This window comes from Pseudomonas libanensis (assembly GCF_001439685.1).
In the GTDB taxonomy this organism is placed as follows: Bacteria; Pseudomonadota; Gammaproteobacteria; order Pseudomonadales; family Pseudomonadaceae; genus Aquipseudomonas; species Aquipseudomonas libanensis.
Window position 1 is genome coordinate 57672 of the sequence record NZ_JYLH01000008.1, and the last position, 115097, is coordinate 172768.

General features: G+C 59.6%; 103 protein-coding genes, 1 other RNA gene and 1 pseudogene (2 of these 105 cut by a window edge). 45 read left to right on the forward strand and 60 right to left on the reverse strand.

The genetic code is table 11. The features are described 5' to 3' along the window. The 6 genes from carB to grpE form a co-directional block, all read right to left on the reverse strand. A protein-coding gene (carB, locus tag TU73_RS14235) for a carbamoyl-phosphate synthase large subunit (protein ID WP_057012768.1) crosses the window boundary here: on the reverse strand, positions 1 to 1225 show its start. It extends 1997 nt beyond the left edge of the window; only the first 1225 of its 3222 coding nucleotides appear in the window; its start codon is at positions 1223 to 1225; its stop codon lies beyond the left edge, outside the window. A 105-nt stretch (positions 1226 to 1330) separates the two neighbouring features. After that, complete coding sequence (carA, locus tag TU73_RS14240; RefSeq protein WP_057012769.1) at positions 1331 to 2467, reverse strand: glutamine-hydrolyzing carbamoyl-phosphate synthase small subunit; 1137 nt, start codon at positions 2465 to 2467, stop codon at positions 1331 to 1333. 259 nt (positions 2468 to 2726) lie between these two features. Further along, on the reverse strand, positions 2727 to 3533 hold the full coding sequence (gene dapB, locus TU73_RS14245; RefSeq protein ID WP_057012770.1) for a 4-hydroxy-tetrahydrodipicolinate reductase: 807 nt from the start codon (positions 3531 to 3533) through the stop codon (positions 2727 to 2729). 10 nt (positions 3534 to 3543) lie between these two features. Continuing rightward, the gene (gene dnaJ / locus TU73_RS14250) at positions 3544 to 4668 is read right to left on the reverse strand and encodes a molecular chaperone DnaJ (RefSeq protein ID WP_057012771.1); all 1125 of its coding nucleotides are present in this window, start codon (positions 4666 to 4668) and stop codon (positions 3544 to 3546) included. Positions 4669 to 4985: 317 nt separating this feature from the next. After that, positions 4986 to 6902 (reverse strand): molecular chaperone DnaK, encoded by a 1917-nt coding sequence (gene dnaK / locus TU73_RS14255; protein ID WP_046069556.1) that lies wholly within the window; start codon positions 6900 to 6902, stop codon positions 4986 to 4988. A gap of 102 nt (positions 6903 to 7004) precedes the next feature. Further along, a complete protein-coding gene (gene grpE, locus TU73_RS14260) occupies positions 7005 to 7565 on the reverse strand; it encodes a nucleotide exchange factor GrpE (RefSeq protein ID WP_057012772.1) in 561 nt (186 codons plus the stop codon). A 254-nt stretch (positions 7566 to 7819) separates the two neighbouring features. Between grpE and recN the strand changes: the two genes are divergently transcribed. Then, complete coding sequence (gene recN / locus TU73_RS14265) at positions 7820 to 9493, forward strand: DNA repair protein RecN (protein WP_057012773.1); 1674 nt, start codon at positions 7820 to 7822, stop codon at positions 9491 to 9493. A gap of 85 nt (positions 9494 to 9578) precedes the next feature. Here recN and fur read toward each other — a convergent pair whose 3' ends face one another. Continuing rightward, on the reverse strand, positions 9579 to 9983 hold the full coding sequence (fur, locus tag TU73_RS14270; RefSeq protein WP_003194220.1) for a ferric iron uptake transcriptional regulator: 405 nt from the start codon (positions 9981 to 9983) through the stop codon (positions 9579 to 9581). Between the two features lie 98 nt (positions 9984 to 10081). On the opposite strand from fur, the gene TU73_RS14275 reads away from it, so the two are divergent. After that, the gene (locus TU73_RS14275) at positions 10082 to 10609 is read left to right on the forward strand and encodes an outer membrane protein assembly factor BamE (protein ID WP_057012774.1); all 528 of its coding nucleotides are present in this window, start codon (positions 10082 to 10084) and stop codon (positions 10607 to 10609) included. Positions 10610 to 10672: 63 nt separating this feature from the next. Here the strand turns inward: TU73_RS14275 and TU73_RS14280 are convergent, their stop codons facing one another. Together TU73_RS14280 and TU73_RS14285 are read right to left on the reverse strand one after the other, a co-directional pair. Continuing rightward, positions 10673 to 10975 (reverse strand): RnfH family protein, encoded by a 303-nt coding sequence (locus TU73_RS14280; protein WP_057012775.1) that lies wholly within the window; start codon positions 10973 to 10975, stop codon positions 10673 to 10675. Beyond that, entirely contained in the window at positions 10968 to 11402 is a 435-nt protein-coding gene (locus TU73_RS14285; RefSeq protein WP_005791512.1) for a type II toxin-antitoxin system RatA family toxin, read from the reverse strand. The genes TU73_RS14280 and TU73_RS14285 overlap by 8 nt, the downstream gene beginning before the upstream one ends. A gap of 168 nt (positions 11403 to 11570) precedes the next feature. On the opposite strand from TU73_RS14285, the gene smpB reads away from it, so the two are divergent. Continuing rightward, a complete protein-coding gene (gene smpB / locus TU73_RS14290) occupies positions 11571 to 12053 on the forward strand; it encodes an SsrA-binding protein SmpB (RefSeq protein WP_014719962.1) in 483 nt (160 codons plus the stop codon). Positions 12054 to 12091: 38 nt separating this feature from the next. Here smpB and TU73_RS14295 read toward each other — a convergent pair whose 3' ends face one another. Next, positions 12092 to 12859 (reverse strand): GntR family transcriptional regulator, encoded by a 768-nt coding sequence (locus TU73_RS14295; RefSeq protein ID WP_034117836.1) that lies wholly within the window; start codon positions 12857 to 12859, stop codon positions 12092 to 12094. A 252-nt stretch (positions 12860 to 13111) separates the two neighbouring features. Here TU73_RS14295 and TU73_RS14300 point away from each other — a divergent pair, with 252 nt between their 5' ends. From TU73_RS14300 to ssrA, 4 genes are all read left to right on the forward strand, one after another. Continuing rightward, positions 13112 to 14806 (forward strand): lactate permease LctP family transporter, encoded by a 1695-nt coding sequence (locus TU73_RS14300; RefSeq protein WP_057012776.1) that lies wholly within the window; start codon positions 13112 to 13114, stop codon positions 14804 to 14806. A 70-nt stretch (positions 14807 to 14876) separates the two neighbouring features. Beyond that, entirely contained in the window at positions 14877 to 17687 is a 2811-nt protein-coding gene (locus TU73_RS14305; protein ID WP_057012777.1) for an FAD-binding and (Fe-S)-binding domain-containing protein, read from the forward strand. Between the two features lie 136 nt (positions 17688 to 17823). Next, the gene (locus TU73_RS14310; RefSeq protein ID WP_057012778.1) at positions 17824 to 18105 is read left to right on the forward strand and encodes a hypothetical protein; all 282 of its coding nucleotides are present in this window, start codon (positions 17824 to 17826) and stop codon (positions 18103 to 18105) included. A gap of 101 nt (positions 18106 to 18206) precedes the next feature. Then, positions 18207 to 18603, forward strand: a transfer-messenger RNA (tmRNA) gene (gene ssrA / locus TU73_RS28350). Between the two features lie 24 nt (positions 18604 to 18627). On the opposite strand, the gene TU73_RS28990 is transcribed toward ssrA, so the two are convergent. After that, positions 18628 to 18849 (reverse strand): hypothetical protein, encoded by a 222-nt coding sequence (locus TU73_RS28990; protein WP_156421230.1) that lies wholly within the window; start codon positions 18847 to 18849, stop codon positions 18628 to 18630. Between the two features lie 133 nt (positions 18850 to 18982). Between TU73_RS28990 and TU73_RS14315 the strand changes: the two genes are divergently transcribed. The 7 genes from TU73_RS14315 (at position 18983) to TU73_RS14340 (ending at position 27713) form a co-directional block, all read left to right on the forward strand. After that, the gene (locus TU73_RS14315) at positions 18983 to 19252 is read left to right on the forward strand and encodes a DUF6124 family protein (RefSeq protein ID WP_057012779.1); all 270 of its coding nucleotides are present in this window, start codon (positions 18983 to 18985) and stop codon (positions 19250 to 19252) included. A gap of 289 nt (positions 19253 to 19541) precedes the next feature. After that, on the forward strand, positions 19542 to 19748 hold the full coding sequence (locus TU73_RS28995; RefSeq protein ID WP_156421231.1) for a hypothetical protein: 207 nt from the start codon (positions 19542 to 19544) through the stop codon (positions 19746 to 19748). Continuing rightward, positions 19748 to 20635 (forward strand): hypothetical protein, encoded by an 888-nt coding sequence (locus TU73_RS14320; protein WP_057012780.1) that lies wholly within the window; start codon positions 19748 to 19750, stop codon positions 20633 to 20635. The genes TU73_RS28995 and TU73_RS14320 overlap by 1 nt, the downstream gene beginning before the upstream one ends. Before the next feature lie 184 nt (positions 20636 to 20819). Then, positions 20820 to 23186, forward strand: a complete 2367-nt coding sequence (gene hsdR / locus TU73_RS14325; protein WP_057012781.1) for an EcoAI/FtnUII family type I restriction enzme subunit R — start codon at positions 20820 to 20822, stop codon at positions 23184 to 23186. Positions 23187 to 23273: 87 nt separating this feature from the next. After that, positions 23274 to 24743, forward strand: a complete 1470-nt coding sequence (locus TU73_RS14330; protein WP_057012782.1) for a type I restriction-modification system subunit M — start codon at positions 23274 to 23276, stop codon at positions 24741 to 24743. Next, positions 24740 to 27070 carry a restriction endonuclease subunit S gene (locus TU73_RS14335; protein ID WP_057012783.1) on the forward strand — a complete coding sequence of 777 codons (2331 nt, stop codon included), beginning with the start codon at positions 24740 to 24742 and terminating at the stop codon, positions 27068 to 27070. Before TU73_RS14330 ends, TU73_RS14335 begins: the two co-directional genes overlap by 4 nt. A 325-nt stretch (positions 27071 to 27395) precedes the next feature. Further along, positions 27396 to 27713 carry a hypothetical protein gene (locus tag TU73_RS14340; RefSeq protein ID WP_057012784.1) on the forward strand — a complete coding sequence of 106 codons (318 nt, stop codon included), beginning with the start codon at positions 27396 to 27398 and terminating at the stop codon, positions 27711 to 27713. Positions 27714 to 27904: 191 nt separating this feature from the next. Here TU73_RS14340 and asnB read toward each other — a convergent pair whose 3' ends face one another. The 8 genes from asnB to TU73_RS14380 all read right to left on the reverse strand — a co-directional run bounded on the left by asnB (position 27905) and on the right by TU73_RS14380 (position 36218). Next, positions 27905 to 29737, reverse strand: a complete 1833-nt coding sequence (asnB, locus tag TU73_RS14345) for an asparagine synthase (glutamine-hydrolyzing) (RefSeq protein ID WP_057012785.1) — start codon at positions 29735 to 29737, stop codon at positions 27905 to 27907. 198 nt (positions 29738 to 29935) lie between these two features. Continuing rightward, positions 29936 to 30604, reverse strand: coding sequence for a phenazine biosynthesis FMN-dependent oxidase PhzG (gene phzG, locus TU73_RS14350; protein ID WP_057012786.1), 669 nt, complete (start codon positions 30602 to 30604; stop codon positions 29936 to 29938). Further along, positions 30601 to 31437 carry a PhzF family phenazine biosynthesis protein gene (locus TU73_RS14355; protein WP_057012787.1) on the reverse strand — a complete coding sequence of 279 codons (837 nt, stop codon included), beginning with the start codon at positions 31435 to 31437 and terminating at the stop codon, positions 30601 to 30603. The genes phzG and TU73_RS14355 overlap by 4 nt, the downstream gene beginning before the upstream one ends. A 2-nt stretch (positions 31438 to 31439) precedes the next feature. Further along, the gene (locus tag TU73_RS14360) at positions 31440 to 33329 is read right to left on the reverse strand and encodes an anthranilate synthase family protein (RefSeq protein WP_414860433.1); all 1890 of its coding nucleotides are present in this window, start codon (positions 33327 to 33329) and stop codon (positions 31440 to 31442) included. A gap of 20 nt (positions 33330 to 33349) precedes the next feature. Continuing rightward, on the reverse strand, positions 33350 to 33973 hold the full coding sequence (locus TU73_RS14365) for an isochorismatase family protein (protein WP_057012789.1): 624 nt from the start codon (positions 33971 to 33973) through the stop codon (positions 33350 to 33352). Positions 33974 to 33988: 15 nt separating this feature from the next. Beyond that, a complete protein-coding gene (locus TU73_RS14370) occupies positions 33989 to 35188 on the reverse strand; it encodes a 3-deoxy-7-phosphoheptulonate synthase (RefSeq protein WP_057012790.1) in 1200 nt (399 codons plus the stop codon). Between the two features lie 24 nt (positions 35189 to 35212). After that, positions 35213 to 35701, reverse strand: coding sequence for a PhzA/PhzB family protein (locus tag TU73_RS14375; protein ID WP_057012791.1), 489 nt, complete (start codon positions 35699 to 35701; stop codon positions 35213 to 35215). Between the two features lie 25 nt (positions 35702 to 35726). Continuing rightward, complete coding sequence (locus TU73_RS14380; RefSeq protein ID WP_057012792.1) at positions 35727 to 36218, reverse strand: PhzA/PhzB family protein; 492 nt, start codon at positions 36216 to 36218, stop codon at positions 35727 to 35729. A 389-nt stretch (positions 36219 to 36607) separates the two neighbouring features. Here TU73_RS14380 and TU73_RS14385 point away from each other — a divergent pair, with 389 nt between their 5' ends. The 4 genes from TU73_RS14385 to TU73_RS14400 all read left to right on the forward strand — a co-directional run bounded on the left by TU73_RS14385 (position 36608) and on the right by TU73_RS14400 (position 40952). Beyond that, positions 36608 to 37333 (forward strand): autoinducer binding domain-containing protein, encoded by a 726-nt coding sequence (locus TU73_RS14385; RefSeq protein WP_057012908.1) that lies wholly within the window; start codon positions 36608 to 36610, stop codon positions 37331 to 37333. 239 nt (positions 37334 to 37572) lie between these two features. Next, positions 37573 to 38091 (forward strand): cysteine hydrolase family protein, encoded by a 519-nt coding sequence (locus TU73_RS14390; RefSeq protein WP_057012793.1) that lies wholly within the window; start codon positions 37573 to 37575, stop codon positions 38089 to 38091. 285 nt (positions 38092 to 38376) lie between these two features. Further along, positions 38377 to 39402: a hypothetical protein gene (locus TU73_RS14395; protein ID WP_057012794.1), complete on the forward strand. Its 1026-nt coding sequence runs from the start codon at positions 38377 to 38379 to the stop codon at positions 39400 to 39402. Positions 39403 to 39518: 116 nt separating this feature from the next. Next, positions 39519 to 40952 (forward strand): ArnT family glycosyltransferase, encoded by a 1434-nt coding sequence (locus TU73_RS14400; protein ID WP_057012795.1) that lies wholly within the window; start codon positions 39519 to 39521, stop codon positions 40950 to 40952. A gap of 15 nt (positions 40953 to 40967) precedes the next feature. On the opposite strand, the gene TU73_RS14405 is transcribed toward TU73_RS14400, so the two are convergent. Further along, a complete protein-coding gene (locus TU73_RS14405; protein ID WP_057012796.1) occupies positions 40968 to 41456 on the reverse strand; it encodes a TIGR00645 family protein in 489 nt (162 codons plus the stop codon). Positions 41457 to 41618: 162 nt separating this feature from the next. On the opposite strand from TU73_RS14405, the gene TU73_RS14410 reads away from it, so the two are divergent. After that, the gene (locus tag TU73_RS14410) at positions 41619 to 43442 is read left to right on the forward strand and encodes a hypothetical protein (RefSeq protein ID WP_082642617.1); all 1824 of its coding nucleotides are present in this window, start codon (positions 41619 to 41621) and stop codon (positions 43440 to 43442) included. 7 nt (positions 43443 to 43449) lie between these two features. Here the strand turns inward: TU73_RS14410 and TU73_RS14415 are convergent, their stop codons facing one another. Continuing rightward, on the reverse strand, positions 43450 to 43767 hold the full coding sequence (locus TU73_RS14415) for a PA4575 family protein (protein WP_043048438.1): 318 nt from the start codon (positions 43765 to 43767) through the stop codon (positions 43450 to 43452). 224 nt (positions 43768 to 43991) lie between these two features. Continuing rightward, complete coding sequence (locus tag TU73_RS14420) at positions 43992 to 46430, reverse strand: Lon protease family protein (protein WP_057012797.1); 2439 nt, start codon at positions 46428 to 46430, stop codon at positions 43992 to 43994. Between the two features lie 265 nt (positions 46431 to 46695). Here TU73_RS14420 and TU73_RS14425 point away from each other — a divergent pair, with 265 nt between their 5' ends. From TU73_RS14425 to TU73_RS14445, 5 genes are all read left to right on the forward strand, one after another. Next, entirely contained in the window at positions 46696 to 47184 is a 489-nt protein-coding gene (locus TU73_RS14425; protein ID WP_003194274.1) for a DUF3015 domain-containing protein, read from the forward strand. 92 nt (positions 47185 to 47276) lie between these two features. Next, positions 47277 to 49130 carry an Lnb N-terminal periplasmic domain-containing protein gene (locus TU73_RS14430; protein ID WP_057012798.1) on the forward strand — a complete coding sequence of 618 codons (1854 nt, stop codon included), beginning with the start codon at positions 47277 to 47279 and terminating at the stop codon, positions 49128 to 49130. A 177-nt stretch (positions 49131 to 49307) separates the two neighbouring features. Next, positions 49308 to 49613: a chorismate mutase gene (locus tag TU73_RS14435; RefSeq protein WP_057012799.1), complete on the forward strand. Its 306-nt coding sequence runs from the start codon at positions 49308 to 49310 to the stop codon at positions 49611 to 49613. Between the two features lie 137 nt (positions 49614 to 49750). Continuing rightward, positions 49751 to 50107 (forward strand): hypothetical protein, encoded by a 357-nt coding sequence (locus tag TU73_RS14440; RefSeq protein ID WP_057012800.1) that lies wholly within the window; start codon positions 49751 to 49753, stop codon positions 50105 to 50107. 58 nt (positions 50108 to 50165) lie between these two features. Then, positions 50166 to 50663: a GreA/GreB family elongation factor gene (locus TU73_RS14445; protein ID WP_057012801.1), complete on the forward strand. Its 498-nt coding sequence runs from the start codon at positions 50166 to 50168 to the stop codon at positions 50661 to 50663. Here TU73_RS14445 and gdhA read toward each other — a convergent pair. Next, complete coding sequence (gene gdhA / locus TU73_RS14450; RefSeq protein WP_057012802.1) at positions 50660 to 51997, reverse strand: NADP-specific glutamate dehydrogenase; 1338 nt, start codon at positions 51995 to 51997, stop codon at positions 50660 to 50662. The genes TU73_RS14445 and gdhA overlap by 4 nt on opposite strands. 350 nt (positions 51998 to 52347) lie before the next feature. Further along, positions 52348 to 54012 (reverse strand): energy-dependent translational throttle protein EttA, encoded by a 1665-nt coding sequence (ettA, locus tag TU73_RS14455; RefSeq protein WP_046069594.1) that lies wholly within the window; start codon positions 54010 to 54012, stop codon positions 52348 to 52350. A gap of 284 nt (positions 54013 to 54296) precedes the next feature. Between ettA and TU73_RS14460 the strand changes: the two genes are divergently transcribed. Both TU73_RS14460 and glyA read left to right on the forward strand, forming a co-directional pair. Further along, positions 54297 to 58148 (forward strand): sensor domain-containing protein, encoded by a 3852-nt coding sequence (locus tag TU73_RS14460; protein WP_057012803.1) that lies wholly within the window; start codon positions 54297 to 54299, stop codon positions 58146 to 58148. Positions 58149 to 58377: 229 nt separating this feature from the next. Then, entirely contained in the window at positions 58378 to 59631 is a 1254-nt protein-coding gene (glyA, locus tag TU73_RS14465) for a serine hydroxymethyltransferase (protein WP_057012804.1), read from the forward strand. A gap of 108 nt (positions 59632 to 59739) precedes the next feature. On the opposite strand, the gene yjiA is transcribed toward glyA, so the two are convergent. The 3 genes from yjiA to TU73_RS14480 all read right to left on the reverse strand — a co-directional run bounded on the left by yjiA (position 59740) and on the right by TU73_RS14480 (position 63130). Next, on the reverse strand, positions 59740 to 60696 hold the full coding sequence (yjiA, locus tag TU73_RS14470) for a GTPase (RefSeq protein ID WP_057012805.1): 957 nt from the start codon (positions 60694 to 60696) through the stop codon (positions 59740 to 59742). Positions 60697 to 60850: 154 nt separating this feature from the next. Beyond that, complete coding sequence (locus TU73_RS14475) at positions 60851 to 61048, reverse strand: YbdD/YjiX family protein (RefSeq protein ID WP_003194308.1); 198 nt, start codon at positions 61046 to 61048, stop codon at positions 60851 to 60853. Between the two features lie 15 nt (positions 61049 to 61063). Next, entirely contained in the window at positions 61064 to 63130 is a 2067-nt protein-coding gene (locus tag TU73_RS14480) for a carbon starvation CstA family protein (RefSeq protein ID WP_057012806.1), read from the reverse strand. Positions 63131 to 63304: 174 nt separating this feature from the next. On the opposite strand from TU73_RS14480, the gene TU73_RS14485 reads away from it, so the two are divergent. Next, on the forward strand, positions 63305 to 63685 hold the full coding sequence (locus TU73_RS14485) for a PilZ domain-containing protein (protein ID WP_057012807.1): 381 nt from the start codon (positions 63305 to 63307) through the stop codon (positions 63683 to 63685). A gap of 100 nt (positions 63686 to 63785) precedes the next feature. Here the strand turns inward: TU73_RS14485 and radA are convergent, their stop codons facing one another. The 3 genes from radA to TU73_RS14500 are packed head-to-tail and all read right to left on the reverse strand — an operon-like array spanning position 63786 to position 67328. Continuing rightward, the gene (gene radA / locus TU73_RS14490) at positions 63786 to 65153 is read right to left on the reverse strand and encodes a DNA repair protein RadA (RefSeq protein WP_046069598.1); all 1368 of its coding nucleotides are present in this window, start codon (positions 65151 to 65153) and stop codon (positions 63786 to 63788) included. 35 nt (positions 65154 to 65188) lie between these two features. After that, positions 65189 to 65728, reverse strand: a complete 540-nt coding sequence (locus TU73_RS14495; RefSeq protein WP_057012808.1) for an ankyrin repeat domain-containing protein — start codon at positions 65726 to 65728, stop codon at positions 65189 to 65191. A gap of 58 nt (positions 65729 to 65786) precedes the next feature. Continuing rightward, entirely contained in the window at positions 65787 to 67328 is a 1542-nt protein-coding gene (locus TU73_RS14500) for a catalase (RefSeq protein WP_057012809.1), read from the reverse strand. 286 nt (positions 67329 to 67614) lie between these two features. Here TU73_RS14500 and mscL point away from each other — a divergent pair, with 286 nt between their 5' ends. After that, the gene (gene mscL, locus TU73_RS14505; RefSeq protein WP_057012810.1) at positions 67615 to 68031 is read left to right on the forward strand and encodes a large-conductance mechanosensitive channel protein MscL; all 417 of its coding nucleotides are present in this window, start codon (positions 67615 to 67617) and stop codon (positions 68029 to 68031) included. Positions 68032 to 68074: 43 nt separating this feature from the next. Here mscL and TU73_RS14510 read toward each other — a convergent pair whose 3' ends face one another. After that, on the reverse strand, positions 68075 to 68851 hold the full coding sequence (locus TU73_RS14510) for a ferredoxin--NADP reductase (protein WP_057012811.1): 777 nt from the start codon (positions 68849 to 68851) through the stop codon (positions 68075 to 68077). Positions 68852 to 69296: 445 nt separating this feature from the next. Here TU73_RS14510 and TU73_RS14515 point away from each other — a divergent pair, with 445 nt between their 5' ends. Then, on the forward strand, positions 69297 to 70007 hold the full coding sequence (locus TU73_RS14515) for a helix-turn-helix transcriptional regulator (protein ID WP_057012812.1): 711 nt from the start codon (positions 69297 to 69299) through the stop codon (positions 70005 to 70007). A gap of 142 nt (positions 70008 to 70149) precedes the next feature. Beyond that, the gene (locus tag TU73_RS14520) at positions 70150 to 71274 is read left to right on the forward strand and encodes a methyltransferase (RefSeq protein WP_057012813.1); all 1125 of its coding nucleotides are present in this window, start codon (positions 70150 to 70152) and stop codon (positions 71272 to 71274) included. 84 nt (positions 71275 to 71358) lie between these two features. Here TU73_RS14520 and TU73_RS28355 read toward each other — a convergent pair whose 3' ends face one another. From TU73_RS28355 to TU73_RS14530, 3 genes are read right to left on the reverse strand one after another with little or no spacing between them, the layout of a single operon-like run. After that, a complete protein-coding gene (locus TU73_RS28355) occupies positions 71359 to 71526 on the reverse strand; it encodes a DUF2474 domain-containing protein (RefSeq protein WP_068965453.1) in 168 nt (55 codons plus the stop codon). A gap of 12 nt (positions 71527 to 71538) precedes the next feature. After that, complete coding sequence (gene cydB, locus TU73_RS14525) at positions 71539 to 72546, reverse strand: cytochrome d ubiquinol oxidase subunit II (protein WP_057012814.1); 1008 nt, start codon at positions 72544 to 72546, stop codon at positions 71539 to 71541. Position 72547: 1 nt separating this feature from the next. Then, a complete protein-coding gene (locus TU73_RS14530; protein WP_057012815.1) occupies positions 72548 to 73987 on the reverse strand; it encodes a cytochrome ubiquinol oxidase subunit I in 1440 nt (479 codons plus the stop codon). A 318-nt stretch (positions 73988 to 74305) separates the two neighbouring features. On the opposite strand from TU73_RS14530, the gene TU73_RS14535 reads away from it, so the two are divergent. Further along, positions 74306 to 75544: an MFS transporter gene (locus tag TU73_RS14535; RefSeq protein WP_057012816.1), complete on the forward strand. Its 1239-nt coding sequence runs from the start codon at positions 74306 to 74308 to the stop codon at positions 75542 to 75544. A 136-nt stretch (positions 75545 to 75680) separates the two neighbouring features. Here the strand turns inward: TU73_RS14535 and TU73_RS14540 are convergent, their stop codons facing one another. The 4 genes from TU73_RS14540 to TU73_RS14555 form a co-directional block, all read right to left on the reverse strand. Then, positions 75681 to 77864: a xanthine dehydrogenase family protein molybdopterin-binding subunit gene (locus tag TU73_RS14540; protein ID WP_057012817.1), complete on the reverse strand. Its 2184-nt coding sequence runs from the start codon at positions 77862 to 77864 to the stop codon at positions 75681 to 75683. Continuing rightward, on the reverse strand, positions 77861 to 78850 hold the full coding sequence (locus TU73_RS14545; RefSeq protein ID WP_057012818.1) for an FAD binding domain-containing protein: 990 nt from the start codon (positions 78848 to 78850) through the stop codon (positions 77861 to 77863). Before TU73_RS14545 ends, TU73_RS14540 begins: the two co-directional genes overlap by 4 nt. After that, positions 78847 to 79371 carry a (2Fe-2S)-binding protein gene (locus TU73_RS14550; RefSeq protein WP_057012819.1) on the reverse strand — a complete coding sequence of 175 codons (525 nt, stop codon included), beginning with the start codon at positions 79369 to 79371 and terminating at the stop codon, positions 78847 to 78849. The genes TU73_RS14545 and TU73_RS14550 overlap by 4 nt, the downstream gene beginning before the upstream one ends. Positions 79372 to 79468: 97 nt before the next feature. Further along, entirely contained in the window at positions 79469 to 79915 is a 447-nt protein-coding gene (locus TU73_RS14555) for a DUF4879 domain-containing protein (RefSeq protein WP_057012910.1), read from the reverse strand. Positions 79916 to 80103: 188 nt separating this feature from the next. Between TU73_RS14555 and TU73_RS14560 the strand changes: the two genes are divergently transcribed. Together TU73_RS14560 and trmA are read left to right on the forward strand one after the other, a co-directional pair. Then, positions 80104 to 81399 (forward strand): NCS2 family permease, encoded by a 1296-nt coding sequence (locus TU73_RS14560; RefSeq protein ID WP_034117796.1) that lies wholly within the window; start codon positions 80104 to 80106, stop codon positions 81397 to 81399. Continuing rightward, on the forward strand, positions 81396 to 82475 hold the full coding sequence (gene trmA, locus TU73_RS14565) for a tRNA (uridine(54)-C5)-methyltransferase TrmA (protein WP_057012820.1): 1080 nt from the start codon (positions 81396 to 81398) through the stop codon (positions 82473 to 82475). The genes TU73_RS14560 and trmA overlap by 4 nt, the downstream gene beginning before the upstream one ends. Before the next feature lie 75 nt (positions 82476 to 82550). Here trmA and TU73_RS14570 read toward each other — a convergent pair whose 3' ends face one another. The 9 genes from TU73_RS14570 to TU73_RS14610 form a co-directional block, all read right to left on the reverse strand. Beyond that, positions 82551 to 83009 (reverse strand): DUF2442 domain-containing protein, encoded by a 459-nt coding sequence (locus TU73_RS14570; protein ID WP_057012821.1) that lies wholly within the window; start codon positions 83007 to 83009, stop codon positions 82551 to 82553. Continuing rightward, entirely contained in the window at positions 83006 to 83434 is a 429-nt protein-coding gene (locus TU73_RS14575; protein ID WP_057012822.1) for a DUF4160 domain-containing protein, read from the reverse strand. The genes TU73_RS14570 and TU73_RS14575 overlap by 4 nt, the downstream gene beginning before the upstream one ends. A 135-nt stretch (positions 83435 to 83569) precedes the next feature. Beyond that, positions 83570 to 84898 carry a TolC family outer membrane protein gene (locus TU73_RS14580; RefSeq protein ID WP_057012823.1) on the reverse strand — a complete coding sequence of 443 codons (1329 nt, stop codon included), beginning with the start codon at positions 84896 to 84898 and terminating at the stop codon, positions 83570 to 83572. After that, positions 84895 to 86220, reverse strand: coding sequence for an HlyD family type I secretion periplasmic adaptor subunit (locus TU73_RS14585; RefSeq protein WP_057012824.1), 1326 nt, complete (start codon positions 86218 to 86220; stop codon positions 84895 to 84897). The genes TU73_RS14580 and TU73_RS14585 overlap by 4 nt, the downstream gene beginning before the upstream one ends. Then, positions 86217 to 87965, reverse strand: a complete 1749-nt coding sequence (locus TU73_RS14590; protein ID WP_057012825.1) for a type I secretion system permease/ATPase — start codon at positions 87963 to 87965, stop codon at positions 86217 to 86219. The genes TU73_RS14585 and TU73_RS14590 overlap by 4 nt, the downstream gene beginning before the upstream one ends. Positions 87966 to 88084: 119 nt before the next feature. Then, on the reverse strand, positions 88085 to 88705 hold the full coding sequence (locus TU73_RS14595) for a heme acquisition protein HasA (protein WP_057012826.1): 621 nt from the start codon (positions 88703 to 88705) through the stop codon (positions 88085 to 88087). Between the two features lie 81 nt (positions 88706 to 88786). Next, a complete protein-coding gene (locus TU73_RS14600; RefSeq protein ID WP_057012827.1) occupies positions 88787 to 91444 on the reverse strand; it encodes a TonB-dependent receptor in 2658 nt (885 codons plus the stop codon). 198 nt (positions 91445 to 91642) lie between these two features. Then, a complete protein-coding gene (locus TU73_RS14605; RefSeq protein WP_057012828.1) occupies positions 91643 to 92641 on the reverse strand; it encodes a FecR family protein in 999 nt (332 codons plus the stop codon). Between the two features lie 63 nt (positions 92642 to 92704). Further along, positions 92705 to 93226: an RNA polymerase sigma factor gene (locus tag TU73_RS14610; protein WP_057012829.1), complete on the reverse strand. Its 522-nt coding sequence runs from the start codon at positions 93224 to 93226 to the stop codon at positions 92705 to 92707. A 206-nt stretch (positions 93227 to 93432) separates the two neighbouring features. On the opposite strand from TU73_RS14610, the gene aroQ reads away from it, so the two are divergent. Together aroQ and TU73_RS14620 are read left to right on the forward strand one after the other, a co-directional pair. Beyond that, on the forward strand, positions 93433 to 93879 hold the full coding sequence (aroQ, locus tag TU73_RS14615) for a type II 3-dehydroquinate dehydratase (protein ID WP_057012830.1): 447 nt from the start codon (positions 93433 to 93435) through the stop codon (positions 93877 to 93879). Next, positions 93879 to 94733, forward strand: a complete 855-nt coding sequence (locus TU73_RS14620) for a shikimate dehydrogenase (protein WP_057012911.1) — start codon at positions 93879 to 93881, stop codon at positions 94731 to 94733. Before aroQ ends, TU73_RS14620 begins: the two co-directional genes overlap by 1 nt. A gap of 75 nt (positions 94734 to 94808) precedes the next feature. On the opposite strand, the gene TU73_RS14625 is transcribed toward TU73_RS14620, so the two are convergent. Continuing rightward, on the reverse strand, positions 94809 to 95474 hold the full coding sequence (locus TU73_RS14625) for a TetR/AcrR family transcriptional regulator (RefSeq protein ID WP_057012831.1): 666 nt from the start codon (positions 95472 to 95474) through the stop codon (positions 94809 to 94811). Positions 95475 to 95551: 77 nt separating this feature from the next. Then, positions 95552 to 97453: a 3-dehydroshikimate dehydratase QuiC gene (gene quiC, locus TU73_RS14630; RefSeq protein WP_057012832.1), complete on the reverse strand. Its 1902-nt coding sequence runs from the start codon at positions 97451 to 97453 to the stop codon at positions 95552 to 95554. 224 nt (positions 97454 to 97677) lie between these two features. Between quiC and TU73_RS14635 the strand changes: the two genes are divergently transcribed. Further along, positions 97678 to 99012, forward strand: coding sequence for an MFS transporter (locus TU73_RS14635; protein ID WP_057012833.1), 1335 nt, complete (start codon positions 97678 to 97680; stop codon positions 99010 to 99012). Here TU73_RS14635 and TU73_RS14640 read toward each other — a convergent pair whose 3' ends face one another. Continuing rightward, positions 99013 to 99891 carry a DMT family transporter gene (locus TU73_RS14640; protein WP_057012834.1) on the reverse strand — a complete coding sequence of 293 codons (879 nt, stop codon included), beginning with the start codon at positions 99889 to 99891 and terminating at the stop codon, positions 99013 to 99015. Positions 99892 to 100076: 185 nt separating this feature from the next. Here TU73_RS14640 and TU73_RS14645 point away from each other — a divergent pair, with 185 nt between their 5' ends. From TU73_RS14645 to TU73_RS14655, 3 genes are read left to right on the forward strand one after another with little or no spacing between them, the layout of a single operon-like run. After that, the gene (locus TU73_RS14645; protein ID WP_046069625.1) at positions 100077 to 100487 is read left to right on the forward strand and encodes a membrane lipoprotein lipid attachment site-containing protein; all 411 of its coding nucleotides are present in this window, start codon (positions 100077 to 100079) and stop codon (positions 100485 to 100487) included. Between the two features lie 45 nt (positions 100488 to 100532). Continuing rightward, positions 100533 to 101420: a KPN_02809 family neutral zinc metallopeptidase gene (gene ypfJ, locus TU73_RS14650; protein WP_057012835.1), complete on the forward strand. Its 888-nt coding sequence runs from the start codon at positions 100533 to 100535 to the stop codon at positions 101418 to 101420. Next, positions 101421 to 102395, forward strand: coding sequence for a hypothetical protein (locus tag TU73_RS14655; RefSeq protein ID WP_057012836.1), 975 nt, complete (start codon positions 101421 to 101423; stop codon positions 102393 to 102395). A 133-nt stretch (positions 102396 to 102528) separates the two neighbouring features. Here TU73_RS14655 and TU73_RS14660 read toward each other — a convergent pair whose 3' ends face one another. From TU73_RS14660 to TU73_RS14670, 3 genes are read right to left on the reverse strand one after another with little or no spacing between them, the layout of a single operon-like run. Continuing rightward, positions 102529 to 103116, reverse strand: a complete 588-nt coding sequence (locus tag TU73_RS14660; RefSeq protein WP_057012837.1) for an HAD family hydrolase — start codon at positions 103114 to 103116, stop codon at positions 102529 to 102531. Continuing rightward, entirely contained in the window at positions 103113 to 103982 is an 870-nt protein-coding gene (tesB, locus tag TU73_RS14665) for an acyl-CoA thioesterase II (RefSeq protein WP_057012838.1), read from the reverse strand. The genes TU73_RS14660 and tesB overlap by 4 nt, the downstream gene beginning before the upstream one ends. Positions 103983 to 104020: 38 nt before the next feature. Then, positions 104021 to 104590 (reverse strand): GNAT family N-acetyltransferase, encoded by a 570-nt coding sequence (locus tag TU73_RS14670; protein ID WP_046069629.1) that lies wholly within the window; start codon positions 104588 to 104590, stop codon positions 104021 to 104023. Between the two features lie 76 nt (positions 104591 to 104666). Between TU73_RS14670 and TU73_RS14675 the strand changes: the two genes are divergently transcribed. After that, entirely contained in the window at positions 104667 to 105587 is a 921-nt protein-coding gene (locus tag TU73_RS14675) for a histone deacetylase family protein (protein WP_057012839.1), read from the forward strand. Between the two features lie 170 nt (positions 105588 to 105757). Then, complete coding sequence (locus TU73_RS14680) at positions 105758 to 106990, forward strand: TIGR03862 family flavoprotein (protein ID WP_057012840.1); 1233 nt, start codon at positions 105758 to 105760, stop codon at positions 106988 to 106990. A gap of 60 nt (positions 106991 to 107050) precedes the next feature. On the opposite strand, the gene TU73_RS14685 is transcribed toward TU73_RS14680, so the two are convergent. The 3 genes from TU73_RS14685 to yedA all read right to left on the reverse strand — a co-directional run bounded on the left by TU73_RS14685 (position 107051) and on the right by yedA (position 110007). Then, positions 107051 to 107551: a hypothetical protein gene (locus tag TU73_RS14685; RefSeq protein WP_057012841.1), complete on the reverse strand. Its 501-nt coding sequence runs from the start codon at positions 107549 to 107551 to the stop codon at positions 107051 to 107053. Positions 107552 to 107727: 176 nt separating this feature from the next. After that, positions 107728 to 109062, reverse strand: coding sequence for an RNA helicase RhlE1 (gene rhlE1, locus TU73_RS14690; protein WP_057012842.1), 1335 nt, complete (start codon positions 109060 to 109062; stop codon positions 107728 to 107730). A gap of 48 nt (positions 109063 to 109110) precedes the next feature. After that, positions 109111 to 110007, reverse strand: a complete 897-nt coding sequence (yedA, locus tag TU73_RS14695; protein ID WP_057012843.1) for a drug/metabolite exporter YedA — start codon at positions 110005 to 110007, stop codon at positions 109111 to 109113. Between the two features lie 160 nt (positions 110008 to 110167). Here yedA and TU73_RS14700 point away from each other — a divergent pair, with 160 nt between their 5' ends. Then, positions 110168 to 110629: an Lrp/AsnC family transcriptional regulator gene (locus tag TU73_RS14700; protein WP_057012844.1), complete on the forward strand. Its 462-nt coding sequence runs from the start codon at positions 110168 to 110170 to the stop codon at positions 110627 to 110629. A 211-nt stretch (positions 110630 to 110840) separates the two neighbouring features. After that, positions 110841 to 110999, forward strand: a pseudogene (locus tag TU73_RS28360) (DUF3077 domain-containing protein); the annotation flags it as partial. 137 nt (positions 111000 to 111136) lie between these two features. Here TU73_RS28360 and TU73_RS14705 read toward each other — a convergent pair. The 3 genes from TU73_RS14705 to TU73_RS14715 form a co-directional block, all read right to left on the reverse strand. Continuing rightward, positions 111137 to 111748 (reverse strand): 3'-5' exonuclease, encoded by a 612-nt coding sequence (locus tag TU73_RS14705; protein ID WP_057012845.1) that lies wholly within the window; start codon positions 111746 to 111748, stop codon positions 111137 to 111139. Positions 111749 to 111773: 25 nt separating this feature from the next. After that, on the reverse strand, positions 111774 to 112250 hold the full coding sequence (locus TU73_RS14710) for a LabA-like NYN domain-containing protein (RefSeq protein WP_043050665.1): 477 nt from the start codon (positions 112248 to 112250) through the stop codon (positions 111774 to 111776). 135 nt (positions 112251 to 112385) lie between these two features. Then, positions 112386 to 113111: a DUF2076 domain-containing protein gene (locus TU73_RS14715; protein WP_057012846.1), complete on the reverse strand. Its 726-nt coding sequence runs from the start codon at positions 113109 to 113111 to the stop codon at positions 112386 to 112388. A gap of 181 nt (positions 113112 to 113292) precedes the next feature. Between TU73_RS14715 and TU73_RS14720 the strand changes: the two genes are divergently transcribed. Both TU73_RS14720 and TU73_RS14725 read left to right on the forward strand, forming a co-directional pair. After that, positions 113293 to 113952: a YciC family protein gene (locus tag TU73_RS14720; RefSeq protein WP_057012912.1), complete on the forward strand. Its 660-nt coding sequence runs from the start codon at positions 113293 to 113295 to the stop codon at positions 113950 to 113952. Positions 113953 to 113993: 41 nt separating this feature from the next. Beyond that, complete coding sequence (locus TU73_RS14725) at positions 113994 to 115082, forward strand: endonuclease/exonuclease/phosphatase family protein (protein ID WP_057012847.1); 1089 nt, start codon at positions 113994 to 113996, stop codon at positions 115080 to 115082. Between the two features lie 9 nt (positions 115083 to 115091). Here TU73_RS14725 and TU73_RS14730 read toward each other — a convergent pair whose 3' ends face one another. After that, on the reverse strand, positions 115092 to 115097 hold the end of the coding sequence (locus tag TU73_RS14730; RefSeq protein ID WP_162276330.1) for a GNAT family N-acetyltransferase. Its footprint extends 1056 nt past the window's final position; the window shows 6 of its 1062 coding nt (coding positions 1057-1062); its start codon lies off the right edge, out of view; it ends in the stop codon at positions 115092 to 115094.

The window sequence follows — 115097 nt, forward strand, 5'->3', positions numbered from 1 at the left end:
GGCCGCAAACACCGACTTCCAGGCCACGCAGGGCTTTCTGCAGGGACTCCTGGAAAGTGCGACCGATCGCCATGACTTCACCGACAGACTTCATCTGGGTGGTTAGGCGCGCATCAGCCTTGGCGAACTTCTCGAAGGCAAAGCGCGGCAGCTTGGTCACAACGTAGTCGATAGACGGCTCGAAAGACGCCGGCATAGCGCCGCCCGTGATTTCGTTTTGCAGCTCGTCCAGGGTGTAACCGATCGCCAGCTTGGCAGCGATGCGCGCAATCGGGAAACCGGTAGCTTTCGAAGCCAGCGCCGAAGAGCGCGATACACGCGGGTTCATCTCGATCACGACCATGCGGCCGGTGTCCGGACAGATGCCGAACTGCACGTTGGAACCACCGGTTTCAACGCCGATCTCACGCAATACCGCCAACGAGGCGTTACGCATGATCTGGTATTCCTTGTCCGTCAAGGTCTGCGCCGGAGCAACGGTGATCGAGTCACCGGTGTGCACACCCATCGGGTCGAAGTTTTCGATGGAGCAAACGATGATGCAGTTGTCCTTCTTATCGCGGACAACCTCCATCTCATACTCTTTCCAGCCGATCAGGGATTCGTCGATCAGCAGCTCTTTGGTCGGCGACAGGTCCAGGCCACGGGCACAGATTTCTTCGAACTCTTCACGGTTGTAAGCAATGCCACCACCGGTGCCGCCCATGGTGAAGGACGGGCGGATGATGCATGGGAAGCCCAGCTTTTCGAGAACGGCGTTGGCCTCTTCCATGCTGTGGGCAATACCGGAGCGCGGGCAGTCAAGGCCGATGGACTTCATCGCCTTGTCGAAGCGCGAACGGTCTTCAGCCTTGTCGATGGTGTCGGCATTGGCACCGATCATCTCTACGCCGAACTTCTCCAGGACACCTTCGCGCTCCAGGTCCAGGGCGCAGTTCAGCGCGGTCTGGCCACCCATGGTCGGCAGAAGCGCGTCCGGACGCTCTTTCTCAATGATCTTGGCGACGGTCTGCCATTTGATCGGCTCGATGTAGGTGGCATCGGCCATGGCCGGGTCGGTCATGATGGTGGCCGGGTTGGAGTTCACCAGGATGACGCGGTAGCCCTCCTCGCGCAGGGCTTTGCAGGCCTGGGCGCCGGAGTAATCGAATTCGCAGGCCTGGCCGATCACGATCGGGCCAGCGCCGAGAATCAGGATGCTTTTTATGTCTGTACGTTTTGGCATGGGTTTGTCACTCAAATCCGCAGGTCAGTCGGCAAGCCGTCTTGAACAATCTTTGAAGAGCCTGCGAGGGCCACCGAAGCCCGGGGCCGCCCGCAGGCCAGTCAGTCAGCGTCGCTTGGCCATCTCATTGATGAAACGGTCGAACAGCGGCGCTACGTCGTTCGGGCCCGGGCTGGCTTCAGGGTGGCCCTGGAAGCTGAACGCGCTCTTGTCGGTGCGCTCGATACCCTGCAGGGAACCGTCGAACAGCGACTTGTGAATGGCGCGCACGTTGCTTGGCAAGGAGGCTTCATCTACCGCAAAACCGTGGTTCTGGCTGGTGATCATCACAATGCCGGTATCCAGGTCTTGTACCGGGTGGTTTGCACCGTGGTGGCCGTGCCCCATTTTCAGGGTCTTGGCGCCGGAGGCCAGGGCCAGCAACTGGTGGCCCAGGCAGATGCCGAATACCGGGATCTGGGTCTCCAGCACGTCCTTGATGGCCTGGATGGCGTAGTCGCATGGCTCGGGGTCACCGGGGCCGTTGGACAGGAATACGCCGTCCGGCTGCAGGGCGAGCACGTCGCTGGCCGGGGTTTGCGCCGGCACCACGGTCACGCGGCAGCCGCGCTCTACCAGCATGCGCAGGATGTTGTACTTGACGCCATAGTCGTAGGCGACCACGTGGTAAGGCAGATCGGCAGCCTCGATAGTCGCATGGCTGTCGGTCTTCAGATCCCATACGGTGGAACGCCACTCGTACTTCTCTTTGACGCTGACGACTTTCGCCAGGTCCATGCCCTTCAGGCCCGGGAAACCTTGCGCCGCGGCAATCGCCGCCTCTTCGGAGATATTGTCACCGACCATGATGCAGCCGTTCTGCGAGCCTTTTTCACGCAGGATGCGCGTGAGGCGGCGCGTATCGATACCGGCGATCGCCACAACGTTGTTGGCTTTCAGGTAATCGGACAGCGACATCGTGTTACGCCAGTTGCTCGCAACCAGTGGCAGGTCACGAATAACCAGACCCGCCGACCAGACACGATCAGACTCGACGTCTTCCGGTGTAGTACCGGTGTTGCCGATGTGCGGATAGGTCAGGGTAACGATCTGTTGGGCGTAGGAAGGATCGGTAAGGATTTCCTGATAGCCGGTCATGGCAGTGTTAAACACTACCTCTCCAACGGTTTGACCGTCGGCTCCAATGGCTTCGCCGCGAAAAATGCTGCCATCAGCAAGGGCGAGTATGGCTGGCTTAGTCAAGAAGACCTCCCGTAAATAAAGCCTGAAAGGGCGATCGCAGGTTGTAAAAAAGCGGAGTGACGTATGGACACGTCACCCCGCTTCTTCACTGAATTATTCTGCGCGCTTTTAGTGGACACACTAAAGCTGTAGCTTACAGAAAAAGGCTTTTTTGGTCCACCGCTAATAAGCCTTAAAGGCAGGGGAATGCGACAGGACGTCGCTAGGCGGTTAAAAACGGGGCCTCAGGATAATCCTGGAGCCCCGTTATAGCTACTGATTAGTGCAGATCCAGCACATCGCGCATGTCGTACAAGCCAGGCTCACGCCCCTCCAACCAGAGCGCGGCACGCACCGCCCCCTTGGCAAACGTCATGCGACTGGAGGCCTTGTGCGTGATCTCCAGGCGCTCACCTTCGGTGGCGAACAACACTGTGTGATCACCCACTACATCACCACCGCGCACGGTCGCAAATCCAATGGTGTCGCGCGCACGCTCACCGGTATGGCCTTCGCGCCCGTACACAGCCACTTTCGACAAATCACGACCCAACGCATCGGCTATGGCTTCACCCATGCGCAGTGCAGTACCGGAAGGCGCGTCGATCTTGTGACGGTGATGGGTCTCGATGATTTCGATATCCGCCTCATCACCCAGTACACGCGCCGCCAGATCCAGCAGTTTCAGCGACAGGTTCACACCCACGCTGAAGTTGGCGGCAAAGACGATAGGGATGTCCTTGCCCGCCTCCACCAGCAACTGCTTTTGCTCAGCACTCAAGCCCGTCGTGCCAATCACCATCGCCTTGCCCGCCTTGCGGCAGAACGCCAGGTTTTTCAGCATCACATCCGGCAAGGTGAAGTCGATCAATACGTCGAACTCGTCAGCCACCTGCTCAAGGCTGCCCGACAACGAAACACCGATGCGCCCCAGAGAGGCCAATTCACCGGCATCCGCACCGATCAACGTGCTGCCCGGGCGAACAATCGCCGCGGTCAGCCCAGAGGCCGGCGAACGCTGCTGCACCGCTTCGACCAGCGTCTTGCCCATGCGCCCGGCAGCGCCCATTACGGCTATACGTCGCATATTCACATCCTTACAGATCGCCGAAGAAGCGCTTCACACCATCGAAAAAGCCAGTGGTTTTCGGCGAGTGGGAATCGTCACCTTCCAGTGAGCTACGGAACTCTTCGAGCAATTCGCGCTGACGACGCCCCAGGTTCACCGGGGTTTCTACCGCTACGCGGCACATCAGGTCGCCAGCAGCACCACCGCGTACTGGCGCAACGCCTTTACCACGAATGCGGAACTGCTTGCCGGTTTGAGTACCTTCAGGAATCTTGAGCTTAACCCTGCCATCAAGGGTCGGAATCTCCAACTCGCCACCCAAGGCCGCATCGACAAAACTGATCGGCACTTCACAGAACAGGTGCTTGCCATCGCGCTGGAAGATCGAGTGCTCTCGCACATTGATCACCACGTAGAGGTCGCCCGTCGGACCACCCTGCATACCCGCCTCGCCTTCGCCCGACAGGCGAATACGATCACCGGTATCCACACCCGCCGGCACTTTCACCGAGAGGGTCTTGTACTCTTCGACGCGGCCTTCGCCGTGGCAGGAGTCGCACGGATCAGAAATGATCTTGCCCTGGCCATGGCAACGCGGGCAGGTTTGCTGCACCGAGAAGAAGCCCTGCTGCATGCGCACCTGACCGATACCACCACAGGTCGGACAAGTAATCGGCGAGGAACCTTTTTTCGCCCCCGAACCGTCGCACGGCTTGCAGTTGACCAGCGTCGGCACACGGATATTGACGCTGGTACCGCGTACGGCCTCTTCCAGGTTCAGTTCCAGAGTGTAGCGCAGGTCACTGCCACGCTGGGCACCGCCACGCTGACCACCGCGGCCACCACCAAAGAAGTCGCTGAACACGTCGCCAAAAATATCGGAGAAGTTCTGACCACCAAAACCGGCACCGCCGCCGCCCATGCTCGGGTCGACGCCGGCATGCCCATACTGGTCGTAGGCCGCACGCTTGTTGGGATCACACAGGCATTCGTAGGCCTCGTTGGCCTCCTTGAACATCTCTTCGGATTCTTTGTTATCCGGATTACGGTCCGGGTGGTGCTTCATCGCCAGGCGACGGTAGGCCTTTTTCAGGTCCGCCTCGCTGGCCCCGCGCTCCACACCCAATACTTCGTAATAGTCACGCTTTGCCATAAGTCTTTGCACTCTTAAGGACGTCCGGCCTGGCCCTCCTGAACCCTGCCAAACTCGTTGAGCCCCAATACAGGCCCGGACCCAACTCACGTCAATTCAACGATCCTGGTCATTACTGCTTTCAGCCAGGGACACGGCCAAAAACGCGGTGACTGTCATTCGGAAAGCAGGAGCATTTCCGGTTACACCGCCAGCATCCGAGCGTTGTCGCATGCTGTAAAAATTCGCATACCCCAGACACGCCAACGCGGGAGCTAGCTCCCGCGCGGCGACATCCTACCAGTCACCGCTTGTCAGCGGTCAACCGGACAACCAACTTACTTGTTGTCTTTAACTTCTTCGAACTCGGCATCGACAACATCGTCGTGCTTGGCTTCAGGCTCTGCTTGTTGCGCAGCACCGTCAGCCGGCTGAGCTTGTTCGGCGTACATTTTTTGAGCGACCGGCGCGGAGACTTTCGACAGCTCCTCAACCTTCGCCTCGATGGCAGCCTTATCATCGCCCTTGATGGCGGCTTCCAGGGCAACCACTGCTGCTTCGATTGCGGTTTTCTCTTCGGCAGTCACTTTGTCGCCAGCATCAGCGATCATCTTGCGAGTCGAGTGAACCAGCGCATCGCCCTGGTTGCGAGCACCGGCCAGCTCTTCGAACTTCTTGTCCGCTTCAGCGTTGGTTTCGGCATCACGGATCATCTGTTGAATTTCTTCATCAGACAGGCCGGAGTTGGCCTTGATGGTGATCTTCTGCTCTTTGCCGGTAGCCTTGTCCTTCGCACCAACGTGCAGGATGCCGTTGGCGTCGATGTCGAAAGTCACTTCGATCTGTGGCACGCCACGTGGTGCTGGTGGAATCTCAGCCAGGTCGAACTTGCCCAGGGACTTGTTCTGTGCGGCTTGCTTACGCTCGCCCTGCAGCACGTGGATAGTCACGGCGCCCTGGTTGTCATCGGCAGTCGAGAACACCTGGGATTTCTTGGTAGGAATCGTGGTGTTTTTCTCGATCAGCGCAGTCATCACGCCACCCATGGTTTCGATACCCAGGGTCAGCGGGCTCACGTCCAGCAGCAGTACGTCTTTCACGTCACCGGCCAGTACCGCACCCTGGATCGCAGCACCCATGGCAACAGCTTCGTCAGGGTTGACGTCTTTACGTGCTTCTTTGCCGAAGAACTCGGTTACCAGCTTTTGCACCAAAGGCATACGGGTCTGGCCGCCGACCAGGATCACGTCGTTGATCGAGCCAACGTCGATACCGGAGTCTTTCAGCGCGATACGGCAAGGCTCGATAGTGCGCTGAACCAGATCTTCAACCAGCGCTTCGAGCTTGGAGCGCGAGATCTTCACGTTCAAGTGCTTAGGACCGGTAGCGTCTGCAGTGATGTACGGCAGGTTGACGTCGGTCGACTGAGCGGAAGACAGCTCGATCTTGGCTTTCTCAGCGGCTTCTTTCAGGCGCTGCATGGCCAGCGGGTCACCCTTGAGGTTCATGCCGCTTTCTTTCTTGAACTCGTCAACGAGGTAGTCAATCAGACGAATGTCAAAGTCTTCACCACCCAGGAAGGTATCGCCGTTGGTGGCCAACACTTCGAATTGGTGCTCGCCGTCAACTTCAGCGATCTCGATCACGGAGACGTCGAAGGTACCGCCACCCAGGTCATAAACGATCACAGTGTGATCGCCCTTGGCCTTGTCCATGCCGTAAGCCAGTGCGGCTGCGGTAGGTTCGTTGATGATGCGTTTTACGTCGAGGCCTGCGATGCGGCCGGCGTCTTTGGTTGCCTGGCGCTGGCTGTCGTTAAAGTAGGCTGGAACGGTGATCACCGCTTCAGTCACAGCTTCACCGAGGTAGTCTTCGGCGGTCTTTTTCATCTTTTTCAAGATTTCAGCCGAGATTTGCGGCGGCGACATTTTCTGGCCGTTTACTTCAACCCAGGCGTCACCGTTGTCGGCCTTGGCGATTTTGTAAGGGACCATCTTGATGTCTTTCTGTACGACTTCTTCGTCGAACTTACGACCGATCAAACGTTTGACCGCGTACAGGGTGTTATGCGGGTTGGTTACAGCCTGGCGCTTGGCCGATTGACCGACGAGGATCTCACCGTCGTTGGCGTAAGCAATGATCGACGGAGTGGTACGTGCGCCTTCGGCGTTTTCGATAACCTTTGCAACGCCGTTTTCCAGCACGGAGACGCAGGAGTTGGTGGTCCCCAGGTCAATACCGATAATTTTGCCCATGATTTACTCTCCCGAAACTTGAATTTTTTTGCCGCAGCAGTGGTGGCTAACTGCGGTAGTACTTAAACGCTTGACTTGTAGATGGGGGCCTTGCGGCGGATTTCAAGCCTGCTCATCAATAGAAGGTGCAGCGGGTGCAGGAGCCTTGCTCACCACCACCATTGCCGGACGCATCAAGCGACCGTTGAGTTGGTAGCCCTTCTGGAACACCTTCATAACGCTGTTAGGCTCCAGGTCATGACTTTCCTGCATGGCCATGGCCTGGTGATGCTCAGCGTTGAACGGCTCGCCGCCCTGCGGATCGATGGCTTCCAGCTGATAACGCTTCAGGGTGTCCTGGAACATTTTCAGGGTCAGCTCGATACCTTCGCGCATTGGGCGTATGTTTTCGTCGTCCGGGTTGGACAGCTCAAGACCACGCTCTAGGCTGTCGATGATCGGCAGCAGATCACCGGCGAATTTTTCCAGCGCGAATTTGTGAGCCTTTTCTACGTCCTGCTCGGCACGGCGGCGGACGTTCTGCAGATCGGCGGCAACACGCAAAGATTGATCCTGCGCAGCGGACAATTGCTCTTCGAGCACTTGCACGCGTGTCACCAGCTCATCACCGGCAGCCGCGTTGGCGTCTGGAGTTTGCGTATCCTGCGTCTGTTCGTCAGCCATAGATCTCTCCTTTCAAAATCATGCGCGAACTCAACTCGCGCTTCTGTTCCGGTATATGGGGCCACAATTTCCTGGTTCAAGGGCGCAGGCGTTACCAAAAGTCTTTCGATTGACCTGGACCATTTCCTTCACGCTCATTCCACATCGCGCTAAAAAAATTAACGACTCAAGCAAATCGAGCTAAGCGCCAGGATTGTCAGGCCCGAACAAAACACTGTATAAATAACCAGACCTAAAGCCTGGGAGCGGCCGTCATGCTCGTGCACCTGTCTGTACATAACTACGCCATCGTTGAACATCTGGATCTTGAACTGGATCGCGGGATGAGCGTAATCACAGGCGAAACCGGCGCCGGCAAGTCGATCATGCTCGACGCCCTGGGCCTGACGCTTGGCGACCGCGCCGACAGTGGCGTGGTACGCCCTGGCTCCGACAAGGCCGACATCCTGGCCACCTTCGACCTGGCGGACATCCCCGAAGCCGAGACATGGCTGGCCGAGCGCGACCTTAATAATGAAGGCCCCTGCATTCTGCGCCGGGTGATCACCGCCGAAGGGCGCTCCCGCGGCTATATCAACGGCACCCCTTGCCCCCTTGGTGACTTGAAAGCGCTGGGGGAGCTGCTCATCGACATCCACAGCCAGCATGAACACCAATCCCTGCTGAAAACCGATACCCACCGCCGCCTGCTCGATGAGTACGCCGGCGCCACCGACCTTGCCCGTCAAGTTCAAATGGCCGCCCAACGCTGGCGCCAGACGCGCCAGGAGCTGGAACGCCTCTCCAACTCCGGCGACGAACAACGCGCCCGCCACCAGTTGCTCAGCTATCAACTGGAAGAACTCGAAAGCCTGGGCCTGGGTGAGACTGAGCTGGAGCAGCTTGAGCAGGAACACAAGAACCTGACCAATGCCGAGACCCTGCTAGGTATATGCCGCCAGGTGGTCGAGCAATGCAGCGAGAGCGATTCCGGCAATGTACTCAACGCACTGACCGCCAGCCTCAATCGCCTGTCCAGTGTGAACAACGCTTCCGGTTCGCTGAGTGAAGCCACCACCCTGCTGACCAGCGCACAGATCCAGGTTGAGGAAGCGGTCGGCGAACTGAATCGATTTCTGGACCATTTCGATGCCGATCCAGCGCGTCTGCAGGAAATAGAAGAGCGCCTGGATACTATCTATACCCTGGCACGCAAGCATCGAATCCAGCCCACTGAAGTCGCCGCCATGCAGCAGAAATTGCTGGATGAAATCGAGACGCTGAACGCGAACGACGAATCCATCGAGCGGCTGGGCGAGGAACTCGCTTCGTTTGCCCGCCATTATCAAGAAAAGGCCCGGGAGTTGAGCGACCTGCGCCAGCAATCAGCCACCAGCCTGGCCAGCGCCGTTGAGCAAGAGATCCAGCGCCTGGGCATGCCGGGCGGGCGCTTTACCATCGAACTACGCGCAAATGCCAGCCACGAACTGCAACCCCATGGGCTGGAGCAAGTAGAACTGCTGGTCAGCGCCAACCCCGGGCAACCTCTCAAGGCCTTGGCCAAAGTGGCGTCCGGTGGCGAGCTGTCGCGAATCAGCCTGGCGATCCAAGTGATTACCGCCCAAACCTCACGAGTGCCGACGCTGGTATTCGACGAGGTAGACGTTGGCATTGGCGGGCCGACCGCAGAGATTGTCGGCCAGTTGTTGCGCCGCCTGGGGGATCGTGGACAGGTGCTTACGGTAACTCACTTGCCGCAAGTGGCCGCCCAGGGTCATCAGCATTTATTTGTGCACAAGGTGCGTGGCAATGACGCGACGCATACGGCCGTCTCCAAGCTGAACAAATCGGAGCGGGTAGAAGAGGTCGCGCGGATGCTCGGCGGCATCGACTTAACCAAGGAGTCCTTGGCTCACGCGAAAAAAATGGTCGTGGCCGCGAAGGCCTGAACGGGTATTTCCCTCTTTATAGAAAGCACGAAGGCGACCCTAGGGTCGCCTTCAATCGTTTCACAGAGCAAATCTGCGTCGATTTTTACTTTTTCTTACGGATGTACAACACCAGATTATGATCGACCAAATCGAATCCATGCTCCTCAGCGATCTTATGCTGCAACGCCTCGATTTCAGGACTGGTGAACTCGATAACCTCATTGGTATCCAGGTCAACCATGTGGTCATGGTGACCACCGTCGGCCAATTCGAACACCGCATGACCGCCGTCGAAATTATGACGAACCACCAGCCCTGCGGCTTCAAACTGGGTCAGCACACGGTAAACCGTGGCCAAGCCGACGTCCTCGTTAGACTCCATCAGCGCCTTGTAGACATCCTCGGCACTCATGTGGCGCTGCTCAGCAGAATCGAGCATTTGTAGAATCTTGACTCGTGGCAGAGTCACTTTGAGACCGGCTTTGCGTAGTTCGCTATTTTCAACCATGGTTAGCTTTCTCGCGGATGCTGCTTCGCAGCTTCTCTTAATACGGGTATGATCGGCGTTTACGTTGTCCCAGCCAAGATAGTGGAAGTCGCCCACCGATGCAAAACACCAAGCTCTTGCTAACCAGTTTCACCTTTGTGGGACTGCTCGCACTCGCCGGTTGTTCATTCCCCGGGGTTTACAAAATCGACATCCAGCAGGGCAATGTCGTCACGCAGGACATGATAGACCAGTTACGCCCGGGAATGACCCGACGGCAAGTACGGTTTATCATGGGCAACCCCCTGCTGACCGACACTTTCCATGCCGATCGCTGGGATTATCTCTATAGCCTCCAGCCAGGTGGCGGTGAACGCCAACAGGAGCGCGTCAGTGTCGTCTTCAACGGCAATGACCAGCTTGTCAGCCTGTCCGGTGACTTCATGCCTGGCGTGAGCCGCGATGAAGCGCTGCTGGGCAAGGACAGCGGCACCAACGTGACCGCACCTGTGCAGGAAGCTGAAAAACCGAAATCCGAAGTGCCGGCCAAGCCAGGCTCGCTGCTGGACCAGATCCAAAAAGACGTCGACGGCGTGCAAACTGTTCCCGTCCCGACGCCGCAGCCTCTGGACACCGACCCGCAGTAATTTTGCGGCGCTCGATAAAAAGCCCGGCATGCCGGGCTTTTTGTTGCCTGCCTCTTGGCCGGCTTATGAATTTTGCTGCCTGCTCATCGCAGCTTTAGCCGCACGCAGCCTGCGCGCTTCCTTGGGGTCCGCAAGCAGCGGCCGGTAGATTTCAATTCGATCACCGGGCTGCACAGCACGCACATCAGCATCCGCCACCACCTTACCGAAGATTCCCAACGGGCAGTCGGCCAACATCAGGTCCGGAAATTGCCGTGCGATTCCTGACGCCAGGACCGCCGCCCTCAGGCTGGTGCCCACGGGCGTTGTCACCGCCAACAGAACCTGGCGATCCACCGCGGCATACACCACTTCAATCTCAACCATGCAATTGCTTGGCCCGCTGGCAGAACGCGTCCACCAGCGTATTCGCTGCCTGGTTGAACAATGGCCCCAGCGTGGCACGCACAATGGGCCCGGCATAATCAAATGACAGATCCAGGCTGATCTTGCAGGCCTTATCCGTCAGCGCCTTGAATACCCACACCCCATGCAGCTGAGTGAAAGGCCCCTCCTGCAGATTCATTTCGATGGATTTGCCAGGCACCAGCACATTGCGCGTCACAAAATGCTGGCTAAGACCGCCCTTGGCGACCCCGACACTGGCAACCATGTGCTCGTCACTGCTCTCCAAGACCTCGGCAGTGGAGCACCAGGGCAGGAACTCCGGGTAACGCGCCACGTCGTTGACCAGGTCATAGAGCGCCTGCGCTGGATAGGGCAACAGGGCCGAACGTTGAATATGCGTCGTCATGTGAGCGTAACTTCCACTGCTGAGCGGCAAACATCGCGAAAGAACAGCCCGATCCGCGAGAGAAAAAAACCTAAGAACTGCCCGTATTGTCCGGGATTCGCTCAACACGCTCAAGCACGCAGGTTGACCGTAGCCGACACGCTCGCAACTCCCTATAATACCGCCCCTATGGCTAAACAAAAGAAACACCCCACAGGGACCATCGCGCAAAATAAAAAGGCGCGACACGATTACTTCATCGAACATCGGTTCGAGGCTGGTCTGGTCCTGGCCGGCTGGGAAGTAAAGAGTCTGCGTGCCAGCAAACTGCAGCTGGTCGACAGCTATGTGCTGCTCAAGGACGGCGAGGCATGGCTGCTCGGCAGTCATATCACCCCGCTGACCACCGCGAGCACCCACGTGATTGCCGACCCGGTGCGCACGCGCAAACTGTTGCTTAACGCTCGCGAACTGGAGAAGCTCGCCGCGGCTGTGCAGCAAAAAGGTTACGCCTGCGTTTGCTTGTCGTGGTACTGGAGCAAGCACCTGGTCAAGTGCGAAATCGCACTGGGCAAGGGCAAGAAGGAATACGACAAGCGCGATACCGAACGCGAGCGCGATTCCAATCGTGAACTGCATCGCGCCGTGCGCAACAAGGGCAAGGAAGAATAACCCTTGCGACGATGTAGCCTCGGGCACCTTGCCCGTGGCTACATGCCCTTACGTCGTTCCGCCCGCGCTACACGCTGAACCTCCTGACGCACTTCCTCCAGCACTTCCTGCACATACAACAGGTGACGTGTCGAGACTTCGCGCGCCTGCTCGGCTCGCCCCTCAATGATTGCCAGGTACAAATCCCGATGCTGACTGATCAGCATGTCGCGGGTCTCTGTACGCTGTTGGTACATGCCGCCGATGTTGGTCACCACGTTCCGCTTGAGCAGGTCGAACAAGCCGCGAATGGTGTGCAGCAATACGGCGTTATGACTGGCCTCGGCAATCGCCAAGTGAAACCTTGCATCTGCGGCCCCCTCCTCCACTCGACTCACCTCGTCGGCTCGCGCATAACAATCCTGCAGCGCCTCAAAAGCCGCTGTCAGCCGCTCACGGTCGACCTCCGTGGCACGCAACGCCGCGTAATAGGCGCAGGAAGCCTCCAGGGTCTGGCGAAACTCTAAAAGGTCCCGCTGCGCCTCAGGATTGTTTTCCAACAAATGCAGCAGCGGATCACTGAAGGTCGAACCCAGGGAATCCACCACATAGTTGCCACCCCCCTGGCGACTGACCAGCAACCCCTTGGCCGCCAGCTTCTGGATCGCCTCACGCAATGACGGGCGCGACACACCAAACTGTTCAGCCAAAGCGCGCTCGGCCGGCAAGCGCTCGCCTGACTTCAACGTGCCCTCAAGGATCATCCCCTCAAGCTGCTCGACAATGTCATCAGACAAGCGGCGCTGACGCACCTGATCAAACCCCATAACTCACTCTCCACGATCCCGACCACTCGCCGGGCCTTCTATTCTGGCCTATCGCTGCGCTTGCAGCACCTATCAGAACGCCTTTGATTCATACGATCAGAGCACCTCCTATCACGCCCTTAGACCAAAGTTTCGCGAGCGGCAAATTGACACACCCCTGCAATGCCTTTTAATCTAGCCCACAGCGAATGTAAATTGGTATTACCAATTACCCAAGCACACAAACAACAACAAAATCAGGGGCCACCCCATATGCAAACCTGGCAACAGCTCTACAGCCCTCTCGGCAGCCTCGGCCTGTCCGCAATGGCCGCCGTTATTCCCATCGTGTTCTTCTTCCTGGCCCTGGCTGTGTTTCGTCTAAAGGGTCATGTGGCTGGCAGCATCACCCTGGCGCTGTCGATCCTGGTCGCCATCTTCGCCTTCCAGATGCCGGTGGACATGGCCCTGGCTGCAGCCGGTTATGGCTTTGCGTACGGCTTGTGGCCCATCGCCTGGATCATCGTGGCAGCGGTATTCCTCTACAAATTGACGGTCAAGAGCGGTCAGTTCGAGATCATCCGCAGCTCCGTCTTGTCGATCACCGACGACCAGCGCCTGCAGGTCTTGTTGATCGGCTTCTGCTTCGGTGCTTTCCTGGAAGGCGCTGCCGGTTTCGGTGCGCCCGTGGCGATTACCGCCGCACTGCTGGTCGGCCTGGGCTTCAACCCGCTGTACGCCGCCGGCCTGTGCCTGATTGCCAACACCGCGCCAGTGGCCTTCGGTGCATTGGGCATTCCGATCATCGTCGCAGGCCAGGTCACCGGCATTGATGCGTTCAAGATCGGCGCCATGACCGGCCGGCAACTGCCGTTGCTGTCGCTGTTCGTGCCCTTCTGGCTGGTGTTCATGATGGACGGCCTGCGTGGCGTTCGCGAAACCTGGCCAGCGGCATTGGTGGCTGGCCTTAGCTTTGCCATCACCCAGTATTTCACCTCCAACTTCATTGGCCCGGAACTGCCAGACATCACCTCGGCACTCGCCAGCCTGATTGCCCTGACGCTGTTCCTGAAAGTCTGGCAGCCCAAGCGCACCGCAGGCGCACAGATTGCCGGCGCCACCTCCAGCGTAGCGGTCACCTCCAGCGCCGGCGGCTTCGGCTTGCCACGCAGTACAGTGGTTTCGCCCTACAGCCTGGGGCAGATTTTCAAGGCCTGGTCACCGTTCCTGATCCTGACCGTGCTGGTCACCATCTGGACCCTCAAGCCCTTCAAAGCCATGTTCGCCGCGGGCGGCTCGATGTACAGCTGGGTCTTCAACTTTGCGATCCCTCATCTGGATCAACTGGTGGTCAAAGTCGCTCCCATCGTGACCAACCCGACCGCCATCCCGGCCGTATTCAAGCTCGACCCGATTTCGGCCACCGGCACCGCGATTTTCTTCTCCGCTCTGGTCTCGATGCTGGTACTGAAAATCGACATTAAAACTGGTCTTACCACTTTAAAAGAGACGTTCTTTGAACTGCGCTGGCCGATCCTTTCCATCGGCATGGTGCTGGCGTTCGCCTTCGTCACCAACTACTCAGGCATGTCCTCGACCATGGCCCTGGTATTGGCCGGTACCGGCGCCGCCTTCCCGTTCTTCTCGCCATTCCTTGGCTGGCTGGGGGTTTTCCTGACGGGCTCCGATACATCATCCAACGCCCTGTTCAGCTCATTGCAAGCCACCACCGCCCACCAGATCGGTGTCAACGACACCCTGCTGGTAGCGGCGAACACCAGCGGCGGCGTGACCGGCAAAATGATCTCGCCGCAATCGATCGCCGTGGCCTGCGCCGCCACTGGCCTGGTAGGCAAGGAATCCGACCTGTTCCGCTTTACCCTCAAGCACAGCCTGTTTTTTGCCACCATCGTCGGGCTGATCACCTTGGCGCAGGCCTACTGGTTCACCGGTATGCTGGTGCACTGAGACCTGCACGTAATAGGGTAAGAATCGACGCCGGATACCGATTCCGGCGTCTGCTATTTCTGGAGGACCGATGAGCCTGCCTGCAGCTTTTCTCAGCGACGTCGCACAACTGATCCCGAAAGACCGTCGTTTCGACGACGCACTTTCCACCCTGGCCTTCGGCACCGACGCCAGCTTTTACCGCCTGATCCCACAGTTGGTGATCCGCGTGGAGTCAGAAGACGAAGTGGTCGCACTGCTGCAACTGGCCCAGCGTGATCACGTGCCAGTGACCTTCCGTGCCGCCGGTACCAGCCTGTCCGGGCAGGCCATCAGCGACTCGGTGCTGATCGTGCTGGGGGACAATTGGAACCATCGCGAAATCCGCGGGCAAGGCACGCAGATACGCCTGCAACCGGGCGTCATAGGCGCCCAGGCCAACGCTTGGCTCGCGCCATTCGGGCGCAAGATCGGGCCGGACCCGGCGTCGATCAATGCCTGCAAGATTGGCGGTATCGTCGCCAACAATGCCAGTGGCATGTGCTGCGGCACGGCGCAGAATACCTACCACACCCTGGCGGGCATCCGCCTGGTACTGGCCGATGGCAGCCGCCTGGACACGGAAGACGCCGCCAGCGTGCAAGCCTTCCGCCAGACACACAGCACGCTGCTTGAACGCCTGGCCACATTGGGCCGTGAGACACGGGAAAATACTGAACTGGCGACAAAGATCCGCCACAAATACCGTCTGAAAAATACCACCGGCCTTTCACTCAATGCCCTGGTGGATTTCGATGACCCGCTGGATATTCTCAGCCACCTGCTGGTGGGCTCTGAGGGCACCCTGGGGTTTATCAGTGCCGTCACCTACGACACGGTGGTCGATCACCCGAACAAAGCCTCGGCGCTGATCGTATTCCCGGATGTCGAGACGTGCTGCAACGCGGTAACGGTGCTGAAAACCCAGCCGGTTTCGGCGGTTGAACTGCTGGATCGACGCAGCATGCGCTCGGTGCAGAACAAGCCGGGCATGCCCGCATTCGTACAACACTTATCGGAAAATGCCTGCGCACTGCTGATTGAATCCCGGGCCGCCTCGCCCTCATTACTGCACGAACAACTGACGCTGATCATGGCTTCCCTGGCGGCGTTTCCCGTAGAGAAACAGGTCGACTTCACCGAAGACCCCGTGGAAAACGCTCGCCTGTGGGCGATCCGCAAAGACACCTTCCCCGCTGTAGGCGCGGTGCGCAAAACCGGCACCACCGTGATCATCGAGGACGTCACCTTCCCGGTCGAGCAACTGGCGATCGGGGTGAACCGCTTGATCGAATTATTCGACAAACATCACTACGACGAAGCCATCCTTTTCGGACACGCCCTGGAAGGCAATCTGCACTTTGTGTTCACCCAAGGTTTTAACAGCAGCGAAGAAGTCACGCGCTATCAAGCGTTCATGGATGATGTCGCGCAGTTGGTGGCGGTTGAATTCGGTGGCTCGCTGAAGGCCGAACATGGCACCGGCCGCAACATGGCGCCATTCGTCGAGCTGGAATGGGGCAGCGATGCCTATCAGCTGATGTGGCAACTCAAGCGCCTGCTCGACCCCAACGGCATTCTCAACCCGGATGTAGTGCTCAGCGACGATCCGCAGATTCACCTCAAACACCTCAAGCCCTTGCCTGCCGCCGATGAGCTTGTGGACAAGTGCATTGAGTGTGGGTTCTGCGAGCCGGTGTGCCCGTCGAAGGGCCTTACGTTGAGCCCACGCCAACGCATCGTGATCTGGCGCGATATTCAGGCCAAGCAACGCGCGGGGGTCGACACCACTGAGCTGGAAGCGGCCTACCACTACCAAGGCATCGAGACCTGCGCCGCGACCGGGCTCTGCGCCCAACGCTGCCCTGTCGGTATCAACACCGGTGACCTGGTGAAAAAGCTGCGCAGCCGCGAGGCCGACCGTACGAAAACCGCCGAATGGCTTGCCAGCCATTTCTCCACGGCGCTGCAAGGCGCACGCTTTACGCTGCATGTCGCCAATGGTGCACGCATGCTGCTGGGGGCACCGCGCCTGGCGAAGTGGTCGGCCACGTTGACCAAATTGTCCAAAGGCCAGGTTCCGCAGTGGACCAACGCCATGCCTCAACCGGAAAAAGCCATTCGCTTCAGCCCAGCGGTGTCGGACGAGCGCCCGCGGGTGGTGTATCTGGCCGCCTGCGTCTCACGCGCCATGGGCCCGGCAGCCGGGGATAAAGAGCAGATGTCGCTGTATGATAAAACCCGCAATCTATTAGAAAAAGCCGGTTACCAAGTCGTATTCCCCGACAACCAAGACAGCCTGTGCTGCGGTCAGCCTTTCGCTTCCAAAGGTTACGCCGAGCAGGCTGAACACAAGCGCCAGGAACTGATAGGCGCCCTGCTCCACGCCAGCCGTGGCGGCCTTGACCCGATCTACTGTGACACCAGCCCATGCACACTACGCCTGGTGCAAGATCTGGGCGACACACGCCTGGACCTCTATGACCCGGTGCGCTTCATCCGCACCCACTTGATGGACCGCCTCGACTTCACCCCCCAGGAAGCGCCCATCGCCGTGCACGTCACCTGCAGTACCCAACACCTGGGCGAAAGCCAGGCGCTGATCGAACTGGCCCGGCGCTGCGCAAAAACCGTGGTGATCCCCGAAGGCATTCATTGCTGCGGCTTTGCCGGCGACAAAGGCTTTACCACCCCGGAACTCAACGCCCATTCCCTGCGCTCGCTCAAGGACGCCGTGCAACATTGCAGCGAAGGCATCTCCACCAGTCGCACCTGCGAGATAGGGCTGAGCCAGCATGGCGGCATCGATTACCACGGTTTGGTGTACCTGGTAGACCGGGTCACCCGCGCACGCGCTCACTAACCCTGCAAAAAAACAGAACCCTGGCGCGCCAGCGCAGTCATCTGCATAGGCCTCGACAAACGAGGCTCATCAGTGATGTCGCTGGCAGCGGTTGAACGCCAGCAGCGTCGAGCCCTTTTGCGCAAGGAGATACCCTATGAAGCGTTCCGCTCTTGCTGGCTTGTTTATTACCGCTGCGATGCTCGCCTCACCTGCTTTTGCCGCTGGCGAGCCTGATCTGTGCAAGATCAACCTGGACAAAATCAACAACGGCAAAGCCCTGCTCGCCACCGACACCAGCGGCAAAAGCGGCGAAATAGACACCGCCGTGTCCCAGGCCAAGGCAGCTCATGCAGCCGGTGATGACAAGAAGTGCATCGAAATCACCTCCAAAGCCCTGCAAGACCTGCAAAACAGCGACAAAGGCGGTCAGCAATAAGCCATCCCTGCGGAAGGTCACCTACGGGTTGGCCTTCCGTGACCATTTGACGTACACTACACAGGCTTGTCACTCACTGAGAAACAACGAGTTACAAGCACGGGGCCGTTTAGGATTCGACGCCGGTTGCGAAACTTTAGGTGCATGCCGAGTTGGTAACAGAACTCGTAAATCCACTGTTGCAACTTCTTATAGTTGCCAATGACGAAAACTACGGCCAGGAATTCGCTCTCGCTGCGTAAGCAGCCTTAGCCCTGAGCTTCTGGTACCTTCGGGTCCAGCAATCACCAGGGGATGTCTGTAAACCCAAAGTGATTGTCATATAGAACAGAATCGCCGTGCAGTACGTTGTGGACGAAGCGGCTAAAACTCACACAACTCGCCCAAAGCACCCTGCCCTTCGGGTCGCTGAGGGTTAACTTAATAGAAACGGCTACGCATGTAGTACCGACAGCGGAGTACTGGCGGACGGGGGTTCAAATCCCCCCGGCTCCACCAATTCGAAGCATCGACAGAACCCGCCTAGTGCGGGTTTTGTTGTTTCTGGGGTTTAAAAGGCCCGTCAGTCGGGCCTTCGGATTTTTCCTTCAACATTTCGCGCCATTGATGAACTGGCGCACCCTCCTCCATCACGCTAAATTTTCCTCGTCGCTGCTCATCAGCGACCGGCTTTGACAGGCCGAAAAGTGTAACCTTCACACCCCTTGGTAAAGCGGCATGCACCATGCATTCCGACTCGTTCATGGCGGCTGTGCGTGGGGCATCTTCGGGTGCGCCGGGTTCCTACACTTCCGGTCTGTCAACCTGCGTACAGCTGCCACCCAATCCTGTTTGACAGCAGGGGTGGTAGCTCCTTAAACAGTGTGGGAGCTTCCTCATGAAAAAGATTACCCCCAATCCTCCAACGACCCTCTTTACCCTCGCCCCAGACATACCCGCCGAAACCCTGCTGGTCCAAGCCAGTGAAACCCTCGCTTCGCTGAACGCTATGACAACAGATCTGGCATTTGAGCTAGAGGGCTCGCACCGCCACAAGCTGCTGGCTGCTCAGCAACTCGTCGTTTTGGGTGAGTTGTTACTGGAGAGGGTGCTGGATACGCTGACATTCGCAGGCAGTACGCAAGTGTCCAATTGCGAGCACACATAGAGCGCTGCCTCGTGCGAAAGGTTTTTATGGTTCAGCTGAGTTGGGCGTCCCTTCATATTGACTTTTATCTTGACAACTGGTTATCTCGATAAAGATCGTAGCGCTCCGCTCGTTGTGCGCAGCCCAGGCGCCGAGGGCCGGTTTCACCGGCCCTCGGCGCCTGGGCTGCATAATGACTATGCATTTCGTCGGCTAAAGCCTTGCAGCCACTGCTCTTCACCTGTAACTGCGTCAACTGGGTGTGCTAACCTTTAGTCCAAGTCTATTCACTCTTATGGGTACTTTCGCCATGGTCAACGACCACCAGCATTCAAAAGACCTTAGCTTTGCGGAAATGATGAGCCTTAAAAGCAGCTCACGTGACCGCCAAGTTGATGCTGTCTATGCAGCGGCCCCCGAGGTGCTTGAAATGGCTGCTGCCCGCGCCAAAGCCGTTCTTCGCGGCAATTCTGGTTCAATCGCCCGCCCACAACGATTTTCTGCGCTTAGCAACTGATGCCTGAAGCGGTAAGCGAAGATACTCCGTTCGCCCTGCTTGAACGTTCAGAGCTCTTCGCTTTCCTCCTCGATCTAATTCAACGCGTCTACCGCCCCTCAATTCAATCAGCTGTCACCGACTACGGCCTCGTTATCGTAGGAGGGCAATCGCTCACGCTTTGGGCCCGGCAATACCTCATCGACGAAATGACAGGCGAGGATGTCGGATTCATCACCAGCGACGACCTAGACTTTATCGGCAAGCCTAACTCTATTGATTATTGCGCACGCGTGATGGGCGTCCCTTTTCGCAAAGCGAAGATGGACGACAACACGATAAATATTGCCGCCGCGTACATTGACTGGGTTGACGGTAAAGAGGTCATCGTCGATATCCTGGAAATGGACAGCGTAGGGGGGGCGCCCAAAAAAGAGATTTTCAAGTATTTATCCGTCCTGGATATCGAAGGTGTGCAGGTCGCCGTCATCGACCCCATCACGTGTTTAAAGTCCCGTTTGTTCAATCTATTCGCTTACTGGCAGGATCGAAAGCACCGGGAGTCAGTGCGAGTGAAGATCGCCCTACGCGCATCGAACCACTACCTGCGCGACTTGCTGGTTCATGATGGGTATCGAGTCATATCAGAGCATATCCATCGAATTAAGGCCTTGGCCCTGACACCGCTCGGCAAGCGTGTTTATGTCGAATATGGAATCGACGTGCTGGACGCCATCCCCTACGATCCGGCGCTGTTTCCAGCGGCCTACATGGATCGGGAACGACCGAACATGCTCCGCCAAATTGGTGATGTACGCCGACGGAAGTTAATTCAGTACCAACGATTCGCTTGTGGCCCTATCCACCCTAGCCATCTTCAGCCCGCTGCAGAGAACGATCCAAGATAAAGGAATCGGGACGACGCAAAACACTCGCGCTGTCATGGCCTCGACTCATCTTGCCTACAGCTTCAACCACCAAAATCTGATCTTCCCCCGTGCCACTATCAAACAAGGTACATTTACGCCCATCGAGCACGATCAGCAGTGCCGGAATGGAGCGACCAGGCCGGCTTGAAAGGGAATTGGGGTTATGGACAAAAAGTCGCTTTCCGAGCGGGACATCTGCAGCAAGTACATCGCCCCAGCCGTTCAGCAAGCTGGATGGGACATGCACAAGCAGGTGCGCGAGGAAGTCAGCTTTACCAAAGGCCGCATTATCGTCCGGGGCAAACTTCACAGCCGTGGCGAAGCACGCCGTGCAGACTTCATCCTCTACCACCTGGCCAACCTGCCTATCGCTGTAATCGAGGCGAAGGACAACAGGCACTCCGTCGGCTCCGGCATGCAGCAAGCCCTGGGCTATGCAGAGGCGCTGGACGTACCGTTCGTATTTTCCAGCAATGGCGATGGTTTCCTGTTTCATGACCGCAGTGGCACAGGCGGCCAAGTAGAAACCGAACTCACCCTCGATCAATTCCCCAGCCCCACCGAACTCTGGCAGCGCTACTGCCAGTGGAAGGGGCTGGATAATACCGCCCAGCACAAGATCGAAGCGCCCTACTACGACGACGGCTCCGGGCGCATGCCGCGCTATTACCAGATGAATGCCATCAACCGCACCGTCGAGGCTGTGGCGCGCGGTCAAGACCGTATCCTGCTGGTGATGGCTACGGGCACCGGCAAGACCTACACAGCCTTCCAAATCATCTGGCGGCTGTGGAAATCGAAACAGAAGAAACGCATCCTGTTTCTGGCCGACCGCAACATCCTGGTCGACCAGACCAAAAACAACGACTTCAAGCCCTTCGGCCAGGCGATGACCAAAATCGCCAAACGCCAGATCGATACCTCCTACGAAATCTACCTGTCGCTCTATCAGGCCGTCACCGGCACTGATGAAGAGATGAACATCTACAAGCAGTTCTCCCGCGACTTCTTCGACCTGATCGTGATCGACGAATGCCACCGTGGCAGCGCCGCCGAGGATTCCGCCTGGCGTGAAATCCTCGACTATTTCTCCAGTGCCACCCATGTCGGCCTTACCGCCACACCGAAGGAGACCAAAGAGGTATCCAGCATCACCTACTTCGGTGAACCGATTTACAGCTACACCTTGAAGCAAGGCATCGAAGACGGCTTTCTCGCCCCCTACAAAGTGGTGCGTATCGACTTCGATAAAGACCTGCAAGGCTGGCGGCCGCCCAAAGGCATGCTCGATAAGAATGGCGAGCTGATCGAAGACCGCATCTACAACCTCAAGGATATGGACCGTACCCTGGTTATCGAGGCACGCACCCAACTGGTGGCGCAGAAGGTCACCGAACTCCTCAAGGCCACCGATCCGTTTCAGAAAACCATCGTCTTCTGCGACGACATCAACCACGCCGAGCGCATGCGCCAAGCCCTGGTCAACCTCAACCCTGAGCGCGTGGCCGAGAATCGCAAATACGTCATGCGCATCACCGGCGATGACCAGGAAGGCAAGGCCGAACTGGATAACTTCATCAACCCGGAAGAACGCTACCCGGTGATTGCCACCACCAGCAAGTTGATGACCACCGGCGTCGATGCTCAGACCTGCAAGCTGATCGTGCTCGACCAGCACATCAAATCGATGACCGAGTTCAAGCAAATCATCGGTCGAGGTACTCGCATCAACGAGGACTACGGCAAATACTGGTTCACCATCATGGACTTCAAAAAAGCCACCGAGCTGTTTGCCGACCCAGCCTTCGACGGCAACCCGGTGGTGATCTACGCCCCAGAAGTTGATGACTCCCCCGTACCACCGGATGACCCGTTTGCCGACGAAGATGGCATCAGCGCAGGCAACGATAACGAGGGCGATGACCTGGATTTTACCGGCGAAGATGAGGGCAAAAAACGCATCAAGTATGTCATCGACAACGTCCCGATTTATGTCATCGCCGAGCGTGTGCAGTACTACGGCCCGGACGGCCGACTGATCACCGAATCACTGCACGACTACACCCGCACCTGCGTGCAAAAGCAGTTCGCTTCACTGGATGATTTCCTCCGGCGCTGGACTGATGCCGAGCAAAAGAAAGTCATCATCGAGGAAATGGCCATCCAGGGTGTGATGTGGGAAGCCTTGGCCGAAGAGGTGGAAAAGAAACAGGGCAAACCGCTCGATCCGTTCGACCTGATCTGCCACGTCGCCTTCGATCAGCCTGCCCTATCAAGGCGTGAGCGAGCCGAGCAGGTGAAAAAGCGCAACTATTTCGCCAAGTATTCTGGCGCAGCACGCCAGGTGCTGGAGGCGTTGCTGGATAAATACGCCGATACCGGTATCGAGCATATTGAGGACATCAAAATCCTCCAGCTCGACCCTTTTAGCCAGTTCGGAGCCCCCATCGAGCTGGTCAAGGCCTTTGGCGGTAAGGCTGGCTACAACAAGGCTATACATGAGCTGGAAGACGAACTTTACGCAAGCTAAGGGCTAAACACCGACGACATGCCAAAGCAGTGGCCCCCACTATCCGGTAGAATTTCGCCCCCTTGCGGTACGCGTTGAGAGAACTTCATGTCCATTAGCTCCACCATCAAGTCCATTCAGGACATCATGCGTAAAGACGTTGGCGTAGACGGCGACGCCCAGCGCATCGGACAGTTGGTTTGGCTACTGTTCCTGAAAATCTTCGATGACCGCGAGCTGGAATGGGAGCTGATGGACGACAACTACTGCTCGCCCATTCCCGAAAGTTGCCGCTGGCGTACCTGGGCAGCCGATCCGGAAGGCATGACCGGCGAGGCGCTGAAGGACTTTATCGACAATAACTTGTTCCCCCAGTTGCAGAACCTTCATGAGTACAGCAACACGCCGTCGGCCTTTGTGGTGCGCAGCGTGTTTGAAGACGCGTATAACTACATGAAGTCCGGGCAGTTGCTGCGCCAGGTGATCAATAAGATTCAGGAAGGCGTGGACTTCAATAAAGCCCAGGAGCGCCACGAGTTCGGCAACCTCTACGAGCAGCTGCTGCGAGACCTGCAGAACGCGGGTAACGCCGGCGAGTTCTACACCCCGCGCCCAGTCACTGAATTTATGGTGCGCATGGTCGACCCCAAGCTGGACGAGAAGGTCATGGATCCGGCCTGCGGAACAGGCGGCTTCCTCACCTGCGCCATCGAACACAAACGCAACCGCTATGTAAAAACCGCCGAAGACGAACGCACCCTGCAGACCAGCATTTTCGGCGTGGAGAAAAAACCGCTACCGCACCTGCTGGCCACCACTAACATGATCCTGCACGGCATCGAGGTGCCCAACCAGATTCGCCACGACAACACCCTGAGCAGACCGCTGATCAGCTGGGGCCCGAGTGAGCGCGTGCACTGCATCGTTGCCAACCCGCCGTTCGGCGGCATGGAAGAAGATGGCATCGAAACCAACTTCCCTGCTGCCTTCCGCACTCGCGAAACCGCCGACCTGTTTTTGGTGCTGATCATGCAGTTGCTCAAAGACGGTGGCCGCGCCGCTGTGGTACTGCCCGATGGCTTCTTGTTTGGCGAAGGCATCAAAAGCCGGATCAAGGAAAAGCTGCTGACCGAGTGCAACCTGCACACCATCGTTCGCCTACCCAACGGCGTATTCAACCCCTACACCAGCATCAAGACCAACCTGCTGTTCTTCACCAAGGGCACGCCGACCAAACAGGTGTGGTTCTACGAACACCAGTACCCGGCAGGCGTTAAGAACTACTCCAAAACTCGCCCCATGCGTATCGAAGAGTTCTCCGTCGAAGAGCAATGGTGGGGCAGCGAGGCGGACGGCTTTGCCGCGCGGATGGAGAACGAATTTTCCTGGAAGGTCGGCGTCGAAGAGCTGCAGGCGCGTAACTGGAATCTAGACTGCAAAAACCCGCATATCGGCGAGCAAATCAGCCACGACCCGGACAAATTACTGCGTAAATACGCCAAGCTGCAAGGCGAGATTAGCGATCTGCGCGATCAGCTCAAAGTGGTACTGGCCGAAGCCCTGGAGCGCCAGGCATGACCGTGCTGTTGACCGAGAATCTGCCACTGCTCTCAGGCGCGCCAGACGGAATAAAAAAGCTCCGTGAGCTGATTCTGGAGCTAGCTGTGCGTGGAAAGTTGGTACCGCAAGATCCGAATGATGAACCAGCCGGTGAGTTGCTAAAAAGCATTACGGCAGAACAATTACGATTGATGGTTGAGGAAGGTTTACGTACCAAGGCGCAAACCGAAGTTCCACAAAAAGACCAGTATCTTAAAATTAGTTCCGGCTGGGCATATTCCCGACTTGGAAATCTTGCTCGCTTTATTGATTACCGCGGCAGGACGCCTACCAAAACCAGCTCAGGGATTCCACTAATTACTGCTAAGAATGTGCGATCAGGCTTTATCAGCCGCGAACCACAAGAATTCATAGCCAAGAATGAATACTCGTCATGGATGACTAGAGGTTTTCCTCGGCTAGGCGACTTACTTTTCACCACCGAAGCACCGATGGGCAACGTTGCGCTGGTTAACATATCCGAACAATTTGCATTAGCTCAGAGAGTAATTTGTTTTCAACTGCATGAGATAAGTATCGGACCATTTCTAAAGCTCGCCATGATGTCATCCACGTTCCAAAGGCAGCTCCTAGAAGTAGCAACAGGAATGACAGCAACCGGAGTAAAGTCCTCTCGATTAAAAGAGATTCCAGTTCCTCTTCCTCCGCTAGCCGAACAACATCGCATCGTCGCCAAAGTCGATGAGCTTATGACCCTGTGCGACCGCATGGAAGCCCAGCAGGCTGATTCCGAAAGCGCCCACGCCCAACTGGTGCAAGTACTGCTCGACAGTCTGACTCAAACCAGCGACGCCACCGACTTCGCCACCAACTGGCAGCGCCTGGCTGAACACTTCCACACCTTGTTCACCACCGAGCCCAGCATCGACGCCCTCAAACAAACCCTGCTGCAACTTGCAGTTATGGGAAAACTGGTGCCGCAAGATCCCAACGATGAACCGGCTAGTGAACTGCTCAAGCGCATTGCCGAGGAAAAGTCACGGTTGGTGGCGAAAGGCAAGCTCAAGAAGCAGAAATCATTGCCAGACGTCGACGAAGAGGAAAAACCGTATGCTTTGCCCTCAAGCTGGAAATGGGCGCGCTTCGACTCCGTCTCAAATACCCGTCTTGGGAAGATGCTTGATAAAGCCAAGAACAAGGGCGAACTTCGACCATATCTTCGCAATACCAACGTTCAATGGTTTAATTTTGAAATCGACGATCTCAAAAGCATGCGATTCGAAGAGCATGAGCTCGATGAATATCGAGTTACTCCTGGCGATTTAGTAATTTGCGAAGGAGGAGAACCTGGACGGTGTGCTGTCTGGGAGGGCGAAGTTGAAGATATGTTCATCCAGAAAGCACTGCATCGTGCTCGGCCCTGGCTTGGTATTTCGCCTTTTTTCCTTCAGTCTTGCTTGAAGGCAGCTGCTAACTCTGGATATCTGAATCAGTTCTTCACCGGAGCTACGATAAAACACTTCTCCGGCGAAAAGTTGGCGAAGTATCCAGTACCGCTTCCCCCTCTTGCCGAACAATACCGCATTGTCGCCAAGGTCAATCAACTCATAGCCCTCTGCGACCGACTCAAAACCCGCCTAACCCAGAGCCGTCAACTGAACGAACAGTTGACTAGCACCCTGGTCGAGCGTGCCCTTGCAGAAGACGCCCTACAGGCCCCCATTGCCACAGACCGGCAAACAACCCGTACCTTGCTCGCAGCAGAAATCACTCATCGTTTGCATAGCCAACGCACCTTCGGCCAACGCAAGCTGCAGAAAGTAATTTACCTGGCCGAACACGCGGCCAGGCTCGCAGCTATTCAAGGTGACTACCTGCGCGATGCCGCGGGCCCCCACGATCGCCAATTGATGAATCAGATTGAAGGTGAGCTGCAAAATCATAAATGGTACGAGCGCATCGAACGCGAGACTGTTGGCTATACCTACCGTCCACTACCACAGGCCGGGCAACATCAGCAGGCGTATGAGAACGCATGGTTGGCCGCAGAACGAGCTTCTATTGAGCAGGTTATCGAGCTGATGCGAGACTGGGATACTGATCGTTGCGAAATGACTGTGACGCTCTATGCCGCCTGGAATGACTTTATTCTCGAAGGCCGCCCGGTTACCGATGAAGCCATCGTGGACGAAGTCATGCATAGCTGGAACGACACCAAGCTGCGCTTTGGCAAAATAGAATGGTTGGAGGTGCTCGCAGAGATCAAAAAACACAAGATCCTAATGCCCACCGGCTTTGGCAAGCGCACCAAAGGCGGCATGCTCAGCTTGCCCGGCTTCGAGTAAACAAATAATCCTTTTGGCCGTCCTCTGCAAGGTACGAAGCATATTACTCAATCCAACTTCTCGCGGTATTCCAGTTGGTATTCCAAATAAATTTACAAACTCATATTAATCAATTAAATCAAATACCTAAAAACTCAGTTCAGATTACCCCGGCCAATGATGTGGAGTTTCAATTACCGCGAGCCCCTGACCAGAAGCCGCATCAATATGGCGCTTGGTCCATACCCCGACCTTGGCGACAGCGGCGCCAACCTGCGTGATCTATCGCATGACACATGGCGAGAGTCATCGTAGATTTCAGCCACGCGACACGAGGAAGCACTCGATGGACATTTCGATGCTGCAATCAATCAAGCTAGAAATCATCTCAGCCACAGGCCTCTCGAGGGATGCCTTGCATATTTATGTAGGTCTGGCATTGCTGATCGCCGCCAGTTGCACCACTCGAAAATCCTTGGGTTCCTTCAGCAGTTGGCTGGTGGTGTTGGCGGGGGCGAGCCTCATCGAGCTGTTCGATCTTATGGATGATAAGGCGAGCCTGGGATACTGGCGGTGGGCCGCGAGCCTCCATGACATCGCCAACACATTGTTCTGGCCAACGGTTCTGGTCGTGGTCTATCGCTTCAGGTTGATTAAGCCCTGACCAGCGGCTTACTGATTGCATTCTGCGCCACCTGCGCTCGCACTATGTGATGCCCGACTTTGCGGGCACAGGCGTGGACAATCGGTCGCTCGCGTGCCGGCCTGGGCGATAAGCGTCTAAGCCAGATAGCCTGTAAGCCACAGGCATACCCGGTACCCGACCGGAACTGCCGTGGCTACCTCAGGCTCGTATCAGACCGACATCCGGTGCAAGCGCAGCCAGGCCTCCAGCGCCAGCGCGGTTTCCAGGCTGTGTCTGCTCATTTGCGTATTGAAGTTGCCCTCGGGCTGGCGCAGTTCCTCGGCCATATGGGCGTGGGATACGATACCAAACACCGCGTTCCCCGGGTCCTGCAGAAGCCGCCGTGCACTCTGGCGAAGGAAGCGTTCGTAGCCCAGGTCGGCTGAGGTCGGATAGGGACTCTTCCTGCGTTTGAGCACCGCCTCCGGTACGAAGTCGGCACAGGCCTGCTTGAGCAGCCATTTCTCCTCGCCATCCTTGCTCTTGATCGACCAAGGCACATTGTAGACGTACTCGACCAATTCGTGATCGGTGAACGGCACACGTACCTCGAGGCCGTTGCACATGCTCAGGCGGTCCTTGCGATCCAGCAGCAGCACCATCCACCGCTTCAGGTGCATGTGGCAAAGCTCGCGCATCCGGCGCTCGTATGGACTATCTTGTACCAGGTGTTCTACCTGTCGCAGCGCATCGTCATAGCTTGCCTTTTGGTACTTGGCGAGATCGCATAGGCGGTTGAAGTCGGCATTGATAAAACCGGACGGCAACTGCACCCGTGACGACCACGGAAAGCACGCGGACGCCACGACTTTGGGATCGCGGAACCAGCCATAGCCACCGAAGACCTCATCGGCCCCCTCCCCCGAGATTGCCACCGTCGAGTGCTTGCGAATCTCCCTGAACAATAGATTCAACGAGGTATCCATGTCGCCGAAGGTGAAAGGCACGTCCTTGGCGCGGAATACCTCCTCGCGTGCCATCTCGGAGATCAGTTCCTCGTTGTCGATGAGGACGGTCTGGTGCCGGCTCCCGATGAATTTCGCGGCCAACACGGCAAAGGGCTGGTCCTGATCGGGACGCAGGTCGTCGCTCTTGAACTGCTCGGACTGGCCAGTGAAGTCCACCGAAAAGGAATTGATATTCCCGCCGGTCTTCGCCTTTACAATACGCTGCGCAATGGCCGTGAGGGCGGTGGAGTCTAGTCCGCCGGAGAGCAGCGAGCACACGGGAACGTCGGCATGCAACTGCGAACCCAACGCGTGGGTGACTAACTCGCGGGTCCGTTGCACTGTCGTCTGCAGGTCGTCCTGGTGCTCCTGACGGCGTACCTTCCAGTAGCACTGGATCTTCACCTGCCCATTGGGGCGCCAGGACAAGAGGTGGCCGGGAAGCAACTCCATCAGATTTCTGAAAGGTGTCTGAACGGTCCCCTTCGACAGCGCGAGCACGTCGACCAACCCCGTCACATCCAACGCCGTAGTGAACTCTGGGTGAGCCAGAATGGCCTTAATCTCTGAGCCGAAGAGCAGCCCTTCACGATGCCGGGCATAGAACAGCGGCTTGATCCCAAGGCGATCACGTACCAAGAGCAGGTGGCCATCGCGCCCGTCGAACAGGGCGAAGGCGAACATGCCTGTCAGGTGTTCACAGCAACGCTCGCCCCATTCCAAGTAGGCATGCAGCACAACCTCGGTATCGCTGCGAGTCTGAAACTCATGACCCGCATGTCGTAGCTCGTTGCGCAATTCATCATGATTATAGATCTCCCCAGTGTAGACTAGCGATACCTCCTGGCCGCCCGAAAAACCATAGACCATTGGCTGGGCACCGCCGGTCAGGTCGATGACCGCCAGCCGCCTATGCCCCAGAAGGGCGTGTCTGTGTTTCCATATGCCTTCAGCGTCAGGCCCGCGAAGTGCGAGCGTATTGGTCATAGCGTAAATCGCCGGGCTTTCCCCTTCGAGCATACGCGTATAGTCTACCCATCCTGTGAGACCGCACATTTAGTAACTCCTGTAATTAATCATCGATCCATGCCAAATTTGTCGGAACTCTTTAGTTTGAGTAATGCCACCTTGCGCTACCAAAGCGAGTCGCTGTAAAAAGCGAAGCCATAGTCGCCGTTACCGCAGTAGCAACGGATATATCTCCCCTGACGCCATCCCTCAACGCGGCGGATCTCGTACAAATACATACGTTATTCAGGGTTGCAAACGCCGCACCCTCCAGCCTGTATCGCTACGGTCATAGCGCAGCCGCTCATGCAACCGTTCCCGCCCATTCCCCCAGAACTCCAGCGATTCAAGTCGCAATTCGAACACGCAATACCCCGCGGGTCGCGGCAGTGGACCTTGCAGGTCGGCCAGTTGCCTGGCGGCGTTGCGCATGGCCTGCACATCCTCCAGCTCTTCACTCTGGCGAGACACCGATGACATCGGGTGCGTGGCATCAGGGCGCTTGAGCCACGCATCATCAGCCTTGGTATCTGGCAAGCGCACGGCCTGGCCATTGAGGATGATTTGCTGACTGGTTTCGCGCCAATACAGCACGCCCGAAGCCCAGGGGTTGTGGAGCAGTTCACGGCCTTTCTGGCTGCCGGCGTGGGTGCTGAACAATACGCCGGTGTCACTGATCTCGCTGATCACCACGATCCGCGTGGAGGGCCGGCCCTGGCTGTCGGCAGTGGCCAGCGCCAGCGCCCTGGGCTCGCGGATGCCCACGCGGCGCGCACGCTCCAGCCAATTGTGCAGCACGCTCATGGGGTCGGCGGGCAGTGTCTGGTATTCGGGGAACGGCGCATCCAATGTGCCGGTGAGGGATTCCGACATGCCTTTACCCAGCAGCGGCTTGCCTTGTATTGAGCCGTTCATAGCACGATGGTCCCCCGTCCGAATGTGACGCCATGACCAGATACCTCGACTCGCGTCAGTTGCTCGGCGCGGCCCTCGGCTTTGGCGAACATCAGTGAAGGGCGGCCGATTTCCACGCCCTGTAAAATCTCCACTGGCTGGCCGAACTCTATCTGGCCATGGCGCGCCAGATGAATCGCCAATGGTCCGGCGGCGGAGCCTGTGGCCGCATCCTCCACAACGCCGTAGGCCGGTGAAAACATCCGGCTGCGCCAGCGCCGTCCTGTGCCGGCAAAACAGTTGATCGCCATGTCATGGAAGTTGGAGAGTGCACGGTGGTCGGGGTGCAGGGCCGATAACGCTTCAATGCTCGGCAGGCCGACAAACACATGGCGCGGGCCGTTGTGATAGATCTCGATGGGAAAGGTCGAGTCACTGATACCCAAGGCCTCGAGCAATTCAGCGTCGCGACCCAGGGCCGTCCAGGTCGGGATCGGCTGGTCCATGCTGGCGGCGATGACGCTGCCGTTCTGGCGCTCCAGTTCAAAGGCGATGGTGCCCATCTGGGTTTCCAGATACAGCCGGTGGTTGTCGGTATGTGCTCCCAGGGCAATGGCCGTGCCCAGCAACGGGTGCCCGGCGAAAGGGAGTTCGTTGACCGGTGTGAATATCCGGATCAGTGCATCTGCGCCGTTGCGCGGCTTGAGCACAAAGGTGGTCTCCGAGAGGTTCATTTCTCGGGCGATGCGTTGCATTTGCGCAGGCGGTAAATCATCGGCGTCAAAGAACACCGCGACCGGATTGCCCTCCAGCGGGACGCTGGCAAAGGCGTCGATAATGACGTAGTTGTGCATGGTTATCTCCCGGCGGCCGAAACGCTGCTGTCGACAGGCGTGTGGATGAGGGCGTGTCGCAGCAGGTCGGCGATGATGCGCGGGCCTTCCTGGGTCAGGAGCGACTCGGCATGAAACTGCATGGAGGCAAATGCCGGCCCACGCAGGGCATGTACTTCGCCGGTCTCGCTGTCGCGACTGATTTCAACGGTGCCGATACCGTCGATGTCCAGGCGGTCACTGGAGCTGCGCGCCGCGAACGTGTTGTAGAAACCCACTCGTTCGGCGTTGCCGAACAGGTCGATCTGTTTTTGCACGCCCTGGTTGGGAACGGCCTTGCGTTGCAACTCCAGGCCCAGGCACAGACTCAACACCTGATGGCTCAGGCACACCGCGAGGAACGGTCGCTGCTGGCTGAGCAGGGAACGGATGGCCACATGCAGATGGTCGATTTTCGGCAGTTGCACATCGCTCGGGTTGCCAGGACCGGGGCCCATGATCACCAGGTCGAAGCCATCGAAACTGTACTCATCACTGAAACTGCGCACCGTCACCACCAGCCCGAGAGCCCGCAGCTGTTTGGCGATCATCGAGGTGAACGTGTCTTCGGCGTCGACGATCAGCACATGGCGGCCACTGAAGTCGGCCTGGGTCTGTTGCCGTTGCTGGCTGTTCATCAGCCAGAAATCCGAGACGTAGGCATTGCGGCTGGCCAATGCCGCGCGCACCTGCAGGTGGTCGCCGAAGCGTGAGGCAGCCTGGTTTTTCAGCGCGGCGATCAGGCCCGCAGCCTTGGCCCGGCTTTCGGCGGCTTCGGTCATCGGTTCGGAGTGCCGCACGATGGTCGAACCCACACTGATCCGAACCTGCCCGCGGTTATCGATGTCGGCGGTGCGAATCAGGATCGCCGAATCCAGGGTGCGTCCGCCTTTGCCATCGCTGCCGATCAACGCGGCCATGCCACTGTAGTACGCCCTGCCTTGCGGCTCATAGCGCTGGATCACCCGGCAGGCGCTTTCCAGCGGGCTGCCGGTGACCGTCGGGGCGAACAGGGTTTCGTGCAGGATTTCGCGTACATCACGACGGGTCTTGCCTTCGATGAAGTACTCGGTGTGCGCCAGATGGGTCATTTCCTTGAGGTATGGACCGAGGACGTGTCCGCCGTCTTCACAAATACGCGCCATCATTTTCAGCTCTTCATCGACCACCATATACAGCTCATCGGCCTCCTTGCGGTCGGCCAGGAAGTCCATGATCTCCGTCAGGCTGGGGCCGGCAGGTGGGTAGCGGTAAGTGCCGCTGATGGGGTTCATCACCGCAAGCCCATCCTTGACGCTGATGTGGCGCTCGGGGGACGCACCGACAAAGGTGCGGCTGCCGGTGTGGATGATGAATGTCCAATAGACCCCTTTCTCCCGTTCCAGCAGATGACGAAAGAACGTCAGCGCACTGGCCGGCTCGTACTCGCTGATCTCCGCCATGAAAGTGCGCTTGATCACGAAGTTGGCGCCTTCCCCGGAGCCGATTTCGTTGGTGATCACCTGGCTGACGATCTCGGCATAGCTGGCGTCGCTGAGATCGAAGCGTTCGTTATTCAACTGGATCGGCACGTTGGGCAGTAACGCCAGCATCTGCTCGATGCTGATGGTTTGCTGCTCGGTAATGTTCATCGCCAGCAGCGGCGACTGATCGTCCACCGCCGCAAAGCCCCGTTCGGCAATCTGGCAGTAGGGAATCAGCGTCAGTACATCCAGGCGAGGGGCACCGATCAAGGGGGCGGGCAAGTCGATATCGGCCAGGACCTGCGGCTGCGACATCTCGCCAATCAGCACATTCAGCAGCCCGGGGCCGCTGGATTCCGGACGATACAAGAGGGCAAAGGGCTCGGGCACCGGTTGCAGGATGCGTTCCATGAGGCGGGCGGCGGCTTGGCTCATAGCACCACCTCGTCGGTAGTGATGACCATGGCGCAACGGCTGGCGGCGTATTCCATGGCCATCCAGTGGTGCTCCTTGCTGAAGTCGGCAATAGCGTCGGCAACGAGGAAGGGTTGGATATCGTTGGAGTACGCATCCACGCTGGAAATCAATACCCCGACATGGGCATACACCCCACACAGGATCAACTGATCGCGCCCGCTGGCGTGCAGGCGTTGCAGCAAGTCGGAGTTGAAGAACGCGCTGTAGCGCCATTTGGTCAGCAGCCAGTCACCGGGCTGGGGGGCAAGGGCGTCGACGACCTCGCGGTCGGTCGGGCTGGCCTTCATGCCCGGGCCCCAGAAGTCCTTGAGCAGCCCGCGTTGCTCCTCGTTCATGCTGCCCGGCTGGGCGGTGTAGGCCACTGGCACACCGTTGTCGGCAGCCCACTGGCGAATGCGTGCGGCATTGCCCACCACTTCGTCACGCAACGCATCCGGCAAGGGCCGCAGGAAGTAGCGCTGCATGTCATGCACCAACAATACAGCGCGTTCGGGATCGATATGCCATTGCGCGAGGTTGGAGGGCAGGTCTCGGGAGGTAGGCAGGGCGTAAGGGATGATCGATGGAATGCCGGTCATGGCGACAAACTCCAGTCAAAGGGATGCAAAAGAGGGAGGAGGACTGGCTTTCCAGGCCATCACCGCAGTAATGGCTTGCCAGGGGTTCAGGCGCGGGTCGCACAGGCTTTTGTAGTGGCTGGCAACCTGGCCCAGGCCGGCGGCATCAGAGGCGCACTCGCTGACGTCATCGGGAGTGGTTTCCAGATGCAGACCGCCGGCCACGCCACCGGCCGAGATCACGGCATGTTTGAAGGCGGTGATTTCGTCGGTGATGGTCTGCACCATGCGGGTCTTATTGCCGCAGGGCGCGACGATGGTATTGCCGTGCATCGGGTCGCTGAGCCAGATGATCTTGTGGCCGGCACGGCGCACCGCTTCAACCAGCGGTGGCAGGCTATCGGCGACCTTGTGGGCGCCCATGCGGGCAATCAGGGTCAGCCGGCCGGGTTCGCGCCTGGGGTCCAGGCGCTCGCACAGGCTCAGTAACTGATCCTGGGTGATATCCGGGCCGACCTTGCAGGCCACCGGGTTGAGCACTTCGCTGAGCAGCGCTACGTGAGCGCCCGTCAACTGACGGGTACGCTCGCCAATCCACGGCCAGTGAGTAGAGCCAAGAAATGTCCGCCCCTGTTCGTCCTGACGCACTTGCGGCAGTTCGTAGTCGAGCACCAGCATCTCGTGACTGGTCCAGGCAGGGGAGCCGGTGAGCTGCTCCTGGCCGGACGGCTCCTTCCATCCCAGGTGTTGCATGATGTCCTGAGCGGCGCGATAGCCTCGTACCAAGCGTTGCGCATCATGCTGGCGATGGCCGAGGACAGCCTCGCGACCGTTGACCATGTCGCCGCGGTACACCGGCAACTCAACACCGCCGATGCGTTCGCTGTGGTTGGAGCGAGGCTTGGCAAACTGCCCGGCAATTCGCCCCACCCGCACCACCGGTTGCTGGGTTACCAGCCTGAACGTCCCGGCCAGCATGTCCAGCAGCGCGGCTTTGCGGGTCACATGTTCGGCGCTTTCATCCATGTCCTCGGCGCAGTCGCCGCACTGGATGATCATCGCTTCGCCAGCCGCGACCCTGGCCAGGGTGGCGCGCAAAACCAGGATATCTTCGACACGAATCAGTGACGCGCTGTCCCTGAGGTAGGCCTGCGCGTCATGCAATTGTGAGGGTTCGCTCCATTGAGGCTGCTGCAACGCTTCACACTTCAGAACCCGTTTCAGTAAGTCTTCCATGATGCGATCGCTCTCCCAAAAGGATCAGGCAGGAATGCCTTCACGCTTGATGTGCGGCACTGGAATACCCAAGGCGCGCAATTGTTGAAAGACATTCATGAATTCGCGATTACGTTTTACTTTGCCGTCTTGCAGCTCGAAGGAGTGCAGGAAGTGGTTCTCGTAATAACCTTCCGGGTAACCAGGAAAGAGAATCTTGCCGTGGCCATCACACTCGACCCAGATATGGTTTGGGTCATCGGTTTCAAATACCTTGACGTTGTACCATTCCCAATCCGGGAAGCACTTGAGTGACCAAACAGCATGTTCGGCCAACTTAGCTTTGCCACTGATTACAATGGGCGCCCCCGTGTCCGTGGTCCATAAGCCGCCTGAACCGTCTTCGGTAAACAATTCATGCCGGCGCAGGCGGTCCTGGCCTTTGGTGCGCATATATTGTTCAACCGTGGCGCGATTCTTGCGGCGTAGTTCAATATCGTCAGTGATAGGTTGTTGCACTGTGCTATCAGGCATGCTCAATCTCCAATGGATAAAGGACTTATGAGGCGGGGATACCTTCACGCTTGATTTTTGGCACCGGGATGCCCAAGGCGCGAAGTTGTTCAAACGGGTTCATGAACTCACGGTTTTGCGTGATCTTGCCGTTGTCCAACTCGAAGGAGTGGATGTAATGGTTTTCGCAATAACCTTCCGGATAACCAGGAACTCGAGTGGTGCCGCGGCCGTCACTTTCCACCCAGAAGTGGTTGGGGTTGTCGGTTTCAAACACCCGGACGTTGTGCCATTGCCAGTCTGGGAAGCACTGTTGCAACCATACTCCGAGCGCGGCCAGCTTCGCGTGGCCCTTAAAGACAAGAGGTTCACCGGTTTCGGTGTTCCAGGAGCCGCCACTGCCATCCGGCGTAAACAGCTCATGCCGGCGCAGGCGATCTTCGCCGTTGGTACGCATGTACTGATCAACAGTGGTGCGGTTTTTTCGGCGAAGTTCAAGATGGTCATTAAAGCCGCCAGATGAAAGCGAACCGGGCATGGGCAGTGTTCTCCTTAGTTGACTCAAATTGCGGAAAATCAATTAAATTATTACTTAATTGCATACGACGAAATTGAATGCTTTTGAACTGTTTCACATTGATTATTTTGTGCGGTGTTGTTTATACACCTGCGTTTCCCGGGCTTGGAACTACCAGATCTTGTAGTGGCTCAGGGCGGCCGCAATCGGTCGGATGGAGTGTTGCATTATTATGAAGGGGCAAGCTCATTCGTCGGCTGAGAAACAGTGGCCTACGGCTAGTTAGTTGGGTTAGACATAAAAAATATGTCACTAGTGCGAAGCAGTCTATGACTGTTGATTTTGGGTATTGACAGGCGTTCAGGTTAGTTTAGTCTCACGACTCCCTTGGAGTGCTATAGGTGTTCAAAATGGAATTAGGACAGCTGTTGGGATGGGATGCTTATTTTTACAGCACCTTTGCGAAATCCACGAACATGCAGGAATTTACGACAGTCGCGTTGAAGGCTTTGCGCGAACTACGGTTTGATTTTTTTGCCTATGGCATGTGCAGCGCAACGCCGTTCATGCGGCCCAAGGCCTATATGTATAGTAATTATCCCAAGGACTGGATAGAGCGATATCAGGCCGCGAACTATGCGGTGATCGACCCCACGGTGAAACACAGCAAAGTCTCGTCGGCACCCATTTTGTGGAGCAATGAGCTATTCCGCGGTTGCCAGGACTTGTGGTCTGAAGCTAACGACTCGTATCTATGCCACGGCCTGGCACAGCCTTCGTTCAACACCCAGGGCCGGGTCGGGGTGTTAAGCCTGGCACGCAAGGACAACGCCATCAGCCTTCAGGAATTTGAAGCATTGAAGCCAGTGACCAAAGCGTTTGCGGCGGCGGCCCACCAGAAAATTTCTGAGCTGGAGAGCGAGGTTCGTGTGTTCAATACGGATGTGGCGTTCAGCCGTCGGGAGTGTGATGTGCTGCGCTGGACCGCCGACGGCAAAACCTCCGAGGAAATTGGCGTGATCATGGGCGTGTGCACCGACACCGTGAATTACCATCACCGCAACATCCAATGCAAAATCGGCGCCAGTAACCGCGTGCAGGCAGTGTCTTACGCCGTAGCGCTAGGGTATATCTGAAGTTCATCGACCACCGTGTCGCCTAGGCCTCGGCCTTGTCAGCCCGCAACGATATTGTTAGTGTCGATTCATGACTCATTATTGCCTCACCTCGACAATCACCACCACGACCGCTTCAAGCGGAGCGTGCGAGGTGTCGTGAGCCAATAACAAACGAACACTTCAAAGGCCCGCCAGCGATGGACAGGGCCTTTTTTTATGCCCTTGTGTCGCTGGTTCACACGCAAGGAGATGCACCTATGTACGCCCTGTTGATACTCGATATCCAAGTCGGACTCATCCACGGCCCGGAAAAACCCTGGCGCTGCGACGAGCTGTTGGAAACCCTGAATACCCTGATGGACAAGGCTCGCAGCGCAGGGGCACCGATTTTTCTCGCACGTCACATCGGGCCTGCTGGCTCGCCAATCGAATCGGGCAGCCCTCTTACGTTGGTTGCAGAGGAACTGAATTTACTGGGTGGGGAAGTGGTGTTCGAAAAACGTCGGCCTAACGCTTTTGCAATGACTGAACTGGCTGACTGTCTGCGCGCTTGCGGCGCTACCGGCGTGGTAGTCACCGGGATGAAAACGCAATACTGCGTCGACAGCACCTGCCGTGCCGCGCGTGATCTTGGTTTCGATGCGGTGCTTATCGCCGACGGTCATACCTGTTCTGACACGCCCCTGATGAAAGCCGAGGCGATCGTGGCTCATCACAATGCCACGCTCAATGGGCCGTTCTGCCAGTTGTTTCGGGCTGAGGAGTGGAGCTTTTAGCAGAGTTTTTCGACAGGAGAGAAAGCTGGCGCAGGCAATTGTGAGTACCTGCCCAGCAGTCCTGAGCTTTTTTTGACCGGAGAAAAATTCGGAAGCGATATGGCGGCTGTGCGTGGGGCACTTTCGGGTGCGCCAGGTTCCTTGATTCCTGGTCTGCTAACCCGCGCACAGTCGCCACCCTATAAAAAGGGCGAGAGGCCTCAACGCCCACCTCGCCCGCTGGCATCCCCTCATACTTCCCATTACCCTGACGGCCTTTATCAGACAACCGGAAGTCAGATACCCGTGCTCAAGCCCTTCGCAGTCATCGCCCTTACCGTCCTGCCCTTACTCGCCACCGCCGCCGAGTTGGCCGGGGTTTGGCAGGGTACTTTGGGCAAGTCCGCTATCACCGTCTGTTTCAACGGCGCCGACGGGGAGCATGGCAGTTATTACTATCAGCGCATTCGTACCCCGATTCAGCTGACCCAGGCCAACGACAACGCCCCCTGGGTGGAAGAAGGAAACACCGGTTTCTGGACGCTGCAAAAACCCAAGGGCGATACGCTCTCCGGTGCCTGGAGCAAAACCACTGGCGGTGCGCCGCTGCCATTGGCTTTACGCCGCATTGGCACGGACGGCTGTGGCAGCGATGCCTATAACGCGCCCATGGAGGCCGCGCCGCTGCCGATCAAGACCGAGAAGAAGACTTTCAAAAACCATCCCTACCTGCTCAAAACTCAAGGCCCCCGCGTCACACTCAAGCTGGAAGGTGACGGCCCGGCGGTGCAGAAGATCAACCAGCAACTCGCCGCCCTGGCCGTCAATGACGAAGATCTGACCGACTATTTTTATGAACGGCGTGAATACCTGGGGCGAAACGGCTCGGTCTATACCAGTGAAATCGAGGTTGAGCCCGCCTATTGGTCATCGCAATTTCTCACCGTGCGATTCTACCGCTGGGCCGCAGGCACAGGCGCCATGGGCATCAGCTGGGGCCTGCACTCCTGGAACCTGCAAACCGGTGACAGTGTGGACCCATGGACCTGGCTCGGCGGCCATCAGCAATGGTATGACGCCTATTCCGGCCACTTGAAGCTACCGGCCGCCTTCAGCACTTGGCTGGCCAAGCAAACCACCACCGACGAGGGCTGCCCCGCGATCACCGATTACTCCAACTTTCACCTCAGCTTCAACACCCAGGGCCTGCAACTCTCGACACCGGCCAATGGTGACGGTTGCGACAACGACCTGGCCTTCACCTGGGCGCAGTTGGAACCGGTGCTGACCGAACAGGGCAAAGCGGCATTGCCCAGCTTGAAACTACCCTGAGCCAGGCTGACATAACCCTATTGTCGTTCACCAAAGGTTAAGAATCGCGCTCGTATACTCCCTGACTACCCATGACCGGTCGCCCGATCGGTCTCATGCCTCGGTAGCCAGACTCCATGACGCGCCCCGCTTCCCTGCTGCTCTTGCTTGCTGCTCTGTTGTTCTTCTTCGCCCTCGGCAACCACGAGCTGCAAGGCTCCACCGAAGCCCGGGTGTCCGGGATCGCCATGGCGATGCACCTGGACGATGACTGGGTGGTGCCGCGCCTGTTTCGTGAACCCTTCCTGGAAAAACCGCCCCTGAGCCTGTGGCTGGACGCCGGAGCGATTCGCCTGTTTGGCGCCAGCACCGGGGCGGTGCGCTTGGCCTCTGCGTTTGCCGGGTTGTTCAGTGTGATGCTGCTGTACGGCATGCTGCGCCGCTTTGGACGACCGCAGACACTGGCATTCAGCGCTGCGCTGATCCTGGCGACCATGGCCAGTTACTGGGGCAATGTGCGGGGTGTGGGTGAGGATTCGCTGCTCAGCCTCGGCGTAACCACTGCCCTGCTGGCGTTTTACCAGGCCGTGCGGCCGGAACGCGAAGGCTCCAGTGTGGGGGCCTGGGCGTTGTTTACCGCCGGCATGGTCATCGCCACCCTGAGCAAAGGCGTGTTGGGCCTGGCAATGCCGGGGATCGTAATCTTTGTCTATCTGCTCAGCACCAGCCTGATGGATAGACGCCTGCGCATCGGTGACTGGCTCAAGCCGGCATTATTCACGGTGCTGGCCTTGGTGCCCCTGCTGATCTGGCTGGGGTTTCTATTTCAGCGCGGCGGGATGCAGGCCGTGGGGGAAGTGTTATGGACCAACAGCGTCGGACGCTTCAGCGGCTCGTTTGTCGAAGCCGGGCACTACGAGCCGTTCTACTATTACATCGCCAAGCTGCCAGAGGCCTTCCTGCCTTGGAATATCCTGGTGTACCTGGGCCTGTGGCATTTCCGTAAAAGCCTGGTGCGCAACCGCTACCGTCTGTTTTTCAGTGTGTGGCTGGTGGCGCAGTTCACGCTGCTGACCCTGGCTTCCAGCAAACGCACGGTGTACTTGATGGCGCTGACGCCAGCCGCCGCGGTATTGGCCGCCGAATATGCGCGGGTGCTGCTGGAGTGGGCCAAAGACCATAAGCCGGGGCTGTACCGTTATCATCGGCGCATTATTGGTGGGGTTTTCACCCTGGCGATCGCCTGCTACCTGAGCGCGGCGTTCTGGTTTGCACCAAAAGCCGATGTGCGCCATTCATTCGTACCAGTGATCAGTCAGATCCAGACCCTGCAAGACGAAGGCAGGACGGTGGCGATGTACCAACCCAATGAGCGGATCGACGGCGCCAGCGTGTTCTACCTGCAGGCCTACTTGCCGATCCTGAACACCGAAGCCGAACTGCGCGCCTTCCTCACCGCCAAGCCCGGCAACGTTGCATTGACGGACCACACTGACCGGCTGAAAGAGCCGGTTACGGTGATCAAGCAAATGGCGATCAACCGCCAGCCTTATTACTTCGTGGAGCAGTAAGGCCGGCGCGGGGCATCAGTGCTTGGTGAGCTTGTCCAGGTAGCCCATGGCAAACGCCGAGACCACGAAGGTCATGTGGATGATCACGTACCACATCAGGTGTTGCGGATCGACGTTCTTGGCGTCCATGAAGATGCGCAGCAGGTGAATGGAGGAAATCGCGACGATGGAGGCCGCCACTTTCATCTTCAGCGACGAAGAGTCCATGGTGCCCAGCCAGTTGAGCTTTTCCTTGTTTTCATCAATATCCAGCTGCGAGACGAAGTTCTCGTAGCCGGAAATCATCACCATCACCAGCAAGCCGCCCACCAGGGCCATGTCGATCAGCGACAGCAGCAACAGGATCACTTCTGCTTCGAGCATGCTGAAGATGTTGGGAATTACGTGGATGATTTCCTGGAAGAATTTCAGCGCCAGGATCAGCAAGCCCAGGGACAGCCCCAGGTAGATCGGCGCCAGCAGCCAACGCGAGGCGTACATCGTATTTTCGATAAAGCGTTCCATTGAATCTCACACAGCTTGGCTAAAAATGGCGCCGAGTATACCAGCCGCCACCCGGCCCCTGTCACCGCGAGAAAACTGACCCAAGTGGCATCTGTAAGAGAATTTTTCTGCTAGTGTCGAGACCATTAACTCGGCTCGATGATGTCGGACAGGAAAACTCAGATGATGGATGTGCGATCCCCTTTGGCCACTCTCGGCCTGTGCGCGGCGTTGCTGATGGCCAGCGGCTGCTCCCCCAAAGAAGAGCAGAAGCAAGCCACCCTCGAAGAGAAAACCGCCCAATTCGAACAGTCCCTGGACGACATCCAGGATCCCAAGCTGCGCGACGCCATCGCCGACCTCGGCGGCTCGCTGCTGTTGCTGGAACGTGCGCGCCTCAAGCTTGCCAGCAAGCCCATCGAAGCCGAGTACGGCGAAGACAGCCTGGCCCTGCTCAAGCACTACCCTACCCCGCAGGCCCTGGTGGACACCTATATCAACGGCCTGTTCGTGCTGCGCAAGACCTCCCATTCGGACTATCTGACGGATTTGCAGCCGGTCTTCCCTTTCAACTTCAACGCCCCCGACCAGTTCCCCTTCCCCCATGGCCTGGAATGGCAATCGGTCACCCTGAGCAACAATAAAGTCATTCCTTTCCAGCCGGAATGGTCGGAAACCGATCCTGGCATCCAACTGAGCCCGAGCAGCTCCAACCTGACCAACCCCGACGACCTGACGGTCACGTATCCGTTTATCGAGGGCATCGAGACGGAAAACAAAAGCCAGCCACAGCCGGTAAGCCTCAAGGGCGCAGTCGAAGTGGTCACCCCGGGCAAAGTGCTGACTTTCGATCTGGCGAAAAAAGACGTCGGCCATAAACGCACCGAGGGCAATATCACCCTCAACCTGCTGGTGCTGGAAAAGAACTATGCCGAGATCGAACTGACCAACAGCGAATCCCTCGCCGCCGAACTGGGCGACGAGTCGCCGAACCCGCTGCTGGTGCAGGCACGGGACAGCACCGGACAATTTCTCACCCGTTCAGGCTCGATCAACGAGAGCGCCGCGCAAGTGGCGTTCTATGAGAAACAATTGGCTGAAATGCAGAAACAAAAGACCTGGTCCGACGCCTTCGAGAAACAGCTTACCGACGAGCAAAAAGCCTTTGAACACAAGCAGAGCAGCCATTACGCCAAGGTGTATTTCAATGGGCTGATCGACAATTTGCAGGTCAATGTGCTGGATTTTTCTACAGTTACGGTCACCCACAAAGACCTGAACCTGCCGGTGCTGCGCTTCGACAGAAACAACCTGCAGCAGACTGTGCAGCCTCTGCCGATGCCGGTGACGGTGTATGACGACGGCGCCGCCAGTTGGCTAAAAGATGCCTCGATGAGCGAAGACCAGCTCAAAAGCAGCGTCACCATCAGCCAATCGACCGAAGATGCCAGTGCGGCGAAAATCGTGTTTGATCACCCCTATACGTTCAATGATGACCTGGTCGGCGCCGAGCGTAACAACAGCGATGCGCCTATCACCTTCTTCACCGCCGACGACAAGGGCGAACGCGGCGAGCCTATCGAGTTACCGACCGAGGCGTTCGAGCTGAACGCCGCCAACGGCACGCTCACTTACGACCTCAACCTGTTCCCTGAGACTCCGGCGTTTGTAGTGGGGTCCGTACCGCTTTTCCTGGCCAATATTGAAAAAACCACGATTGACGTGGCCAAGCTGCCCAAGGGCCTGTCGCTCAAGGACAACGCACTGATCGTCGACCAGAAGGATTTCCCATCCGACAGCTGGCGCTTCTACGCCAAGGACACCAGCGGCAACTACCTCAAGGAGATCCTCAACGTCAGCCACCGTGCCGAGGAATACGGCACGGCGTTGTTTGACGTGCATTACTTCTACGGCCAGCCGACTACGCTGGAAAGTTACCAGCGCACCGACCTCAGCACCGTGCAATACGGCTTTGAGGTCAAGCTGGACAAGCCTGAGAGCAAATAGCGCCTAGCTAAAGGGCCAGCCGCTCTTGACTGCCATTGAGTTGGCGCAGATGGGCTTGCAGGTGCAGGCACCAGATCTGCGGTTCGTCCATTTGCTCGTAGCCATGCAAGGTCAGGTTATCGACGATGGAACCCAGCATTGTTTCAGCCACCCAGGGCCCGTTAAACGGGCCCTCGGACTTGACGGTGGAAGGCTGCTCGCCCGACATTCCAGCGGCAAACAATAACGTCCACAGTCCGTTGTCCCCGGCGAGTGGGCGAATTGAGCATTCAATACGGGTGACCAGGCCCAGGCACTGGCGGGTAAGGCAAAGGTTGCGCGACATGGCGGCGACCCTCGGTAGATCGGTGTTCAGCCCCAGCGCAAGGCGAGGCTGTCTCTATCCTGCGACTCCTGTGGATATCCCTGAATTGAGAATAGAAGAAAAACGCGCCAAACCAAGGTCGTAGGGACCAACGGGCGTTGGTCCCCGAGAATGGAGTCAATTTTGTGGCACGCTAAACGCTCCCCAAAACACCAGCTCCCACCTTAACCGAGTGATGACAGCAATCAGGTTGGCTTGGCTTCTGCCAACGCCTGCTGCGCCAGCTCTTTTTCCGCCTCCTTCAAATCCTCCTCACTGATCATCTCGGCAATCGCCCGCAAACGCTCCACCACCCGCGCATTCACGGTGCCTTCCGGGAATTGCCCCTCCGCGTCCGGCTCGCCGGCATCCTCGCCCACCAGCAGGCTCAAGGCCTCATCCGCCTGGCGCACCGCATAGATATGGAATTGCCCCGCACGCACGGCCTGCAACACCTTCTCGTCGAGCATCAGCGTGGCAACGTTGGCCTGGGGGATGATCGCGCCTTGCTCACCGGTCAAGCCGCGGGCTTCACAAAGACGGAAGAAACCTTCGATTTTTTCGTTGACCCCGCCCACCGCCTGCACTTCGCCAAACTGGTTGATCGAGCCGGTGATGGCAAAGCACTGCTTGAGCGGCGTCTTCGACAAGGCCGAGATCAAGGTGCAGGCCTCGCCCAGGGAGGCACTGTCGCCATCCACATAACCGTAGGACTGCTCCAGGGCAATACTTGCAGAGATCGCCAGCGGGAATTCCTGGGCATAGCGGCTGCCCAGGTAACCGGTGAGGATCATCACGCCCTTGGAGTGAATCGGCTGGCCGAGGTTGACTTCGCGCTCGATGTCGACAATACCGCTGCCACCCGGGTACACGGTGGCGGAAATCCGCGCCGGTACGCCGAATGCCGAGTCGCCCACCTCCAGCACCGTCAGGCCGTTGCACTTGCCCACGGCAGCGCCGGCGGTGTCGATGAGGATGACGCCGGCGAGCATGTCGTCGAGAATCCGCGCCGACACGCGGCCGGTGCGCGTGGCCTTGGCCTTGAGGGCGCGCTCGATATGCCCGGCATCGGTCATCTCGTCGCCGGCCAGGTGGCGAATGAAGTCTGCCTCGCTGACCAACTGGAACAAATCGCCAATCCGCGCCGACAACCGGCCCTGATGTTCCGCCAGGCGGGCGCTGTAGGTCGCCAGGCGCGCCACCGCGTCCGAGGTCAGTGGCGCCATGCCTTCTTCCGAAGTGCGGGTCTTGAGCAACTGGGCGAACTGCTCCAGGCTTTCATCGACCATCGGGATGTCTTCGTCGAAGTCCACCAGTACGCGGAACATCTCCTGGAAGTCCGGGTCGGCGTCTTGCAATGCGTAGTACAACTGGCGCGAGCCGATGATGATCACCTTGACCTGCAACGGGATCATTTGCGGGTTGAGGGTTACGGTAGCCAGGCGGCCCAGCTCGCCCAGGGGCGATTCCATCTTGAGCTTGCGCGATTGCAGGGAACGCTTGAGCGCATCCCACACGAATGGCTCGCTGAGCATCTTCTCGGCTTCAAGAATCAGGAAACCGCCATTGGCGCGGTGCAAGGCGCCGGGACGCAGCTGGCGATAGGTGGTGTAGAGCGCGCCCTGGTCGGTGCTGTATTCGATGCGGCCAAACAGGTTGTCGTAGGTCGGGTGCGGTTCAAACACCACGGGCGCGCCACCGTTGAGCGGATGGCCCACCACCAGGCTCGGGCAGTACTGCTCTTCGAGCAGCTTGCGTGCCTGGGCATCGGTCTTGGCGTCATCCACCAATTGCTCGACCACGGTTTTGAGCAGGTACACCTGCATGGCTTGCAGGTAGCCGCAGACACCGGCGTTTTCTGCATATTTTTCCGACAACGGCGCCAGCAAAGGCTGCAGGGCCAAAGTGATGGTTTCTTCGTTGAACTGGCGCAGTTGGTTGTTGGACTCACGTTTCCACTGCGGCAGGCTGGCGAGTTCTTCGTTGAGACGCTCTTCCAGCTCGGAAATATCGGTGTGGAAGCGCTCGCGATCGGCTTCAGGCAGTTGCGAGAACTCGGCCTCGTCCAGCGCCTTGCCATCGAGCATCGGCGTAAAGGCGATATTGGAGCTGTCGCGGTACAGCGCCACGTCTTTTTCCAGGGCCAGGCGCTCGATCACGTCCAGCGCCTTGTCGTAGCGCTGGTTGAACGCCCGGTCGATGGCGCTTTTACGCTGTTGATAAGTCGGGTGTTCGAACACCGCCGGGAAGGTGGCGACCAGGTTATCGACCAGGCCGTTGATATCGGCGATAAACGCCGCGGCGCCGCCCCCTGGCAATTCCAGGGCGCGGGGCTCGCGCGGCTCATCGAAATTATTCACATAGACCCAATCGGCCGGGGTCTGCAGGCGCTTGCCTTCGGCTTTCAGGTAGCGTTTGACGAACGAAAAGCGACCGGTGCCCGGCTCGCCCATGACAAACACGTTGTAACCGGGGCGTGGCATGGCCACGCCGAACTGCAAGGCTTCAACCGCACGTTCCTGGCCAAGCACACCGCGAAAGGGCTCCAAATCATTGGTGGTCGAGAAGCTGAACTGTTCAGCGGAGAAAGGGCGAGTCAGCGCTTCGGGCGCTAGACGCAAGCTGGCAGCAACAGGATCAGGCATCGGGCTTCCTTACATCAGGCGGGGCAGATGGGCGCATTCTGGCTCCCGGTTGAGCGCTCTGGCAAGGCGCGCTTTCGGGAAAGCATAGCCACCACACGCGTCCTACAAAAAAATCACCAGAGATTGAATGTTTATAAAAAAACACGGAACCCCGGGAACGTGCCTAAACTCCAAATTGCGCGGGTTGGACTAATAACTGGCCCCTAGGGCACTGTGAAGCGCCTGAACCCTTGTCCATTGGTTTGCACACAAAGAGAACAAAGCTATGAAACGGATCCTTCTTGGTACTCTCTTCACCGTCGTATCCCTCAATGCAATGGCAGAAGCACCAGGTGGCCCGAACTGCGGTTGGGGCAACATGTTGTTCGAAGGCCAGCGCGGCACTCCGGCCCACTTCCTGGCCTCCACCACCAACGGCACCTCGGGTAACGCCACATTCGGCATGACCTCTGGCACCAACGGTTGCAGCACCAACAGCGCTCTGACCTACGGCGGCAAGTCCTGGATTGCCATGAATGGCATGATGAACGAGCTGTCCGAAGACATGGCCAAAGGCAACGGCGAAGCACTGACCACCTACGCGGTGGTACTGGGTGTTGCCCCGGAAGATCGCGATCACTTCGCGGCCGTGACCCACGAGCACTTCCAGCAGATCTTCAGCAAGGCTGACGTGACCGCTGACGACGTGCACAACAACACCATCGCAGTACTGAAAAGTGATGCCCGTCTGGCGAAATACGCAACCCAGGCTTAAGCTCGACCCGCCCGCGTCTTTCGAGGCGCGGGTTTTATTTTTTCGACCTGCCCCCCTTGGGTCTTTTTTTCAGTCCGACTTAAGTAGCCCCCATGCTCAAACGCCTCGCTTGCCTGGCTCTCTTCGCCTGCGCCCCGCTGCATGCGGCCCCGCACCTCGACGATCAACGTTTGCAGCAACTGGCCAATGACCCGTTCTGGCTTTCGCTGGGGCATTACGAAGCCGGCAAGATCAGCGGCTGGCGCAGCTATGTCAGCGACAAGAAATTCTTCCTCGCCGCCGACGGTGCCCACCATCCGGACGCGGAACTCAGGGCCACCGTCGATGCGCTGTACGCCCCGGCCAGCCTGGGCGAAAAGCACGCCCAATGCGTTTACCCTGCACGTACCCGCTGGCTCAAGGATCAGTTGCACCTGACCGACCTGCCCGCCCTGGACTGCAAAGAGTTCACCCAATGGTTCAAGGACGTCGCCCCCCACAGCGCGGTGATGATCTTCCCTGCTGCCTACCTCAACAGCCCGTCGTCGATGTTCGGCCACACCCTGCTGCGTATCGACCAGGCCGACGTGCAAAGCAACAACACCGCGTTGCTCAGCTATGCGATCAACTTCGGCGCCTACATCGAAGGCTCCGACAACAGCATCCTCTACGCCTGGAAGGGCCTGATGGGCGGCTATCCCGGCCTGTTCGCGCTGGTGCCTTACCAGGAGAAACTCTCCGAATACCGTAGTCTCGAAAACCGCGACCTGTGGGAATACCGCCTGAACCTCACCGAAGTCGAGACCAAGCGCATGGTCGAACACGTGTGGGAACTCAAGCAGATCCAGTTCGACTACTTCTTCTTCGATGAAAACTGCTCCTACCGCCTGCTGGAACTCTTGCAAGTGGCACGCCCCGGCCTGCGCCTGACCGAGCAATTTCCGCTCACAGCGATCCCTACCGACACGGTCAAAGCCGTCAAGGAAGCGGGCCTGGTGGAGAAGATCGACTATCGGCCCTCCCGTGAGCGCGAACTGTTGGAACGCGCCAAGCCGTTGGATGGCGATGAGCAACAGTGGGTATTGAAAATCAGCGATGACCAGAAACAATTGCAGGAGCCGGCCTTCAAGACCCTGCCCCGTGATCGCCAGGCCCTGATCATCGACGCCGCCTACCGCCTGGGCCGCTATCGCGCCAACGGTCTGGAGCGCGACAGTGCACGCTCCCAGCGCAGCTTCGAGCTGCTGCGAGCGATCAACCAGAACCCTGCGCCCGACCTCAAGATCACGCCTCCAGGCTTGCCCGAGAACGGCCACCAATCGCGCACCTGGCAAGCCGGCATCGGCACCCGAGGCGACAAAGCCTTCGGCGAATACGGCCTGCGCATGGCCTATCACGACCTCAACGACAACGCCGAAGGCTTCCCCCTGGGCGCCCAGATCGAAATCCTGCAAATGAAACTGCGCCAGTACGAAGGTAACCACTGGCAACTGCAGCAACTGGACCTGGCCACCATCCGCTCCCTGACCCCGCGCAATGCGCTGCTGCAACCCTGGTCATGGCAAGTCACCGGCGGCCTGGAGCGCGTGCCGGGCAAGCACGACGACGAAACCCTGGTCGCCCATGTCAACGGCGGCGCGGGCGGCACCTGGCAGTTGAGCGACGACATGCTCGGCTTTGCCCTCGGCACCGTGCGCGTAGAGCACAACAACGACTTCAGCGAAGCCATCTCCCCCGCCGCCGGTTTCAACACCGGCGTGTTGTGGAAGAACCCGCTGGGCAACCTGAGCCTGGAGGCCAAGGGTGACTTTTTCACCAATGGCGAAGTGCGGCGCAGCATCAGCCTCAACCAGCAGTGGGAACTGTCACGCAACCTGGGCCTGCGCCTGAGTGCCCAGCGTGAGTACAGCCATCTGTCCACACCGGTAAATGAAGTGATGCTTGAGCTGAAGTGGTACCACTACTGATTCAAGCCTTACAACGTTCAAAATCCGGGAGCGGGCTTGCTCGCAAATGCGGTGCGTCAGACAAAAAATCAGTGACTGACAGTGCGCATTCGCGAGCAAGCCCGCTCCCACATTTGGCCCGCGTATAGTCAGCCCTACCGCATCGCCCCCTCCCACCAAATCAGGAGCTCCACCAACATGGCCGTTGCCTGCACTACCCTTGAAGAAGTCCGCGAAAACATCGACCGCCTCGACCAACAGATCGTCATATTGCTGGCCGAACGCGGCCACTTCGTCTCCCAAGCTGCGCGCTTCAAAAAAGACACCGATGAGGTGAAGGCACCACAACGGGTTGAACAAGTAGTCGCAAAGGTGCGGGCGTTATCCGAAATAGTGGGCGCCAACCCGGAAGTCACTGAACAGGTGTATCGCGCGATGATTGCTGCGTTTATCCAACAGGAATTGGCTGAACATACAGCGCTGGGGATGAACCACCCGTCATAACACCCTGTGATGAGGGAGCTTGCTCCCTCGCCACAGCGTGCCCCCTCCCACACATTTCTGACCGCCATTTCACACCGCCCCAACAAATCCCGTTCTAGACTCTCCTTATCAGCCGTTAACCGGCCAGGGAGTACGCCATGTGGCGGTATGCAGTCATGCTGTGCGCTGCGGTGGGGTTGTCGGGTTGCCAGTCAACCCATCAGGAATTGCTGGCCAAAGGTTACCCACCCGCCTTCGCCGATGGCTTCGACGACGGTTGCAGCAGCGGTCGCCAGGCCGCTGGGGTGATTACCGGGGCATTTCGCAAGAATGTGCCGCGCTACCTCAAAGACCGGCAATACGCCGAAGGCTGGGAAGATGGGTTTCGTCAGTGCAAGGCCATGCGCGAGAGCCAGGAACTGCGCGATTACGAGGAAAACCGCAGGGACGACCGCGAACGCGATTGGCAGCAGGAAAAAGATCGTGACGCCGCCAAAGCCTATCGCTCACGCTGATCGTTCTGGGAACGATCAAGCTGTGAGCTGGCCCAACCTCCATAGGAAGGAGAACGCCATGAGCCGAGCTTTTGTAAATGAAGATAACGCGGCGGCCCAGGCCGATCAGCCGGTGGAGCGTCAGGTCAGCGCGCAACCTAACCGCCTGACCGCGCAAGGGTTGGCGCAGTTGCAAGCCAAGGTGGCGCAAATGCAGCTTGAGTACAGTGCCGAGTCCGCCAAGGGTGAGCAGGCCGATAAGCAGCGCCAGGCGGACCTTGAGCGGGACCTGCGTTACTTCAACCAACGAGTGCAAAGCGCCCAGGTAGTCGCGCCGGCCACGTCCACCGACAAGGTGCAGATCGGCAGTTGGGTCACGTTCGCCAACGAGCAGGACGAACAGCAGCGCATCCAGTTAGTCGGTGAAGACCAGGCCGATGCCAACGCAGGCTTGATCAACTGGGGCTCGCCCCTGGGCCTTGCCTTGTTGGGAGCCCAGGTGGGCGACGAGGTGCTGTGGCAGCGCCCCGTCGGCGATCAGTTGATCGAAGTGCTGCGCATCGAACCCGAGGCCTAGACGATACCCTGGGCCAGCATCGCGTCAGCGACTTTCACAAAGCCGGCAATGTTCGCGCCCTTGACGTAGTTGACCCGGCCGTTTTCTTCGCCGTAATGCACGCAGGCATGGTGGATCGACTGCATGATGTTGTGCAGCTTGCTGTCCACTTCACCAGCGGTCCACAGCAGGCGCATGGCGTTCTGCGACATTTCCAGGCCGCTCACCGCCACGCCGCCGGCATTGGATGCCTTGCCCGGTGCGAACAGAATGCCCGCATCGATAAAGACATCCACAGCCTCAAGGGTGGTCGGCATGTTGGCGCCTTCGGCCACGCAGACGCAGCCGTTGTGCAGCAGGGTTCGGGCGGCGTCGGCGTCGAGTTCGTTCTGGGTGGCGCATGGCAGGGCGATATCGCAGGCCAGTTCCCAAGGCGTCTTGCCTTTACGAAACTCCAGGCCGAAGCGTTCGGCCAATTCACTGATGCGCCCGCGTTGCACGTTTTTCAGCTCCAGCAGGGCTGACCATTGCGCCTCGGTCAAACCACTCTCGGCGTACAAGGTGCCTTCGGAGTCCGACAGGGAAATCACCTTGCCGCCCAGGTCCATCACCTTGCGCGCCGCGTATTGCGCCACGTTACCGGAACCGGACACTGCCACGCGCTTGCCCTCAACGCGCAGGCCTTGGCGCTTGAGCATTTCCTCAGCGAAATAGACGCAGCCGAAACCGGTGGCTTCCGGGCGGATCAGGCTGCCGCCATAGGTCATGCCTTTGCCGGTCAGCACTGAGGTGAATTGGTTGCTCAGGCGCTTGTACTGGCCAAACAGGAAGCCGATTTCCCGTGCGCCCACGCCGATATCACCAGCCGGTACGTCGACGTCCGCACCAATGTGGCGGTACAACTCGCTCATGAACGCCTGGCAGAAGCGCATCACTTCGGCGTCGCTCTTGCCCTTGGGGTCGAAGTCCGAGCCGCCTTTGCCGCCGCCCATGGGCAGCGAGGTCAGGGAGTTCTTGAAGGTCTGCTCGAAGGCGAGGAATTTCAGCACGCCCAGGTTCACTGACGGGTGGAAGCGCAGGCCGCCTTTGTAGGGTCCGATGGCGCTGTTCATCTGAATACGAAAGCCGCGATTGACCTGGACCTTGCCATGATCATCCACCCACGACACCCGGAAGGTAATCGCGCGTTCCGGTTCGCAAATGCGCTCCAGGATGCCCGAGGTCAGGTAATGGGGGTTAGCTTCAAGAAAAGGCCACAGGCTGCGCAGGACTTCTTCTACGGCCTGGTGGAATTCCGGTTGGTCCGGGTCGCGTTTCTTGAGGCGGGCCAGGAAGGATTCGACGGATTCGATCATGAAAAGTCTCGGCAAATTGATTGTTGTTAAACAGAGATTGAGCCGGACTTTATCAATTCGTTTCGCACCGTGACAGGGCAAAATGTCGCCTTTGTGAAATTAAATGGTGCATTGGATATAAATAATCAGGATTTTTGCCCCCTAACAGGGATTTCAACGCGAGATATGCACCAATAGTTAAACCGCTATCGCAGGCAAGCCAGCTCCCACGTTGGACCGTGTCGTAGCAGAGGTACTCGATCTAATGTGGGAGCTGGCTTGCCTGCGATGAAGTCGCCTCGGTCCACCTGAATAGTGCCCAAAAAAAAAGCGGAGCCCGAAGGCTCCGCTTTTTTTCAAACCAACCCGAATCAGGCGAGTTTTTTGTGACGCACGCGGTGCGGCTGGGCAGCGGCTTCGCCCAGGCGCTTTTTACGGTCTGCTTCGTACTCGGTGTAGTTACCTTCGAAGAATACCGCTTGGGAGTCGTCTTCGTACGCCAGGATGTGGGTCGCGACGCGGTCAAGGAACCACCGGTCGTGAGAGATCACAATGGCGGCGCCCGGGAAGTCCAGCAGGGCTTCTTCCAGGGAACGCAGGGTTTCCACGTCGAGGTCGTTGGACGGTTCGTCGAGCAGCAACACGTTGCCGCCCTCTTTCAAGGTCAGGGCCAGGTGCAAGCGACCGCGCTCACCACCGGACAGGTCCTTGACGAACTTCTGCTGGTCGCCGCCCTTGAAGTTGAAACGGCCGACATAGGTACGCGACGGGATTTCATAGTTACCGATGCGGATCTGGTCGGAACCATCGGAAATCTGCTGGAACACCGTCTTGCTGCCGTCGAGGTCTTCGCGGCTCTGGTCCACACACGCCAACTGCACGGTGTCACCGATCTCGATGCTGCCGGAGTCCGGCGTTTCCTTGCCCATCAGCATACGGAACAGCGTGGATTTACCCGCACCGTTACCACCGATAACGCCGACGATCGCGCCTTTTGGCATGGAGAACGACAGGTTGTCGATCAGCACGCGGTCGCCATAGCCTTTGCAGACGTTCTTGAACTCGATGACCTTGTCACCCAGGCGCGGGCCGGCCGGGATGTAGATTTCGTTGGTTTCGCTGCGCTTCTGGAATTCCTGCGACTGCATTTCTTCAAAGCGTTGCAGACGTGCCTTGGATTTGGACTGGCGGGCCTTGGCGCCTTTGCGCACCCACTCCAGTTCTTCCTTCATGGCTTTTTCGTGGGCCGATTGCTGCTTGGATTCGGCAGCCAGGCGGTCGGACTTGGCTTCAAGCCAACCGGAGTAGTTGCCCTCGTAAGGGATACCGGCGCCGCGGTCGAGCTCGAGGATCCAGCCAGCCACGTTGTCCAGGAAGTAGCGGTCGTGCGTGATCGCAACCACGGTGCCCGGGAAATCGTGCAGGAAGTGCTCCAGCCACGCGACGGAATCGGCGTCCAGGTGGTTGGTCGGTTCGTCGAGCAGCAGCATGTCGGGGGCCGACAGCAGCAGGCGGCACAGGGCCACGCGACGCTTCTCACCACCAGACAGGTGCTCGACCTTGGCGTCCCACGCCGGCAGGCGCAGCGCATCGGCGGCGACTTCCAGTTGGCGCTCCAGGTTGTGGCCATCGCCGGCCTGCAGGATCGCTTCGAGCTTGGCCTGTTCGGCGGCGAGTTTGTCGAAGTCGGCATCCGGTTCGGCGTAGGCGGCGTAGACCTCGTCCAGGCGTGCCTGGGCGTCCTTGATCACGCTGACGGCCTCTTCGACCACTTCGCGCACGGTCTTGGTCGGATCCAGGATCGGCTCTTGCGGCAGGTAGCCGATGTTCAGGTCCGGCATCGGGCGGGCTTCGCCTTCGAACTCGGTGTCGACGCCGGCCATGATTTTCAGCAGCGTGGACTTACCCGAACCGTTGAGGCCGAGCACGCCGATCTTGGCGCCTGGGAAGAAGGACAATGAAATATTTTTCAGGATTTCCCGCTTCGGCGGAACAACTTTTCCCAGCCGATGCATGGTGAAGACGTATTGAGCCATGGTGAACCTAGCGTCAGTGACTGATGAATTAAGCGGGCGAAGCCCGTGCCAGGCCATGCGCCGCGCGGGCCGTTGACGGTGATCAATGCCTGCGTGGGGAAAAGCCTGAGTGTCTGGGGCTGGAACGCCCCCGCGTAACCGGCAAAGCTACCTGAATGCGCTGGGGCAGTCCAGCCAGGCAGGACTGGCACTTTGCCACAACTCAAGGCATGCTAGCCGCCCTCCGGGCGTCCGGCTTATAGTGCACGTCGCGCGCCAGTCCAGCCAAACCGCAGGATCACAGCTTGTCCAAAGTCACGCCGCCAGCTCCCTTGCGCGCCGCTCATATTGCGCCGGGAGCGCCCCTGCACGGCACCTTGAAGGGCGCATTGGCGACGCTTGTCCTGTTGCTGCTCGCGTTATTGTTCTGGCAACTGCTCGACCAATTGCAGCAAAACCAGAAAAACCAGCAGCAATACACCATCGACTACAGTGCCGACCTGGCCGAGCAAATCAGCCTGAACATGGCCCTGAGCGCACAGATCGCCCTGAACCTGCTGCCCATCGTCGAACCACCGCGCAATGCCGAACAGCAGCAGGCCTTGATGCGCACCTTGCAGCGTTCGTTACCAGAACTGCGCAGCTTCGCCCTGCTGGCGCCCAGCGGCGCGCTGATCAGCGACACCGACGACGACAGCCGCGACAGCGCCTGGCTTGAAGAGCTGGTCAAGCGCAGCCACTCCCAGTCCTATTACCTGAGCAACGACAATGACGGCACCGTCATCTATCTGTTGCTGCACCAGCCCAGCGGTGGCTCCAAGGTGTACTGGGCATTACGCCTGGCACCCAACTACCTGGCCGGCCTCACGCGCCAGGATGGCCAGGCCCAGCGACCGATGTGGGCGATCGAGAACCGCCTGAACCACCGCGTGGTCAGCCGGGACAGCGGCATGCCGGCGCAGTGGGCCGGCGCCCTGACCCCGGAGGAGTTGAACAAAAGCGTGCTGGTCACGCCCTTGAGCAAAAGCGACTGGCAACTGCGCGGGCTGTTCGACCGCAGCGCAGTGCTTGAACAACTGCTGCCGGCGTTTATCGGCAAATGCCTGCTGGGGCTGGCGTTCTCGCTGATACCGGCGATCGTGCTGCTGAACATGCGTCGCCGCCAGCGCCAGGTGAACGAGGGGCGGCGGCGCTATCAGGATATTTTCGAAGGCACGGGCGTGGCCTTGTGCGTACTTGACCTGTCGGGGCTCAAGACATTCTTCGACAAAACCAAAGTGCACAGCCGCGAGCAACTGCATGCCTGGTTGCAGGCCAACCCCAGCGAACGCCAGCAACTGCTCAAGGAACTGCGGGTCACCGAGGTCAACCAGGTGGCGGTGCGACTGTTGAACGTAAACTCATGCGAACAAGCCTGGGAACGCCTGATCGATGATTGCCCACGCAACGCCACCGCCATCGGCTACCCGGTGCTGGAAGCGGTACTGGCCCAGCAGAAACAGCTGGAGCTGGAAATCCAGCTCAATGATATAGCCGGCAACGAGCAATACCTGTGGCTGGTGATGCGCCTGCCGGAGCAACAGGACGACTTCAAGGCGGTGATTCTCAGCATCAGCGACATCACCAGCCGCAAGCTGATCGAGCTGTCACTGGTGGAACGCGAGAGCTTCTGGTCGGACGTGGTGCGCACCGTGCCCGACCACCTGTATGTGCAGGACGTGATTAGCCAGCGCATGATTTTCAGCAACCATCACCTGGGCCACACCCTCGGCTACAACAAGGCCGAACTGCAGCAAATGGGCGAGTACTTCTGGGAAATCCTGCTGCATCCCGAAGACGCCGAGCATTACCACGACTTGCGCCAACAGCAGCGCCGGGTCGGCTATACAACGCAACTGCACTGCCAGCTGCGCTTTCGCCACCGCAATAACCAATGGCGCCGCTTCGATATCCGCGAACAAGCCCTGGCCCGGGACACGTCCGCGGTGGTCACGCGGATCATCGGCGTGGCCAAGGACATTACCGACCAGATCGAGGCCAGCGAATCCCTGCGCGACAGTGAACAGCGCTACCGCATGCTGGCCGAAAGCATCAGCGACGTCATCTGCTCCACCGACAGCCAACTGGCCCTCAACTACGTCAGCCCATCGGTCAACGCCGTGCTCGGCTATGACGTGGACTGGGTGTTCAAGAATGGCTGGCAGTCGATCATCGCCAACCCGCAACAGCTGACCGGCATCTATAGCCTGATGGAACAGGTCAGCCGCGCCCTGGGCAACCCCGAAGCCTTGAACAGGCTGCGCGATGACGTCCAGACCCAGCTGTTCCTGTTCGACTGCCTGCGCGCCGACGGGCGCAAAGTGCCGATCGAACTGCGCCTGGTGCTGGTGTGGGATGACCATGGTGCGTTTGAAGGCATCCTTGGTGTGGGCCGCGATATCAGCCAGCAACGCCGCGCCGAGAAAGACCTGCGCATGGCGGCCACGGTATTCGAGCATTCCACCTCGGCGATCCTTATCACCGATCCGGCGGGCTACATTGTGCAAGCCAACGAGGCGTTCAGCCGGGTCAGCGGTTATGCCGTGAGCGATGTGCTCGACCAACTGCCGAACATGCTCACTGTCGACGAGCAGCAGGAAGCCCATCTGCGCTACGTGCTCAAGCAATTGCACCAGCACAGCACCTGGGAAGGCGAAGTGTGGCTCAAGCGCCGCAATGGCGAGCATTACCCGGCCTGGGTCGGTATTACGGCGGTGTTCGACGATGAAGGCGACCTGGCCAGCTACGTCTGCTTCTTCAGCGACATCAGCGAGCGCAAGGCCAGCGAACAACGCATCCACCGCCTGGCCTACTACGACGCCCTGACCCACCTGCCCAACCGCACGCTGTTCCAGGACCGCCTGCACACTGCGTTGCAGTCCGCCGAGCGGCAGAAGTCGTGGGTGGTACTGATGTTCCTCGATCTGGATCGTTTCAAGCCGATCAACGACTCCCTCGGCCATGCCGCCGGCGACCGCATGCTCAAGGAAATGGCCACGCGCCTGCTGGGTTGCGTGGCCGAGGACGACACCGTAGCGCGCATGGGCGGCGACGAGTTCACCTTGCTCCTGCAACCGCGAGTCAGCCGCGAGATGGCGCTGAACCGCGCGATTCATGTGGCCGAGCAGATTCTCGCCAGCCTGGTGAAACCGTTTGTACTGGAAGGCCGCGAGTTCTTCGTCACCGCCAGTATCGGCATCGCCCTCAGCCCGCAAGACGGCAACGAGCTGAGCCAACTGATGAAAAACGCCGATACCGCGATGTATCACGCCAAGGAGCGCGGCAAGAACAACTTCCAGTTCTACCAGGCCGACATGAACGCCAGCGCTCTGGAACGCCTGGAGCTGGAAAGCGACCTGCGCCACGCCCTGGACCAGAACGAATTCGTGCTCTATTACCAGCCGCAATTCAGCGGCGACGGCAAACGCCTGACCGGCGCCGAAGCCTTGCTGCGCTGGCGCCATCCGCGTCGTGGCCTGGTGCCGCCGGGTGACTTCATTCCTGTGCTGGAGGAATTGGGCCTGGTGGTGGACGTGGGCGACTGGGTGATCAGCGAAGCCTGTCGCCAGCTCAAGAGCTGGCATCAGAACAAAGTGCGGGTGCCGAAAGTCTCGGTGAACATCTCGGCGCGGCAGTTCTCCGACGGCCAGTTGGGCATGCGCATCGCCACCATCCTCAAGGACACCGGCCTGCCGCCGGCGTGCCTGGAGCTGGAACTGACTGAAAGTATCCTGATGCGTGAAGTCAACGAAGCCCTGCAGATCCTCGCCAGCCTGAAAAACCTTGGCCTGAGCATTGCGGTGGATGACTTTGGCACGGGCTATTCGTCGCTCAACTACCTCAAGCAGTTCCCCATCGACGTGCTGAAGATCGACCGCACCTTCGTCGACGGCCTGCCCTCGGGTGAGCAGGACGCGCAGATTGCCCGGGCTATCATTGCCATGGCCCACAGCCTGAACCTGGCGGTGATTGCCGAAGGTGTGGAAACCCATGAGCAGTTGGATTTTCTGCGCGAGCATGGCTGTGATGAGGTGCAGGGTTACCTGTTCGGGCGGCCGATGCCGGCGAACCGGTTCGAGGCGCAGTTCAGCAATGATGCCCTCTTCATGTTCGACTGAGTTTTTTGCTGGGGCGGATGGCCTCATCGCAGGCAAGCCAGCTCCCACACTTGATCGGGTTCACACAGTCAAATGTGGGAGCTGGCTTGCCTGCGATGGGGCCAGTACTGACACCACCCATCCCCAGATGAGCCCCACTTGTCCGCGACATGATGTCCTTTCATATGCCATCCAAAACCCATTGGGTTAGAATGCCCTTCTTTTCTGCCCCCGATCCTTGAGGACCGCCATGTTCAGCCGTGATTTGACTATTGCCAAGTACGACGCCGATCTCTTCGCCGCCATGGAGCAAGAAGCCGTGCGCCAGGAAGAGCACATTGAGCTGATCGCTTCGGAAAACTACACCAGCCCTGCGGTGATGGAGGCTCAAGGTTCGGTTCTGACCAACAAGTACGCCGAAGGCTACCCAGGCAAGCGCTACTACGGTGGTTGCGAGTACGTCGACGTGGTTGAGCAGCTGGCTATCGACCGTGCCAAGCAACTGTTCGGCGCCGATTACGCCAACGTCCAGCCACACGCCGGTTCCCAAGCCAACAGCGCGGTGTACCTGGCCCTGCTGCAAGGCGGCGACACCATCCTGGGCATGAGCCTGGCCCACGGCGGTCACCTGACCCACGGCGCCAGCGTTTCCTCCTCCGGCAAGCTGTACAACGCCGTCCAGTACGGTATCGATGCCAACGGCCTGATCGACTACGACGAAGTCGAGCGCCTGGCGGTCGAGCACAAGCCAAAAATGATCGTGGCCGGTTTCTCTGCCTACTCGCAGATCCTGGATTTCCCGCGTTTCCGCGCCATCGCCGACAAGGTTGGCGCCTACCTGTTCGTCGACATGGCCCACGTGGCCGGCCTGGTCGCCGCTGGTGTCTACCCGAACCCGGTGCCTTACGCTGACGTGGTCACCACCACCACCCACAAGACCCTGCGCGGCCCACGTGGCGGCCTGATCCTGGCCCGCGCCAACGCCGAGATCGAGAAGAAGCTCAACTCCGCAGTATTCCCGGGCGCCCAGGGTGGTCCGCTGGAGCACGTGATCGCGGCTAAAGCGATCTGCTTCAAGGAAGCCCTGCAGCCTGAGTTCAAGACCTATCAACAGCAAGTGGTGAAGAACGCACAGGCCATGGCAGCTGTGTTCATCGAGCGCGGTTTTGACGTAGTGTCCGGCGGTACTGAAAACCACCTGTTCCTGCTGTCGCTGATCAAGCAGGACATTTCCGGTAAAGATGCTGACGCTGCCCTGGGCAAAGCATTCATCACCGTGAACAAGAACTCCGTACCGAACGACCCACGTTCGCCGTTCGTCACCTCCGGCCTGCGCTTCGGCACTCCGGCGGTGACCACCCGTGGTTTCAAGGAAGCCGAGTGCAAGGAACTGGCCGGCTGGATCTGCGACATCCTGGCAGACTTGAACAACGAAGCCGTGATCGACGCGGTACGCGAGAAGGTCAAGGCCATCTGCAAGAAGCTGCCGGTGTACGGCGCTTGATTGCAGTAGCTTGAATAAGAAGCCCGGCTCTTGAACCGGGCTTTTTTATGCCGATTTCAATTTGAAACAGGGTCAAGTGTGGGAGCTGGATTGCATTTCAAGCCTGGGTTATTGGTAGACCCGCTCAAAGCCTTCGCGAATCTTGTCCTCCGGCAACTCATCGGCAATAAACACAATTACACTCTCCCGCGCTTCACCCTCGGCCCATTCGGTGTCCCAATCGAACCCGTAGAGTTTCAAGACGCCCTGGAACACCATGCGCCGGTCTTCCCCGGCAATATTCAACACGCCCTTGTAGCGCAGCAATTGCTTGCCGTGGTCTTCCAGCAGCTCGTTCATGAACTCGCTGAGACGGTCGATATCCAGCGGCTGCTCGGTGCGCAGTACCAGGCTGGAAATACGGTCGACCGATGGCGCGGCGCTGACCGGGCGCAGGCTCATGCCGGCGTTCAGGTTGAAACCGCGCACATCCAGCAACTCGGCCAGATCAATCTTGCCGTGATCCACCACACGGATCGGCGCACGACGGTTGATGCGCGTCAGGCGCTGGCTGAGGGCTTCGAATGTGGCGTCGTCTACCAGGTCGCGCTTGCTCACCAGCAGGCGGTCGGCAAAGCCGATCTGGGCCTGGGCGATGGTCTGGGTCAGGTGATGCTCGGCGTGGGCGGCGTCCACCAGGGTGATGATGCCGTCGAGAATGTAGCGCTCGCGCAGTTCTTCGTCGATGAAGAACGTCTGGGCCACCGGCGCAGGGTCGGCCAGGCCGGTGCATTCGATCACCAGCCGGTCGAAGGCGATTTCGCCACTGTCCAGGCGTTCGAGCAGCAGGTACAAGGCCTTGGTCAGGTCAGTGTGGATGGTGCAGCACACGCAGCCGTTGGACAGGGTCATCACTTGTACCGGCTCGTCGCCCAACAGCTGGGTGTCGATACCGGCGTCACTGAATTCGTTTTCGATCACGGCGATTTTCAAGCCGTGCTCGGCCTTGAGCAGGTGACGCAGCAAGGTGGTCTTGCCGGCACCGAGGAAGCCGCTGAGGATGGTGACGGGGATGGGAGAGGACAAAGAAATCTCCTTATAACTGAAGGAACACAAAACAAATGTGGGAGGGGGCTTGCCCCCGATATCGGTGTGTCAGGCACTTATAGGTCACTGACACAAAGCTATCGGGGGCAAGCCCCCTCCCACAGTAGATCCACTGCCAGCCCGAATTAACGGGTCAGCAGCACTTGGGCCCACCCTTGCCGCCGTAACGGGCCTCCTGGCGTTCCCGGAAGAACGCCTTGTAGTCCATCACCGGCTTGTCCGGGTGCTTGGTTTGCATATGCTCGACGTAGGTGTCGTAGTCGGGCATGCCGACCATCAGGCGCGCGGCCTGACCGAGGTATTTACCGAGGCGACTGATGTCATTGAACATGCTTGCAATCCTCGTTTACGCGTCCGGTACAGCCTGGAACGGGGCTTCTTTATCCGTACGCTCTTTGTTGCCCCAGGCGGCGACGCCAACCTTGAGCGCATAGAACAGGATGCTGAACACCACGAACAGGAACAGCGCCGTCAGCGTTGCGTTGGTGTAGGCATTCCAGATCACGTGCTGCATCTGGTCGACGCTCTTGGCCGGAGCCAGGATCTGGCCGTTAGCCAGGGCATCGCTGTATTTCTTGGCCAGCGACAGGAAGCCGATCGCCGGGTTGGCGTCGAACAACTTGATGAAGCCTGCGGTGGTGGTGCAGATCAGCAGCCAGACCGCCGGCAGCATGGTTACCCAGATGTAGCGCTGGCGCTTCATCTTGATCAGCACAACGGTGGCCAGCATCAGCGCGATACCCGCCAGCATCTGGTTGGATATACCAAACAGCGGCCACAAGGTGTTGATGCCGCCCAGCGGGTCGATCACGCCCTGGTACAGCAGGTAACCCCACATTGCCACGCAGCCTGCGGTAGCAATCAGGTTGGCAGTCCAGGACTCGGTGCGTTTCAGCGCGGGTACGAACGAACCCAGCAGGTCTTGCAGCATGAAGCGACCGGCCCGGGTACCGGCATCGACGGCCGTGAGAATGAACAACGCTTCGAACAGGATCGCAAAGTGGTACCAGAACGCCATGGTGTTTTCACCCGGCAGCACACTGTGCAGGATCTGCGCGATACCGACCGCCAGTGTCGGTGCACCACCGGCACGCGCCAGAATCGTGGTTTCACCAATATCGTGGGCGACGGCCGACAGCGCTTCAGGGGTAATGGCAAAGCCCCAACTGCTGACGGTTTGTGCCACGGTGACCACGTCGGAGCCGACGATTGCAGCCGGGCTGTTCATGGCGAAATACACGCCTGGCTCGATCACCGAAGCGGCAACCATCGCCATGATGGCTACGAACGATTCCATCAGCATGCCACCGTAGCCGATGTAACGGGCGTGGCTTTCACTGGCCAGCAACTTGGGCGTGGTGCCCGAGGAGATCAGCGCATGGAAGCCCGAGACCGCGCCACAGGCAATGGTAATGAACAGGAATGGGAACAGGCCGCCCTTCCACACCGGACCGGTGCCGTCGATGAACTGGGTCAATGCCGGCATTTTCAGGTCGGGCATGGTGACCAGGATGCCAATCGCCAGAGCGATGATGGTGCCGATTTTCAGGAAGGTCGACAGGTAGTCGCGGGGCGCCAGGATCAGCCAGACCGGCAGCACGGCGGCAACGAAGCCGTAGCCGATCAACATCCAGGTGATCTGGATGCCGGTGAAGGTGAAGGCCTTGGCCCACACCGGGTCGGCGGCAATCTGCCCGCCCAGCCAGATCGAACCGAGCAGCAACAGCACGCCGATGATCGAGATTTCACCGATGCGGCCCGGGCGGATGTAGCGCATGTAAATGCCCATGAACATCGCGATCGGGATGGTCGCCATCACCGTGAAGATGCCCCATGGGCTCTCGGCCAGGGCCTTGACCACGATCAGCGCCAGCACCGCAAGGATGATGATCATGATCAGGAAGCAGCCAAACAGCGCGATAGTCCCGGGAATGCGCCCCATCTCTTCGCGGACCATGTCGCCCAGGGAGCGACCGTTGCGACGGGTGGACAGGAACAGGATCATGAAGTCCTGCACCGCACCGGCCAGTACCACCCCGGCAATCAGCCAGAGGGTGCCGGGCAGGTAGCCCATTTGCGCCGCCAGTACCGGGCCGACCAAAGGGCCCGCGCCGGCAATCGCCGCAAAGTGGTGACCGAACAGGATGTGTTTGTTGGTCGGCACATAGTCCAGGCCATCGTTATTGACCACTGCGGGGGTGGCCCGTCGCGGGTCGAGTTGCATCACGTTATTGGCGATGAACAGACTGTAGTAACGGTACGCAACCAGATAGATGGCCACGGCAGCGACCACGATCCACAAGGCGTTGATCGCCTCGCCGCGGCGCAAGGCCACTACGCCCAGGGCGCACGCTCCTACGATTGCCAGCACCAGCCAGGGTAAGTGGCGTAGCAGGCTATTATTATTTTTCATTTTTATATTCCAGCCAGGGTGGACAGAAAGGACAGCCAGCCCGAGTTTAGCGCTACTGGCCTTAAAGACCAGCCCCCTACGTTGGTCTAGAGCCTTCAACCGTTAAAAAAAGCCGAAATAAACGCCCCTTTATCGCCCCGGGCTACACTCCTCCCATTCACAGAGGGCTATACCATGACCGAACATGCGTCTGAACGTCGCCGTTTTCGCCGGATCGCCTTTGATGCCACTGCCGAACTGCGGCAAAACGGCAGCGAATGGCCGGTAAAACTGGTGGATCTGTCACTCAAGGGATTGCTGGTGGAACGGCCAGAGGGCTGGAAAGGGAATAAAGAGCTGCCCTTTGACGTCAACATACGCCTGGACCAGAAGACGCATATAAAGATGCAAGCGCGGCTGACCCATGAAGATCGTGGTCAATTGGGCTTTGTGTGCAAGCACATTGATCTGGATTCGATCAGCCATTTGCGGCGCTTTGTAGAGCTGAACCTGGGTGATGAGCAAGAGCTGGAGCGCGAACTGGGCGCTCTGCTGGAGATCCAGCTGCCAACATAAATCAGAATGTGGGAGCTGGCTTGCCTGCGATGGCGGAGTATCAGGCAAGAATGTTTAAGCTGACCCGCCGCTATCGCAGGCAAGCCAGCTCCCACAGGGGTTACTCGAACAGCGCATCCAAGGCTTGTTCCAGACGGGTAACCCCAATCACCTGCAAGCCCTGGGGCATTTCCTTTGGCGCATTGCCCTTGGGCACAATTGCGCGCTTGAAGCCATGCTTGGCTGCCTCCTTCAATCGCTCCTGCCCGCTGGGCACCGGGCGCACTTCACCCGACAAGCCCACTTCACCGAACACCAGCAGGTCATGAGGCAACGGCCGATTGCGCAGGCTGGACATCACCGCCGCCATCAGCGCCAGGTCGGAAGCGGTCTCCAACACCTTGACACCGCCGACCACGTTGAGGAACACGTCCTGGTCGTGGGTCGGAATGCCGCCATGCCGGTGCAGCACCGCCAGCAACATCGCCAGGCGGTTTTGGTCCAGGCCCAGCGTGACCCGCCGTGGGTTGGCCAAATGGCTGTCATCCACCAGCGCCTGGACTTCCACCAGCATCGGCCGGGTGCCTTCCCACGTGGCCATCACCACACTGCCTGGGACTTCTTCCTGGGCGCGGGTGAGAAAAATCGCCGAGGGGTTAGAGACTTCTTTCAGCCCCCGGTCGGTCATGGCGAACACACCCAGTTCGTTGACGGCGCCAAAGCGGTTCTTCACCGCCCGCAGCAGGCGCAGGCGACCGTCGGACTCGCCTTCGAAATACAACACGGTGTCGACCATGTGTTCCAACACCCGTGGCCCAGCCAGTGCGCCCTCCTTGGTCACGTGGCCGACCAGGAAGATCGCCGTGCCGCTCTGCTTGGCATAGCGCACCAACAGCGCCGCGCTTTCCCGCACCTGGGACACCCCACCCGGTGCCGATTGCAATTGCTCGGTAAAAATCGTCTGGATCGAGTCGATCACCATGACCTTGGGCTTTTCGATCCGCGCCGTGGCGATGATGCTTTCGATGCAGGTTTCGGTCATGACCCGCAGTTGGTCCTGGGGCAAGCCCAGGCGCCTGGCGCGCATGGCCACTTGCTGCTGGGACTCTTCGCCGGTGACATACAGCGCTGGCATACGGCTGGCGATGCTGCACAGGGTTTGCAGCAGGATCGTGGACTTGCCGATGCCCGGATCACCGCCAATCAATACCACTGAGCCATCCACCAGGCCACCGCCCAATACCCTGTCCAGTTCGCCGGAGGCGGTAGAAAAGCGCGGGATCTCTTCGACGCTGACTTCGGCCAGGGTCTTGATCTGCGCCTGTTGCCCGGTCCAGCCTGCACGGCCGGTGGGGGCCGCGGCACCGCCACTCTCGATCATGGTTTCAGTCAGGGTGTTCCACGCGCCGCATTCGGAGCACTGGCCCGCCCATTTGGGAAAGGTCGCGCCGCACTCTGTGCAGCCGTACATGCGCTTGGCCTTTGCCATATGAGAACCTCCAACCGAAAAACCGCGATGATAGCTCAGCGCGGCGCCGGGGTCCGGATTTCACCGTTAGCCAAACGTGAAGCGCTGTTGCCGATGGGGTCTTCGGCGTTCAAGTCGGCGCCTTTGGCTTGCAGCTCGCCCAGCAGTTCAAGGCGCTTGAAGAGCCCGGCGTACATGGCGGCAGTCTGCCCCGCGCCGTTGCGTTGATCAGGGTTGCAGTCGGTTGCCAGCAGACGCCGGGCAATTTTCAGCTCGCCTTTGAAGATGGCGCCCATTAACGCCGTGTTGCCGCGTTTGTCTTGCACACAGGCGTCAGCCCCCGCGTCGAGCAAACGCTCTACATACGGGGCTTGGCCGTGATAAGCGGCGAGGATCAGCGCGGTGTAGCCTTTATCGTCCTGGGTATTGAGGCCGTAGCCAGACTCGATGAAGGTGTTGAGCATGTCGAGATCACCACGGCGGGCAGCATCGAAATAATAATCCTGTAACTGCGCCTTGAGCGCCATCGGGTCGGGGGATTCGGCATGGGCGACAAAGGCCAGCATGGCCATCAGCAAACCGATAGAGATACGCATAGGGTTTTCTCCTGCAAAAGGTCAGCGCCCCATCAGGGCGCCGACCACAACCAACGGGTCAGTCGGTCAGTTTTTCAGCCAGCGCCTTCACGCGAGCCAGGTCACCCTTGGCAACCTTGGTCACGCCGGTGCCGTATTCCGGATCAGCCTTGTAGAGGAACGACAGGATGATGTGCTTGCTCTCGTCATCGGTGGTGGCCAACGAGCCGCCGAAGTTGTCGATCAAGTCCTGACGCTCTTTCTTGGAGTAGGACCGGTACAGGTCACCGGCCTGCTTGAAGTTCTGCTCACGCTGGATCTTCGCCTGCTGGGTATTGCCCGACAGCGCCGACTGGCTGTAGCGCGCGGTCTGCGGCTCGTCCCGCGGCAACAGGCGACTTGGCTGGTAGTTCACGCCGGTGGTGGTCTTGCCGAAATTCATCGCGCCGTCCTGGTTGCCGTTGTTGACGGTCACCCGTGGGGCGTTGATCGGCAATTGCAGGGCGTTCGCGCCCAGGCGGTACATCTGCGTATCGGCATAGGAGAATACCCGGCCTTGCAGCAGGCGATCTTCCGACGGCTCGATGCCCGGTACCAGGTTGGCCGGGGCCATGGCGACTTGCTCGGTTTCCTGGAAGACGTTGCCCGGGTTGCGGTTCAGCACCATTTGCCCGACTTTACGCTGCGGTACATCCGGCCAGATCTTGGTGGCGTCCAGTGGGTCGAAATCAAACTTGGCCAAGTCCTCGGGCTTGAGGACTTGTACATATAAGTCCCACTTCGGGAAATCGCCCTTGTTGATATGAGTGACCAAGTCATTGGTCATATGGCTGTAGTCACGGCCCTGCACCTCGGTGACTTGTTTGGGATCAAGATTCTTGATGCCTTGCAGGCTCTTCCAGTGGAACTTGACGTAGTGCACTTCACCCTTGGCGTTAATCAACTTGTAGGCATGCACGCCGTTACCGTCCATTTCACGGTAACTGGCTGGCGTACCCGAGTCCGAGTACAACTCGGTCAGTGTACGAGTGGACTCTGGAACATGGGAGAAGAAGTCGAAACGGCGCGAGTCATCATCCAGGTTAGTGCGTGGGTCCGGCTTGAAAGCGTGAACCATGTCTGGAAACTTAATGGCGTCACGGATAAAGAAAGTCGGGAAGTTATTGCCGACCAGGTCCCAGTTACCTTCGGCGGTATAGAACTTGGTGGCGAAGCCCCGTGGGTCGCGTAGGGTTTCCGGGGAATGGTTACCGTGGACTACCGCTGAAAAACGCACGAACACCGGGGTGCTTTCACCGGCAGCGAACACCTTGGCCTTGGTCAGGTCACTGAGGTTGTCAGTGACGGTAAACGTGCCATGGGCGCCAGTGCCGCGGGCATGAACCACGCGCTCAGGGATGCGCTCGCGGTCGAAACGTTGCAGTTTCTGTATCAGTTGTACGTCCTGCAACAATACTGGGCCGTTGGCACCGGCGGTTTGCGAGTTCTGGTTGTCACCGACGGCGGCGCCGTTATCGCGGGTCAGGTTGGCGGCTTGCACAGAAAGGGAAAGCAGGCTGGCGGTCACCAGTGCCAGCGCGTGGCGCGCGGACACGGGCCTGCGGCTGAGTGAAGTATTCATCAAGGTTTCCTCTGGTTTTTTTAGTGCACATTCGTTGTGCTTGCCAGAGGCTAGTGACCCGCGAGTCAGAAGATAAATAGAAAAACACCACAGGCCCGATTAAGAAAATAATCTGGTAACTCGCTGAAATAGCGCCTATTTCGCGCGCGATTGATGGCACTTTGCAAACTATTTGCGATTTAATGTGTCGATAAAAATCGACAGTGTTAACAGTTGTGTCGAGCAAGCCTTGAACGACTGAATTACACTGACCTCCACCCTTTACAACTGTAACAAGGAATAACCTATGGGCGTGATCAGTGAGTTCAAGGCCTTCGCGGTCAAAGGTAATGTGGTCGACATGGCCGTCGGTATCATCATCGGCGCCGCCTTCGGCAAAATTGTTTCCTCGTTTGTAGGCGACGTGATCATGCCGCCTATCGGCCTGCTGATCGGGGGTGTGGACTTTGGCGACCTGGCCATAACGCTCAAGGCCGCACAAGGTGATGTACCGGCCGTGGTCCTGGCCTATGGCAAGTTCATCCAGAGCATCATCGACTTTGTGATCGTCGCGTTTGCGATCTTCATGGGGGTAAAGGCCATCAACCGTCTGAAGCGAGAAGAGGCTGTAGCCCCGAGCTTGCCACCGACGCCGAGCAAGGAAGAAGTGCTGCTGGGCGAGATTCGCGACCTCCTCAAGGCACAGAATGACAAGCCGCTGTAACCAGCGGATGCAGAAGGAAGGCGCCTCGTAGGGCGCCTTTTTTCTACCAGTAGTTTTCCACTGCAACCTGGCCCGGACGTCGACTCAGGCTCAATTGCATGTCCCGTTGCTTGAGCAACTGGCGGGTGTCATCGACCATCTGCGGGTTGCCGCAAATCAGTACGCGCGAGTGCTCCGCCGTCAGCTCGACGCCGGCCACACGTTCCAGCTCACCGTTTTCTATCAAGGCCGTAATGCGCCCGTTCAACGCACCCGGATGCTGTTCACGGGTGACGATGGGGATGTAGATGAACTTGTGGGCGTATTCGGCAAGATACTCACGTGTCCCCAGCTCCTTGATCAGCGACTGGTACGCTAATTCCTTGGCCTCCCGGGCGCTGTACACGAGGATGATGCGCTCGAATTTCTCCCAGGCTTCGAAGTCCTGCAGGATCGACAGGAACGGTGCCACGCCGGTACCGGTGCCCAGCAGCCACAGGTCACGCCCATCCACGAAGCGGTTCAGGGTCAGGAAGCCCGTGGCCTGGCGTTCCACCAGCAAGGTATCGCCTACCTGCAGGCGGCTCAGTTCACTGGTGAACTCACCGCCTGGGACGACAATGGAAAAAAAATCGAGATACTCGTCGAACGGCGACGACACCACGGAATAGGCACGCCATACCGTGCTGCCGTCTGCCTTGGTTACGCCCAGGCGCACGAATTGGCCGGCGGTAAAACGAAAGCCGGGGTCGCGGGTGGTGCGCAGGGTGAAGAGGCTGGGGGTCAGCGATTGTACGTCGAGCAAGGTCTGGCGGGTAAATTTCTCAGCACTGGCCGTCATGGGGGACTCCGTTTTGCACAGGTGCCTAGTGTCCCTCAAAGCAGGCCGCGCAAACACCGTTGATTTGTACTGGCATTGCCAGGACGCCAAACCCTGGACAGTCTGCCGCGTAACGAAATGCGCTGAGGGAGTAACGGGGGCCGACCAGCGCAAACTAACTATTTAGCTATTAATCGATTGCCAACCTACCACCGTCTAGCACATCGCATTTAAGAGCTATCAATCTGACAGCATTTATAAGCCTTTAAATCTAATAAAAAACCACCTTTCTGTTGGGGAACTTATACAAAACCCGCCACACCGTACAAAATTAAACGACTGTTAGATTTGACTGCACATAACATCTTTTTCACATGCATTCGTAGGCGGTGTCCTACACTCATTTCCGTTAAACACCGGGATCGGGACGTACCCACGTGACATAGCAAACAATGGAGATTCACCGATGGAAAACTGGCGCACTACTCGCCTCCCCAAACTGGAAGGGGAAAACGAGATCACTACTGTCTTTGAAATGGTGCTCAACCATACCTATGAACTAGGCTTCCAGTACTGCTCATTCACGATGGGCTGCCAATCACATAGCCCTCAAGCAAAACCCGTTCAGATGAATAACTACCCAAATGAATGGAGCAAACTTTATCAACGAGCGCACTACTTCGACGTAGACCCAATTGTGGCCCACTGCAAGCGCTGCGTATTGCCTATCGTCTGGGAGGAAAAAGCATTCGAAACCGCGCCTGAGTTGTGGTCGATGGCCCAATCGTACGGCGTGCATTTAGCCTGGACACAACCGGTGCATGACTTCCAGGGCGTCTACAGCATGCTGACCTTGGGCCGCAGTACTGGCGAAATCACTCCGCAGGAATTATATGAAAAGGCAGGCCAGGCCTTGTGGCTATGTCATGCGCTACACGCGGTGGTAGCGCAAAAATATGCCGCTAACTCCGACGTGCATTCTCCGAGCAAACTGACCCCACGGGAAACAGAAATCCTCAGATGGTCAGGCCTGGGCAAGACCGCATCGGATATCGCCACCATTCTCTGCCTGTCGGAGCGCACGGTGGGTTTTCATATCAGCAGCACGTTCAAGAAACTGGGGGTCAACAATAAGATCGCTGCCGTACTCAGAGCTTCCAAAGCGGGGCTGCTTTAACTGGCGCAAGAAACACTGCATGTCATCGGGTTCAAAAAAAAGTAACATTTGTGGTCAATTCTGAGTGTTGACGCAGCCCTTGAAGGTATTGCTTCGCGGTTCACTCAGACGGCCCCCCGATTACCCCAGAGCCTCCCCCGCCATGCCCCTGCTCGACAGCCCCTTCGCCCAGCTCGATCTGATTCGCCAACCAGAGCAGCATAATGATCCGCTGCAAGCCTTTGATGCCGCCGACGAGTACCTGCTCAGCTACCTGGCCGAACAGCAACCCCACGCTGCCACCCGCGTGCTGATCCTCAATGACAGTTTCGGCGCCCTGGCAGCCAGCCTTGAGGGCCAGGTGCAGTTAGCCTCCAGCGGTGACTCATTCCTCGCCGCACAGGGGTTGGAGAAAAACCTCGTGCGCAACGGCAAGGCCTTTGATGCAGTAAGGTATATGCCGGCCAGCCAGGTCGCGACCGGGCCGTTCGATCGCGTGTTGCTTCGTGTTCCGAAAACCCTGGCGCTGCTGGAGGAACAACTGATCCGCCTGCAGGGGCAACTGGCACCTGGCGCCGAAGTGATTGCCGCGGCGATGGTCAAGCATCTGCCACGGGCCGCAGGCGAGTTGCTGGAGCGTTACATCGGGCCGATGCACGCCTCATTGGCGGTAAAAAAGGCACGGTTACTGATCGCCACCGCTGCCGAACGCCCCGTGGCGGTCTCGCCCTACCCGACCCGCTACACCCTGGAAGCACCGGCCATCGAATTGCTCAACCACGCCAATGTGTTCTGCCGCGAAGGCCTGGACATCGGCACCCGCGCCTTCCTGCCCCACCTGCCCAAAGACCTCGGCAATGCCCGCGTGGCAGACCTGGGCTGCGGCAACGGCGTGTTGGCGATTGCCAGCGCCCTGCAAAACCCCGACGCCCACTACACCCTGGTGGATGAGTCCTACATGGCCGTGCAGTCCGCCGCTGAAAACTGGCAAGCCGCTTTGGGCCGGCGTGAGGTCATAGTACGCGCCGATGACGGCCTGGCCGGCCAGGAGGCGCAATCGCTGGACGTGGTGCTGTGCAACCCACCGTTCCACCAGCAACAGGTTGTCGGTGACTTCCTCGCCTGGCGTATGTTCCAGCAGGCTCGAGAAGCCCTGGTCGTCGGCGGCGCCCTGTATATCGTCGGTAACCGTCACCTGGGCTACCACAGCAAGCTGGCGCGGTTGTTCCGCGGTGTCGAGCAAGTAGCGGCCACGCCGAAGTTCGTGATTCTCAAGGCTCGCAAATAAAAAAGCCCTGCCCTTCCAAAAGAAAAGCAGGGCTTGCCCCTCAAGTCAGCAGGCAGCGCGGGCTGCAAAGCCCGGATAGGGATGTCAGTGGGTGGTCAGGCCGGCGGCATTCATGAACATGCGCATCAGGCTGGCCACAATGAACAGGGCCACCACGCTGGCGGTCCAGATCATCGCCAGCCAACCCAGGCGCCGCCACAACGGCTGCTTCTCGGCCTGTTCAATCTCGTGCAATGTAGGTTTGCCGGACATGTTTCGACCCTCCTAGTGATAGCCGTCTTCGTGGGTGACCTTGCCACGGAACACGTAGTAGCTCCAGAAGGTGTAGCCCAGGATGAACGGGATGATGAACAACGTGCCCACCAGCATGAAGCCCTGGCTTTGCGGCGGCGCGGCGGCATCCCAGATCGACACGGACGGCGGGATGATATTCGGCCACAGGCTGATACCCAGCCCGCTGTAGCCGAGAAAGATCAACACCAGCGTCAACAGGAACGGCGTGTAGTGCGCATGGCGAGCCACGGCGCGGAACAACCCGTACATGGTCACCAGCACCAGGATCGGCACTGGCAGGAACCAGAAAAGGTTCGGCAGGGTGAACCAGCGCGAGGCGATTTCCGGATGGGTCAGCGGCGTCCAGATACTGACGATACCGATCACCGCCAACACCACGAAAGCCAACGGCCGCGCCAGGTTATGCATCTGCTCCTGCAACTTGCCTTCGGTCTTCATGATCAGCCAGGTGCAGCCGAGCAAGGCATAGGCCACGATCAACGCTACGCCGCAGAACATCGTGAAGGGTGTCAGCCAGTCCAGTGAGCCGCCGGCAAACTGGCGGTTGACCACCGGGATGCCGTCGATGAAGGCGCCCAGCGCTACGCCCTGGAAGAAGGTCGCCGCCAGCGAGCCGCCGATAAACGCTTTATCCCACAGATGGCGCTTGTGATCCTTGGCCTTGAAGCGGAACTCGAAGGCCACGCCACGGAAGATCAACCCGATCAGCATCAGGATCAGCGGCAGGTACAACGCCGACAACACCACCGAATACGCCAGCGGGAACGCGCCAAACAATGCCGCGCCGCCGAGGACCAGCCAGGTTTCGTTACCGTCCCATACCGGGGCCACGGTGTTCATCATGACGTCGCGATCGACCTTGCCCGGGATAAACGGGAAAAGGATGCCGATGCCCAGGTCGAAGCCGTCCATGACCACGTACATCATGATGCCGAAGATGATGATCACGGCCCAGATCAGCGGAAGATCAATACCCATCTCAATTCCCCTTGTGCTGGATGTGGTCGTGGTCGTTATCGCTGCCATCGTCGGCGGCGGACAACGGCCGCGCCGGGGTGCGTTTCTGGCCAGGGCCACCGTGGGTGGGTTCGCTGCCTTCGTGAGTCTGAGGCCCTTTGCGCACCAGGCGCATCATGTAGCCCAGGCCGGCACCGAACAGCGCGAAGTACACCACCACGAACAACACCAGAGTGATGGTCATCTGCGCAAGGCTATGCCCGGACGAGGCATCTGCCGTGCGCATCAACCCATAGACCACCCATGGTTGGCGTCCGATTTCAGTGGTGAACCAACCGGCGAGAATCGCGATCAACCCGGACGGGCCCATCCACAACGCCAGGTACAGGAACGGCTTGGACGTGTACATTTTGTCGCCCCGGCGCAGCCAGAGGCTGAACAAACCGGTGAAGATCATCAAAAAGCCCAGGCCGACCATGACCCGGAATGACCAGAACACGACGGTCGAGTTCGGACGGTCCTCAGGCGGGAACTCCTTGAGCGCCGGCACCTGCTTGTCCAGGGAGTGGGTCAGGATCAGGCTGCCGAGGTAGGGAATCTCGACCGCGTATTTGGTTTTCTCGGCTTTCATGTCCGGCCAGCCGAACAGGATCAGTGGGGTCGGCTCGTTGCCGATGTTTTCCCAGTGGCCTTCAATCGCGGCGATTTTTGCTGGTTGATGCTTGAGCGTATTGAGGCCATGGAAGTCGCCGATCACCGCCTGGATCGGCGCGACGATCAAGGCCATCCACATGGCCATCGACAGCATTTTGCGGATCGCCGGGTTGTCCTTGCCGCGCAGCAGATGCCAGGCCGCCGAGGAGCCGACGAAGAACGCCGTAGCCACGAAGGCCGCCGTGGCCATGTGCATCAGGCGATAGGGGAATGAAGGGTTGAAGATCACCGCCAGCCAATCGGTGGGAATCACGCGGCCATCGATGATTTCAAAGCCCTGGGGCGTCTGCATCCAGCTGTTGGATGCCAGAATCCAGAACGTGGAGATCAACGTACCGACCGCCACCATCACCGTGGAGAAAAAGTGCAGCTTGCGCCCCACCTTGTTCCAGCCGAACAGCATCACACCGAGGAAACCGGCCTCGAGGAAGAAGGCCGTCAACACTTCATATGTCAGCAACGGCCCGGTAATGCTGCCGGCGAAATCCGAGAAACGGCTCCAGTTGGTGCCGAACTGATAGGCCATGACCAGGCCCGAGACCACCCCCATGCCGAAGTTGACCGCGAAGATCTTCGACCAGAAATGGTAGAGGTCACGGTAGGTGTCGTTGTGGGTCTTGAGCCACAAGCCTTCAAGCACCGCAAGGTAACTGGCCAGGCCGATGGTGATCGCCGGGAACAGGATGTGAAACGAGATGGTAAACGCGAATTGAATTCGGGCGAGATCTAGCGCCTCCAAACCGAACATAAGTCTTCCTCTGTCAGGTAATACCGGCTGCTGGCTGGGAGCCTGCAACCACTGCCCCCACGGATATGGAGTGCGGCGAATTTCAATTCGTTTCTTTTTTTACCCATCTCGCGGGGAATCTGGTCTTGCGACCGCCAGAACAATCCCGGGGCAGGGTTTTGATCTGGATCAAGCGTTGCTGAAAGAGTAGTCCCATTTTTACAGGACGACTGTGTGGTCTTTTGCCGCGTGACAGCTTGCCTCAGCACCTTTCTCGCAACTATTTGTTACAGCTTGGTGCTAATCTCGCCATTCCCACACCCCTGGCCTGAGTCCCCGATGCCCAGTGAACCCGCGTTATTGTTACGTCACCACCGCCCTTTCATCGCGTTCTGGCTGGCACGCATCTTTACTGCCAGCGGTTTCCAGATGCTCACCGTGGCTATCGGCTGGAACCTCTACCAACTGACCGGCAATGTGCTGGACCTGGGCTTGGTGGGCCTGGTGGAATTCGTACCGCGTGTGCTGTTCATGCTGCACACCGGGCATGTGGCTGATCGCTATGAGCGACGCAAAGTCGCCGCCATCTGCCAGACTCTGCAGGCGCTGATTGCCTTGTCCCTGGCCATCGGCGGCCTGACCGGCAACGTGACCCGCGAGATGATCTTTATCCTCGCGTTCCTGCTCGGCGCGGCGCGTTCGTTTGAAATGCCCACCACCCAGGCGCTGCTGCCAAGTATCGTGCCGAGCGCCCTGTTCCCACGGGCCGTGGCCTCCTCACAATCGGCCCAGCAATTGGCGACCATCGTCGCGCCGGCCCTTGGCGGTTTGCTCTATGCGTTTGGCAGTGTGTGGGTGTACGGCCCGACTGTGGCGCTGTACCTGATCGCCTGCGTGCTGACCCTGAACCTGCCCGCCCGCCAGACCCCGCTGAACAAAGGCAAGGCCACCCTGGATTCGCTGCTGGCCGGCATTCGTTTTATCCGCAGCCGCCCGGACATCCTCGGCGCCATCTCTCTCGACTTGTTCGCCGTGCTGCTGGGTGGCGCCACAGCGCTGTTGCCGGTGTTCGCCAAGGACATCCTGTTGACCGGCGCCTGGGGCCTGGGCCTGCTGCGTTCGGCACCGGCGGTGGGGGCGTTGTTGATGTCGTTGTGGTTGGCGCGGTTCTCGGTGGATCGCCAAGTCGGCCGCGTGATGTTTACCGCCGTAGGCGTATTTGGCGTGGCAACCATCGCCTTCGGCCTGTCGACCTCGTTCTGGTTCTCCCTGGCAGTGTTGGTGGTGCTCGGCGCGGCGGACATGATCAGCATGGTGATCCGCGCGTCGTTCGTGCAGCTGGAAACGCCGGATGAAATGCGCGGGCGGGTCAGTGCGGTCAATGGCCTGTTTATCGGTGCGTCCAATCAATTGGGCGAATTCGAATCCGGAATTACCGCCCATTGGTTTGGGACAGTGCCTGCGGTGGTGATGGGCGGGATCGGCACGCTGGTAGTGACCGGGGTGTGGATCAAGCTGTTCCCGACCCTGGCTAACCGGGATCGCATGCATGTGCCGGTGGAAGAAACCAAGCCATAGGCTTCACCTCCATACCCTGTGGGAGCCGGGCTTGCCCGCGATAGGGGTGTATCAGGCGACTTTCTGGTGGCTGATACACCGCTATCGCAGGCAAGCCAGCTCCCACACTGGAACTTCATTGGTCTGACGGTTTGCGCTACAACACCTTATCCAAGGTAATCGGAAACTCCCGCACCCGCTTGCCGGTGGCGTGGTAAATCGCATTCGCCACCGCCGCCGCCACCCCGACGATTCCGATCTCTCCCACACCCTTGGACCCCAGGGCATTGACGATCTCGTCGTGCTCTTCGACAAACACCACGTCAATCTCGCCGATATCGGCGTTCACCGGGATGTGATACTCGGCCAGGCTGTGGTTCATGTAGCGTCCCAGTCGGTGATCGACCTGGGTCTCTTCATGCAGGGCCATGCCGATGCCCCACACCACACCGCCAAGGATCTGGCTGCGGGCCATCTTCGGGTTGACCACGCGCCCGGCGGCAACCGCGCTGACTACACGGCTGACCTTGATAGTGCCCAGGTCCTCGTCCACCCGCACCTCGACGAATACCGCCGAGTGGGTGGCGGTGGCATAGCCCTCGCGCTTCTTGTCGGGCTCACTGTCGACCTGCACCTCCAGGACGTCCTCACCGCTGTCCTTGACGAGCTGAGCCAACGCCACGCTCACGTCACCGGCATGCAGCTTGCCGTCCTCGAACCTTACGGATTCGGCATCCTTGAACACCGGATAAGTCTGCCGGGCGATTTTCAGCAATTTGGTGTTCAGCGCTTCGCACGCTTGCTGCACAGCGGTGCCGACGGAGGACACGGTAAACGAACCGCCCTGCAGCGGCGCCGTGGGCAGGGACGAATCACCCAACAGGAAATTGATATCGGCCAGCGCCACGCCACTGGCCTGTGCCGCGATCTGGGTCATCACTGTGTAGGTGCCCGTGCCAATATCCGTGGTGGCGCTGCTGACCGTGAGCTTGCCGTCGGCGTCGATGCGTGCCTTGGCGCTGGCCTTCATCTGCATGGCTTCCCACACGCCGCCGGCCATGCCCCAGCCAATCAACTGGCGGCCGTCGCGCATGCTGCGCGGTTCCGGATTGCGCTGGCTCCAGCCGAAGCGTTCGGCGCCCTCGCTGTAACACTCGCGCAGAGCCTTGCTCGACCAGGGCTTGTCTTCGTTCTGGTTGCGTTCGGCATAGTTGATCAGGCGCAGTTGCACCGGATCGATAGCCAGGGCGCAGGCCAGTTCATCCATGGCGCACTCCAGGCCGATCACGCCCAAGGCGGCGCCGGGTGCACGCATGTCCAAGGGTGTGAACACATCCAGCGGCGCCAACTTGTAGGTCAGTTGCACGTTGTCGCAGTGATAGAGCATGCCGCTCCATTCCACTACGTGCTCGCTGAAATCCTCGAAGCGCGACGTCTGGCCAATTGCGGTATGCCCCAGAGCCAGCAATCGGCCGTTGGCAGCGGCACCCATTTGCAAACGCTGCAAGGTGCGCGGGCGATAACCGAAAGTGAACATTTGCTGGCGAGTCAGAGTGACGCGCACTGAACGTTTGAGCGCCAGAGATGCCATGACGGCCAGTGGCAGTTGGTATTGCGGGCGCAGGCCCGAACCGAACGCGCCACCGACGAAGGCGGCAAAGATGCGCACCTGGGTTTTATCCAGGCCAAACACTTTTTGCACATAGGCCTGGCAGTTCTGCGGGCCCTGGGTCTTGTCGTGGATATGCAGAGTGCCGTTCGGTTGGTACAGCACGGTGCTGGCGTGGGGCTCCATCGGGTTGTGGTGCTCGATGGGGGTGCTGTAGTGCAAATCGAGGCTGACGGCGGCACCCGCCCATTCGGCCTGGAAGTTGCCGCGTGGCTTGGGCGGCGTCTGTGGCGAAGGGTGGGCCTGCTCCTGTTGGGTGAGCAAATCCGTCTCGAAGCTTTCGCGTTCGTATTCGATCTGCACCAGTGAGCCGGCATGCCGCGCCAGCTCCAGGTTATCGGCGATCACCAGGGCCAGGGGCTGGCCGCTGTAGAGCACACGATCGTTGTAGAGCGGGCGAAACGGCGAGCCATCAGCGGCATCGGCGTCGGCGAAGGCATCGTCGTAACTGGCGATCTTCGGTCGATTGAGGTGATGGATCACCGCCACCACTCCCGGCAACGCCAGGGCGTTGGCAGTATCAATGCTGACGACCCGGCCCTTGGCGATAGTGCTGGAGACTACGCTGCCATGCAGCAGGCCGTCTTCGGGAAATTCACCGGCATAACGCGCTTGTCCGGTGACTTTAAGCAGGCCGTCGACACGGTCCAGGGGTTTACCGATGGCACTCATGGTTGTTCTCCTGCGACCGCTGCATCGCTCAGGGCACGAATGATTGCGCGACGCGCCAACTTGATCTTGAAGCCGTTGTGTTCCAGCGGCTCGGCATCTTGCAATAGGGCGTCGGCGGCGTTGCTGAAGGTTTCGCGGCTGACGGCCTGGCCGATCAATGAAGTTTCTACCGCACGGTCACGCCAGGGTTTGTGCGCCACGCCACCCAGCGCCAGGCGTGCATCGATGATGGTCTCGCCATCAAGCTCAAGGGCTGCGGCGACGGACACCAAGGCAAAGGCGTAGGACGCCCGGTCGCGGATTTTCAGGTAGTGGCTGTGCCAGGCCAGCTGGTTGGCGGGCAACTCGATGGCGGTGATCAACTCGTCGTCGGCCAACTGGTTATCGCGCTGCGGCGCATCACCGGGCAGGCGGTGGAAGTCGGCAAACTCGATGACTCGTGCCCCGCCTCGCCCCTCGACATGTACCCGCGCCTCCAGCGCCGCCAACGCCACGCACATGTCCGAAGGATGGGTGGCCACGCAGTGCTCGCTGGCGCCGAGGATCGCATGGATGCGATTCAAACCGCTGCGTGCCGGGCAGCCGCTGCCGGGCTCGCGCTTGTTGCACGGCACCGTCGCGTCATAGAAGTAGTAGCAACGGGTGCGCTGCAACAGGTTGCCGCCGGTACTGGCCATGTTGCGCAGCTGCGGCGAAGCCCCGGCCAGGATCGCCTGGGACAGCAACGGGTAGCGCTGTTCGATCAGCGGGTGCCAGGCCAGGTCGGCATTGCTCACCAGCGCGCCGATACGCACACCGCCCTCGGCAGTTTCTTCAATCGCATGCAGTGGCAGGCCAGTGATATCGATCAGGTGCTCGGGGCGGCTGATGTTTTCTTTCATCAAGTCCAACAGGTTGGTACCGCCGGCAATAAAGCGCGATACCGCACTGCTCAAGTGCACGGCTTCGTGCACATCAGCAGGTTTGCTGTACTGGAAAGGGTTCATTGCTCACCTCCCGTGGTGCGGCACGCTGGCAGCGCCTCTTCGATGGCATCGCGGATATTGGTGTAGGCGCCGCAACGGCAGAGGTTGCCGCTCATCAGCTCCTGGATCTGGGCACTGTCGTGTGCGCGGCCTTCATTGGCCAGGCCCACGGCGGAACAGATCTGACCGGGGGTGCAGTAGCCGCACTGGAAGGCATCGTGTTTGATAAAGGCTTGCTGCATGGGGTGAAGTTGGTCGCCTTCGGCCAAGCCTTCGATGGTGGTCAGCTCGGCGCCATCGCACATCACAGCAAGGGTCAGGCAGGCGTTCACGCGCTTGCCATCGCGTAATACCGTGCAGGCGCCACATTGGCCGTGGTCGCAGCCTTTTTTGCTGCCGACCAGGTCCAATTGTTCACGCAACAGGTCCAGCAAGGTGGTCCAGGGCAGCACGTCCAATTGGCGATCCTGGCCATTGAGGGTCAATCGAATCGAGTGGGCGACGAACGGTTGGGCCGTCGCGCCATTAGGGGTCGCGCTCATAAAACACCTCACGGGTTGGTGTACATCCGCGGCGTTCAGGAAAGTCGCCGTCTTAGGGGTACGACTTCCCGGGGTTTTGAGCGTTCAAGATGATTGATCAGCGGATATTGAGCTGGGCTTTCAAGGTGTTTTGCGGCGGGTTGATTGAGGTGTTGGTGAATTCGAACCAGCCTTGGGCCTGCACATTCAGGTCGAACACATAGATGTAGCCCATCAAGGTGCCGACACCGTTGCACGCCTCACTGATGGTACCGACCTGGCATACCGCCGTGCGTTGCCCGTCCAACTTTGCGCCGTTGAAGCGCCCCATCGGGCTATTGCCCAGGCCGACTTCCATGACCGAGACCTTGGTGGGCCCGCGGTGCTCGCACATCTGGGTGGTGTTTACCCGTTCCGGGATCGCTTCGCTGCACTTGGCCGATTCCACCTTGAACACCCGCACCTCGCTCAAGGCCGGTGCAGCCGCGCCCCACGCCGGTGCTGCACCCAGCCACAGGCTGATACTGGCGATCAGAGCTAGACTCCATGCGTTGGCTTTTTTCATGCTGGCAATGACCCGGTATTGAACGTCGGCGCAGTATGCCTCAAGGCCATGCGCCACACAGCCTCGGCTGCTGGTATGATGCGCCGCTTTTTCCGATCCTCTCTGAAACCACAGGCGCTTGGCGCAGTTTGTGCTTTGACTTAGAGGTCAACAAATAACGACGCAAGATAGCGTCACAGGGAGCCGGCATGCTGGAAAAGCTGTTTCAACTCAAAGCACACAACACCAATGTGCGCACCGAGATTCTCGCGGGTATCACTACGTTCCTGGCCATGGCCTACATCCTGTTCGTGAACCCGAGCATCCTCGGCGAGACCGGCATGGACAAGGGCGCGGTGTTTGTCGCCACCTGCCTGGCCGCCGCCATCGGCTCCACCGTGATGGGCCTGATCGCCAACTACCCGATTGCCCTCGCACCGGGCATGGGCCTCAACGCCTTCTTTACCTACACCGTGGTCCTGCACATGGGCCATACCTGGCAGGTGGCGTTGGGTGCGGTATTCATTTCGGCGGTGCTGTTCTTCCTGCTGTCGATCTTCCGTATCCGCGAGTGGATCATCAACAGCATCCCCCTGCCCCTGCGTTCGGCAATTGCCGCCGGTATCGGCCTGTTCCTGGCGCTGATCGCCCTGCACAACGCCGGTATCGTAGTCGCCAACCCGGCCACCCTGGTGGGCCTGGGCGACCTGAAGCAACCTGCGCCGATCCTCGCCACCCTCGGTTTCGTGCTGATCGTCGCGCTGGAAGCCCTTGCGGTACGTGGCGCCGTGTTGATCGGCATCCTCGCGGTGACGATTGTCTCGATCCTGTTGGGCGTCACCCCGTTCGGCGGCGTGACTTCGATGCCACCGTCCCTGGCCCCGACCTTCCTGCAGCTGGATATCAAGGGCGCCCTGGATATCGGTCTGGTCAGCGTGATCTTCGCCTTCCTGTTCGTCGACCTGTTCGATAACTCCGGCACCCTGATCGGCGTCGCCAAGCGTGCCGGCCTGATGGGCAAGGACGGCCATATGCCGAAAATGGGCCGTGCGCTGATCGCCGACAGCACCGCCGCCATGGCCGGCTCCTTGCTGGGCACTTCGACCACCACCAGCTATATCGAATCCGCTGCGGGCGTGAGTGCTGGTGGTCGCACCGGCTTGACCGCCATCGTGGTTGCGATCCTGTTCCTGCTGGCGTTGTTCTTCTCACCGCTGGCAGCCAGTGTGCCGGCCTTCGCCACCGCGCCAGCGCTGCTGTTCGTTGCGGTATTGATGACCTCTGGCCTGGCCGAAATCGACTGGGATGACATTACTGTTGCAGCGCCGGTGGTGATCACTGCCCTGGCGATGCCCTTCACTTACTCCATCGCCAACGGCATCGCCTTCGGTTTCATCGCCTGGACCGCCATCAAGCTGCTTTCGGGCCGCTACCGTGAGCTGAACCCGGCGCTGGTGATCCTGTCGATTCTGTTTGTGATCAAGCTGGGCTGGTTCAACGCATGATTTTTGACGCCGCAACCTACACCGTTCAACTGCAAGACAAGGTCACGCGCCTGCGTGACCTGCTGGCACCCTTCGACGCGCCCGAGCCGCAGGTTTTCGACTCGCCCCTGCAGAACTTCCGCCTGCGCGCGGAGTTCCGCCTGTGGCGCGAAGGAGGCGAGCGCCATTACGCGATGTTTTCCCAGGACGACAAGCGCACGCCGATCCTGATCGAAGCATTCCCTATCGCCAGCCAGCGTATCAACCAACTGATGCCGCAACTCAAGGCCGCCTGGCAAGCCAGCGCCGCCCTGAGCCACAAGCTGTTCCAGGTGGAGTTCCTTACCACCCTGGCCGGCGACGCGATGATCACCTTGTGTTACCACCGCCCCCTGGACGAACATTGGCACACCGCCGCAAACAAGCTGGCGGCGGAGCTGAACGTGAGCATCATCGGCCGCTCCAAGGGCAAGCGCGATGTGATCGGCCAGGACTACGTGGTGGAAAAACTCGACATCGGTGGCCGCACCTTCAGCTACCGCCAACCCGAAGGCGCCTTCACCCAGCCCAACGGCACGGTGAACCAGAAGATGCTCAACTGGGCCTACGAAGCTCTGGGCGATCGCCCGGACGACCTGCTGGAGCTGTATTGCGGCAACGGCAACTTCACCCTGCCGCTGGCCACCCGCGTGCGTAACGTGCTGGCCACCGAGATCAGCAAGACCTCGGTGAATGCGGCCTTGAGCAACCTTGATGAGAACGCGGTGGAGAATGTCACGCTGGTGCGCCTCTCCGCCGAAGAGCTCACCGAAGCCCTGAATGAAGTGCGCCCGTTCCGCCGCCTGCACGGCATCGACCTGAAAAGCTATGAGTTCGGTAGCGTCTTCGTCGACCCGCCCCGCGCCGGCATGGACCCGGACACCTGCGAACTGACCCGGCGTTTCGACAACATCCTGTACATCTCTTGCAACCCGCAGACGTTGGCAGCGAACGTCGCGCAACTGCACGACACGCACCGCATTACCCAATGTGCGATGTTTGACCAGTTCCCGTGGACGCACCATATGGAGTCGGGTGTGTTGCTGACACGCAGGTAATTGCTCAAATCCCTGAGATCCAACTGCTATCGGGAGCAAGTCGAATCGTCGCACCGCCCCTCCCACAGGGGTTACTCATGTGTCTGGTGTTTCTGGTACGTCCTTGCGCGGCCGCCCGCCCTTCTTGCCATTGGCGCGGGCGGCGGCAGATTTGGCCGCGCTGCTTTTGCGACCATTGCGCGATGCCACCAGGCTGGTTGCCAGGTCCATCAGCGGCTGGCTTGTAGCGATCAGGCCGGTAATCGAAACATCCAGGTCCTGAGCTTCACAGCTGATGGCCTTGCCACCGAAAGTCACTTCCAATTGCTGGAAATCCTTCGCTGAAAAACCCTCGAACTCCGGCAGGCCAGCCACCGGCAACACAATGCGGCTGCCATCGCTGAAGCCGATGGAGAGGCAGTCGTTTTCGTAACGCACATTGCTGGCGTTGGCGTACAGGCGTTTCAACCTGCGCCCTCGGGCGATTGCCTTGTCAACGTCGGCCTCAGTGAGAGGTACATAAGGTTTGACTTTGGCTTTTATGATCTTTTTCATAAATCGATCTCCACAAAACCCGGTGCCCTGACCAGATTCAAAATTGTTTTCTGCCCTACGACATCGTGTCGGGCACGTGCAATCACATAAACCCCGCGCTGAATGACCAATCCAGAAATGAGTTCATCCGTTTCCCAGTTCCAGGAATAATTCTCCAGGCAAACCGTCTGCAGTTTTTCCCACCAAATCCTGCGTGCCCGCGCCAAGTAGTGCCGCTGCATGATCGCCTCGCGTATTTCCTTCAGTACCGACATGGGTGGCCGCCTCCGTTCAGGCTCTACGTCCCACAACTCAACATCCCCATCCAAAAAACTGAAGCGAAAGCGTGCATCCCATCCCTTGCCCCTGACATGCACATGGGGCGGGCAATGCTCATCCCTGATAAACACTGAAATCACGTAGCCTTTGTAAGCACCTACTCTCATCGTAACCCATCCGTTAGGTTATTTTCCGCCAGGTAACAATTTCCCTCTGCCACCCGACAACCGGCTCCCTCTTCCCGAAGCTGTTTCACAGATTAGTAACCACAAAAAACCCGGCGAATGCCGGGTTGTAACCGCTCATGCCGACGGCTGGAAATACCCGGCCAACGCCCGCAAGTCCTGCTCGCTCAGCAACCCCGCGTAATACTTCAGTTGAATGCGCGCCAGCAGGTACGCATGCCGCGCATTCGCCAGGTCGCGGCGGGCAGTGAAGAGTTGTTGTTCGGCATCAAGCACATCGAGGTTGACCCGTTCGCCGCCGCTGACGCTTTTCTTCGTGGCGGTCACCAGCGCTGTGGCGGAACTCACCGCCATTTCATAAGCGCGCACCTTCGCCGCGCCGCTGGTGTTGAGGTTGAACTGCTTGCGCAACTCCACCAGCGTGGCGGCTGTTTGCGCGTCCAGCTCGTATTGGGCCTGGGACAGCTGGTTGGCCGCCTGGCGCGTGGAGGCAGACACCGAGCCGCCGGCGAACAGCGGCAGGCTGACCTGGATACCCACGCTGTTGGTGTCGTACTTCTGGTTGTAGCTGCTTTCTGAGTCGGAGCTGGTCTGGCGGCTGCTGGCGTACAGGCTGACCTTGGGCAAGTGCCCGGCGCGCTTGCGTTCCACTTCATAAGAAGCCACATCCAGCGCGTGGTGCTGGGACTTGAGTTCAGGGTTGTTGGCCATGGCCAGCTCACGCCAGGTTTCGAAGCGATCCGGTTCCAGCGGCGCAATGTCGAATTGGCGTGCCAGGGGCGCCAGCGCTTGGATCTGCAGCGGCTGGCCGACAATGGCTTCCAGTTCGCGCAAGGCGCTGTCCTGGGCATCCAGGGACTCGATTTCTTCGGCCTGGGCCAGGCTCAATCGCGCCTGGGTTTCGAGCACATCGGTGCGCGTGCCTTCACCGCCTTTTAGCAGGCGATTATTAAGTTGCAGACGTTCGGCATAGGCGCGTTTCTGCGCTCGGCTCAACTCGATGCGCTCCTGGGCCAGCAACGCCTGGCTGTAGGCGCCCAGCACCCGCACCGCCAGTTCCTGGCTCTTGCCGCGAAAGCGCTCGTCAGCCATCAGCGCCTGGGCGGTGCCCTGGCGAAAGCGCGCATAGGCTTCGTAATCCAGCAGCGGTTGCTGCAAGGTCAGGGTCGAAGCATAGCTGCGGTAATGACGGTCGCTGGTGACATTGCCGAGCGCGGTGCTCTGGGTGACTTCGGACTCATTGCGCGAATTGTTGTAGCTCCAGGACAGGTTCGGCAGCAGGGCCGCCCGCCCGATCACGCGGTTTTCTTCACCGGCTTCACGCTCCTGGATTGCGGCCTGAAAGGTCGGGTCGTTGCGCAGGGCCAAGTCATAAACGTCCAATAAACCCAGAGCCTGCGCGACCGATGTGCAACTGAGACAGAGGGTGAACAGCAACGCCTTCATTCTTCCACCAAGGCCATATGAGTGCGGTCCAGTAACGGTTTGAACAAGTAGTTGAGCATCGAGCGCTCGCCCGTCTTGACGAAGGTTTCCACCGGCATGCCCGGGCGGATTTGCACACCGCCCAGTTGCTGCATGCCGGCCGCACTGACCTGTGCCCGCAACGTGTAGTAGGGCTCATCAGTGCGTTCATCCACCTGTCGGTCAGCGGACACCAGCATGACCTCCCCCGCCACCCGTGGCGTGGTGGATTGGTTGAACGCCGAGAACATCAATTCCACCGGCAAACCTGGATGCACCTTGTCGATCATCTGCACCGGCACCCGTGCTTCCACCAGCAGCGGCTCGCCCTGGGGCACGATATCCATCAAGGCCTGGCCGGGCTTGATTACCCCACCCTCGGTGTACACCTCCAACCCCACCACCACGCCAGATGCCGGGGCACGTACCAGGCTGTTGGCCAGCTCAAACTCAGCGGAGGCCAGGCGATTGCGCAGGTCGTCGCTGCGGGTGCGGGTCTCGGCCAACTGGCCGCGCAGGTCTTTCTGGAAGTCTTCGCCGAGCTGGCGGATGCGCAAACGCAATTCCAGCACCTGGCGTTGCACCTGGCCGATGCGTCCAGCATCCTCGGCGATTGCGCCATCGATTTGCGCATACAACCGCTCGCTGTCGAGCAGGCGATTGCGTGGGATGTAGCCGTCGCGTGCCAACTCGCGCAGGCCCTGCAGTTGTTCATTCAACGCCGCCCGCTGTTGCACTTTGCTCGCCTGGGCGTCCCGCGTACCGCGCAATTGCGCCTCAAAGCCAGCAATGGTTTCGCGCAGGCCCGCCTGCTCGGTGGCCAGTGCCTGGGCACGGCTTTCGAACAGCTGGCGTTGCAGGTTCAAGGTGGCGGCGGCTTCGGGGTTGGCCAGCAGCTCAGGTGCAAACTCGATAGCCGCCGAACCCTCACTTTCGGCACTCAAGCGCGCTTCGCTGGCCAGGGACGCAAGGTATTGGCTGCGCAGCGACTGCATCTGCCCGCGTAACGGGGTTTCTTTCAAGCGCAGCAACACTTGGCCGGCACTGACCCGGTCACCGTCACGCACCTCGATACGCTCGACGATCCCGCCCGCCGGGTGCTGCACCGTCTTGCGATGGCCCGAGACCATGACCTTGCCCGGCACGGCCACGCCCTTGTCCAACGGAGCCAATGCTGCCCAACCGAGGAACCCGGCAAAGCCCCCGAGCACCAGCCACCAGCCCAGGCGTGAGTATTTTTTGTCATCCAGCGCCAGCACGTTGTGCGGTTGGTCGCTGACTAATGTGGGTTTAGTCTGGCTCATGCGTGTTTTCCTTCACCGAGGCGGTAGCTCATGCTCATGGTCGATACCGGCTTACTCGCTAAAGGTTTCTGCCGCGCTTCCAATACCCGCGCCGTCGGGCCAAAGGCCTGCATCTGGCCGTGCTTAAGGATCAGCAACTGGTCGGTCAGGCTCAGCACGTTGGGCTTGTGGGTAATCAGGATCAGGGTGCGGCGCTGTTGCTTGAGCTGGGCGATGGCGTGCAGCAGCGCCTGCTCGCCCACTTCGTCGAGATTGGCGTTGGGCTCATCCAGCACAATCAGCGCCGGCAGGCCGTACAGCGCACGCGCCAGGGCGACGCGTTGTTTTTGCCCACCGGACAAACCCGCGCCGCCTTCCCCCAGCAGGGTGTCGTAGCCTTCGGGCAGTTGCAGGATCAGCTCATGCACGCCGGCCATTTGTGCCGCAGCGAGGACTTTGTCGGCTTCCACCGTTTCAAAGCGCGCAATGTTTTGCGCGATGCTGCCGGCGAACAGCTGGATGTCCTGGGGCAAGTAACCGATATGCGGACCCAGTTGCTGCTTGTCCCACAGGGCCAGGTCGGCGCCATCGAGGCGCACCTTGCCGGCCAGCGGTGCCCAGGCGCCCACCAGCACCCGGGCCAGGGTCGACTTGCCGCAGCCCGACGGGCCGATAACACCGAGTACGTCACCGGCTGGCAGGCTGAAACCCAGGTTGGCCAGCGCCGGCCGGCGACTGCCAGGGGCGCAGGCGCTGATCTGCTCCACGCTCACCTGGCCCTTGGGCACCGGCAGGCTCATGCGTACCGGGCGTGCCGGGTTATCCTCAAGCATCAGCGACAGGCGCTCATAGGCCAGGCGCGCCGAACTCCATTGCTTCCACACGCCGATCAACTGGTCGATGGGGCTGAGCACCCGGCCCATCAGGATCGACCCGGCAATCATCATCCCCGGGGTGATGTCGCCATTGACCGCCAACCAGGCGCCCAAACCCAGTACCAGGGATTGCAGGGCCAGGCGTACGCCCTTGGACCAGGCGGTAACCACGGCAGTCTTTTCACTGGCCAGGTTCTGCTGCACCAGAAATGCCTGGTGTTGGCTGAACCAGCGCCCGCGCAAGGTCGCGAGCATGCCCATGGCTTCGATGGTGTCGGCATTGCGCAGGTTGGCCGTGGCCTGCTGGCTGGCGCTGATCGACAGTTGGCTGGCCAGGGCCATCGGCGCCTGGCTGACATGATGGTTGGCCCAGGCCAGGGCAATCAACAGCAGCGCACCGCCCAGCGCCAGCAGGCCCAGCCAGGGGTGGAACAGGAAGATCACCAACAGGTACACCGGAAACCATGGCGCATCGAAAAAGGCGAACAACGCCTGGCCGGTGGCGAACTGGCGCAAGGTGGTCAGATCGTGCAGGGCCTGGCCCGCGGCCTGGGTGCCGCCCTTGAGCTGCGCTTCATAGGCGGCGTCGAAGACACGCTGGTTCAAGCGCATGTCCATCTGCGTGCCAAGGCGAATCACCACCTGGCTGCGCACCCACTCCAGCGCTCCCATCAAGCCGAACAGGCCGAGAATCATCAGCGTCAGCATCAGCAGGGTCATCTGGTTGCCCGAGGCCAATACCCGGTCATACACCTGCAACATGTACAGCGCCGGGGCGAGCATCAGCAGGTTGATCACCGCCGAGAACAGGCCGATATTGAAGAAGGCACTTTTATAGGCCGTCAGTGCAGTCAGCATCTCATTCGTGCGCTTGGCACCGGGCCGAGTCATGGTGGTTGTTCCATTGAAGAGTCGAGCAAGGGCCCGCCCGGTGCGTTGACAGCACCTGCGGCGTGCCCACAGGATTCGCAAGGCCGATGAAGGCGTGAGCCTCCATCGGCCTTTTTGCATCAGGCGGCCATGGCGAAGTCTTGAGGCGCATCCTGAATGCCGACCAGGCCCACATCGGCTGCGGCGAAGGTCGCCGGGTCCTGATGCGCCACACCGGCCGCGGCCAGTTGATCGAAGGTGGAATTGACCGACAGGCTTGGGTCGATGTCCTTGAGCAAGGTATCGATGGCCGAGGCCAATGCCGAACTGTCACCGCTCATCAGGCCGTACACGATTTTATGCACCTGGCCGTCACGGCCTTCGGACTGCAGGCTCGACAGGCCCAGGTTGGTGAAGCTGACTTCCTGGTTGGCGATGGTGTAGCCACCGCTGCTTGCGCCACCGGCCAGGGTGTCGCCCAGGGTCAAAGCGTCGAGAGAACCCCACAGCGTGTGGGTCGGCGGATTGAACAGGGTGTAATGCAGGCTGCCTTCGGCGACCACGGCGGCATCGCTGACACTGCTCGAAACGCCGTATTGAGTGCCGTCGAACGGCCCAGGATTGAAACCACCGGTGTTCACACCCTCTTTGACCGAACCTTCACGGTGGTTGAGATCACCGAAGTAGGCCGACCAATCGCTCAGGTACTGGGCGACGGTGCTAGCGGCGTAGGTCGTACTGTATGAAATAGAAATGCTCATGCAAAACTCCAAGTCATGGGGTGGTCACTCCGCAGCAAGCCGGTGCCTGCTGTGGTTTTGCCCGTCACTGGGCAAAAGCGGTCAAAACTGATATTCAACGGTGCCCTGCAAGGTGCGCCCACGCCCCAGGGTGAAGGCCAGCACATCGCCCAGCGGCACCAGGTAGGCGCGGTCGGTGACGTTTTCCATGGCCAGGCGCAGGGTCAGTTGGTCGGTAGCGCGATAGCTGCCATACAGGTCGTAGACGGTGTACGGCTTCCAGTCGGCGGGGTAGACGCCGGTTTGCGAAGTGGTCACCCCGGCGCCGCCCTTGACGTAGTAACCGGCGCTGTAGCGGGCGCGGACGCCCACGTCCAGCTTGCGTTCGAAGAACCGCGCGCCCAGGGTCGCGGTGCCGCGGTCCATGGGCATGTGTTCGGAGGAGCCCAGGATCGCGCTGCAGCCCACGCCGGCATTGGCCGCGTCGTCCGGCACCATCGCATCCACCGGCGCCCGGTTGCCTGGGCGCTTCTGGGTCTTGGTCACCCCGCCCAGCCAGGCGGTCTTGCTACAGAATTTGTTGCTGCCGAGCATGCGCGTGTAGTTGAACTGGCCGTAGGCAAACCCGGCGTCGTAATCGAGCTGGTATTCGAGGCCACGAAAACGTGTGGTCTCCAGGTTGTTCACATACGCTGCACTGCCGATATTGACGTTGCCATAACCGGGCGGCTGTACGCCCAGGGCCATATAGGAAAAGTCATCGACCCGGGTGTTGAAGTAGGACACCTTCATGCCCACGCGATCCTCGGCGAACAGCAGGTCTTCCTTGAGCACATTGAAGCCGACTTCCCACGCGGTGGATCGCTCCGGCTTGAGGTAGGGGTTGGGCAGAATCGACTCCGAACCACCGCCATGGGGCCGACCGCTGACCATGGTTTCGGTCACCGCCGGCGGGCGCCAGCCCTTGCCGTAGGTGGCGAACAGTTGCAGCCAATCCACACCTGGCTTGATCGACAGGCCGAAGGTCGGCGAGAAACGGCCTTCTTCGCGATCCACGTCGTAGTTCACCGGCACGCCGATCTGACGGGTGGTGCCGATGATGAATGTGCGGGTGTTCAAGCCGGTTTCGCCGCGCAGCCGATAGCGGTCATAGCGCAAGCCGGCGTTGAGGTTCAGCCAACCGTCGTAATCGAAATCCAGGCGCCCGAACACGCTGCCCATCGCACGGTCGCCCTTGGGCGTGATGCTCTCGGCCGCCGAGGCCTTGACCGCAGAGCCGGCTTCGACCGCCTGGTTGGAGTCCGGGCGCACCTTGTCGTAGAAAAACTCCAGCCCGTAGTTGGCCTTGAGTGCGGCCAGCTCCGTCAGGGCAAAGGTCGAAATGTTCTGCGCCTGCAAGCCGTAGGTATTGGTTTGATAGGTGACGTCATAAGCCTTGTTGATACCCCGGGCCAGGGTGGATTGGTCATTGCGGGTGTCCACGTAGTAGAGCTTGGCCTTGAAGTCGATCAGCGGGTTGTCTGGCGTATAGCTGTAATCCAGCGCGACGTTCTGCGCCCTGACATCGCTGCTGCCAAGTTTCTCCCATAACTGCGCCTTTTCGGCGGTCATCATGTTGACGTCGTCGTAGTCGACGTCGGTGGCCAGGTAACTCAGTTGCAAACGCTGGTCAGACGGCAGGTTCAGCCCCAGCTTGAGCAGGCGCGAACGCATCACCGAACCCGAATAGGCCACGGTGGTGTGCTTGATGCGCTCTTCACTGGCCGGCATGAACGCCGCGCCGGTACGCAACTCGCCAATGCTGCCCTTGGTTCCAGGGTTGTAATCGCCCAGGTGACGCTCACTGGCGGCCACCAGCATGTCCCACACATCGGTGCCCACGGCAAACGCCGAGCTGCCGATGAAATGGGTACCGTTGCTGCGCCCGCCCAACCCTGAGGTGAGGCGAATGCGCCCGCCGATTTCCTTGCCGCCCTTGAGCAGGTCAGCCGCCTCCACCGTACGAAAGTTGGCCACCCCGCCAATCACGCCCGCACCGCCCTGAGTGGAAGTCGCGCCCTTTTCGATCACGACTTCGGACAACAACTCAGGGTCAACATACAACGTGCCGTTGCGTTGCTGGTGACCGCTCTGCTGGTAATTCTGGCGCATGCCATCGACTGACATATTGACCCGGCCATAGTCCTGGATACCGCGGATATTCACGGACAGCCCTGGGTCTTGCTGGCTGACGGCGGAGTAGACCCCAGGCGCCTCTTCAAGCATCTCGGCGGCATGCCGGGGCGGGTTGCGGTCCAGCTGTTCGCGCCCGACCACGCTCACCGAGCGCGGGGTTGAATACACCCAGTCCTGCTGGTGCAGGCCAGTGACGGTAGTGGTCGCCAAGGCCAGGGCACCGGCCTGTTGCTCAACCCGGTTCAAGGTGACCTGGCGCTCCCCGGTAAAGCGGTATTCAACCGGCGCGGCACCCAGCAGGCGGCCAAGCCCTTCCTGCACGCCAAAACTGCCCTTGAGCGCGGTGCTGCTCAGGCCTTGCAGGCGTTGACTGTCGAACAGCACTTGCAGGCCGGCCTGGTCGGCAAAAGCCAGCACCGCACTGCCGAGGGATTGCGCAGGGATATCGAACCGCAGCACCGCGGATTGGGCAGTACCGGCCGCAGGTTCCACGGCATGGACCGGCGCGGCGACGGCCAATAACCCCAGGTGTATGGCCAGGGCCAACCGACTGCCGGTGATACGCCCCTTGGTGAGTGCTGACATGTGTGTGATCCCTGCGCTGAGCGTTTTTTGTTTATGCGAATGCTTCTCACCTAGCAAGACGTGCGAGGCGCTGGAAGTCAGTAATATTTTTTTGCAGGAGCGAGCTTGCTCGCGAAGAACGTCAACGAAAACGCGGTGCCCTTGGGTTTTCGCGAGCAAGCTCGCGCCTACAAGGGCAGCGGTTTTAAAGGGGAAAGATCAGTAGATCAGGCTGAGGCCGGCCAGGTCCAAGCGTTGCACTTGAAGCTCCTGGGTCAAGGTACCGAGGGCAGTGTCGAGCATGTCGAGGCGGAATACGCCGCTGACTTCACGCTCGCCCAACGCCGGATTGGTCAATACCACACGACCGGGGCGGTAACGGTTGAGTTGCTCGATAACCTTGGCCAACGGCTGCCGGTCGAAGATCAACATACCGCGCCGCCAACTGGTGGCGCGATCAACATCAAGCTGAGCAAGGCTGACCACACCGTCCTGTGGGCTGTAACGCGCAGCCTGGCCTTGCTCGACGATACGCTTGGCCGTGCCATTTTCCGGTGAAGCCTGCACTGACACCTCGACGCTGTGCTGCAACACGCCGACCCAGGCTTGACTGTCACCCTCGCGCTCGACCACAAACCGCGTGCCCAATGCCCGGGTCTGGCCCGCGGCGCTGCGCACCACGAAGGGCCGGGTCTCTTCGCCCGCCATTGGCGCCACGTCAAATACCGCTGAGCCCTGGAGCAGGCTGATGCCCCGCTGTACCCCATCGTAATCCAGGCGAATAGCACTGGCGGAATCGAGCTCCACGGTACTGCCGTCGGCCAGGTGCACCGTGCGCACTTCACCTTTGCCCGTGACGTAGTCGGCCTGCATGCGCAGCACTACATCCGGCCCGCGCATCCAGCCGGCACCCGCTACCACTGCGACCAGCGCCGCGGCGGCCACACGCTGCCACGGCCTTCGGCGCTTGGAACGGCGTACGGGGGCGACCACTGCGGCTGGGCGCGGTCGATGCACAGGCTCGCCTATGTGCACGTCTCCCAGCGCCGCCCAGGTCTGCTCGGCAAAGCGCAGGGCCGCTTCGTGACGACTGTCGCGGGCGATCCATTGGCGCAACTCGGCCTGTTCCTGTTCGCTCAAGGCACCGGCGTGCAGGCGCACCGCCCACTCGGCCGCCTCCTCGGTAATGCTGTGCTGTTGCGGACCTTGGCTATTCACGTGTGAATCTCGAATTTTCGTTATGTAGACGCTGTGACGCCTGGCCTGGCGTTTTTCGGTAATTCATTCGTCGGATGGCTTCACCTCGCCTTCCTGCAAGCGCTGCATCACATACGCCAAGGCCTTGGCCAGATGCTTTTGCACGGAACTGTCGCTGATGTCCAGGTGCCGGGCGACCTGGGCGTGGGTCATGCCTTCGATACGGTTCAAGCGGAAAATCTGCTGGGTGCGCTCCGGCAACTCCGCCAGTGCCTGCTTCAATGCCTGTCGCTGTTGCTGCGCCATTGCCTGAGCCTCCAACCCGGCCACGTCATCTTCAATCTCGGCCAGCGCCTCGTGGGGCACGGTGTCAGTCTTGCGCCGTGCTTCCTGGCGAATATGGTCGATCAGCAGATTGCTCGCCGTTCGATAGAGATAGCCCTGGGAGTTGTCGATGCGCTCGCCGGCCGGCTTTTGCGCCAGGCGCAGAAAGCTCTCCTGCACCAGGTCTGCGGCCAATTGCGGGTCCCGTACCTTGCGGGCCAGATACCCGCGCAGCGTATCGGCATGCTTGAGAAACAAGCCCTTGAGATCCACGTCCGACAAACCGACTCCCTGGAATGTTAAGGAAACAGGCGGGCATCTTAAGCGTTGTCGAGAATGATTTTCAATTGATATCTAATCTGATTGCCTTGGCTGTGGCGTTGATTAACGGTTCGATAATCGAACAGATCCGCCGCCAACAATTGACCCAATTAACCATCCAGTACATTTTGTCTCCACAACCAATAAGAAACTGTGGAGAACCCTCTATGCCGTCCATCGTGCTGGTGCTCAACGGCCCCAACCTCAACCTGCTCGGCACCCGCGAGCCCGCCACTTATGGTCACGAGACCCTGGCCGATATCGCTGCCCTGTGTGGCCGCAGCGCAGACAAGCTCGGGCTGAAAATCGAGTTTCGCCAGACCAACCATGAGGGCGAACTGCTCGACTGGATCCACGGCGCCCGCGCCCGCTGCGCCGGTATCGTGATCAACCCGGCAGCCTGGACCCACACCTCGGTCGCGATCCGCGATGCACTGGTGGCAAGTGAACTGCCAGTGATCGAAGTGCATTTATCCAACGTGCATGCCCGCGAGGCGTTTCGTCATCACTCGTTTGTATCCCCTATCGCCCAGGCGGTGCTGGCCGGGTTTGGCAGCCACGGCTACCACCTGGCCCTGGAGCATTTCAGCCATACGCTGAAGGGATGCGCTTGATGAAACCACGCATTCTCGCCGGCCTGATCGGCGCCGGTATCCAGGCCTCCCGCACCCCGGCCTTGCATGAAGAGGAAGGCGACGCCCAGGGCTTGCGCTATCTGTATCGACTGATTGACCTTGAGCCGCTGCACTTGGACCTCAACGCCCTGCCCGATCTGCTGCGGGCCGCCGAGTTGATGCACTTCAACGGGCTGAACATCACCTACCCGTGCAAGCAGGCGATCCTGCCGTTGCTCGATGACTTATCCGACGAGGCCAGAGGCATTGGTGCAGTCAACACGGTGGTGTTCAAGCACGGTAAACGGATCGGCCACAACACCGACTGCCTGGGGTTCGCTGAAGGGTTTCGCCGCAATTTGCATGACGTCGCCCGTCGGCACGTGGTGCAGATGGGTGCCGGCGGCGCAGGGGCGGCGGTGAGCCATGCGCTGCTGGCAGAAGGCGTTGAGCGCCTGAGCATTTTCGACGTGGACGCCTCCCGCGCCCGCGACCTTGTGGATAACCTTGCGCAGCGTTTCGGCCCCGGTCGCGCCCAGGTCGGCACTCATCTGGAAAATGCGATGGCCGAGGCCGATGGGTTAGTGAATACCACGCCGATGGGCATGACCAAGCTGCCCGGAACACCGGTGCCAGCTGCGTTGTTGCGTACAGAATTGTGGGTGGCTGAGATCGTATATTTCCCACTGGAAACCGAGCTGCTGCGCGATGCCCGCGCCTTGGGCTGCCGTACCCTGGATGGCGGCAATATGGCGGTGTTTCAGGCGGTGAAGGCGTTTGAGTTATTCAGCGGCCAAGTGCCGGATGTGCAACGCATGCTGGCGCACTTCCAGAGCATGAACACCTCACTGTAGAAACTGGAGCAAAGTGTGGGAGGGGCGGTGCCCCTCCCACATTGACTGCATGTCTACCTTGAAAGTTGTGTGTTTTCAGGCCTGCAAGTAGCGCAACACCGACTCGCAAATCATCTCCCGATGCCGCTGCTTGATCGCCTCATCCGACAGTTCTATCTGGAAAATCTCACTGAAGGTATGCCGGTTGGACACTCGGTAGAAGCTGAACGAATTGATCAGCAGGTGCACGTCCAACGGCTCTAGCCCTTCGCGAAACAACCCCAATTCGGCGCCACGGCGCAAGGTCTCACCCAACCCCTCAAGAATCTTGCTGTTCATCGCCTTGATGGTGTCGGTGCGTTTGACGTACTCGGCGTTGTGGATATTTTCGATGCTGACGATGCGCACGAAATCCACGTTCTGGTCGTGGTGATCAAACGTGAACTCCACCAGCCGGCGAATCGCCTCACGCGGCTCCAGGGCGGTGAGGTTCATGCGGGTCTCGGTGTTGCGGATATCACCGTAGAGCTTCTCCAGCACCTCGACGTACAACTGCTCCTTGCTGCCGAAGTAGTAATAGATCATGCGCTTGGAGGTGTGGATGCGCTCGGCGATGGCATCCACGCGGGCACCGGCCAGGCCCTGCTGAACAAACTCGACAATGGCTTCCTGGAGAATATTCTCGCGGGTCTTTTCCGGGTTGTTCTTACGACTCTTACGCGGTGCGTCTGACACCGCGGGAAGATCGGGACTCGAGGTCATGGGGCGCTCACAGCCATTGTTGTGCAGGCGCTGATTATGGGCCGCGGCGCTCCCCGAAGGAAGCACCGTACGGGCGGTTATAAACGCGCCTGGCGCACCGCACCGCTGCGTGCCTTGGCCATCGCGGCCAAACGCACGGCCACGTTGGCTGCGCCATAGCCGGCATAGCCGTTCTTGCGCTGGATGATCTCGAAGAAAAACCGCCCTTCGAACGGCTCGGTGTACACATGAAACAACTCACCGCCCAGGGTGTCGCGATCGTACAGCACGTTGTAGTACGCCAACTCGCTGAGAAACTCATCGTCAAAATCGAAGCGTGCTGCCAAGTCGTCGTAATAGTTGAGCGGAATATCCAGCAACGGCACCCCGGCCTCCTTCGCCCGACGCACCTCGGCGAAAATATCCGCGCAATCGAAGGCAATGTGATGCACCCCCGAACCCCGATAGCTTGAGAGTGCGTGGGAAATCGCGGTGTTGCGGTTTTCGGAAATATTCAACGGCAGGCGGATCGAGCTGCAACGGCTGCGCAACGCACGGCTTTTCACCAGGCCGTAGGGGTCGGGCAACACCACTTCGTCATCGGCTTCGAAATCCAGCAGGCTCTTGTAGAACAGCACCCAACTGTCGAGGCTGTCGGCCGGCAAAGCCATGGCCATATGGTCGATGCGCAGCAGGCCGCCGCTGGCGACAGAGGCCGGTTGCAGGTTGAAATCAGTGTCGTAGAGCCCGCCTTCACTGGGGTCGACCAGGTAAATCAGGCTGCCATCCGGCGCACGTACTGCGGCTAATTCCAGCTCGTTGGGGCCGACCAGGCCGCGATACGGCTGCCCCTTGAAGGCCACCGCCCGCTCCAGGGCCTTGGCGCTGTCTTTGACCCGAATCGCCGTGGCACACAAGGAAGGGCCATGGGCCTCGAAAAAATTGTGGGCAAAAGAATAAGGCTCGCAGTTGAGGATCAGGTTGATGTCGCCTTGGCGCAGCAGGCTCACATGCTTGGAGCGATGCTGACCGGCCTTGGCGAAACCCAAACGCTGCAGCCAATGGGTGAGCTTGGCGCCAAGGCTTTCATCCACGGCAAACTCCAGGAATTCGATGCCGTCGTATTCACTGGCCGCCGGGGTTTCAAACAGGATGTCGACGGGCTGGGTGGGCTGCTCCTCGGCCAGGCGCTGGCGGGTTTTCTCTTCCAGATACAACAGCGAACGCAAGCCATCTGCCGCATTCGCACGGGTCGGCGCGGCGCGAAAGCCGTCGTTGAAAATCTCCAGGGACAATGGCCCGGTGTAGCCGCTCTGGATAATCGGTGCCAGAAAACCGGCCAGGTCAAACTCACCCTGGCCCGGGAAGCAACGGAAATGCCGGCTCCACTCCAGCACATCCATGGCCAGGATCGGCGCGTCAGCCATTTGCACAAAAAAGATCTTGTCGCCCGGGATCTGGGCGATGCCGCTCGGGTCGCCCTTGAGCGACAGCGTGTGAAAACTATCGAGCAGCACACCAAGGCTCGGGTGGTCGACCTGGCGCACCAGGTTCCACACCTGCTGCCAGGTGTTCACATGCTTGCCCCAGGCCAACGCTTCATAACCGATGCGCAGGCCACGCTTGCCGGCATGTTCGGCCAGCAGGCCCAGGTCATCGAGTAAAATATTTTCGTCGCCCACACAATCGGCCGATGCATTGCTGCACACCAACACCAGGTCGGTGCCCAGTTCATGCATCAGGTCAAACTTGCGCTCGGCGCGTTCCAGGTTGCGGGCCAGGCGGTCGCGGCGGCAACCTTCGAAGTCGCGAAACGGCTGGAACAGGGTGATGGCGATGCCCAGGTCAGCGCACATCTGCCTAACTTCCCGGGGGCTGCCGTCGTAATACAACAAGTCGTTCTCGAAGATTTCCACCCCATCAAACCCGGCGGCGGCAATGGCTTCGAGCTTTTCCGGCAAGGTGCCGCTCAACGAAACAGTGGCAATGGAACGCTGCATGGATGACTCCCGGCGATTATTGTTTGTGGCAAATTATTCGCCCCCAGGCTACACGCAGCAATTAAAATGTACGAACCGGTTAGTTTTTGGTGCGATTATCGAACACTATGCCCCTTTGGCGAATTGACGACTTTTTAACCACTGCGCACCATCGACCAGGCAATTCGTTCAAGTAACAAGACCCAGAACACACCATAAAAATTTCAAAAAACGGGTACGACCTCATGCCTCTGCAAAACCCAACCCTGGCCGCGCGCCCGGGCAACCCGCACGCCGGCATCGGCGACAAGATCCGCGGCGCCCTGGCCGTGGGTAAAACGCGCTGGGGCATGCTGGCCCTGGTGTTCTTCGCTACCACTCTGAACTACATCGACCGCGCCGCCCTCGGCGTCATGCAGCCGATCCTCGCCAAGGAAATGAGCTGGACGGCGATGGACTACGCCAACATCAACTTCTGGTTCCAGGTCGGCTACGCCATCGGCTTTGTACTGCAAGGCCGATTGATCGACCGGGTCGGCGTCAAGCGCGTGTTCTTCTGCGCCGTGCTGTTGTGGAGCCTGGCCACCGGCGCCCACGGCCTGGCCACCTCGGCGGTGGGCTTTATGGTCTGCCGGTTTATCCTCGGGCTGACCGAAGCCGCCAACTACCCGGCCTGCGTCAAGACCACCCGGCTGTGGTTCCCCGCCGGCGAGCGTGCGGTCGCCACCGGTATCTTCAACGCCGGCACCAACGTCGGCGCGATGATGACGCCAATGCTGCTGCCGCTGATCCTGCACGTGTGGGGCTGGCAGGCAGCGTTCCTGTGCATGTCGGCACTCGGCGGCATCTGGCTGTTGTTCTGGGGGCTGAAGTACTACAACCCGGAAGACCATCCCACCGTTAAACAATCCGAACTGGACTACGTGCAACAGCAAGTCGAGCCGGAACAACCCCGCGTGCCATTCAGCCGCATCCTGCGCATGCGCGGCACCTGGGCCTTCGCCCTCGCCTATTCGCTGACCGCACCGGTGTTCTGGTTCTACCTGTATTGGCTGCCGCCGTTCTTGAACCAGCAATACAACCTGGGCATCAACGTGACGCAGATGGGCATTCCGCTGATCATCATTTACCTGACAGCCGACTTCGGCAGCGTGGGGGGCGGGATTCTGTCGTCGTTCCTGATCGGCCGCGGGATGAACTCAATCAAGGCGCGGCTCTTGTCGATGCTGCTGTTCGCCTGCTGCATCGTCGGTGTGATCATGGCGGCCGGTTCCAGCCAGCTGTGGGTCGCGGTGTTTGCCATCTCCCTGGCCATCGGCGCGCACCAGGCCTGGACCGCCAACATCTGGAGCCTGGTGATGGACTACACGCCCAAGCACATGATGAGCACGGTGTTCGGTTTCGGCGGGATGTGCGCGGCCATTGGCGGCATGTTCATGACCCAGATCGTCGGTCATATCCTCACGGTGACCAATAACAACTACACCGTGCTGTTCACCCTGATCCCGGCGATGTACTTCATCGCGCTGGTATGGATGTACTTCATGGCGCCGCGCAAGATTCCGACGATAAACGTCTAATCAACGCCGCCGCTGCTGCCAGGCAGCGGCCAACCCGCTCATGCAGATCACCCCGATGCCGACCACCGTGGTTGTATCGGGGGTATGACTGAACACCAGCCAGCCCAACAACCCCGCGAACACGATCTGGCAATAACCGAACGGCGCCAGCAAGGCCGGCGCCGCGAAGCGGAACGCCTGGGTGAGCATCAGGTGCGCGGTCATCCCGCAGGTCCCCAGCGCCAGCATCAATACAGCGTGCCACAGGCTCGGCACCTGCCAGAAGAACGGCACCATGGCGCTCATCACCAAGGTATTGCACAACCCGGCGAAGAAGTTGCTGGTGGTGGGCGTATCGAACTTACTGAGGATGCGCGTAAGCAGTTGGTAGAAGCAGAAGAACGTCGCCGAACACAAGGGCAACAGTACCGCCGGCGTGAACAGTTCGCCGCCGGGATGAATGATCACCAGCACCCCGATAAAGCCGCAAATCACCGCCAGCCATTGACCGCGTGTGACGTGCTCACCCAGCAGCGGCACCGACAGCGCCGTCACCAGGATCGGCGCGAGAAAGTTAACCGCCGTGGCTTCGGCCAACGGGATGTAATGCAGCGCCGCGGTGAAAAACAAGCTGGTGCCCAACAGGCACAAGGCGCGCACCACCTGCATGCCCGGCCGCTTGCTGCGCAGCACGCGCAAGCCCGATTGCGGCAGGAAGATCCCGGCCATCAGCAAGGTGTGCACCAGATAGCGCGCCCACACCACCATCACGATGGGGTAGAACCCGGCCAGGTATTTGGACAAAGCGTCATGGCTGGAGAACAGGAACGTCGCCAGCACAATCAGCAGAATACCTTTGAAAGGATGGTTGACGCCGGAAAGCGGGGTACTGACAGTCATGGAATTCTCTTGCGTGGCGAGTTCAACGCGGTAGCACTCAACCGAGTAATCTAGCAGCCGGGCATGGGTCTGCCCCAAGAGCATAACCAAACAGTGGGCGAACAGCGCACTAAATCACCGCAATCGAGTCCAACCCTGCACGCTCGCCCCGGCGTTGCACACTTTTTAATCAAGGCCTTGCCGCTATGAAAAAAATCTTCTTTGTTCTGTCTGCTGTCGCCCTGCTTACCGCCTGCGATAAAGCCAAGGAAGCGCCCAAACCTGCGCCACCCTCTGTACAGGCGACCCTGGTGCCGGAAACGCCCCCGACCGATCAATGGGTCGGCAAGTGGATCGGCGTCGAAGGCTTGAACCTGACCATTGCCAAGGACGACAGCGTTGGCCGCGGTCACTACCTGCTCACCATGCAATACGGCCTCGATGCCGATGCCTCCGGCACCTTCAAAGGTGAAGCCGCCGAAGACGGCATCGCCTTCACCCGCCCCGACGGCCCACACCTGTTGCGCGCCGGCGACGGTGCCGCCACCGGCCTGAAATGGCTGGCGGATAAAAAAGACTGCCTGATCGTCGCCACCGGCGAAGGCTATTGCCGTTAATACCGACCATAATCACTCACGGTTAGCACACAGAGGATTGCTCCCATGCTATGGAAAAAAGGCCGACGCAGCGACAACGTGGTGGATGCCCGCGATGACAGTGGTGGTGGCGGTGGCGGCATGCGCTTTGGCGGCGGCAAGGGCCTGAGCCTGACGGCGATCGTGTTGATCGTGGGCATTGGCTGGTTGACCGGCCAGGACCCGATGCAGATCCTCGGCCAGTTGAGCGGCCAGATGGAGCAGGCACCGTCGGTCAGCACCCAGCCACGCCAAGCGCCGCCGGCCAACGACCAGCAGGCCGATTTCGTACGCGCCGTGCTGGGCGACACCGAAGACACCTGGGGCCAGGTGTTCCAGGAAAACGGCCTGGCCTACAAGAACCCGAAGCTGATCCTGTTCCGTGCCCGGGTGAACTCGGCCTGTGGCGGCGCCACCTCCGCCAGCGGCCCGTTCTATTGCCCGGCTGACCAACAGGTGTACCTGGACCTGGATTTCTTCCGGGAAATGTCCCAGCGCTTCCAGGCATCCGGCGAATTCGCCCAGGCTTATGTGATCGCCCACGAAGTCGGGCACCACGTGCAAACGCTGTTGGGCATCTCGTCCAAGATCCAGGCGGCGCGCCAGCAGGGCCGGCAGATGGAAGGCGATGGCGGCCTGTTGGTACGCCAGGAACTGCAAGCCGACTGCTTTGCGGGGGTATGGGCCAACCGCGCACAGAAACGCCTGAACTGGCTGGAACCGGGCGATATCGAAGCGGCACTGAACGCGGCCAACGCCATTGGCGATGACCGTTTGCAGCAACAGGGCCAAGGGCGCGTGGTGCCGGACTCGTTTACCCACGGCACCTCGGCCCAGCGCGTGCGCTGGTTCAAGACCGGCTTTGCCCAGGGCCAGATCACTCAATGCGATACCTTCGCGGCCAAGAGTCTCTAAATGATCAAACGATTGGGGTTACTGCTGGGTGTGCTCGTGTCCTGTTGCACCTTCGCGGCTGAACACGGCGTCAAGGTGATCAGCCCCGATCGCTTTCATCTGGAGGCCGGCGACCTCAGCCTGGGCATGAGCCAGGACTGGCGCCAGCCGCTGCCCAAGGTCACTCGCGCACTGATCATCGTGCATGGCCGCCTGCGCAATGCGCAGACCTACCTGCAAAGCGGCATCAACGCGGCCGAGCATGCCGGGGTGGGCGGCACTACGCTGGTGATCGCACCGCAGTTCCTCAATCAAGCCGACGTGAAGCGCAACCACCTGGGCCACGAGGTAGTGCGCTGGAAGGGTAACGACTGGATGGCCGGCGAAGCGTCCACCGGCCCAGGGCAGATCAGCTCTTATGGCGCTCTGGACCAGATCATCAAGCACTTGGGCAACCGCAAACTGTTCCCGGCACTGAAAGAAATCGTGGTCGCCGGGCATTCCGGGGGCGGCCAAGTGGTGCAGCGCTTCGCCCTCACCGGCCACGACCACCCGTTGCTGAACACCGAGGGCATCCGCCTGCGGTATGTGGTGGCTAACCCGTCGTCCTATGCGTACTTCAGCCCGCAACGCCCGGTGACGTTCGACATCGCCAATTGCCCAGGCTTCAACGACTGGAAGTACGGCATGCAAAACCTGCCGGATTACGTGGGTGACCGAGGTGCCCAGCAACTGGAACAAGACTACGTCTCACGCGACATCACTTACCTGTTGGGCCAGCAGGACACCGACCCCAACCATCCGGCATTGGATAAAAGTTGCGAAGCCGAAACCCAGGGTGCGTATCGGCTGCTTCGTGGCCACAACTACTTTGACTACATCAAGCAGCGGCATCCGCAGTTGGACCACCGGCTGGTAGAAGTGCCGGGGGTGGGGCATGACGGGGACAAGATGTTTACCTCGCCAGAGGGAGAAAAGGTGCTGTTTGCCCAGTAGCACCTGAAGGGAACCCAATCAAAATGTGGGAGCTGGCTTGCCTGCGATGACGGACTGTCAGTTGATAGAGTGTCAGCTGACCCACCGCTATCGCAGGCAAGCCAGCTCCCACATTTGATCTCCGTCGCCTGGGTTAGATCATTCGACGCAGCGCCGCACAATCCTCGGCATGCCAATCCGCCAATTCCGGCCAAGGGTTCTCCGGCAAGTTCACCAACACCGTCCTGGTGCCCGCTGCCCGGCCACAATCCAGGTCAAAGCGATAATCTCCTACCATCACCATTTCACGGGGTGCTACGTCCCAAGCCGCCGCCAGTTTCAACAAACCACCCGGATCAGGTTTGTGCGGCGCATCATCACGCCCCAGCACATCCTCGATGGCAAAGCAGTCCGCCAGGCCAATCGCTTCCAGGGTGATATACGCCAACTCCCGCGCATTGCGGGTCAGGATACCCAGGCGATAACCGCGTCCGGCCAACTCACGCACCAGTTCCACCGCGCCTTGTGCCGCGACCGAACCGAGTGCCAGCTCGCGTTCATGCTCCAGTAGCCAGGCATGCTTGGCCGCTGCCTCCGGCGCCGGCAATGCCGCCAGGTGCGTGAGGATGTCGTCTTCGGGCGCAATGTCCAGCGCCACGCGGATGGCCGCAAAGTCATGCACTGCTACGGTGAGGGTGCCGTCCATGTCGAACACCCAGTGCTTAACGTCCGACAGGCTCATGCCCAGTCCTTGCGATGGCGGATCAAACCTTCCTGGGTCACCGAGGCCACCAGTTGCCCGGCGCGGTTGTACACGCTGCCACGGGAAAAGCCCCGGGAGTTGCCGGCCCACGGGCTATCCATGGCATACAGCAACCAGTCATCGGCGCGCAGGTCAGCGTGAAACCACAGCGCGTGGTCGAGACTGGCGACCTGCATGTCTTTCTGCCACACGGTCTTGCCATGGGGCAGCAACGAGGTGGTCAACAGGCCGAAGTCCGAGGCGTAGGCCAGCAGGTACTTATGCAGCGCCGGCGCGTCCGCCAGGGCGCCGTCGGCACGAAACCACACGTATTTGACCGGGTCGGACGGCTGCGGGTTGAACGGGTCTTTTTCGGTGACCGGGCGCACTTCGATAGGCTTGGGGCATAGCAACTTGTCGCGCATGTGCTCGGGGATCAGGTGCGCACGCTGCTTGGTCAGCTCCAGCTCCGAGGGCAGGTTTTCCGGGCCGACCACCACCGGCATGGTGGTCTGGTGATCGAAGCCTTGTTCGTCGTACTGGAACGAGGTGGTGCACGTAAAGATCGGGTTACCCTTCTGGATCGCCGTTACCCGCCGAGTGCTGAAACTGCCGCCGTCGCGTACGCGGTCCACCGAATACACCACCGGCAAGGCTGCATCGCCAGGGCGCAGGAAATAACCGTGCAGGGAATGCACATGTCGCGCTTCTTCCACCGTCTGGCTGGCCGCCGACAGCGACTGGCCGAGCACCTGGCCGCCGAACAACTGGCGAAAGCCCAGGTCCTGGCTGCGACCGCGAAAGAGGTTTTCCTCGATCGGTTCCAGGGTCAGCAAGTCCACCAGATCTTCCAATACTTGGCTCATAGAGCAACTCCTGCAATCAATAGGGCATTCCGGGCTGCTTATCCGTGCAGCGTGTCCAACCATTGGGCGCGGGTGATGCGGTACAAAACATGGGGGCGCAGCGGGTCATCGGCTGCGACCTTGGGGTGTTCAAAATCTGCCTGCGGATCGTAATGCATACCGATGGCCTGCATGACTTTTTGTGAGGGCAGATTGGCTTGCGTGGTGAAGGCCACAATCTCATCCAGTTGCAAGCGGTCGAAGCCGCAACGCAACGCGGTCCATGCAGCTTCACTGGCGTAGCCCAGGCCCCAGTGTTCGCGGGCCAGGCGCCAGCCGATTTCCACCGCAGGGGTAAAGCCGGCTTCGAAGCTGACATTCTGCAGCCCGGTCAGGCCGATAAATTCGCCGGTATCCTTGCGCTGCAAGGCCCAGAAACCGAAGCCGTATTCCGCAAAATGCCCGCGAATGCGGCCGATCAAGGCGGCGCTTTCCAGATGACTCAACCTGGCCGGAAAATAGCGCATCACTTGCGGGTCGGCGCACATGCGCGCAAAGTCCGGCAGGTCGCTGTCGCGCCATTGGCGCATCAGCAGGCGTGCACTTTCCAATTGCAATATCGGCTCCATGGGTCCCCCTCCCTTGCCATGTGCGTGAGTGTACAGCGCTGTTAAGATCCTTCGCAGGTTCCCGTCAGAAAATCCCATGCCCTTGCCATTGATCTACCACGAAGACTACAGCCCTGAGTTCCCGGCAGACCACCGGTTCCCCATGGACAAGTTTCGCCTGCTGCGCGACCACTTGGTGGACACTGGCTTGACCCAAGACAGTCAATTGTTGCGCCCGCAATTGTGCCCGGCGGACATCCTGGCCCTGGCCCATGAACCTGGGTATATCGACCGCTACATGAGCGGCCAATTATCCCGCGAAGATCAGCGTCGCCTCGGCCTGCCCTGGAGCGAAGCCCTGGCGCGGCGTACGGTGCGTGCGGTGGGCGGCTCGATACTGGCGGCTGAACAAGCCCTTGAACATGGCCTGGCCTGCCATTTGGCCGGCGGCACCCACCACGCCCACTACGATTATCCAGCAGGTTTTTGCATCTTCAATGACCTGGCGGTCATCAGCCACTACCTGCTGGCCAGCGGCCGGGTCAATCGCGTATTGATCTTCGATTGCGACGTGCATCAGGGCGACGGCACCGCGCGCATCCTCCAAGACACGCCGGATGCCGTCACCGTATCGCTGCACTGCGAAAAGAACTTCCCGGCACGCAAGGCCCAGAGTGATTGGGACATCCCGCTGCCCATGGACATGGGCGATGCCGACTACCTCAAGGTGGTGGACGACACGCTCAACTACCTGTTGCCGCTCTACCAGCCCGACCTGGTGCTGTACGACGCCGGCGTGGACGTGCACAAAGATGACGCCCTCGGTTACCTCAAGCTGACGGATGAGGGCGTCGCCGCCCGTGATGAAAGCGTGATGCGCCATTGCCTGGGTCGCGACATTCCGGTGATGGGCGTGATCGGCGGCGGCTACAGCAAGGACCGCCTGGCCCTCGCCCGCCGCCACGGCATCCTGCACCACAGCGCCCAGCGGGTATGGACGTCATCAGGTTGTCACTGAACTGTGGGCGTTACCCACAATGCCTGTGGAACGGCCTGTGGATAACTTGAGCGTAAGCGCCTGCAAGCTAGCAGCCGCATGGCCTGTAGAAAAGTGTACGTTTTTTGATCATGCAGCTGCGCCGTCGTCGGGTAGAATGCTCGGCCTATTCAAGCGACCGTAGCCCTGCCATGCCTCAGACCTCTTCTCACCACGTCATCATTATTGGCGGCGGCCCCGCCGGGCTGATGGCCGCTGAGGTCTTGAGCCAGGCAGGGGTGCGGGTGGACCTGTACGACGGCATGCCATCGGTGGGGCGCAAATTCCTGCTGGCCGGTGTGGGCGGGATGAACATCACCCACTCCGAGGGCTATCCGGCGTTTGTCTCTCGCTACGCCGAACGCGCGCCGCATATGGCACCGTTGCTGCGGGCGTTCGGGGCCCAAGCGTTGTGCGAATGGATTCATGGCCTGGGCATCGAAACCTTTATCGGCACCTCCGGGCGGGTGTTTCCAACCGACATGAAAGCCGCTCCCCTGCTGCGAGCCTGGCTAAAACGCTTGCGCGATCAGGGCGTGGTTATCCACACGCGCCATCGTTGGCTCGGCTGGAACGCAGAAGGCGGTTTACTTATCCACAGCCCGGACGGCGACAAAGTTGTCCACAGCGATGCGGTGTTACTAGCCCTGGGCGGCGGCAGTTGGTCGCGCCTGGGCTCTGATGGTGCCTGGCTCAAGCTGCTGGAAGACAAAGGCGTACCCTATGTGCGCTTGCAACCGAGTAACTGCGGTTTCGACGTGTCGACCTGGAGTGAGTTGCTGGTCAGCAAATTCGCTGGTGCGCCGTTGAAAAACGTCGCCATTGGCCTGGCCGACGACCCGCTTCGTCTGGGTGAATGCGTGATCACCGCCACCGGCATCGAAGGCAGTTTGATTTACGCGTTGTCGGCGCCGATTCGTGAAGCGATCAATCGCAACGGTTCGGCCACGGTGCATATCGACCTGCTGCCGAGCAAGCCGCTGGACAAGGTGCAGGCGGCATTGGCCAAGCCGCGGGGCTCGCGGTCGATGAGCAAGCATTTGCACAGTCAGTTGGGCTTGGACGGGGTCAAGGCGGCGCTGTTGCGCGAGTTGGCGCCGACTGAACATTTCAATGATCCGGCGCAATTGGCTGTGGATATCAAGGCGCTGCCGCTGACGTTAGTGAAGACCCGCCCAATGGATGAAGCGATCAGCACTGCTGGCGGCGTGCCCTTTGAAGCATTGGATGAACGACTGATGCTCAAGCAAGTGCCCGGCGTGTTTTGTGCGGGGGAAATGCTCGATTGGGAAGCGCCGACCGGTGGGTACTTACTGACCGGATGTTTTGCCAGCGGTCGGGCGGCTGGGCGTGGTGCTCTGGAATGGTTGAAACACCCACGGTAGACGCGCCTGCTCGTCTACCGTGACCCAACTTTAAAAGCGGGTTACATGCAACCTCAAGACTCAAATCGCTTGCGCATCCGGGTACTTCTGCTCAAACCCTTCCTGTTCCCTTCGTAAGAAGTCGTCACCTTCTGGCAGGGTTACCGACAGTGCGTCTATGTACGTGCGGTGCGCCGTTTCAAGCCCTAAGGGTTGGTCTGTCAAGCTCTCCTGCTCGGCTTTGAAGCCACGACTGAGGGCTAGCCCCTTCTCCTGGCTCTTATATTCAACCTCTTTGATAACCTGCTTGAGCGACAAGGTTTCGTGAGCATTGACACCGACATGATGCTGCTGCAAAGAAGCCAATTCTTTATACAGCTTGATTTGGTGCGCATACGCCTCAGGTTGGGTTTTTTTAATATCGGTCAGCTCTTTCTCCAGCGCGCTGATACGCGCCTCATGACTCCTCTCTGACGCGGCAGCAGTGTCTTTATGCGTTTGCGCTGCGCGCCTCATGTACTGCCCGAATGTTTCCTCTCCCGGCTTGAAGGATAGCGATGCAAAAGAAGCCGCAAATTCCATATCAATTACCTCCACTCAAAGGCTGCTGATTAACGGTCAGTTTCCTGACGCCTACCTGAGTGGTGTTCGAGCGTTTTTGAGTTCAGTTTTACCACGCGGAAAAATTTACAAGAAGATTCCTTCCGCAGTGAACGGGATTGCCCCGCCCACTCTGTGCGCCAACCCTTATAAAACCTTTACTTCTTCTTGCGCGGCCCGGTATTGAACACTGGCACCTTGCGCACCGGTTTGATCGAGGGCTCGGCCGGCGCCACTTCACCACTGTCCACCCACTTGCCCAGGTTGCGCTTACCGCCACCACCAGACGTCTTAGGTTTCTTCGGTTTCTTCGGCTTCTTCACCACCTGTCCGCTGGCATCGGTGTCCGGCACGCGGTGCTCGGGTTCAAAATCCGGCTCCATCTTGCGGGTCAAGGTCTGGCGGGTCAGCATTTCGATGGCCGAGAGCATGTTCACCTCGTCGGCGCACACCAGGGAAATCGCCTCGCCGGTGTTGCCCGCGCGCCCCGTACGGCCGATACGGTGGATGTAGTCCTCGGCCACGATCGGCAGATCGAAATTGACCACCAGCGGCAGATCTTCGATATCCAGGCCACGGGCTGCCACGTCGGTGGCGACCAGGATCTGCACCTCGCTGGCCTTGAAGCGGTCCAGCGCGCGTTGGCGGGTGGCCTGGGGCTTGTCGCCATGGATGCCGTCGGCATTGATGCCCAGGCCCTGCAACTTGTCCACCAGTGCGTCAACGCCGTTGCGGGTCTTGGCGAACACCAGCACCTGCTTCCAGCGGCCTTTGCGCATCAGGTGCACGAACAGCTCGGCCTTGCGCTTCTTGTCCACCGGCACCACCCACTGCTTGACGGTGTTGGCGGCGACGTTGCGCGGGCTCACTTCGATGCTCAGCGGGTCGTTGAGCATCTGCCCGGCGAGCAGGCGGATGTCGTCGGAAAAGGTCGCGGAGAACAGCAAGGTCTGGCGCTTTTTCGGCAGCATCCGATAAATATTGGCAAGCTCTTCGGAGAAGCCCAGGTCGAGCATGCGGTCGGCTTCGTCGAGCACCAGGGTTTGCAGCTGATTGAGCTTCAGCGCGTTCTGGCGGAACAGGTCGATCAGGCGGCCAGGGGTGGCGACCAGGATGTCGACGCCCTTGCGCAGCTTCATCATCTGCGGGTTGATGCTCACGCCGCCGTACACCGCGTAAGTGGTCAGCGGCAGGTGCTTGGCGTACTCGGCGACGCTGGCGTGAACCTGCTCGGCCAGTTCGCGGGTCGGGCACAGGATCAGCGCGCGCGCCGAGTTGGCGGCGACTTTCGGCCCTTCCATGGTCAGCAATTGCAGCAGCGGCAAGGCGAAGCCTGCGGTCTTGCCGGTGCCGGTCTGGGCCGCGGCCATCAGGTCGCGACCGGCCAGCACCGCCGGAATGGCTTGCGCCTGCACCGGCGTCGGGGTCTGGTAGCCAAGCGTCTCAAGGGCGCGCAGCAGGGGTTCGATCAGGCCAAGGGTGGCGAAAGTCATGTGTTTACCGTAGGAAAAATTCAGCGCAAAGGCGTAATGCGCGGCAGTTTACCTTATTTCCGCCTTGGGCTTGCGCCACTGGGGCAGGCTGATCAGCAGCACGGCGCTGATGATTACCAGCATCGCCAGGGCTTCTTCCAGGCCGATGGTCTCGCCAACGAACACAATCCCCAGCAACACCGCCACAGCCGGGTTCACATAGGCATAGCTGGTCGCCGCCGCCGGGCGTACGTGCTTGAGCAGATACATATAGGCGTTGAAGGCGATGATCGAGCCGAACACCGTCAGGTAGGCCAGCGCCAGCCAGCCTTCCAGCGGCGGCATGGCCTGCAGGTGCTCGCCCGACAGCGCGCTGACGATCAGCAGCGCCACGCCGGCCACGAGCATTTCTGCGGCACTGGCCATGGCGCCTTGGGGCAGCGGCAAGTGTCGGCTCCATACCGAACCGAAGGCCCAGGAGGCCGCCGCCGCCAATAGCAAGACCGCACCCAATGGGCTCGATTGCAGGGTACTGCCCATATTGAGCATGGCAATCCCGATGATGCCCAGGATCACTCCGGCCCATTCCAGTCGCGTATTACGTGCGCCCCAGAAAAAACCACACAGCAGGGTGAACAGCGGCACGGTGGCCACGGCCAGTGCCGCCACGCCGGACGACACCCCCATATGTTCGGCCACACTGACGCCGCCATTGCCCACGGTCAGCAACAAAATGCCGATCATCCCGGCCGCCTTCCACTGCGGCCATGTCGGTGCTGGCACCCCGCGCCACCGGAGGAAGCCATACATCAACACGCCTGCCGTGCAAAACCGAATGCCCGCCAGCAACAGCGGCGGCCAATACTCCACGCCGATACGGATCACCAGGTAGGTGGAACCCCAGATCACATACAAGGCAAAAAAGGCGGCGATCAACGGTAAGGGAAAACGACGTGGGCCAGGCATTGGGTGGCTCTATGGCAGGAGATGGGAGGCTTATTCTAGAAAGGCAGGTGGTTAAACATAAGTTACAAAACCTGTTTAAACCGCCCATACACTTTTCAAAACATGGTTATGAAGGCTATAACCCGTGTTTTCGAAAGCCACACGCAACTGGAGCCTTACCATGGACAAATACGACCGCATGCTCCTCAGCGCCCTGCTCGAAGACGGCCGCGCGTCCTACGCGCAGTTGGCCCGCACAGTAAACCTCTCCGCCCCCGCCGTGGCCGAACGGGTCGCCAAACTGGAGGCCAGCGGCGTGATCACCGGGTACCAGGCCAAGGTGGATTTATCCAAAGTCGGTTTGCCGATCCAGTGCGTCATTGAACTGCGGCTGACCAATCACGGCAGCCAGAAAGTCTACGACGCCTTGGCGGAAATTCCCGAGCTGACCGAATGCCACCGGGTCACCGGCGATCCCTGCGTGATCATGCAAGCGGCAGTGGGCACCATGCCGCAGCTGGAAGACCTGATCAATCGGGTGGCCAAGTTTGGGTTCAGCAAGACCTCGATTATTTTGTCCAGCGCCATAGAGCGGCGGGTGCCGTTGGGGCAGTTGGAAGCCAATGGGAAAAATGGTGGCTGAGCGATCGCCATCGCGGGCAAGCCCGGCTCCCACAGGGATCGCGTACTGCCCGAGCGACGCGGTCAACTGTGGGAGCTGGCTTGCCTGCGATGGCGCCAGTTGCCTCATCGCAAGACCAATCTCTTTCATTTGCGGGACGTTTCCGAGTGAGCTTTCGCGCCTTGTTCTGGCTAATTCCCACAGATAATCTGCCCCATGTCATCGGCCCTTCGATGACTTGGCCCATGCGGCGGATTTGTTGCATTGCGCGGTGGAGACGGCACACGCCTCGGGTGAGGTGATGAAGGCGCCGCAGCGGGCGGTGATGCATTTGGTGGAGATGGCGAAGGGGGTGGTGGATCAGGCGTTGGAGTGCGCACAGCCTCGATAAGCGACGCATAACCCCTGTGGGAGCGGGCTTGCCCGCGATAGCGGAGGGTCAGGCAATAAATGGCTGGCTGATACACCGCTATCGCAGGCAAGCCAGCTCCCACATTGGAACTCAAGTGCTCTTGAGGGGTGGCCGGATCAGAACCCGCGATGTTTCTTCAGGTGTTCATTGATCTTCGCGGCAGGCACTTTCTGCAAGGTGCATAACAGGTCATGGGACAGTTCGCGCAAGCCATGGGTACGCCGCAGTTCCTGGGCCAGGTGCGCGGTCAGGTTGGCGGCCATTTCCGCGTCGGCCAGCGCCCGGTGAGCCTGGCCGGTGTGGGGCAGTTGCGCATAGGCGTTGAGGGTGCCGAGCTTGTGGTTGGGCGCAGCCGGCATCAGGCGGCGGGCCAGCAGCAGGGAGCAGGCGAATTTCTGCAGGCGGGTGCGGCGGATCAGGCCAAGCTCAAAGTCCCAGAACTTCTGGTCGAAGGCGGCGTTGTGCGCCATCAAGGGCGTGGTGCCGACGAATTCGTTGACTTCGTTCATCACCCGCTCAGCCGGTGGCGCACTGCGCAGCATGGCGTTGCTGATGCCGGTGAGTTGTTCGATAAACGCCGGTACGCGCACGCCGGCGTTCATCAGGCTCTGGTAGCGGTCCACGATTTGTCCGCGCTCGAGGATAACGACGCCAATCTCCGTAGCCCGGCAGTGGCTGCTCGGGGTGATGCCGGTGGTTTCAAAGTCGATGACCGCTATACGTTCCAAACCTGTTCCCACTTTGTCTAACAATTTATTTGAGCAGCAACGCGCCTTCGATCGGCACATAGCGGCTGGCGGCGCGGATCAATGAGTTGGCCGTCAGCCCGGGCACGCCGTAGGCCACGGCTTCAACGCCATGCTTGTGGATGACACGGTCGAGCAGCATATCGAAATCGCCATCACCGGAGGCCAGCACGATTTCGTCGACATGGTCGGCGGCGTCCATGATGTCGATGGTGATGCCTACGTCCCAGTCGCCCTTGGCCGAACCGTCGCTGCGCTGGATATACGGCTTGAGTTTTACCGTAAAGCCCAGGTTGCGCAGGATCTGCTGGAATTGCTGCTGCTTGCTGTCGCCACGGTCGATAGCGTAGGCATAGGCCTCGACGATCTGCCCGCGGGCGCCGATGTCAGCCCACAGGGCAGCGTAGTTGAAGTGGCAGCCATAAGCCTGGCGCACGGTGTAATAGAGGTTTTGTACATCGGCGAACACTGCAATTTTCTTCACCGCACTTCCTCATAGACAGCCAGTCTCATAGACAGCCAGGCGCCAGCGCCCGGAAAGGGCGCCAGTATGCCAGCCAAGGGAGCGTTTCCGGGAAAAAATCAGACCGGAGCGCTGTAGCGCCCCGGGCCTGGCGTGTCAGACGAAGGAATCGTCGTCGCCAAAGGAAGAGGAGTCGTCGGAATAATCGCTGTCAGCGAAGCTGTCAGCATTGTTACTGCCCCAACTGTCATTGCCGGCGAATTTCTGGTCATCGTTGCCCCAGTCACCCTGGTCACTGGCCGGTGCCGGTTGTTCAATGATTTCTTCCACCACCTGCGGCTGCTGGTTGTGATGGAACAGGCTGCTGATGCCCTCGGCGAGCAACACCCCACCGGCCACACCGGCGGCGGTCTTCATCGCGCCGCCGAGAAAACCGCTGCCCACCGGCGCGGCGGCCGGTGCTTGCGGCTGCTGATAGTTCTGCTGCGGTGCAGGCGGGTTGAACGATGGCCGCGCCGGCTCACGCCAGCCGCCACCGGAGTTGCTCGGCGCAGGTTGCGGATCGCGGGAGCTACCGCCAAAGATGCTCGACAGGAACCCACCACCACTGGCCGGCGCCGGTTGCGCCGGCTTGGCCCGCTGCAGTTCGTCCTGCAATTGCTGGATCTGTTGCGCCTGCTGCTTGTTTTGCGCATCCAGAGCCTGAAGCGCGTGTTCCTGCACCAGTAACGACTGGGTCATGTAGTACCCGGCGGCCGGTTGGCGAGTCATGTGCTCCTTGATCCGCGCTTCGGCCTGGGCGTCGCGGGGGGCTGAGTCCGTTTCGGCTTGCTGCAACCGTGAAAACAGTCCATCGATCAGGGTTTGCTCTTCGCTGTTCATGGCGACCTCGTTAGATTGCCGATAAAAATTCTGGTCCCGCCTGTGATCAGGCCGGGTGCCTTCCAGTTATGGGGATGTTACGAGTTGTTTCAATGGTCTTTACTCAAGGTTTACGTTTGCGCCCCTTGGACCCTGATCGGTTAAAGTGTCGCCCTCTGCTTCCAGGCCTGTGATGACCCTGATGAATCCGTTAGACGTTTTGCGCGACTCCTTGCGTTTTACCCAGCGCAACCTGGGCGCCATCGTGCAGTTGTGTCTGCCGTTGGTGATCCTCGAAGCCCTGCTGCAACAGGTGCTCGACCACACGCTGGGCCCGGATGCATTTCCCGGCTACAGCGTGGTCGTGGGTTTATTGGTGTACCCGCTGTACACCGGCGCCCTGATCCTGTTTCTCGACGCGCGCACCCGTGGCGAATCGCCCCGTATCAAGGATGTGTGGGCCATGGCCTTGAGCCTGTGGCCGCGCTTTGCCCTGCTGACGGCCCTGAGCACGTTGTTGATCTTGCTCGGCCTGTCGCTGTATTTCCTGCCGGGCTTGTGGCTGATGGTGGTGCTGGCGTTCGCCGAATACCTGCTGGTGCTGCGCGGCATGCCGGCCCTGGAGGCGATGAAGGAGAGTTTCCGTCTGACCCGCGGGCATTTCTGGCGCATCCTGGTGTGCCTGCTGTGCGTGATGACCCCGTTGTGGCTGCTCAAGGGCGCCAGCGTGGCGGCCTATCCTGAGCCCGCGCCGTTGCTGGGGTTGCTGATGGACAGTGCCCACAGCTTCCTGCAATTGTTCACCAGCGTGGTGCTGTTCCGTTTATTCATGTTGATCGGTGGCGACGCCGACGTGCGGTGATATGCTCCGTGCCTCTTCTGACACGCAAATAAGCCGAGCCGATGACCCGTTTATTGCGCATCACCCTGTTGAGCCTGTTGATCATCGCCGGCCTGCTGGCGGCGCTGACCCACAGCCTGACCTGGCGCCCCGCCGACAAAGAGACCTTGCCCGTCAGTTGCGTGGCGCCCCGCGCCCCGACCCTGCTGCCGGGGCAGGCGCTCAAGGTGATGACCTGGAACGTGCAATACCTGGCCGGCAAGAACTACGTGTTCTGGTACGACACCCCCGACGGCAGCGGCCCGGATGACCGCCCCACCGTTGAAGACATGGCGTTCAGCCTCGACGAAGTGGCACGGGTGATCCGCGACGAACAGCCCGATATCCTGTTGCTGCAAGAGATTGACGAGGGCGCCAAACCCTCTCACTACCAGGACCAGCTGGCGCTGTTGCAAGAGCGCCTGGTCGACCTCTACCCCTGCAGCGCCCAGGCGTTCGACTGGAAAGCCGACTTTGTGCCCAACCTGCACATTTTCGGCAGCGTCGGTCGCAAGCTGGCGACACTGAGCCGCTACCAGATCGAACATGCTGAGCGCCTGCAACTGCCGGCCGCCGCCGCCAACTTCATCAGCCGCCAGTTCCAGCCCAAACCCGCCTTGCTGTTGACCTACCTGCCGCTGAGCGACGGTGGCCAACTGGCGGTGCTCAATACGCGGCTAGAGGCCGGCATGCCCGGGCGCGGTGCCATGCAAGAGCAAGTCAAGGCAACGGTGAAGCTGTTGGACAAGTTTGAAGCCCGCGGCACGCCATGGCTGATCGGGGGAGATTTCAACTTGTTACCGCTGGGGCAGTTCCTGCGTTTGGATGCGCAAAAACGCGGGCAGTATTCGCCGGACAGTGAGCTGCACCTGCTGTGGGACAAATACCCGATGATCCCGAGTAACAGTGAATCCAGCGGAATAAACCGTGAGCAATGGCTGACCTATTATCCCAATGATCCGAGCCTGGACGGCCCGGACCGCACCTTGGATTACCTGTTCTTCAGCTCAAGGATCAAGCGGGTGGAGGCGAAAGTAAGGCAGCAAGATACATTGCGTATTTCCAGCCATATGCCGGTGATCGCTCGTTTTCTTCTGCCCGCTACGTTTTAAACGCTGTACTCAATC

What these genes read in the sequence shown, in the direction of transcription:
- dapB (WP_057012770.1), bottom strand. Translation starts at nt 3,533, where the DNA reads ATGCGACGTATAGCCGTAATGGGCGCTGCCGGGCGCATGGGCAAGACG.
- dnaJ (WP_057012771.1), bottom strand. Translation starts at nt 4,668, where the DNA reads ATGGCAAAGCGTGACTATTACGAAGTATTGGGTGTGGAGCGCGGGGCC.
- dnaK (WP_046069556.1), bottom strand. Translation starts at nt 6,902, where the DNA reads ATGGGCAAAATTATCGGTATTGACCTGGGGACCACCAACTCCTGCGTC.
- grpE (WP_057012772.1), bottom strand. Translation starts at nt 7,565, where the DNA reads ATGGCTGACGAACAGACGCAGGATACGCAAACTCCAGACGCCAACGCG.
- recN (WP_057012773.1), top strand. Translation starts at nt 7,820, where the DNA reads ATGCTCGTGCACCTGTCTGTACATAACTACGCCATCGTTGAACATCTG.
- fur (WP_003194220.1), bottom strand. Translation starts at nt 9,983, where the DNA reads ATGGTTGAAAATAGCGAACTACGCAAAGCCGGTCTCAAAGTGACTCTG.
- TU73_RS14275 (WP_057012774.1), top strand. Translation starts at nt 10,082, where the DNA reads ATGCAAAACACCAAGCTCTTGCTAACCAGTTTCACCTTTGTGGGACTG.
- TU73_RS14280 (WP_057012775.1), bottom strand. Translation starts at nt 10,975, where the DNA reads ATGGTTGAGATTGAAGTGGTGTATGCCGCGGTGGATCGCCAGGTTCTG.
- TU73_RS14285 (WP_005791512.1), bottom strand. Translation starts at nt 11,402, where the DNA reads ATGACGACGCATATTCAACGTTCGGCCCTGTTGCCCTATCCAGCGCAG.
- smpB (WP_014719962.1), top strand. Translation starts at nt 11,571, where the DNA reads ATGGCTAAACAAAAGAAACACCCCACAGGGACCATCGCGCAAAATAAA.
- TU73_RS14295 (WP_034117836.1), bottom strand. Translation starts at nt 12,859, where the DNA reads ATGGGGTTTGATCAGGTGCGTCAGCGCCGCTTGTCTGATGACATTGTC.
- TU73_RS14300 (WP_057012776.1), top strand. Translation starts at nt 13,112, where the DNA reads ATGCAAACCTGGCAACAGCTCTACAGCCCTCTCGGCAGCCTCGGCCTG.
- TU73_RS14305 (WP_057012777.1), top strand. Translation starts at nt 14,877, where the DNA reads ATGAGCCTGCCTGCAGCTTTTCTCAGCGACGTCGCACAACTGATCCCG.
- TU73_RS14310 (WP_057012778.1), top strand. Translation starts at nt 17,824, where the DNA reads ATGAAGCGTTCCGCTCTTGCTGGCTTGTTTATTACCGCTGCGATGCTC.
- TU73_RS28990 (WP_156421230.1), bottom strand. Translation starts at nt 18,849, where the DNA reads ATGAACGAGTCGGAATGCATGGTGCATGCCGCTTTACCAAGGGGTGTG.
- TU73_RS14315 (WP_057012779.1), top strand. Translation starts at nt 18,983, where the DNA reads ATGAAAAAGATTACCCCCAATCCTCCAACGACCCTCTTTACCCTCGCC.
- TU73_RS28995 (WP_156421231.1), top strand. Translation starts at nt 19,542, where the DNA reads ATGGTCAACGACCACCAGCATTCAAAAGACCTTAGCTTTGCGGAAATG.
- TU73_RS14320 (WP_057012780.1), top strand. Translation starts at nt 19,748, where the DNA reads ATGCCTGAAGCGGTAAGCGAAGATACTCCGTTCGCCCTGCTTGAACGT.
- hsdR (WP_057012781.1), top strand. Translation starts at nt 20,820, where the DNA reads ATGGACAAAAAGTCGCTTTCCGAGCGGGACATCTGCAGCAAGTACATC.
- TU73_RS14330 (WP_057012782.1), top strand. Translation starts at nt 23,274, where the DNA reads ATGTCCATTAGCTCCACCATCAAGTCCATTCAGGACATCATGCGTAAA.
- TU73_RS14335 (WP_057012783.1), top strand. Translation starts at nt 24,740, where the DNA reads ATGACCGTGCTGTTGACCGAGAATCTGCCACTGCTCTCAGGCGCGCCA.
- TU73_RS14340 (WP_057012784.1), top strand. Translation starts at nt 27,396, where the DNA reads ATGGACATTTCGATGCTGCAATCAATCAAGCTAGAAATCATCTCAGCC.
- asnB (WP_057012785.1), bottom strand. Translation starts at nt 29,737, where the DNA reads ATGTGCGGTCTCACAGGATGGGTAGACTATACGCGTATGCTCGAAGGG.
- phzG (WP_057012786.1), bottom strand. Translation starts at nt 30,604, where the DNA reads ATGAACGGCTCAATACAAGGCAAGCCGCTGCTGGGTAAAGGCATGTCG.
- TU73_RS14355 (WP_057012787.1), bottom strand. Translation starts at nt 31,437, where the DNA reads ATGCACAACTACGTCATTATCGACGCCTTTGCCAGCGTCCCGCTGGAG.
- TU73_RS14360 (WP_414860433.1), bottom strand. Translation starts at nt 33,329, where the DNA reads ATGGAACGCATCCTGCAACCGGTGCCCGAGCCCTTTGCCCTCTTGTAT.
- TU73_RS14365 (WP_057012789.1), bottom strand. Translation starts at nt 33,973, where the DNA reads ATGACCGGCATTCCATCGATCATCCCTTACGCCCTGCCTACCTCCCGA.
- TU73_RS14370 (WP_057012790.1), bottom strand. Translation starts at nt 35,188, where the DNA reads ATGGAAGACTTACTGAAACGGGTTCTGAAGTGTGAAGCGTTGCAGCAG.
- TU73_RS14375 (WP_057012791.1), bottom strand. Translation starts at nt 35,701, where the DNA reads ATGCCTGATAGCACAGTGCAACAACCTATCACTGACGATATTGAACTA.
- TU73_RS14380 (WP_057012792.1), bottom strand. Translation starts at nt 36,218, where the DNA reads ATGCCCGGTTCGCTTTCATCTGGCGGCTTTAATGACCATCTTGAACTT.
- TU73_RS14385 (WP_057012908.1), top strand. Translation starts at nt 36,608, where the DNA reads ATGGAATTAGGACAGCTGTTGGGATGGGATGCTTATTTTTACAGCACC.
- TU73_RS14390 (WP_057012793.1), top strand. Translation starts at nt 37,573, where the DNA reads ATGTACGCCCTGTTGATACTCGATATCCAAGTCGGACTCATCCACGGC.
- TU73_RS14400 (WP_057012795.1), top strand. Translation starts at nt 39,519, where the DNA reads ATGACGCGCCCCGCTTCCCTGCTGCTCTTGCTTGCTGCTCTGTTGTTC.
- TU73_RS14405 (WP_057012796.1), bottom strand. Translation starts at nt 41,456, where the DNA reads ATGGAACGCTTTATCGAAAATACGATGTACGCCTCGCGTTGGCTGCTG.
- TU73_RS14410 (WP_082642617.1), top strand. Translation starts at nt 41,619, where the DNA reads ATGATGGATGTGCGATCCCCTTTGGCCACTCTCGGCCTGTGCGCGGCG.
- TU73_RS14415 (WP_043048438.1), bottom strand. Translation starts at nt 43,767, where the DNA reads ATGTCGCGCAACCTTTGCCTTACCCGCCAGTGCCTGGGCCTGGTCACC.
- TU73_RS14420 (WP_057012797.1), bottom strand. Translation starts at nt 46,430, where the DNA reads ATGCCTGATCCTGTTGCTGCCAGCTTGCGTCTAGCGCCCGAAGCGCTG.
- TU73_RS14425 (WP_003194274.1), top strand. Translation starts at nt 46,696, where the DNA reads ATGAAACGGATCCTTCTTGGTACTCTCTTCACCGTCGTATCCCTCAAT.
- TU73_RS14430 (WP_057012798.1), top strand. Translation starts at nt 47,277, where the DNA reads ATGCTCAAACGCCTCGCTTGCCTGGCTCTCTTCGCCTGCGCCCCGCTG.
- TU73_RS14435 (WP_057012799.1), top strand. Translation starts at nt 49,308, where the DNA reads ATGGCCGTTGCCTGCACTACCCTTGAAGAAGTCCGCGAAAACATCGAC.
- TU73_RS14440 (WP_057012800.1), top strand. Translation starts at nt 49,751, where the DNA reads ATGTGGCGGTATGCAGTCATGCTGTGCGCTGCGGTGGGGTTGTCGGGT.
- TU73_RS14445 (WP_057012801.1), top strand. Translation starts at nt 50,166, where the DNA reads ATGAGCCGAGCTTTTGTAAATGAAGATAACGCGGCGGCCCAGGCCGAT.
- gdhA (WP_057012802.1), bottom strand. Translation starts at nt 51,997, where the DNA reads ATGATCGAATCCGTCGAATCCTTCCTGGCCCGCCTCAAGAAACGCGAC.
- ettA (WP_046069594.1), bottom strand. Translation starts at nt 54,012, where the DNA reads ATGGCTCAATACGTCTTCACCATGCATCGGCTGGGAAAAGTTGTTCCG.
- glyA (WP_057012804.1), top strand. Translation starts at nt 58,378, where the DNA reads ATGTTCAGCCGTGATTTGACTATTGCCAAGTACGACGCCGATCTCTTC.
- TU73_RS14475 (WP_003194308.1), bottom strand. Translation starts at nt 61,048, where the DNA reads ATGTTCAATGACATCAGTCGCCTCGGTAAATACCTCGGTCAGGCCGCG.
- TU73_RS14480 (WP_057012806.1), bottom strand. Translation starts at nt 63,130, where the DNA reads ATGAAAAATAATAATAGCCTGCTACGCCACTTACCCTGGCTGGTGCTG.
- TU73_RS14485 (WP_057012807.1), top strand. Translation starts at nt 63,305, where the DNA reads ATGACCGAACATGCGTCTGAACGTCGCCGTTTTCGCCGGATCGCCTTT.
- radA (WP_046069598.1), bottom strand. Translation starts at nt 65,153, where the DNA reads ATGGCAAAGGCCAAGCGCATGTACGGCTGCACAGAGTGCGGCGCGACC.
- TU73_RS14495 (WP_057012808.1), bottom strand. Translation starts at nt 65,728, where the DNA reads ATGCGTATCTCTATCGGTTTGCTGATGGCCATGCTGGCCTTTGTCGCC.
- TU73_RS14500 (WP_057012809.1), bottom strand. Translation starts at nt 67,328, where the DNA reads ATGAATACTTCACTCAGCCGCAGGCCCGTGTCCGCGCGCCACGCGCTG.
- mscL (WP_057012810.1), top strand. Translation starts at nt 67,615, where the DNA reads ATGGGCGTGATCAGTGAGTTCAAGGCCTTCGCGGTCAAAGGTAATGTG.
- TU73_RS14510 (WP_057012811.1), bottom strand. Translation starts at nt 68,851, where the DNA reads ATGACGGCCAGTGCTGAGAAATTTACCCGCCAGACCTTGCTCGACGTA.
- TU73_RS14515 (WP_057012812.1), top strand. Translation starts at nt 69,297, where the DNA reads ATGGAAAACTGGCGCACTACTCGCCTCCCCAAACTGGAAGGGGAAAAC.
- TU73_RS14520 (WP_057012813.1), top strand. Translation starts at nt 70,150, where the DNA reads ATGCCCCTGCTCGACAGCCCCTTCGCCCAGCTCGATCTGATTCGCCAA.
- TU73_RS28355 (WP_068965453.1), bottom strand. Translation starts at nt 71,526, where the DNA reads ATGTCCGGCAAACCTACATTGCACGAGATTGAACAGGCCGAGAAGCAG.
- cydB (WP_057012814.1), bottom strand. Translation starts at nt 72,546, where the DNA reads ATGGGTATTGATCTTCCGCTGATCTGGGCCGTGATCATCATCTTCGGC.
- TU73_RS14530 (WP_057012815.1), bottom strand. Translation starts at nt 73,987, where the DNA reads ATGTTCGGTTTGGAGGCGCTAGATCTCGCCCGAATTCAATTCGCGTTT.
- TU73_RS14535 (WP_057012816.1), top strand. Translation starts at nt 74,306, where the DNA reads ATGCCCAGTGAACCCGCGTTATTGTTACGTCACCACCGCCCTTTCATC.
- TU73_RS14540 (WP_057012817.1), bottom strand. Translation starts at nt 77,864, where the DNA reads ATGAGTGCCATCGGTAAACCCCTGGACCGTGTCGACGGCCTGCTTAAA.
- TU73_RS14545 (WP_057012818.1), bottom strand. Translation starts at nt 78,850, where the DNA reads ATGAACCCTTTCCAGTACAGCAAACCTGCTGATGTGCACGAAGCCGTG.
- TU73_RS14550 (WP_057012819.1), bottom strand. Translation starts at nt 79,371, where the DNA reads ATGAGCGCGACCCCTAATGGCGCGACGGCCCAACCGTTCGTCGCCCAC.
- TU73_RS14555 (WP_057012910.1), bottom strand. Translation starts at nt 79,915, where the DNA reads ATGAAAAAAGCCAACGCATGGAGTCTAGCTCTGATCGCCAGTATCAGC.
- TU73_RS14560 (WP_034117796.1), top strand. Translation starts at nt 80,104, where the DNA reads ATGCTGGAAAAGCTGTTTCAACTCAAAGCACACAACACCAATGTGCGC.
- trmA (WP_057012820.1), top strand. Translation starts at nt 81,396, where the DNA reads ATGATTTTTGACGCCGCAACCTACACCGTTCAACTGCAAGACAAGGTC.
- TU73_RS14570 (WP_057012821.1), bottom strand. Translation starts at nt 83,009, where the DNA reads ATGAAAAAGATCATAAAAGCCAAAGTCAAACCTTATGTACCTCTCACT.
- TU73_RS14575 (WP_057012822.1), bottom strand. Translation starts at nt 83,434, where the DNA reads ATGAGAGTAGGTGCTTACAAAGGCTACGTGATTTCAGTGTTTATCAGG.
- TU73_RS14580 (WP_057012823.1), bottom strand. Translation starts at nt 84,898, where the DNA reads ATGAAGGCGTTGCTGTTCACCCTCTGTCTCAGTTGCACATCGGTCGCG.
- TU73_RS14585 (WP_057012824.1), bottom strand. Translation starts at nt 86,220, where the DNA reads ATGAGCCAGACTAAACCCACATTAGTCAGCGACCAACCGCACAACGTG.
- TU73_RS14590 (WP_057012825.1), bottom strand. Translation starts at nt 87,965, where the DNA reads ATGACTCGGCCCGGTGCCAAGCGCACGAATGAGATGCTGACTGCACTG.
- TU73_RS14595 (WP_057012826.1), bottom strand. Translation starts at nt 88,705, where the DNA reads ATGAGCATTTCTATTTCATACAGTACGACCTACGCCGCTAGCACCGTC.
- TU73_RS14600 (WP_057012827.1), bottom strand. Translation starts at nt 91,444, where the DNA reads ATGTCAGCACTCACCAAGGGGCGTATCACCGGCAGTCGGTTGGCCCTG.
- aroQ (WP_057012830.1), top strand. Translation starts at nt 93,433, where the DNA reads ATGCCGTCCATCGTGCTGGTGCTCAACGGCCCCAACCTCAACCTGCTC.
- TU73_RS14620 (WP_057012911.1), top strand. Translation starts at nt 93,879, where the DNA reads ATGAAACCACGCATTCTCGCCGGCCTGATCGGCGCCGGTATCCAGGCC.
- TU73_RS14625 (WP_057012831.1), bottom strand. Translation starts at nt 95,474, where the DNA reads ATGACCTCGAGTCCCGATCTTCCCGCGGTGTCAGACGCACCGCGTAAG.
- quiC (WP_057012832.1), bottom strand. Translation starts at nt 97,453, where the DNA reads ATGCAGCGTTCCATTGCCACTGTTTCGTTGAGCGGCACCTTGCCGGAA.
- TU73_RS14635 (WP_057012833.1), top strand. Translation starts at nt 97,678, where the DNA reads ATGCCTCTGCAAAACCCAACCCTGGCCGCGCGCCCGGGCAACCCGCAC.
- TU73_RS14640 (WP_057012834.1), bottom strand. Translation starts at nt 99,891, where the DNA reads ATGACTGTCAGTACCCCGCTTTCCGGCGTCAACCATCCTTTCAAAGGT.
- TU73_RS14645 (WP_046069625.1), top strand. Translation starts at nt 100,077, where the DNA reads ATGAAAAAAATCTTCTTTGTTCTGTCTGCTGTCGCCCTGCTTACCGCC.
- ypfJ (WP_057012835.1), top strand. Translation starts at nt 100,533, where the DNA reads ATGCTATGGAAAAAAGGCCGACGCAGCGACAACGTGGTGGATGCCCGC.
- TU73_RS14655 (WP_057012836.1), top strand. Translation starts at nt 101,421, where the DNA reads ATGATCAAACGATTGGGGTTACTGCTGGGTGTGCTCGTGTCCTGTTGC.
- TU73_RS14660 (WP_057012837.1), bottom strand. Translation starts at nt 103,116, where the DNA reads ATGAGCCTGTCGGACGTTAAGCACTGGGTGTTCGACATGGACGGCACC.
- tesB (WP_057012838.1), bottom strand. Translation starts at nt 103,982, where the DNA reads ATGAGCCAAGTATTGGAAGATCTGGTGGACTTGCTGACCCTGGAACCG.
- TU73_RS14670 (WP_046069629.1), bottom strand. Translation starts at nt 104,590, where the DNA reads ATGGAGCCGATATTGCAATTGGAAAGTGCACGCCTGCTGATGCGCCAA.
- TU73_RS14675 (WP_057012839.1), top strand. Translation starts at nt 104,667, where the DNA reads ATGCCCTTGCCATTGATCTACCACGAAGACTACAGCCCTGAGTTCCCG.
- TU73_RS14680 (WP_057012840.1), top strand. Translation starts at nt 105,758, where the DNA reads ATGCCTCAGACCTCTTCTCACCACGTCATCATTATTGGCGGCGGCCCC.
- TU73_RS14685 (WP_057012841.1), bottom strand. Translation starts at nt 107,551, where the DNA reads ATGGAATTTGCGGCTTCTTTTGCATCGCTATCCTTCAAGCCGGGAGAG.
- rhlE1 (WP_057012842.1), bottom strand. Translation starts at nt 109,062, where the DNA reads ATGACTTTCGCCACCCTTGGCCTGATCGAACCCCTGCTGCGCGCCCTT.
- yedA (WP_057012843.1), bottom strand. Translation starts at nt 110,007, where the DNA reads ATGCCTGGCCCACGTCGTTTTCCCTTACCGTTGATCGCCGCCTTTTTT.
- TU73_RS14700 (WP_057012844.1), top strand. Translation starts at nt 110,168, where the DNA reads ATGGACAAATACGACCGCATGCTCCTCAGCGCCCTGCTCGAAGACGGC.
- TU73_RS14715 (WP_057012846.1), bottom strand. Translation starts at nt 113,111, where the DNA reads ATGAACAGCGAAGAGCAAACCCTGATCGATGGACTGTTTTCACGGTTG.
- TU73_RS14720 (WP_057012912.1), top strand. Translation starts at nt 113,293, where the DNA reads ATGAATCCGTTAGACGTTTTGCGCGACTCCTTGCGTTTTACCCAGCGC.
- TU73_RS14725 (WP_057012847.1), top strand. Translation starts at nt 113,994, where the DNA reads ATGACCCGTTTATTGCGCATCACCCTGTTGAGCCTGTTGATCATCGCC.